The 113944-nt window shown below is 57.9% G+C and carries 110 protein-coding genes, 1 tRNA gene and 3 pseudogenes (2 of these 114 only partly in view); 46 read left to right on the top strand and 68 right to left on the bottom strand.

Features of this window, described 5'->3' with window-relative positions; all coding sequences use genetic code 11:
• Positions 1 to 585 carry the beginning of a phosphopentomutase gene (locus GKG36_RS01180; RefSeq protein WP_097774800.1) on the bottom strand. 594 nt of this gene lie to the left of the window's left edge, so only the first 585 of its 1179 coding nucleotides appear in the window; it begins with the start codon at positions 583 to 585; its stop codon lies off the left edge, out of view.
• Positions 586 to 1023: 438 nt separating this feature from the next.
• On the opposite strand from GKG36_RS01180, the gene pyk reads away from it, so the two are divergent.
• Together pyk and GKG36_RS01170 are read left to right on the top strand one after the other, a co-directional pair.
• Positions 1024 to 2778 (top strand): pyruvate kinase, encoded by a 1755-nt coding sequence (gene pyk, locus GKG36_RS01175; protein ID WP_154258673.1) that lies wholly within the window; start codon positions 1024 to 1026, stop codon positions 2776 to 2778.
• An 18-nt stretch (positions 2779 to 2796) separates the two neighbouring features.
• A complete protein-coding gene (locus GKG36_RS01170; RefSeq protein WP_005940027.1) occupies positions 2797 to 3249 on the top strand; it encodes an S-ribosylhomocysteine lyase in 453 nt (150 codons plus the stop codon).
• 77 nt (positions 3250 to 3326) lie between these two features.
• Here the strand turns inward: GKG36_RS01170 and GKG36_RS01165 are convergent, their stop codons facing one another.
• The 13 genes from GKG36_RS01165 to GKG36_RS01105 all read right to left on the bottom strand — a co-directional run bounded on the left by GKG36_RS01165 (position 3327) and on the right by GKG36_RS01105 (position 19636).
• Positions 3327 to 4103: a copper homeostasis protein CutC gene (locus tag GKG36_RS01165; protein WP_154258671.1), complete on the bottom strand. Its 777-nt coding sequence runs from the start codon at positions 4101 to 4103 to the stop codon at positions 3327 to 3329.
• Positions 4104 to 4243: 140 nt separating this feature from the next.
• The gene (locus GKG36_RS01160; protein ID WP_154258669.1) at positions 4244 to 5092 is read right to left on the bottom strand and encodes an HAD family hydrolase; all 849 of its coding nucleotides are present in this window, start codon (positions 5090 to 5092) and stop codon (positions 4244 to 4246) included.
• A gap of 17 nt (positions 5093 to 5109) precedes the next feature.
• On the bottom strand, positions 5110 to 6099 hold the full coding sequence (locus GKG36_RS01155) for a LacI family DNA-binding transcriptional regulator (RefSeq protein WP_154258667.1): 990 nt from the start codon (positions 6097 to 6099) through the stop codon (positions 5110 to 5112).
• 182 nt (positions 6100 to 6281) lie between these two features.
• Positions 6282 to 7082, bottom strand: coding sequence for a hypothetical protein (locus GKG36_RS01150; RefSeq protein ID WP_173012853.1), 801 nt, complete (start codon positions 7080 to 7082; stop codon positions 6282 to 6284).
• A 70-nt stretch (positions 7083 to 7152) separates the two neighbouring features.
• Positions 7153 to 8187, bottom strand: coding sequence for a hypothetical protein (locus GKG36_RS01145; protein WP_097774794.1), 1035 nt, complete (start codon positions 8185 to 8187; stop codon positions 7153 to 7155).
• A 29-nt stretch (positions 8188 to 8216) separates the two neighbouring features.
• Positions 8217 to 10388: an ATP-dependent zinc metalloprotease FtsH gene (ftsH, locus tag GKG36_RS01140; protein WP_154258665.1), complete on the bottom strand. Its 2172-nt coding sequence runs from the start codon at positions 10386 to 10388 to the stop codon at positions 8217 to 8219.
• 33 nt (positions 10389 to 10421) lie between these two features.
• Positions 10422 to 10970: a hypoxanthine phosphoribosyltransferase gene (hpt, locus tag GKG36_RS01135; protein WP_005940003.1), complete on the bottom strand. Its 549-nt coding sequence runs from the start codon at positions 10968 to 10970 to the stop codon at positions 10422 to 10424.
• Positions 10967 to 12424: a tRNA lysidine(34) synthetase TilS gene (gene tilS / locus GKG36_RS01130; protein WP_154258663.1), complete on the bottom strand. Its 1458-nt coding sequence runs from the start codon at positions 12422 to 12424 to the stop codon at positions 10967 to 10969. Before tilS ends, hpt begins: the two co-directional genes overlap by 4 nt.
• Entirely contained in the window at positions 12424 to 13824 is a 1401-nt protein-coding gene (dnaB, locus tag GKG36_RS01125) for a replicative DNA helicase (protein ID WP_005939997.1), read from the bottom strand. Before dnaB ends, tilS begins: the two co-directional genes overlap by 1 nt.
• 80 nt (positions 13825 to 13904) lie before the next feature.
• Positions 13905 to 14360 carry a 50S ribosomal protein L9 gene (rplI, locus tag GKG36_RS01120; RefSeq protein WP_154258661.1) on the bottom strand — a complete coding sequence of 152 codons (456 nt, stop codon included), beginning with the start codon at positions 14358 to 14360 and terminating at the stop codon, positions 13905 to 13907.
• 296 nt (positions 14361 to 14656) lie between these two features.
• Positions 14657 to 15760 (bottom strand): UDP-galactopyranose mutase, encoded by a 1104-nt coding sequence (glf, locus tag GKG36_RS01115; protein WP_120079471.1) that lies wholly within the window; start codon positions 15758 to 15760, stop codon positions 14657 to 14659.
• A 23-nt stretch (positions 15761 to 15783) separates the two neighbouring features.
• Positions 15784 to 17763: a DHH family phosphoesterase gene (locus GKG36_RS01110; protein ID WP_243138989.1), complete on the bottom strand. Its 1980-nt coding sequence runs from the start codon at positions 17761 to 17763 to the stop codon at positions 15784 to 15786.
• A 46-nt stretch (positions 17764 to 17809) separates the two neighbouring features.
• Positions 17810 to 19636, bottom strand: coding sequence for a ribonuclease J (locus GKG36_RS01105; protein ID WP_154258659.1), 1827 nt, complete (start codon positions 19634 to 19636; stop codon positions 17810 to 17812).
• Positions 19637 to 20035: 399 nt separating this feature from the next.
• Between GKG36_RS01105 and rnhA the strand changes: the two genes are divergently transcribed.
• Positions 20036 to 20500 (top strand): ribonuclease HI, encoded by a 465-nt coding sequence (gene rnhA / locus GKG36_RS01100; RefSeq protein WP_005939979.1) that lies wholly within the window; start codon positions 20036 to 20038, stop codon positions 20498 to 20500.
• On the top strand, positions 20497 to 21027 hold the full coding sequence (locus GKG36_RS01095) for a hypothetical protein (protein WP_154258657.1): 531 nt from the start codon (positions 20497 to 20499) through the stop codon (positions 21025 to 21027). Before rnhA ends, GKG36_RS01095 begins: the two co-directional genes overlap by 4 nt.
• Positions 21028 to 21345: 318 nt before the next feature.
• On the opposite strand, the gene mgsA is transcribed toward GKG36_RS01095, so the two are convergent.
• From mgsA to GKG36_RS01050, 9 genes are all read right to left on the bottom strand, one after another.
• The gene (mgsA, locus tag GKG36_RS01090) at positions 21346 to 21750 is read right to left on the bottom strand and encodes a methylglyoxal synthase (RefSeq protein ID WP_005939970.1); all 405 of its coding nucleotides are present in this window, start codon (positions 21748 to 21750) and stop codon (positions 21346 to 21348) included.
• 193 nt (positions 21751 to 21943) lie between these two features.
• Positions 21944 to 24247, bottom strand: a complete 2304-nt coding sequence (locus tag GKG36_RS01085; RefSeq protein WP_154258655.1) for a penicillin-binding transpeptidase domain-containing protein — start codon at positions 24245 to 24247, stop codon at positions 21944 to 21946.
• A 19-nt stretch (positions 24248 to 24266) separates the two neighbouring features.
• The gene (mreD, locus tag GKG36_RS01080) at positions 24267 to 24800 is read right to left on the bottom strand and encodes a rod shape-determining protein MreD (RefSeq protein ID WP_044953428.1); all 534 of its coding nucleotides are present in this window, start codon (positions 24798 to 24800) and stop codon (positions 24267 to 24269) included.
• A 14-nt stretch (positions 24801 to 24814) separates the two neighbouring features.
• A complete protein-coding gene (gene mreC / locus GKG36_RS01075) occupies positions 24815 to 25645 on the bottom strand; it encodes a rod shape-determining protein MreC (protein ID WP_101956484.1) in 831 nt (276 codons plus the stop codon).
• Between the two features lie 149 nt (positions 25646 to 25794).
• On the bottom strand, positions 25795 to 26817 hold the full coding sequence (locus GKG36_RS01070; protein ID WP_005939954.1) for a rod shape-determining protein: 1023 nt from the start codon (positions 26815 to 26817) through the stop codon (positions 25795 to 25797).
• Between the two features lie 160 nt (positions 26818 to 26977).
• A complete protein-coding gene (locus tag GKG36_RS01065; protein WP_154258653.1) occupies positions 26978 to 27532 on the bottom strand; it encodes a Maf family protein in 555 nt (184 codons plus the stop codon).
• 9 nt (positions 27533 to 27541) lie between these two features.
• Positions 27542 to 27988: a dUTP diphosphatase gene (dut, locus tag GKG36_RS01060; protein WP_005939948.1), complete on the bottom strand. Its 447-nt coding sequence runs from the start codon at positions 27986 to 27988 to the stop codon at positions 27542 to 27544.
• A gap of 101 nt (positions 27989 to 28089) precedes the next feature.
• Complete coding sequence (locus GKG36_RS01055) at positions 28090 to 30165, bottom strand: U32 family peptidase (protein WP_154258651.1); 2076 nt, start codon at positions 30163 to 30165, stop codon at positions 28090 to 28092.
• Between the two features lie 25 nt (positions 30166 to 30190).
• Positions 30191 to 30622 (bottom strand): cell division protein ZapA, encoded by a 432-nt coding sequence (locus GKG36_RS01050; RefSeq protein ID WP_097774784.1) that lies wholly within the window; start codon positions 30620 to 30622, stop codon positions 30191 to 30193.
• Between the two features lie 426 nt (positions 30623 to 31048).
• Here GKG36_RS01050 and GKG36_RS01045 point away from each other — a divergent pair, with 426 nt between their 5' ends.
• The 6 genes from GKG36_RS01045 to GKG36_RS01020 all read left to right on the top strand — a co-directional run bounded on the left by GKG36_RS01045 (position 31049) and on the right by GKG36_RS01020 (position 38096).
• Positions 31049 to 33454, top strand: coding sequence for a glycogen/starch/alpha-glucan phosphorylase (locus GKG36_RS01045; RefSeq protein ID WP_154258649.1), 2406 nt, complete (start codon positions 31049 to 31051; stop codon positions 33452 to 33454).
• Positions 33455 to 33529: 75 nt separating this feature from the next.
• Positions 33530 to 35386, top strand: coding sequence for a glycoside hydrolase family 13 protein (locus tag GKG36_RS01040; RefSeq protein ID WP_154258647.1), 1857 nt, complete (start codon positions 33530 to 33532; stop codon positions 35384 to 35386).
• A gap of 257 nt (positions 35387 to 35643) precedes the next feature.
• Entirely contained in the window at positions 35644 to 36093 is a 450-nt protein-coding gene (locus tag GKG36_RS01035) for an NfeD family protein (RefSeq protein ID WP_118528053.1), read from the top strand.
• Between the two features lie 50 nt (positions 36094 to 36143).
• Positions 36144 to 37049 (top strand): SPFH domain-containing protein, encoded by a 906-nt coding sequence (locus tag GKG36_RS01030; RefSeq protein WP_005939926.1) that lies wholly within the window; start codon positions 36144 to 36146, stop codon positions 37047 to 37049.
• Positions 37050 to 37357: 308 nt separating this feature from the next.
• Positions 37358 to 37837, top strand: coding sequence for a YhcH/YjgK/YiaL family protein (locus GKG36_RS01025; protein WP_005939922.1), 480 nt, complete (start codon positions 37358 to 37360; stop codon positions 37835 to 37837).
• Positions 37838 to 37856: 19 nt separating this feature from the next.
• Complete coding sequence (locus GKG36_RS01020) at positions 37857 to 38096, top strand: hypothetical protein (protein WP_097781956.1); 240 nt, start codon at positions 37857 to 37859, stop codon at positions 38094 to 38096.
• A gap of 60 nt (positions 38097 to 38156) precedes the next feature.
• Here GKG36_RS01020 and GKG36_RS14540 read toward each other — a convergent pair whose 3' ends face one another.
• From GKG36_RS14540 to dapF, 6 genes are all read right to left on the bottom strand, one after another.
• On the bottom strand, positions 38157 to 38315 hold the full coding sequence (locus tag GKG36_RS14540; RefSeq protein WP_173012852.1) for a hypothetical protein: 159 nt from the start codon (positions 38313 to 38315) through the stop codon (positions 38157 to 38159).
• 1 nt (position 38316) lies between these two features.
• Positions 38317 to 38961, bottom strand: coding sequence for an ABC-2 transporter permease (locus GKG36_RS01015; RefSeq protein ID WP_154258645.1), 645 nt, complete (start codon positions 38959 to 38961; stop codon positions 38317 to 38319).
• Positions 38958 to 39803, bottom strand: coding sequence for an ABC transporter ATP-binding protein (locus GKG36_RS01010; RefSeq protein ID WP_154258643.1), 846 nt, complete (start codon positions 39801 to 39803; stop codon positions 38958 to 38960). The genes GKG36_RS01015 and GKG36_RS01010 overlap by 4 nt, the downstream gene beginning before the upstream one ends.
• Before the next feature lie 2 nt (positions 39804 to 39805).
• Entirely contained in the window at positions 39806 to 40225 is a 420-nt protein-coding gene (locus tag GKG36_RS01005; RefSeq protein WP_347563026.1) for a GntR family transcriptional regulator, read from the bottom strand.
• An 83-nt stretch (positions 40226 to 40308) separates the two neighbouring features.
• Positions 40309 to 41496, bottom strand: coding sequence for an LL-diaminopimelate aminotransferase (locus tag GKG36_RS01000; protein WP_154258641.1), 1188 nt, complete (start codon positions 41494 to 41496; stop codon positions 40309 to 40311).
• 182 nt (positions 41497 to 41678) lie between these two features.
• A complete protein-coding gene (dapF, locus tag GKG36_RS00995) occupies positions 41679 to 42518 on the bottom strand; it encodes a diaminopimelate epimerase (RefSeq protein ID WP_154258639.1) in 840 nt (279 codons plus the stop codon).
• Positions 42519 to 42817: 299 nt separating this feature from the next.
• Here dapF and acpP (GKG36_RS00990) point away from each other — a divergent pair, with 299 nt between their 5' ends.
• Positions 42818 to 43054: an acyl carrier protein gene (acpP, locus tag GKG36_RS00990; RefSeq protein WP_154258637.1), complete on the top strand. Its 237-nt coding sequence runs from the start codon at positions 42818 to 42820 to the stop codon at positions 43052 to 43054.
• A 122-nt stretch (positions 43055 to 43176) separates the two neighbouring features.
• Positions 43177 to 44616, top strand: coding sequence for a proline--tRNA ligase (proS, locus tag GKG36_RS00985; protein ID WP_097778196.1), 1440 nt, complete (start codon positions 43177 to 43179; stop codon positions 44614 to 44616).
• Between the two features lie 214 nt (positions 44617 to 44830).
• Here the strand turns inward: proS and GKG36_RS00980 are convergent, their stop codons facing one another.
• The 7 genes from GKG36_RS00980 to GKG36_RS00945 form a co-directional block, all read right to left on the bottom strand.
• Positions 44831 to 45712: an aldose 1-epimerase family protein gene (locus GKG36_RS00980; protein ID WP_120019659.1), complete on the bottom strand. Its 882-nt coding sequence runs from the start codon at positions 45710 to 45712 to the stop codon at positions 44831 to 44833.
• Between the two features lie 335 nt (positions 45713 to 46047).
• Positions 46048 to 46494, bottom strand: a complete 447-nt coding sequence (locus tag GKG36_RS00975) for a hypothetical protein (protein WP_154258629.1) — start codon at positions 46492 to 46494, stop codon at positions 46048 to 46050.
• Positions 46495 to 46629: 135 nt separating this feature from the next.
• Complete coding sequence (locus GKG36_RS00970; RefSeq protein WP_097778388.1) at positions 46630 to 48189, bottom strand: recombinase family protein; 1560 nt, start codon at positions 48187 to 48189, stop codon at positions 46630 to 46632.
• A gap of 27 nt (positions 48190 to 48216) precedes the next feature.
• Positions 48217 to 48357 carry a hypothetical protein gene (locus GKG36_RS00965; RefSeq protein ID WP_154258627.1) on the bottom strand — a complete coding sequence of 47 codons (141 nt, stop codon included), beginning with the start codon at positions 48355 to 48357 and terminating at the stop codon, positions 48217 to 48219.
• A gap of 162 nt (positions 48358 to 48519) precedes the next feature.
• Positions 48520 to 49029, bottom strand: a complete 510-nt coding sequence (locus GKG36_RS00960) for a DUF1667 domain-containing protein (protein ID WP_343214680.1) — start codon at positions 49027 to 49029, stop codon at positions 48520 to 48522.
• A gap of 85 nt (positions 49030 to 49114) precedes the next feature.
• A complete protein-coding gene (locus GKG36_RS00950) occupies positions 49115 to 49402 on the bottom strand; it encodes a hypothetical protein (RefSeq protein ID WP_242959405.1) in 288 nt (95 codons plus the stop codon).
• A gap of 171 nt (positions 49403 to 49573) precedes the next feature.
• Positions 49574 to 50203: a GntR family transcriptional regulator gene (locus GKG36_RS00945; protein WP_243145066.1), complete on the bottom strand. Its 630-nt coding sequence runs from the start codon at positions 50201 to 50203 to the stop codon at positions 49574 to 49576.
• A 503-nt stretch (positions 50204 to 50706) separates the two neighbouring features.
• Between GKG36_RS00945 and GKG36_RS00940 the strand changes: the two genes are divergently transcribed.
• The 6 genes from GKG36_RS00940 (at position 50707) to GKG36_RS00915 (ending at position 57247) form a co-directional block, all read left to right on the top strand.
• Positions 50707 to 51768, top strand: a complete 1062-nt coding sequence (locus GKG36_RS00940) for a TRAP transporter substrate-binding protein (protein ID WP_158576352.1) — start codon at positions 50707 to 50709, stop codon at positions 51766 to 51768.
• A 127-nt stretch (positions 51769 to 51895) separates the two neighbouring features.
• Positions 51896 to 52429, top strand: coding sequence for a TRAP transporter small permease (locus GKG36_RS00935; protein WP_097778200.1), 534 nt, complete (start codon positions 51896 to 51898; stop codon positions 52427 to 52429).
• Between the two features lie 18 nt (positions 52430 to 52447).
• Entirely contained in the window at positions 52448 to 53731 is a 1284-nt protein-coding gene (locus tag GKG36_RS00930) for a TRAP transporter large permease (RefSeq protein WP_097778201.1), read from the top strand.
• A 21-nt stretch (positions 53732 to 53752) separates the two neighbouring features.
• Positions 53753 to 54838: a Gfo/Idh/MocA family oxidoreductase gene (locus tag GKG36_RS00925; protein WP_097778202.1), complete on the top strand. Its 1086-nt coding sequence runs from the start codon at positions 53753 to 53755 to the stop codon at positions 54836 to 54838.
• A 5-nt stretch (positions 54839 to 54843) separates the two neighbouring features.
• Positions 54844 to 56016: a Gfo/Idh/MocA family oxidoreductase gene (locus GKG36_RS00920; protein ID WP_097778203.1), complete on the top strand. Its 1173-nt coding sequence runs from the start codon at positions 54844 to 54846 to the stop codon at positions 56014 to 56016.
• Between the two features lie 220 nt (positions 56017 to 56236).
• Entirely contained in the window at positions 56237 to 57247 is a 1011-nt protein-coding gene (locus GKG36_RS00915; RefSeq protein WP_097778204.1) for a LacI family DNA-binding transcriptional regulator, read from the top strand.
• Between the two features lie 75 nt (positions 57248 to 57322).
• On the opposite strand, the pseudogene GKG36_RS15025 reads toward GKG36_RS00915, so the two are convergent.
• Positions 57323 to 57487 (bottom strand): annotated as a pseudogene (locus tag GKG36_RS15025) (macro domain-containing protein); the annotation flags it as partial.
• Between the two features lie 156 nt (positions 57488 to 57643).
• On the opposite strand from GKG36_RS15025, the gene GKG36_RS00910 reads away from it, so the two are divergent.
• From GKG36_RS00910 to GKG36_RS00900, 3 genes are all read left to right on the top strand, one after another.
• Positions 57644 to 59707 (top strand): peptidoglycan-binding protein, encoded by a 2064-nt coding sequence (locus tag GKG36_RS00910; protein WP_154258625.1) that lies wholly within the window; start codon positions 57644 to 57646, stop codon positions 59705 to 59707.
• Between the two features lie 3 nt (positions 59708 to 59710).
• Positions 59711 to 60403, top strand: a complete 693-nt coding sequence (locus GKG36_RS00905) for a peptidoglycan-binding domain-containing protein (RefSeq protein WP_097781966.1) — start codon at positions 59711 to 59713, stop codon at positions 60401 to 60403.
• Between the two features lie 292 nt (positions 60404 to 60695).
• Entirely contained in the window at positions 60696 to 61859 is a 1164-nt protein-coding gene (locus GKG36_RS00900) for an aminotransferase class I/II-fold pyridoxal phosphate-dependent enzyme (protein WP_044953423.1), read from the top strand.
• Between the two features lie 36 nt (positions 61860 to 61895).
• Here GKG36_RS00900 and GKG36_RS00895 read toward each other — a convergent pair whose 3' ends face one another.
• From GKG36_RS00895 to GKG36_RS00885, 3 genes are all read right to left on the bottom strand, one after another.
• Positions 61896 to 62858, bottom strand: a complete 963-nt coding sequence (locus GKG36_RS00895; RefSeq protein WP_154258623.1) for a D-2-hydroxyacid dehydrogenase — start codon at positions 62856 to 62858, stop codon at positions 61896 to 61898.
• A 21-nt stretch (positions 62859 to 62879) separates the two neighbouring features.
• The gene (locus tag GKG36_RS00890; RefSeq protein WP_154258621.1) at positions 62880 to 63518 is read right to left on the bottom strand and encodes a hypothetical protein; all 639 of its coding nucleotides are present in this window, start codon (positions 63516 to 63518) and stop codon (positions 62880 to 62882) included.
• 87 nt (positions 63519 to 63605) lie between these two features.
• Complete coding sequence (locus tag GKG36_RS00885) at positions 63606 to 64331, bottom strand: NAD-dependent protein deacylase (RefSeq protein WP_097774769.1); 726 nt, start codon at positions 64329 to 64331, stop codon at positions 63606 to 63608.
• An 87-nt stretch (positions 64332 to 64418) separates the two neighbouring features.
• Between GKG36_RS00885 and GKG36_RS00880 the strand changes: the two genes are divergently transcribed.
• Positions 64419 to 64892, top strand: coding sequence for a methylated-DNA--[protein]-cysteine S-methyltransferase (locus tag GKG36_RS00880; protein ID WP_097781971.1), 474 nt, complete (start codon positions 64419 to 64421; stop codon positions 64890 to 64892).
• A gap of 198 nt (positions 64893 to 65090) precedes the next feature.
• On the opposite strand, the gene GKG36_RS00875 is transcribed toward GKG36_RS00880, so the two are convergent.
• Positions 65091 to 66098 carry a GDSL-type esterase/lipase family protein gene (locus GKG36_RS00875; RefSeq protein WP_154258619.1) on the bottom strand — a complete coding sequence of 336 codons (1008 nt, stop codon included), beginning with the start codon at positions 66096 to 66098 and terminating at the stop codon, positions 65091 to 65093.
• A 345-nt stretch (positions 66099 to 66443) separates the two neighbouring features.
• Between GKG36_RS00875 and GKG36_RS00870 the strand changes: the two genes are divergently transcribed.
• Together GKG36_RS00870 and GKG36_RS00865 are read left to right on the top strand one after the other, a co-directional pair.
• Positions 66444 to 67667, top strand: coding sequence for a 6-phosphofructokinase (locus GKG36_RS00870; protein WP_005939849.1), 1224 nt, complete (start codon positions 66444 to 66446; stop codon positions 67665 to 67667).
• An 83-nt stretch (positions 67668 to 67750) separates the two neighbouring features.
• On the top strand, positions 67751 to 68983 hold the full coding sequence (locus GKG36_RS00865) for a 6-phosphofructokinase (RefSeq protein WP_097781973.1): 1233 nt from the start codon (positions 67751 to 67753) through the stop codon (positions 68981 to 68983).
• 99 nt (positions 68984 to 69082) lie between these two features.
• Here GKG36_RS00865 and GKG36_RS14910 read toward each other — a convergent pair whose 3' ends face one another.
• The 6 genes from GKG36_RS14910 to GKG36_RS00835 form a co-directional block, all read right to left on the bottom strand.
• Entirely contained in the window at positions 69083 to 70399 is a 1317-nt protein-coding gene (locus GKG36_RS14910; protein ID WP_005939846.1) for a 2-hydroxyacyl-CoA dehydratase, read from the bottom strand.
• Between the two features lie 50 nt (positions 70400 to 70449).
• A complete protein-coding gene (locus GKG36_RS00855) occupies positions 70450 to 73389 on the bottom strand; it encodes an acyl-CoA dehydratase activase (RefSeq protein ID WP_165852871.1) in 2940 nt (979 codons plus the stop codon).
• A gap of 352 nt (positions 73390 to 73741) precedes the next feature.
• Positions 73742 to 74587, bottom strand: coding sequence for a HAMP domain-containing sensor histidine kinase (locus GKG36_RS00850; protein ID WP_097774765.1), 846 nt, complete (start codon positions 74585 to 74587; stop codon positions 73742 to 73744).
• Positions 74588 to 74613: 26 nt separating this feature from the next.
• Positions 74614 to 75351, bottom strand: coding sequence for a response regulator (locus GKG36_RS00845; RefSeq protein ID WP_005939839.1), 738 nt, complete (start codon positions 75349 to 75351; stop codon positions 74614 to 74616).
• Positions 75341 to 75646, bottom strand: coding sequence for a hypothetical protein (locus GKG36_RS00840; protein ID WP_101956483.1), 306 nt, complete (start codon positions 75644 to 75646; stop codon positions 75341 to 75343). Before GKG36_RS00840 ends, GKG36_RS00845 begins: the two co-directional genes overlap by 11 nt.
• A 68-nt stretch (positions 75647 to 75714) precedes the next feature.
• The gene (locus tag GKG36_RS00835) at positions 75715 to 75942 is read right to left on the bottom strand and encodes a hypothetical protein (RefSeq protein ID WP_154258617.1); all 228 of its coding nucleotides are present in this window, start codon (positions 75940 to 75942) and stop codon (positions 75715 to 75717) included.
• A 223-nt stretch (positions 75943 to 76165) separates the two neighbouring features.
• Here GKG36_RS00835 and GKG36_RS00830 point away from each other — a divergent pair, with 223 nt between their 5' ends.
• Positions 76166 to 79468, top strand: a complete 3303-nt coding sequence (locus GKG36_RS00830) for an ATP-binding cassette domain-containing protein (RefSeq protein ID WP_154258615.1) — start codon at positions 76166 to 76168, stop codon at positions 79466 to 79468.
• 68 nt (positions 79469 to 79536) lie between these two features.
• Here the strand turns inward: GKG36_RS00830 and GKG36_RS00825 are convergent, their stop codons facing one another.
• Positions 79537 to 80337 (bottom strand): YoaK family protein, encoded by an 801-nt coding sequence (locus GKG36_RS00825; protein ID WP_120079419.1) that lies wholly within the window; start codon positions 80335 to 80337, stop codon positions 79537 to 79539.
• 186 nt (positions 80338 to 80523) lie between these two features.
• Between GKG36_RS00825 and GKG36_RS00820 the strand changes: the two genes are divergently transcribed.
• Both GKG36_RS00820 and GKG36_RS00815 read left to right on the top strand, forming a co-directional pair.
• Positions 80524 to 81351, top strand: a complete 828-nt coding sequence (locus GKG36_RS00820) for an RNA methyltransferase (RefSeq protein ID WP_154258613.1) — start codon at positions 80524 to 80526, stop codon at positions 81349 to 81351.
• A gap of 74 nt (positions 81352 to 81425) precedes the next feature.
• Positions 81426 to 81498 (top strand) — tRNA-Ala (locus tag GKG36_RS00815).
• 285 nt (positions 81499 to 81783) lie between these two features.
• Here the strand turns inward: GKG36_RS00815 and GKG36_RS00805 are convergent.
• The 14 genes and pseudogenes from GKG36_RS00805 to GKG36_RS00745 form a co-directional block, all read right to left on the bottom strand.
• Complete coding sequence (locus tag GKG36_RS00805) at positions 81784 to 82149, bottom strand: Fic family protein (protein ID WP_154258609.1); 366 nt, start codon at positions 82147 to 82149, stop codon at positions 81784 to 81786.
• A 2-nt stretch (positions 82150 to 82151) separates the two neighbouring features.
• Positions 82152 to 82340, bottom strand: a complete 189-nt coding sequence (locus tag GKG36_RS00800; RefSeq protein ID WP_005939815.1) for an antitoxin VbhA family protein — start codon at positions 82338 to 82340, stop codon at positions 82152 to 82154.
• A gap of 532 nt (positions 82341 to 82872) precedes the next feature.
• Positions 82873 to 83613, bottom strand: coding sequence for an N-acetyltransferase (locus GKG36_RS00795; protein ID WP_097774760.1), 741 nt, complete (start codon positions 83611 to 83613; stop codon positions 82873 to 82875).
• A gap of 241 nt (positions 83614 to 83854) precedes the next feature.
• Positions 83855 to 84085: pseudogene (locus GKG36_RS14745) on the bottom strand (RNHCP domain-containing protein); the annotation flags it as partial.
• Between the two features lie 11 nt (positions 84086 to 84096).
• Positions 84097 to 84264: pseudogene (locus tag GKG36_RS14740) on the bottom strand (TfoX/Sxy family protein); the annotation flags it as partial.
• A gap of 39 nt (positions 84265 to 84303) precedes the next feature.
• Positions 84304 to 84552 carry a hypothetical protein gene (locus GKG36_RS00785; RefSeq protein WP_097774759.1) on the bottom strand — a complete coding sequence of 83 codons (249 nt, stop codon included), beginning with the start codon at positions 84550 to 84552 and terminating at the stop codon, positions 84304 to 84306.
• Between the two features lie 121 nt (positions 84553 to 84673).
• Complete coding sequence (locus tag GKG36_RS00780; RefSeq protein WP_154258607.1) at positions 84674 to 85585, bottom strand: hypothetical protein; 912 nt, start codon at positions 85583 to 85585, stop codon at positions 84674 to 84676.
• A gap of 371 nt (positions 85586 to 85956) precedes the next feature.
• The gene (locus GKG36_RS00775) at positions 85957 to 87603 is read right to left on the bottom strand and encodes an ABC transporter ATP-binding protein (RefSeq protein ID WP_154258605.1); all 1647 of its coding nucleotides are present in this window, start codon (positions 87601 to 87603) and stop codon (positions 85957 to 85959) included.
• On the bottom strand, positions 87593 to 89338 hold the full coding sequence (locus tag GKG36_RS00770; protein WP_154258603.1) for an ABC transporter ATP-binding protein: 1746 nt from the start codon (positions 89336 to 89338) through the stop codon (positions 87593 to 87595). Before GKG36_RS00770 ends, GKG36_RS00775 begins: the two co-directional genes overlap by 11 nt.
• Positions 89325 to 89804 (bottom strand): MarR family transcriptional regulator, encoded by a 480-nt coding sequence (locus GKG36_RS00765; protein ID WP_097774755.1) that lies wholly within the window; start codon positions 89802 to 89804, stop codon positions 89325 to 89327. The genes GKG36_RS00770 and GKG36_RS00765 overlap by 14 nt, the downstream gene beginning before the upstream one ends.
• 350 nt (positions 89805 to 90154) lie before the next feature.
• Complete coding sequence (locus tag GKG36_RS00760) at positions 90155 to 90517, bottom strand: DUF1667 domain-containing protein (RefSeq protein WP_097774754.1); 363 nt, start codon at positions 90515 to 90517, stop codon at positions 90155 to 90157.
• The gene (locus GKG36_RS00755; RefSeq protein WP_154258601.1) at positions 90514 to 91746 is read right to left on the bottom strand and encodes an FAD-dependent oxidoreductase; all 1233 of its coding nucleotides are present in this window, start codon (positions 91744 to 91746) and stop codon (positions 90514 to 90516) included. The genes GKG36_RS00760 and GKG36_RS00755 overlap by 4 nt, the downstream gene beginning before the upstream one ends.
• A 3-nt stretch (positions 91747 to 91749) precedes the next feature.
• Positions 91750 to 93210, bottom strand: a complete 1461-nt coding sequence (locus GKG36_RS00750; protein WP_154258598.1) for an NAD(P)/FAD-dependent oxidoreductase — start codon at positions 93208 to 93210, stop codon at positions 91750 to 91752.
• Positions 93211 to 93383: 173 nt separating this feature from the next.
• The gene (locus GKG36_RS00745) at positions 93384 to 94064 is read right to left on the bottom strand and encodes a GntR family transcriptional regulator (RefSeq protein ID WP_097778254.1); all 681 of its coding nucleotides are present in this window, start codon (positions 94062 to 94064) and stop codon (positions 93384 to 93386) included.
• Positions 94065 to 94307: 243 nt separating this feature from the next.
• Between GKG36_RS00745 and acpP (GKG36_RS00740) the strand changes: the two genes are divergently transcribed.
• The 10 genes from acpP (GKG36_RS00740) to fabZ all read left to right on the top strand — a co-directional run bounded on the left by acpP (GKG36_RS00740) (position 94308) and on the right by fabZ (position 102938).
• Positions 94308 to 94535, top strand: coding sequence for an acyl carrier protein (acpP, locus tag GKG36_RS00740; RefSeq protein WP_097774751.1), 228 nt, complete (start codon positions 94308 to 94310; stop codon positions 94533 to 94535).
• 11 nt (positions 94536 to 94546) lie between these two features.
• The gene (accD, locus tag GKG36_RS00735) at positions 94547 to 95419 is read left to right on the top strand and encodes an acetyl-CoA carboxylase, carboxyltransferase subunit beta (RefSeq protein WP_097774750.1); all 873 of its coding nucleotides are present in this window, start codon (positions 94547 to 94549) and stop codon (positions 95417 to 95419) included.
• A complete protein-coding gene (locus GKG36_RS00730; RefSeq protein WP_005939761.1) occupies positions 95416 to 96369 on the top strand; it encodes an acetyl-CoA carboxylase carboxyltransferase subunit alpha in 954 nt (317 codons plus the stop codon). Before accD ends, GKG36_RS00730 begins: the two co-directional genes overlap by 4 nt.
• Entirely contained in the window at positions 96366 to 97310 is a 945-nt protein-coding gene (locus GKG36_RS00725) for a beta-ketoacyl-ACP synthase III (protein WP_005939758.1), read from the top strand. The genes GKG36_RS00730 and GKG36_RS00725 overlap by 4 nt, the downstream gene beginning before the upstream one ends.
• 228 nt (positions 97311 to 97538) lie before the next feature.
• Positions 97539 to 98474 carry a DUF561 domain-containing protein gene (locus GKG36_RS00720; RefSeq protein ID WP_154258595.1) on the top strand — a complete coding sequence of 312 codons (936 nt, stop codon included), beginning with the start codon at positions 97539 to 97541 and terminating at the stop codon, positions 98472 to 98474.
• Positions 98468 to 99535, top strand: coding sequence for a nitronate monooxygenase family protein (locus tag GKG36_RS00715; protein ID WP_154258594.1), 1068 nt, complete (start codon positions 98468 to 98470; stop codon positions 99533 to 99535). The genes GKG36_RS00720 and GKG36_RS00715 overlap by 7 nt, the downstream gene beginning before the upstream one ends.
• Entirely contained in the window at positions 99532 to 100464 is a 933-nt protein-coding gene (fabD, locus tag GKG36_RS00710; protein ID WP_154258592.1) for an ACP S-malonyltransferase, read from the top strand. The genes GKG36_RS00715 and fabD overlap by 4 nt, the downstream gene beginning before the upstream one ends.
• On the top strand, positions 100461 to 101210 hold the full coding sequence (gene fabG / locus GKG36_RS00705) for a 3-oxoacyl-[acyl-carrier-protein] reductase (protein WP_154258590.1): 750 nt from the start codon (positions 100461 to 100463) through the stop codon (positions 101208 to 101210). Before fabD ends, fabG begins: the two co-directional genes overlap by 4 nt.
• Positions 101211 to 101225: 15 nt before the next feature.
• A complete protein-coding gene (fabF, locus tag GKG36_RS00700; RefSeq protein ID WP_005939739.1) occupies positions 101226 to 102464 on the top strand; it encodes a beta-ketoacyl-ACP synthase II in 1239 nt (412 codons plus the stop codon).
• A 3-nt stretch (positions 102465 to 102467) separates the two neighbouring features.
• Positions 102468 to 102938 carry a 3-hydroxyacyl-ACP dehydratase FabZ gene (gene fabZ, locus GKG36_RS00695; protein ID WP_005939736.1) on the top strand — a complete coding sequence of 157 codons (471 nt, stop codon included), beginning with the start codon at positions 102468 to 102470 and terminating at the stop codon, positions 102936 to 102938.
• A gap of 102 nt (positions 102939 to 103040) precedes the next feature.
• On the opposite strand, the gene GKG36_RS00690 is transcribed toward fabZ, so the two are convergent.
• Together GKG36_RS00690 and GKG36_RS00685 are read right to left on the bottom strand one after the other, a co-directional pair.
• The gene (locus tag GKG36_RS00690) at positions 103041 to 103181 is read right to left on the bottom strand and encodes a hypothetical protein (RefSeq protein WP_243139129.1); all 141 of its coding nucleotides are present in this window, start codon (positions 103179 to 103181) and stop codon (positions 103041 to 103043) included.
• A 2-nt stretch (positions 103182 to 103183) separates the two neighbouring features.
• Positions 103184 to 103693 carry a peptide-methionine (S)-S-oxide reductase gene (locus tag GKG36_RS00685; protein ID WP_005939731.1) on the bottom strand — a complete coding sequence of 170 codons (510 nt, stop codon included), beginning with the start codon at positions 103691 to 103693 and terminating at the stop codon, positions 103184 to 103186.
• 437 nt (positions 103694 to 104130) lie between these two features.
• On the opposite strand from GKG36_RS00685, the gene GKG36_RS00680 reads away from it, so the two are divergent.
• The gene (locus GKG36_RS00680; RefSeq protein WP_005939727.1) at positions 104131 to 105261 is read left to right on the top strand and encodes a sodium ion-translocating decarboxylase subunit beta; all 1131 of its coding nucleotides are present in this window, start codon (positions 104131 to 104133) and stop codon (positions 105259 to 105261) included.
• 13 nt (positions 105262 to 105274) lie between these two features.
• Entirely contained in the window at positions 105275 to 105403 is a 129-nt protein-coding gene (locus GKG36_RS00675) for an oxaloacetate decarboxylase (RefSeq protein ID WP_154258588.1), read from the top strand.
• A 342-nt stretch (positions 105404 to 105745) separates the two neighbouring features.
• Here GKG36_RS00675 and GKG36_RS00670 read toward each other — a convergent pair whose 3' ends face one another.
• Positions 105746 to 106216, bottom strand: a complete 471-nt coding sequence (locus GKG36_RS00670) for an Hsp20/alpha crystallin family protein (protein ID WP_005939725.1) — start codon at positions 106214 to 106216, stop codon at positions 105746 to 105748.
• A 425-nt stretch (positions 106217 to 106641) separates the two neighbouring features.
• Here GKG36_RS00670 and GKG36_RS00665 point away from each other — a divergent pair, with 425 nt between their 5' ends.
• From GKG36_RS00665 to GKG36_RS00655, 3 genes are all read left to right on the top strand, one after another.
• A complete protein-coding gene (locus GKG36_RS00665; protein WP_005939719.1) occupies positions 106642 to 107412 on the top strand; it encodes a threonine/serine exporter family protein in 771 nt (256 codons plus the stop codon).
• Positions 107409 to 107867, top strand: a complete 459-nt coding sequence (locus GKG36_RS00660; protein ID WP_005939716.1) for a threonine/serine exporter family protein — start codon at positions 107409 to 107411, stop codon at positions 107865 to 107867. The genes GKG36_RS00665 and GKG36_RS00660 overlap by 4 nt, the downstream gene beginning before the upstream one ends.
• Positions 107868 to 107990: 123 nt before the next feature.
• Positions 107991 to 109124, top strand: coding sequence for an SLC13 family permease (locus GKG36_RS00655; protein WP_154258586.1), 1134 nt, complete (start codon positions 107991 to 107993; stop codon positions 109122 to 109124).
• A gap of 88 nt (positions 109125 to 109212) precedes the next feature.
• On the opposite strand, the gene GKG36_RS00650 is transcribed toward GKG36_RS00655, so the two are convergent.
• From GKG36_RS00650 to GKG36_RS00640, 3 genes are all read right to left on the bottom strand, one after another.
• On the bottom strand, positions 109213 to 109449 hold the full coding sequence (locus tag GKG36_RS00650) for a hypothetical protein (protein WP_243139131.1): 237 nt from the start codon (positions 109447 to 109449) through the stop codon (positions 109213 to 109215).
• Positions 109450 to 109471: 22 nt separating this feature from the next.
• On the bottom strand, positions 109472 to 110083 hold the full coding sequence (locus GKG36_RS00645) for a class I SAM-dependent methyltransferase (RefSeq protein ID WP_154258584.1): 612 nt from the start codon (positions 110081 to 110083) through the stop codon (positions 109472 to 109474).
• Positions 110084 to 110330: 247 nt separating this feature from the next.
• Positions 110331 to 111113 carry a ZIP family metal transporter gene (locus tag GKG36_RS00640; RefSeq protein WP_154258582.1) on the bottom strand — a complete coding sequence of 261 codons (783 nt, stop codon included), beginning with the start codon at positions 111111 to 111113 and terminating at the stop codon, positions 110331 to 110333.
• A 288-nt stretch (positions 111114 to 111401) separates the two neighbouring features.
• Between GKG36_RS00640 and GKG36_RS00635 the strand changes: the two genes are divergently transcribed.
• The 4 genes from GKG36_RS00635 to GKG36_RS00620 form a co-directional block, all read left to right on the top strand.
• Positions 111402 to 112238 carry a hypothetical protein gene (locus tag GKG36_RS00635; protein WP_097774739.1) on the top strand — a complete coding sequence of 279 codons (837 nt, stop codon included), beginning with the start codon at positions 111402 to 111404 and terminating at the stop codon, positions 112236 to 112238.
• A 100-nt stretch (positions 112239 to 112338) separates the two neighbouring features.
• The gene (locus GKG36_RS00630) at positions 112339 to 113448 is read left to right on the top strand and encodes an FMN-binding protein (protein WP_154258580.1); all 1110 of its coding nucleotides are present in this window, start codon (positions 112339 to 112341) and stop codon (positions 113446 to 113448) included.
• On the top strand, positions 113445 to 113903 hold the full coding sequence (locus tag GKG36_RS00625) for an FMN-binding protein (RefSeq protein WP_154255819.1): 459 nt from the start codon (positions 113445 to 113447) through the stop codon (positions 113901 to 113903). The genes GKG36_RS00630 and GKG36_RS00625 overlap by 4 nt, the downstream gene beginning before the upstream one ends.
• Positions 113900 to 113944 carry the 5' end (the start) of a 4Fe-4S binding protein gene (locus GKG36_RS00620; RefSeq protein ID WP_154258578.1) on the top strand. The gene runs 855 nt beyond the window's last position, so only the first 45 of its 900 coding nucleotides appear in the window; it begins with the start codon at positions 113900 to 113902; its stop codon lies beyond the right edge, outside the window. Before GKG36_RS00625 ends, GKG36_RS00620 begins: the two co-directional genes overlap by 4 nt.

Raw genomic sequence — 113944 nt, 5'->3', positions numbered from 1 at the left:
GAAGGGGCGTGCGATCACGCGGCCCACGCCGTACTCGCCCTTGAGCATCTCGCGGGCGATCTCGCAGTAGCGGTACAGCTCATGCACCGGCACCAGCTCTTCGTTGGCGGCCACCTGAAATACGCTGTCGGCACTGGTGTAAACGATAAGGGCGTTTTCTTTCATGGCCTGCTCGCCGTAATCCTTCAGCACCTGCGTGCCGGAGTAAGGCTTGTTGCACAGCACCTTGTGGCCGGTCTTTTCCTCAAACTCGTGGATCAGCTCATCCGGGAAGCCGTTCGGGAAGGTGGGCAGCGGCTTGGGGCTTACCACACCGGCGATTTCCCAGTGACCAATGGTGGTATCCTTGCCCATGCTCTGCTCCTGCAGGCGGGCAAAGGAGCCGATGGGCGCTGCGGTCTTTTCGCCTGCGGTCACGCCATCAATGTTGAACATGCCCATCTTTTGCAGGTTGGGGCAGTTGAAGTTGGGGTGTTTTGCAATGGCACCCAGGGTGTTGGTGCCCTCATCGCCAAACGCTGCGGCATCCGGCTCTGCGCCAATGCCAAAGCTGTCGAGGACGATCAGAAAAACACGCTTTTCCATATCGTTTTTTCTCCATTTCTTCCGGGGACCTGCCCCGGATAAGTGATACTATCTTTACTTATCATTATAAGCAAATCCTGTGCCGGATGCAAGCGTTTTTGCTGTGCTGCAAATATCCGTCATTTTCACCAAAATGTTCGTCATTTCGTTCACAATCCGGCGAAGCGTTTTGGCGTTTTTATTCGTTGCTGCGTTATTTCATGGTAAAGACATTTTAGCCGCCAAAAAAATTGCAGCGCAGCTTGAATTTTTTCTTGCCCTATTGTATCCAAGCGGATATAATAGTAAATGGAAAAAGTTTTGAACAGCAGAACTTTTCTGCTTTTGTACCACAGCATGGGATTTTTCCCGTTGGTCGCGTGCAGCTGCCTGTATGACAGCGGACAGCCTGCCGCAAAATAGAGAATGTGAAGTTGTAGTTGGAGGTAGTAAAAGTATATGAGAAAAACAAAGATCATCTGCACTCTGGGCCCGTCCACCGATCAGGAAGGCGTTCTGCGCGAGCTGGTCGCCAACGGCATGAATGTTGCCCGTTTTAATTTTTCCCACGGCTCTCACGAAGAGCATCTGGGCCGCTTTGAAAAGCTGAAAGCCATTCGTGAAGAGCTGGGCAAGCCGGTCGCCGCCCTGCTGGACACCAAAGGCCCCGAGATCCGCCTGAAGGACTTCAAGAACGGCACTGAAATGCTGGAAGCCGGCCAGACCTTCACCCTGACCACCCGCGAGGTGGAAGGCACCAAGGAGATCTGCTCCATCACCTATAAGGACCTGCCGCAGGATGTGCAGCCCGGCGGCACCATCATGCTGGACGACGGCCTGATCAAGCTGCAGATCATCACCGTGAACGATACGGACATCGTCTGCAAGGTGCTGAACAACGGCAAGATCAAGAACAAGAAGGGTGTCAATGTGCCCGGCGTGCATCTGTCCATGCCGTATATGAGCCAGCGCGACCGCGACGATATCATCTTTGGCGCACAGCAGGGCTTTGACTTCATCGCTGCTTCCTTCGTGCGCACCGCACAGGATGTGTACGATATCCGCAACCTGCTCAACGAGTATGATTCCGATATCCGCATCATCGCCAAGATCGAGAACCGTGAGGGCGTGAACAACATCGACAGCATTCTGGCTGCAGCCGATGCTGTCATGGTGGCCCGCGGCGATCTGGGCGTTGAGATTGACTTTACCGAGCTGCCCGGCATTCAGAAGAATATCATCGAGCGCTCCTTCTCCTTTGGCAAGCCCATCGTCACCGCTACCCAGATGCTGGACAGCATGATCGTGAACCCCCGCCCCACCCGCGCCGAGATCTCCGACGTGGCAAATGCCATCTACGACGGCACCTCTGCCATCATGCTTTCCGGCGAGACTGCTGCCGGTGCTTATCCGGTGGATGCTCTCAAGACCATGTCTGCCATTGCTGAGCGCACCGAGCAGGAGAACCACGCCCGCTTTGTTCCCCTCGCCGAGAACACCGGCAAGATCAGCGTGAGCGATGCAACTGCACACGCTGCCTGCCTGACCGCCAAGGACGTGAACGCTGCCGCCATCGTCACCGTGTCCGAGTCCGGCAACACCGCCCGTCTGCTGAGCAAGTACCGCCCGGAACAGCCCATCATCGCCTGCGTGATGAAGGAGCAGGTGCAGCGTCAGCTGGCCCTGAGCTGGGGCATCACCCCGCTGATGATGCCTCTGGCACACAGCACCGATGAGCTGATCGAGATGTCCACCTCTCTGGCCAAGGAGAACGGCTACCTGCACAACGGTGAGCTGGCCGTTGTGACCGCAGGCGTGCCTGTGGGTGTGTCCGGCACCACCAACATGATCAAGATCCACATGGTAGGCAACTGTCTGGCTACCGGTGTGGGCGTTGGCCGCGAGAATGCCGACGTGACCAGCGCCACCGGCAAGGCCTGCGTCTGCCGCACGCTGGAAGAGGTGCGTGCAAAGTTCAAGCCCGGCATGGTTCTGGTGGTGCCCTCCACCAGCAACGAAATGCTGAGTTACGTGCGTGATGCCGCCGCTCTGGTGGTGGAAGAGCCGGGCCTGAACAGCCATGCCGCCATTGCCGGCAAGGCCCTGCTCAAGCCTACCGTTGTGGGTGCCGCCGGTGCTACCAGCCACATCCGTGACGGCCTGATGATCGCTGTAGACTGCGCTCACGGCAGCGTGCAGCGCCTGCAGGCATAAGCCAAAGGAGAAAAACTCATGGAACGCATTGCAAGCTTCTGTGTTGACCATACCAAACTGGACCGCGGCATGTATCTGAGCCGTCAGGACGGCGATGTTCTCACATGGGACATCCGCATGAAAAGGCCCAATCACGGCGATTACCTGTCCACCGGTGCCGCCCATACGCTGGAGCATCTGTTTGCCACCTATGCACGTAACAGCGCCTTTCAGGACAGCGTGATCTACGTTGGCCCCATGGGCTGCCGCACCGGCTTCTATCTGCTCACCCGCGGCCTGACTCCCGCCGAGGCACTGGAGCTGACGGTGGAATCCTTCCGCTTCATGGCTGGCTTTGAGGGCGCTGTGCCCGGTGCCAGCGAAGTGGAGTGCGGCAACTACCGCGATATGGATCTGCCCGCCGCCAAGGCCGAGGCTGCTGCCATGCTGCCGGTGCTGGAAGCACTGACCGGCGACGAGCTGCATTACTAAGCTATCTTCACCCTTCAAATTCATCATCATAAAAAAGCGCTCTCCCAACGGAAACCCGGTGGGAGAGCGCTTTCGTTTTAGTTGTTCTTGATCGCATCCAGTGCCTGCCGTGCAGCACGGATGTTTTCTTCACCCGTCTGCCATACCTCAAACTCTGAAAAGCCCGGCAGCCCCATGGGCACACCCTCGCGGCGGAAGGTCATGCGGCTTTGCAGCACCTGCTTGCCAGAAAGGTGGAACGCATGTGCCCCGGTCTGTGCGGCCAGTGCCGGGATGTTTTGTGCCGTGACACCGGCACCTACCAGAATTTCCACGCTGTCCCCTGCCCGCTCCACCAGTCGGCCGAGAAGCTCCGCTCCCTCTGGGGCACTCGCCGCCTGACCGCTGGTGAGGATGGTACAAAGGCCCATGCTCCGGACCGTTTCCAGTGCCGCAAAGGGGTCGGCGCTGACGTCAAAGGCACGGTGCAGGGTACACGCCACCGGACGGCCTGCCTTTTCCGCTGCCCTGCGCGCCGCCGCATAAATGGGCCGCATGGCCTCCGCATCCAGCTGCCCTTCCGGGGTCAGCACACCGGTCACGATACCATCCGCCCCGGCCCCCACCAGCTCTGCGGCCAGCTGTTCCATCTGGGCAAGCTCGTAGCTGTCGTAACAGAAATCTCCGAACCGGGGCCGCAGCAGAGCACGCACCGGCAGGCCGGTCTCCGCCTTGACCTGACGCACCAGCGCAAGGCTGGGCGTTGTACCGCCCACGATCAGGTCGGCACACAGTTCCAGCCTGCTGGCACCGCCGCGCTTTGCTGCCAGTGCACTGGCAGTGCTGTCCACACATACTTCCAGAACGGAACGCATTTCAATTCCTCCCTTTTTGCCGGGCTTTGAACCCGGCATTCTGGTTTATTCTACCACGTTTTTCCGTTTTATAAAACCCTGTGGCAGCAAAAAAGCTGCGGCCCGGGTCTTATCCCTGCCGCAGCCTTTGTTATTTTTGTTCAGATCAGGCCAAGCGCCTTGAACTCCTTTGCAATGCCGTCCTCATATACCGAGGGCGCAATGCGGTCACAGCGCTTTTTCAGTGTTTCAGAGCCATTGGCCATACACACGCTGATGCCTGCCACATCGGTCATCTGCAGATCGTTATCGCTGTCACCAAAGCCGATGGTATCCGCCAGCGTGCAGCCCAGATGATCACAGATGGCCTTGATTCCGGTGCCCTTATTAAATTTGCGGTTGATGAGCTCACCATTCACAAAGCCATCGGTCAGGCGGTCCAGTTTGCTTTCGCAGAACACGAACTGGTCGGCATAGAGCTGCTTTGCCTCGGCAAGGTCGCTCTCGTGGTCGGCAATGAACACGATCTTATACAGCGGTTCCCCTTTGTAATCGGAAAGCGGCAGGATGGACATGCCCTCTTCCATGGCTTTGCGCCAGCGCTCCGCTTCGCTGTTCAGCAGTGCATCGTTCTTTTTGTGGATAAATTTCCACCTCTCAGCCATCTTGCTTCCGCCAAAGGTGGCATCCCGGGCTTCCAGCGTGCACTCCACGCCATTGCGCTCCAGCGCCGCGCGCACGCCTTCAGCCTGCTGCGGCTCCATGGGGATATCCACCAGAGTCTTGCCATCGCACAGCACATAGCCGCCGGCGCTGCACACTGCGCCCGCAAAGCAGTCGTGCCGCAGCAGCGGTTCGGTCATGCGGTGGTTGCGGCCGGTGCACAAAAACAGCTTGTGTCCGTTTGCTCTGGCGCGATCCAGTGCAGCCAGAGTGCTTTCCGGGATGAGCATATCACCCGGCGGCAGCAGCGTGCCGTCAATATCCAGAAAAATCAGCTTACGACCCATACTTTTATCCTTTATCATCAAAGGGAGCCTCGCTCCACGATCTGATAGCCCAGCGTCACCTGACGCACAGGCCCGCTGCTCCCATTTTCTTCCAGCATCTGCAGCAGGATCCGGGCAGCCTCCTGCCCCACCTGCTTCTGGTAAAAGCGCACCGTTGCCAGCCCCGGTTCCATCATGCTGCCAGCCCAGCTGTCGCCAACGCCTGCAAGACCCACATCCTGCCCCACATGCCGTCCTGCTTCCCGCAGGGCACGCATGGCACCAAAGGCCACCGTGTCAGTCACGCAGACCACACCGTCCAGATCCGGGCAGCGCACCAGCAGTTCCTGCATACAGCGCTGGCCCTCCTCCATGGTAAAGGCGTTGCAGCAGATGCGGGGCATCTGTTCGCCGTTCAGTCCGGCAGCGTTCAGCGCATCCTGCACGCCCTCACGGCGCTGCACGCCGGTGGCATCGTCCCGCTCTGTACCGCCAATATAAACGATCCTTCTGCGGCCATGGTCCAGCATCCGCTGGGCAAGTTCCCGGGCTGCAGTGCGGTCGTCGTTGTACACGCAGGCCACATCCTGAAAACGCTGGCCTGTTACCACCACCGGCACACGGCAGTTTTTCAGCGCCTGCGCCAGCTGAGGAGTATAATAGCTGCCCAGCAGGATGATGCCCGCCACGTGGTTGCGCTGCATGGCAGTCAGATAGCCCAATTCCCGCTGGGCGTCCAGCTCGGTGTTTCCCAGCAGCATCAGATAGCTCTTTGCATCCAGCTCACTGGCAATGCCTGCCGTGATCTGCCCCACCGACTGGGAACCGATGCTGGGAGCAATCACCCCCACCTGATTCACTTTTCCGGTGCGCAGAGTCTGGGCGGCGGTATCCGGGCGGTAGCCGGTCTTTTCCACTACCTCGTGGATGACAGCCCTCTTCTGTTCGCTCAGGGGGCCTCCGTTCAGGTAGCGGCTGACCGCCGCACTGGATACACCCGCCATTTTTGCAATATCACTGATGGTCATTTGCAGTACTTCTCTCTTTTGGGATGCATTGTTATGTGTAAACGTTTTCATGCTTATTATAAACCGCTTTCACCCATCCCGCAAGATGCGCTTTTCCCGGTTTATTCCGAACGCATTTTTGTTTTTCTGGCAACTGTGTACAAAAGACGGCTTTTTTCTGAGAAGCAGGGCATTGCAGGCGGTCAGGCTGCGCCCATGCTCCATGCACGCACGGCAAGCCCCAGCAGCAGGACCACCAGCAGAACGATGAACACGGTTTTATTGCCAGTTCTTCTCTGTTTCTTTTTGCGGCCTGCCGTGCTCCGGCTTTTGGCCGAGCTGCTGCGCGCTGTGGTGCTTCTGCTGCCGGAGGAACGGCTGCCGGCCGTTTTACGGCTCTGGGTGCTGCGGTTCTGGCCCTGCTTTGTGCTCTGGCGGGCTGGCTCGTGCGCAGCCGTTTTTTCTTCCGGCGCACGGCTGGATGCGATTGGCTCCTTTGCGCCGCAGCGTGCCAGATAATTTTCTGCATCGCGGTAATAGCGGGCAAGTTCATTTTCGCGGAAAGCCGTGCCCACATAGCCATTTTCCAAGCTCTCCACCGCCTCATTGAACAGGATCGCCGCCTGAGCGGCATCGGTGTGATCGGTGGCGTGGGCGGCTTCGTTGCGGGCGGTGCGCACAGCATTGCAGGCGCGGCGGGCCGCACCCGGATTGCTGGTATTGCCCAGCAGGTCCAGCGGTTTGGCGGCATCCTTTTCCGGGTCCAGCAGAACCCGCATACAAATGGTGGTATCCAGCTGCTGCCAGCTGTTTTTGCCGGAAAGATCCGGCATACGGTCGTAGTAGTCCGGGCTTTCCTGCTGGCGCTGTGCAACGTGATCCAGCAATGCACCCAAGCTGTGCGCACCGGGTTTGTGCTCCCAGTGCCAGCGCAGCAGGCGGCGGCTGATCTCATCGCAGGCAGTCTTGATCTCAAAGGCAGCCTGTAAGGCTTCTTCCGGCATAATGGTTCTCCCTTCTTCTGGCATACAAAAAAGCGGAGAAGGCATACCGCCCTCTCCGCTGCTGTTTGTGTTACAGCACGAACTGGTAATACACGAAGCCGCACAGTGCCACTGCTGCACAGACAATGGCAGTGATGGGCGGCACCCAGCGGATCAGCGCTTCGGCCACGCTGTCGCGCTCGTCCTCGTATTCTTCCTCGTCGTCATAGGCAGGCTCCGGCTGCTGAGATATCGGCTGTGCACGGCGGGCTGCAGCAGGCATCACACGGGTGCCTTCGTCCGCAGCTGCATGAGATGCCCTGCCCGGGAACTGTGCCCGCATTCCGGCATCCATCACACGGGTCTGCTCTGCAGCAGGTTCTTCCGGCTGTGGTTCTGCTTCACGGCACGGTGCACCCATGATCCGGGTCGGCTCCTCCTGCACGGGCGCTGCGCCCATAATGCGGGTAGGCTCTTCAGCCTGCGGGGCAAGAGGCGTTTCCAGTTCCGGCTCGGTCTGGGCAGGCTGTTCCGGCTGCAGCAGGGTGTTCAGCGCGTTCTGCAGCAGGATGCGGTCGCAGCCGCACTCCGAGCAGTACACGGTATCCTCCTCCTTCGGGTGGAAGGCACCGCAGGCGCAGTACCAGCCATTTTCAAACACCTGCGGCTGATACTTCAGCTCCGGGCGGTTCATGCGGGTCTCCAGCGCCTTTTCCAGCTCAGCAGACAGGCGCTTGGGGGCAGGCAGGCGCACGCGCTTGATGCCGTCCAGATGCACCACCCGCTTGCCGTTGTACACGTTGCACAGCGAAACATCCACGCTGGTGATGGCCTTTGCGGTAACGAACACCGCATCGTCCATGCCAAACAGTTCGCCAGGCTTTACTTCCAAGTCACGGTACTCGAACCGGTCCTCGCACAGGATCACGCCGTCCACGCCCTTGCACTTGAAGTGGATCTCCAGCGCGGTCAGGGTCACCTTGGAAATATTCTTGAAGGTCAGGCAGACCGCGTGCTCCCCGCTGACATCACCCTTGAGCAGCTCCACGCAGACGAACTGCACCGGGCTGCCGGGGGTGTAATAGTTTGCGCGGGTCCGTGCGACCGGGTTAAAATTTTCCTCCACGACACTCGCTCCTTTCCATTTGGATCAAATCAGTTCTGCGGGTCCTGTGCATCCGGCGTTTCCGGTGCAGGAGAAGCCGGCATCTGCTCTGCCGTTTCGGCCTGCTCCGCAGGCTCAGCGGTCTCTGCAGATTCAGCAGTTTCGGCCCGCTGAGCAGTCTCTGCAGGGGCAGCCTGCACGGTCTGAGCAGGCTGTTCCGGCTTCGGCTCATCGCCTTCACGCGGGGGCAGTGTGCCGCCCGCCATAATGGTGTTGAACTCCTGCTCGTTGAGCTTCTCGCGTTCCATCAGGGCCTGTGCCAGCGCGTGCAGCTGATCGATGTGCTCGGTCAGGGTGCGGCGGCAGGTCTCGTAGGCTTCATCGATGATATCCCGCATCTCGCCGTCGATCTCAGCAGCGGTGGTCTCGCTGTAGCCCTTGCCCTGACCCAGATCGCGGCCCAGGAAGGTTTCCTCCTGCGAGGTACCGTACACCACAGGGCCAAGCCGCTCCGAGAAGCCGTACTTGGTGATCATCTGGCGGGCAATGTTGGTGGCCTGCTGCAGATCATTGGAAGCACCGGTGGAGATATCCTCCAGGATCAGCTGTTCGGCCACGCGGCCGCCCAGACTGGAAACGATATCCTCGAACATTTCGCCCTTTGTCACGTAGCTGCGGTCTTTCTCGGGCAGGTACATGGTGTAGCCGCCAGCCTGACCACGCGGGATAATGGTGATCTCGTGCACACGGGGATGATGCTTGCAGTAGAAGCCCGCCACAGCGTGGCCTGCCTCGTGGTAAGCAGTCAGCTTCTTTTCCTCCGGGGTCACAACGCGGCTCTTCTTCTCCGGGCCAGCCATCACCTTCATGGAAGCTTCCTCGATATCCTCCATGGTAATGGCCTTGCGGTTGCGGCGTGCAGCCAGCAGAGCCGCTTCGTTGACAAGGTTCTCAAGGTCTGCGCCCGCAAAGCCTGCGGTGCGCTGTGCAATGACCCTGAGAGAGACATCCGGGGCCAGCGGCTTCTTTTTGGTGTGGACCTTGAGGATCTCCTCACGGCCCTTGACATCCGGCAGGCCCACATAGACCTGACGATCAAAGCGGCCTGGCCGCAGCAGGGCCTTATCCAGAATGTCGGCACGGTTGGTGGCCGCCATGACGATGATGCCGTCGTTGGCCTCAAAGCCGTCCATTTCCACCAGCAGCTGGTTCAGGGTCTGCTCGCGTTCATCGTGGCCGCCGCCCAAACCGGCACCGCGCTGACGGCCCACAGCATCGATCTCATCAATGAAGATGATGCAGGGCATGGACTTCTTTGCCTTATCGAACAGGTCACGCACGCGGGATGCACCCACGCCGACGTACATTTCCACAAAGTCAGAGCCGGAAATGGAATAGAAGGGCACACCGGCCTCGCCTGCGCAGGCGCGGGCCAGCAGGGTCTTGCCGGTGCCCGGAGGGCCTACCAGCAGCACGCCGTGGGGAATGCGTGCGCCCAGAGTGTTGAACTTCTCCGGGCTTTTCAGGAACTCCACGACCTCTTTCAGCTCTTCCTTTTCCTCGTCCTCACCGGCAACATCGGCAAAGGTGGCTGTCTTTTGGTTCTCGTGCTCGTCCTTCACCTTGGCTTTGCCAACGTTCATGATCCCGCCGCCGCCAGCGCCGCCGCGCATCATGGAGAACAGCAAGAAGCCGGTGCAGCCCAGCATTGCCAGATAGAACAGGATCTCCATCCATGGGATGTTTTCCTTGACAGGGGTATAATCGTACACCATGGGAGCATCCGGGTTTGCGGCATCGTAGGCGGCAATGTAGTCGCCTACATACTTGACGAACATGGATGCATAGGGCAGCTTGTAGCGCACAGTCACAGTGCCGTCGCTGTTCTTCTGCGCAGCAGTATCCTCATCCGAGGAGGACAGCATACCGCTCAGCAGTCCGCCGGTGGCCTGCGTGGTGCTCTGGGACGTGGTATCGGGCAGGGGCAGGTTGTTCTTGCCGCCTTCCTTGAGGTTCATGGTGATGACGCCGGTGTTCAGGTCCAGCGAGAACTGCGTGACCTGCAGGCTTTCAAAATAATGCACCACCGTGGAATATTCCATGGAAGAGCTGCTGGCAGAGCCGGTGCCGCCCAGCACCGACCAGACCATCAGCACCGCCGCCAGCGCCAGAGCAAGGATCAGCGGATTGAAACGGGGTCTTTTGGATTGCAAAAAAATCAACTCCAGTTCTTGGATGAATTATAGTGTGAGAAATCACTTCTCGTAGACTTCAGGCTTGAGCACACCCACATAAGGCAGGTTGCGGTACTTTTCATCGTAGTCCAGACCGTAGCCCACCACGAACTCGTCCGGCACCTGGAAGCCCTCGTAGTCAGGCTGGATATCGGCCTTGCGGCGGCTGGGCTTGTCCAGAATGGTGCAGATCTTTACCGAGTTGGGGTTGCGCATCTTGAGCATGGGCACAAGGTTCGAGAGGGTGACGCCGGTATCCAGAATATCCTCCACGATCAGCACATCCTTGCCGGACAGATCACCGTCCAGATCCTTGATGATCTTTACAAGGCCGCTGGTAACAGTGTTGCTGCCACCGTAGCTGGACACCACCATAAAATCGATGCTGCAGGGAATGCTCACCGCACGCATCAGGTCGGCCATAAACACCACCGAGCCCTTGAGGATGGACACCAGAACAAGGTTCTTGCCCTCGTAATCCTTGCTGATCTGGGCACCCAGCTCAGCAACCTTTGCCTTTAACTCTTCTTCACTGACCAGAACAGTCTTGATATCATCATGCATACTCATGTTATTTCCTCCCTATGTTCCATTTCCATCTGCAGCACCTGCGCAGTGTCTGCATCCGGGGCAAGGCCCTCGGCAAAGCCTGCACCGCAGACCCACAGTACTTCGCTGCCCGCCGCCAGCAGCGGCAGCTGATCGCGCTGGCTGGCCGGGATGCCCGTTTCGTTCATCCACTTGCGCAGCCGGTTGTGTACACTTCGCCCCGCCGGGCGGTAGACATCTCCCGGCTGGCGAGTGCGCAGGACAAGACCAGCATACAACGTAGTTATTCTAGCATAATCCGCCTGATTTTTTAAGTCTTTTTTATGAACGACTTGTATTTTTTCTTCAAAATCAGCCGTAAAAAGCCCTGCAGTCACCTTCCAGCCGCCCGCAAGGCAGTATTCTGCCTGTTTTTCCGGCTGAAAGGGCTGGCTTTCCGGCCGTTTGTCTTCCTGCTGCCGGGACCGTTCCGGCACAATCTCCTGCCAGAAGCATCCGTCTCCGGCACAAAAGCGCACCCGGTCAGTCAGCTGTACCGCACCGCTGCCGCGCCGCACAAGGCCGCACAGCAGCTGCACATATTTTTCCTCTGCGTCACGCACGGGAGCCGTCAGCGAGTGCATGGCTGCTTCCAAAATAAGCGCATCCGCAGCGGAAAGCGGGCCCAGCCGCCACACCGTACAGGCTTCCGGGCTTTTGATGGCAGCCTGTGCCGCATCCAGACGTGCAGCAGAAAGCAGCTCTTCGGCCTTCCGGGCAAAATAGGCATCCGCGCGGGCTGCCTTCTCGCAGAAGCGGGCAAGGTTTTCCGCCGCTGCGCCGTTGGTGCTTTGCAGCGCAGGCAGCGCCGCACGGCGCACCCGGTTGCGGGCATAGGCATCGGTCGCGTTCGTCTCATCTGTGACCCATGCCTGCCCGGCTGCACGGCAGAAGCTTTCGGTATCCTGCCGGGTAAGAGCCAGCAATGGCCGCAGGTAGCACCCGCGCTTTGGCCGGATGCCTGCCGCACCGTGCAGCCCCGTGCCCCGGGCCAGCCGCAGCAGCAGGGTCTCAGCCTGATCATTTGCAGTATGGGCCGTTGCAACGACATCTATCCCCTCCCCGCACAAACGCGCAAAGCAGGCATAGCGCAGGCGGCGCGCCCAGTCCTCCCCGGCATGTTCCGACGGCAGGCCCACTTCGTCGGCCATCTCTGCAGCATGGAACACCCGCAGCGGCACACCCAGCCGGGCGCATTCCGCCCGCACAAAGGCTTCGTCCCGGTCAGCGCTCTCACCGCGCAGGCCGTGGTTCACATGGCAGGCCGAAAGCACAAACCCGAATTCCGGCTGCAGGGCCAGCAGGATGCGCAGCAGTGCCATGCTGTCCGCCCCGCCGGACACTGCTGCAGCCAAGTGCAGCGGCTCACCCGGACAAAGCAGCTTTTCTCGCAGAACAAACATGCGCACATGCGCCAGAATTTTTTCATTGTTCATCAGCGTTTAAAGTCCACATCCATAAAGCGGGTGTGGGCACCATCCCAGCCCAGCGGCACCGTGCTGGTCTCGCCGTGACGGTTCTTCGCCACGATGCACTCTGCCGTATCAGCATCCACCTCAGCGCCGTCCGGGTTCTGGCTGGCATAGTAGGAATCGCGGTACAGGAACAGAACGCAGTCGGCATCCTGCTCGATAGAACCAGAATCGCGCAGGTCGGAAAGCTGGGGCCGGTGGCTGGAATTGTTGCCCTGCTTTTCCACCGCACGGGACAGCTGAGAAAGTGCGATGATGGGCACATTCATTTCCTTTGCCATGATCTTGAGGTTTCGGGTGATGGAGCTGATCTCCTGCACGCGGTTTTCGCTGCGCTGGCCGGTGGTCATCAGCTGCAGATAGTCGATGACGATGAGGCCCACATTCGGGCGGGTGGGGTCCTGATTCACCCGGCGGATCTTCGCCTTCATCTCGGTGATGGTGATGCCGGAGGTATCGTCCATATAGATGGGTGCATCGTGCAGCTTTTCGGTGGCAAGGGCCAGATATTCCCAGTCCTCGGCGCGCAGGGCACCGGTGCGGAATGCCTGACTGTCGATGCCGGCCTCAGCAGAAAGGATGCGGTTCGTGAGCTGTTCCTTGGTCATTTCCAAGCTGAAAATGGCCACCGGCACCTTCTGCTGCATGGCCACGCGGGTGGCGATGTTCAGCGCAAAGCTGGTCTTGCCCATACCGGGGCGGGCCGCAAGGATGATGAGGTCGCCGCGGCCAAGGCCGGTGAGCACCGTATCCAGCAGGCGGAAGCCTGTGGGGATGCCCTTGTATTTGTCCGCATCCGGGCCGCTGATCTTCTGCAGGTTGGTCAGGGTCTCCACCATGCTGGAGGAAAGCGGTGTCAGTGCGCTGGAATCGCGGCCGGAGCGGATCTCATAAATGCGCTGCTCCGCGTTTTCCAGCAGCAGGTCGGCATCCGGCTCATCTCCGGCATCCTGCAGGATGTCCTTTGCAACGCCCATCAGCTGGCGCACCAGATACTTTTCCTGCACGATCTGGGCATAGGCCTTCACGTTGGAAATGCTGGGCACCGTCTCGGCAAGGCCGGTCAGGTACACCTTTGCTTCGTCGGCACTGGGGAACACACCGTCCGAGATAACAGCGTCCAGCAACGTCACAAAGTCGATGGTCTGGTCGGCGGTGAACAGGCGCAGCATTTCGGAGTAGATCTGCGCGTTCTGCCGGGTGTAGAACATCTCCGGCCGGATGATCTCCACCAAGTCGGTGAGCGTTTCCGGTTTGAGCAGCACCGCACCCAGCACGCTCTGCTCTGCCTGCATGTTGTAGGGCAGGTTGATGCCCACGCTTTCCAGATTCAGTTCATTGGAATAATGTCGTTCGTTCGGCATGGTAGTTTATCCTTTTGCATCATTTCGCTGAAAAGCCAAAAAGCGCCCCCTGCTGTGAGGGGGCGCAGATGGCAGAAAAATCAGACCTGTTCCACTTCCACCATGATCTTGAAAGAAGCGACCACACCAACGTGCAGACGGACCTTGCCGTTGAACACACCGGCATCCTTGATGTCCTTGGTCTCCAGCTCGATCTTCTTCTTATCGATGGGTGCGCCTGCCAGCTGAGCCAACGCATCGGCAACTTCCTTGCCGGTGACTTTGCCGTGCAGACGACCGGATGCACCGCCCTTGGCCTTGATGGTCACGGTCTTGCCCTCGATCTTTGCGGCCAGATCCTTGGCAGCAGCTACGGTCTCAGCCTCGTGGAAATCGGCAGCAGCTTCCTTGCTGCGGGCAACGTTCACAGCGCTGGCATCTGCCACAGCGGCCAGCTTGCGCGGGAACAGATAGTTGCGGGCGTAGCCGTCGGAGACCTCGTGGATCTCGTCCTTCTTGCCAATGCCCTTGATATCCTGCTTGAGAATCACTTTCATGATGTTATCCCTCACTTCTCACCGGAAAACCGGTGCAGTTGTTGTGTTTATAGTATAGCGCATTTGTCGCTTTTGGGCAAGAGGAAGCACGCATTGCAGCATTTTCCTCAGGTGAACTCCCCCAGTCTGCTTCGCAGACAGCCCCCTCTGAGATGGGGCCTTTGGCAAAACTGAAAGCTTGTCCTTTTCGCCAGAGACTCCTTCTTTGAGACAGACTCCCCCGGCCGGGGGAGGTGGCACAAAGTGCCAGAAGGGGAACAGCTGGCATCACGCAGGTGATGACGGAAGGAGTTTTCTTATTTCAGTTCCTTTGCGGCCACGTCCAGAGCTACCTCAATGACCTTGTCCATGTCGTAATACTTGTACTCACCCAGACGGCCGCCAAAGATCACGTCCGGCTCCGCATCGGCCAGCTTCTTGTACTCGGCATACAGGGCACCGTTCTTCTCGTCATTGACGGGGTAGTACGGCTCGTCGCCCTTCTTCCACTCAGCGCTGTACTCGCGGCTGATGACCGTTTTGGGCTGGGTGCCGAACTCAAAGTGCTTGTGCTCGATGATGCGGGTGTAGGGAGTTTCCGCATCGGTATAGTTGACCACCGCGTTGCCCTGATAGTTGTCGGTGTCCAGCACCTCGGTCTCAAAACGGACGCTGCGGTACTGCAGAGCACCCAGCTTGTAGCCAAAGTAGGCATCCACCGGGCCGGTGTAGACCACCTTCTCGGCCAGAGCGTTCAGATTTTCGCGGTCGGCCAGATAGTCCACATTCAGCCGCACCTCGGTGCCGTCCAGCATCTTTTCCACCATGGCGGTGTAGCCGCCATTGGGAATGCCCTGATACAGTGCGTTGAAATAGTTGTCGTCGTAGGTGAAGCGCACCGGCAGACGCTTGATAATGAAGGCCGGCAGTTCGGTGCAGGGGCGGCCCCACTGCTTGCCAGTGTAGCCCTTGATAAGCTTTTCGTAGATATCGGTGCCCACAAGGCTGATGGCCTGCTCTTCCAGATTCTGCGGGTCGGTGATGCCTGCTTCCTTCTTCTGCTCTTCGATCTTGGCCTTGGCTTCGGCAGGGGTAACAACGCCCCACATCTTATTAAAGGTGTTCATATTGAAGGGCAGGTTGTAGATCTCGCCGTGGTAGTTTGCCACCGGGCTGTTGGTGTAGCGGTTGAACTCTGCAAACTGGTTCACATACTGCCACACAGCCTTGTTGTTGGTGTGGAAGATATGTGCACCGTAGCGGTGGACGTTGATTCCCTCCACCGGCTCCGTGTAGATATTGCCTGCAATGTGGCTGCGCTTATCGATCACAAGGCACTTCTTGCCTGCCTTTTTTGCTTCCTGTGCAAAGACCGCGCCATAAAGGCCGGCACCAACGATCAGGTAATCGTACTGTTTCATGGGTGTGATCCTCTCTGTTCCGTTTATTTTCCTTCTACATCGCCCTTTTTCTGCGATGCATAGTATTTGTCGATGGCACCTTCGATGCGGGCACGGGCTGCTTCCGGCGTGATATGCTTGAGCTGTGCTGCTGCCATGGTCTGGTGGCCGCCGCCGCCCAAAGATTCCATGATCACCTGCACGTTCACGGCACCCAGACTGCGGGCCGAGATGTTCACGCCTGTGCCCACCTGCACTGCCACAAAGCTGGCATCCACGCCCTGAATGGTCAGCAGATCGTTTGCCGCCTGTGCAATGGCCACGCGGGCTTCCGGTGCCACCTCGCCGCTGACGGAGATCGCGCAATTTTTGTACATGCGTGCTTTTTCCACCAGATCTGCCTTGGCATTGTACTCCACCATGGTCACATCGAACAGCTGGCGCACCCGCTCCGTCTCCGCGCCATAGCGGCGCAGCGCAGCGGCAGCTTCAAAGGTACGCACACCGGTGTGCAGGGTAAAATCGCGGGTATCCAGCATGATGCCGGACAAAAGGCCCTCGGCCTCCACACGGTTGGGCTTGTCGTCGCGCTCGCCCACGTACTGCAAAAGCTCTGTGACCAGCTCACTGGCCGAGGAAGAATACGGCTCATGGCAGACCAGCGCCGGGTTCTCGATGTAGCCCACGCCCTTGCGGTGGTGGTCGATCACGGCTACCTTGCCGCATTTTTCCAGAATATCCTTGCTTTCCACAAGGCCCACCTGATATGTATCCACCACGATGCACAAGGTGCGCTTGGAGATGATGGGCAGTGCGTCCTTCGGGTCGATAAAGTCGTCCTTCTGGCCTGCACGGCACAATGCATCGATCAGGCTGCCTGCAAGGGTAGCGTCACGCCGCACCGCGATCACCGCCGGGACATCGCATATTTTGCAGATGCGCAGCACGCCCTCAGCGGAGCCGATGGCATCCAGATCGCTCATGCGGTGGCCCATGATGACCACATGGTCGGCTTCCTTGATCAGCTTTACCAGCTGATCGGCCACGATGCGGCTGCGCACCTTGCTGCGCTTTTCCACGCCGTGGCTCACGCCGCCGTAGAACGTAAAGCCGTCCGGTGTCATTTCAGCGGCCTGATCGCCGCCGCGGCCCTGCGCCATATCCAGCGCCTGCACGGCCATATCCTGGGCCTCCCGCAGAGTCTTGGCCCCGCGGCCAATGCCGATGGACAGCGAAAGGTTCACGCTGGGATCCAGCGCACGGATCTTGTCCAGCACATCGTAGCCCCGGTTGGCGAACTGCTCCATCTGGCGCTCTTCCACCACAGCGATATAGCGGCCGCTGGCCACACGGCGCAAAAAGCCGCTGCCCCGGCCGATCATATCCTCCAGCGTGCGGTTGATGCCTTCCAGCAGGCGGGCACGCTCGCTGTCCAGCATGTCACCAAACACATCGTCGTAGCCGTCCACCAGAAACACCAGATAGCCCGGACGGCTGGCTTTGTATTCCGCCTCCACCTTGCGCAGGGCGGTCTCCTCGTTCAGCACCAGCAGGGTCATGCTCTCCGCATCACCGGGCACCGTGGAGCTGTGTACGCTCCACATGCCGTCCGCGAGGGTCAGCAGCTGGCCCTCCTGCTTGCGGCACTGCTGCAGATCAAGGCCGGGCAGCACCTTCTGCACGCGGTTCACCAGCGCATCCTGCCCGTTCAACAGGCGGGTGCGGAACTGTGCATTGTACCACAGCACCGTCTCACCGGAAAGCAGCGCGGCCGGCTGAGAGAGCGGCTCCAGGCTGAACTTCAGCTTGGAGCCTTCAAAGCTGCCGCCGCACATCCACCGGGCCACCCACTTGCGCAGCTGGCAGCGGAACAGCACCACCACAACGCCCCACAGCACCACCAGTGCCAGCAGCGCCAGCCATGCCGTGGGCCGCTGGATCAGCAGCACCAGCACCAGCAGGCCGCACAGCACGGCCAGACTGGCGGTGAGCATCTCCAATGTCCATCTTGGTTTTTGTTTCATCAAATCTCCTGCCTTCCGCCGCATTCTTTGCGGCAGCGTGCCCGGATCAGACCTCCATCAGGATGGGAAGGATCATCGGGCTGCGCTTGGTGCGCCGATAGATATAACTGCTCAGTGCCTCGCGCACGCGGGTCTTGACGCTGTTCCAATCGCGCACATGTTCATCCACGCAGCGGTCCAGCGCATTTTCCACGATGCTCTGTGCACCGTCCATCAGGCTCTCGTTCTCGCGCACATACACAAAGCCACGGCTCACAAGGTCCGGGCCAGCCAGCACCTTGCCGGTCTTGCTGTCCACGGTGGCCACAATGATGACCAGACCGTCCTCGGACAGGTGCTTGCGGTCGCGCAGGACTACATTTCCCACATCGCCCACGCCCAGACCGTCCACCATGACGGCACCGGCCGTCACCGGCTCGCCCAGCTTCATCTCATCCTGACTGAGGATGACGTTGGAGCCATTCTCCGCAATGAGGATGTTGCTGGTGGGGATGCCGAGGCTTGCGGCGGTGAGGGCATGCTTTTTGAGCTGCTTGTACTCGCCGTGCACCGGCAGGAAATACTTGGGCTTCGTCAGGGTGAGCATGAGCTTCTGTTCTTCCTGACAGGCGTGGCCGGAAACATGCACATCGTACATGCTCTCGTAAATGACCTCTGCCCCCAGCAGCAGCAGACCATTGACGATTTTGGTCACGCTCTTCTCGTTGCCGGGAATGGGATTTGCCGAAATGATAATGAAGTCGCCGGGGCCCACGCGCACCTGACGGTGACTGCAGGATGCCATACGGGAAAGGGCACTCAAGGGTTCGCCCTGGCTGCCGGTGGTAATGAGCACTACCTGCTCCGGAGGATACTGGTTCAGCTCATCCACGCTGATGAGGGTGCCCTCCGGGATGTGCATATAGCCCAGCTCCTGCGCCATGGCGGTGTTGTTCACCATGCTGCGGCCGCTGAATGCCACCTTGCGGCCATCCTCCACAGCCAGATCGATGATCTGCTGCACGCGGTAGATGTTGGAAGCAAAGGTGGCAATGATGATCCGCTTGTTGCGGGCACGGGCGAACAGATTGCGCACGCCTGCAGCCACCTTCTGCTCGGTGGCGGTAAAGCCCGGGCGCTCGGAGTTGGTGGAATCGCTCAGCAGGGCCAGCACGCCGCGCTGACCGTACTCAGCCAGCGTGGACAGGTCGGTGACGCCGCAGGCCAGCGGAGTGTAATCGATCTTGAAGTCGCCGGTCTGGATGATGGTGCCCGCCGGGCTGTCGATGGCAAAGGCCACCGCATCCGGGATGGAGTGGTTCACATGGATGGGCTCAATGGTAAAGCAGCCCAGCTTGATCTTCTGTCTGGGGGTGATCTCCACGAACTTGGTCCTGCCTGCCAGACCGAACTCCTCCAGCTTGTTGCGGATCAGGCCGCAGGTCAGGCGGGTGCCATAGATGGGCAGGTCAAGTTTCTGCAGCAGATACGGGATGCTGCCGATGTGGTCTTCGTGGCCGTGGGTGATGAGCAGGCCCTTGATCTTATCCTTGTTCTGCACCACAAAGGTGAAGTCCGGGATGACCATGTCCACGCCGTACATGTCGCTGTCCGGGAACACAAGGCCGCAGTCCACGATGATCATGTCGCCGTTGCACTCGTACACGGTCATGTTCTTGCCCACTTCGCCCAGACCACCCAGCGGGTAGATGTGGATGGGCACAGCGGCCTCTCTGGGCTGCTGCGGGCGGCGGGGCCGACGGTTATAATAAGGGCGGCGGGTGGTGCGGGGGCGCTTTTCGCCCGTCTGCGCGGCGGGTGCGCCGGTGCTCTGAGCAGCAGCTGCTGCCTTGCTGCGTGCGGAATTATTGGTATTTTCTTTCGACTGTGCCATTCTGACCTCCAAAATAATTACAGCGCAGGCCGTCCCCGCTTGTGGGAACAGCCGCGCTGTGCATGGGAAGCACCTTGAAAAATCGCATCGGCTTCCGTTGGATGCACCGTATAGAATTTATTTCTCAGCGTGTTTTTTGCAAACCGCTGCCTGTTCCGTAAGAGGTTTTGTGCCAGATAGGTCCATCTGCTCGATGCGACCGTGGCTTTTCTGTTGGAACGCCCGGGCACACGCCTGCGGTGCGCCCCTATACGCATTTTGTTAGGATAAGTATAGTATTTCCCGGCGTTTTTGTCAATTCCAAGGTTTGGCAGCTCCGGCACGGAATATACATTCGCACTTGACAGAAGCCGGAAAATAGCGCTAAATAGAAGCAACTCATTTTATAAGGAGAACCGCATGAAGCAGGTCGAAGTGTACACCGACGGCGCATGCAGCGGCAATCCCGGCCCGGGCGGCTGGGGTGCCGTGCTGCGCTACCGTTTTAACGGCAAAGTTTACGAAAAAGAGCTGAGCGGCGGCGACGACAGCACCACCAACAACCGCATGGAGCTGACAGCCTTTATCGAAGCACTGCGCCAGCTCAAGGAGCCGTGCGAGGTACGGCTGTGCTCCGACAGCCAGTATGTCATCAACGGGCTTCAGAAGGGCTGGGCCAAAAACTGGCAGCGCCGGGGCTGGAAAAAAGCAGATGGCTCCCCTGCCCTGAACCCGGATCTCTGGGCACAGGCACTGGAGCAGGAAGCCCGGCACAAGATCACCTATGTCTGGGTCAAGGGCCACGCAGGCCACCCGGAGAACGAACGCTGCGACCAGCTGGCCGTGGCCCAAAGCAAAGCACATGGCGGGAGGCAGGGAACATGAGCGACACATTTTTGCCCGGCAGTGGGTTCGACACCTACGAGAGTCAGGATAAGGTTCTGGTGCAGATGGACGGCAGCAGAGAATGCGCCGTAGCTGTGCGCATTTTACAGCAGCAGGGCTTTGCCGTGGCGGGCGCTGCCGTGCGGCTGGCAGCAGAACAGACCGCCGATGCGGAAAGCGCCAAAAAGGCAGCAGAGACCCTTGGCATCGAGTGCATCGTGCTGAACGCCGAAGCACTGGCCGGACAGGACGCAGACGTTCTGGGCGAAGGCGGCACGCCGCTGTTTGCCGCCCTGCTGACGGCTGCAGACAAGCTTGGGATGCAATATGTGGCAACCACTCACCGTGCCCGGGTGGAGACCGGTGCAGACGGCGTGCACACCGTCTGCCCGCCCGCAGGCACCGGCAGTGATGACAGCACGATTCTTGCAGCTCTGCCGCAGGAAACGCTGGCACGGCTGATCTTGCCGCTGGGCGATTTTGCCCCGGAAGATGTGGCGGAGATGGCCGAGGATTTTAAAGTTTAACCGTACGTTTCAAATGGCCTCCGTTGCACTCTGGCCATATTCAGCGGAAACATTATTTTTATATTAGAATTCCGGAAAATCTGCGGATTCTCCGGAATTCTTTTTTTACAGGCAAGGCCGCTGCGACACACGGCATCTGCTGTTTTTGCTTCCTGCGGAAACAGCCGCACGGCGGCAGAAATGCATTCTACGGTTCGGACCCCATTCCCGTGAAAATGAAAATCGGGAACATCCGCAGATGCTCCCGATTTTCGCATTATCAATATAATTTCCGCTGAATATGGCGCAGCACACGCGGAGCCATTCCAAATCGTTTTGTCAGTTCTGGGGATGCACGATATCGCGCCAATCCAGATCGCCGCGCTCCAAGCCGTGGATCAGTACCTCGGCAGTGGCAATGTTGGTGGCCATGGGGATATTGTGCACATCGCACAGGCGCAGCAGTGTCATTTCGTTGGGTTCGCTGGGCTTTGCGTTGATGGGATCACGGAAGAACAGCAACAGGTCGATCTCATTGCAGGCGATGCGGGATGCGATCTGCTGGTCGCCGCCCTGCACACCGGCCAGAAAGCGCTGCACCTGTAAACCGGTAGCCTCGGCGATCAACTTACCGGTCGTACCGGTGGCCACCAATTTATGCTGGCTCAGGATACGGCAGTAAGCCGTACAAAACTGAACCATCAGCTCCTTTTTGGAGTCATGTGCAATGAGTGCGATCGTCATCCGTTACCCTCTCCTCTTTCTTCACGATGCGGACCCACTTGTAAAAAGTCCTTCGGTTGAAATGATATCACAAAATCCAATCTTTTACAACCGGTTTTTATACAAAACATTCAATTTTGTTTTCTTTTCAGGGATGTTTCCATTCAAAACCCCGCTGCAGTGCCCTTTCCCGTGTCGGTTTTGTCTCCCGTTTTCAGTTCTCCGGCGCAATGGCATCGGGGTTCTGCTCGGTGTCTGCGGCGGGCTGCTGCTCGTCCTGCACGGCAGGCTGGGCTTCCCCTTCTGCTGCCGTTTCCGGCGCAGCGGTGTCTGCGGCGGGTGTCATCTGTGCAGGCTGGGCTGCGGCATTGCCGGTGGTCTGGCCTGCAGCGGCCTGTGCTGGGTCAGTGGTCTGTGCCTGATCTTCCTGCTGGGCCTGCTCGGCTTCTTTTTCCGCTTCGGCCTGCTGGGCAAGGCTGCCATCCTTCAGGGCAAAATAGGCATTTGCAATGTCCACCACCAGATCACCGGTACGGGCACCATAGCCTCCGTACTCAATGCTAATGCCAATGGCGATCTGCGGATCATCCGCCGGGAGGTAAGCCACCATCATGGCGTTCAGATAGTGCTTACCGGGCGCATAGGTCTCGCTGCGCTGAGGTGTACCGGTCTTGCAGGCGATCGGCACCGGATAGCTGGAAATTTTGCCGCTGATGGTGCTGGGCACCTGCTTCATGCCCTGCCGCACCAGCTCAAAGGTGTTGCCGGTGCCTTCGATCACATCCATGACCTCGGGCTTGGTCTCGCTGAGCACCTCGCCGGTGTTGGTGTCCAGAATGGCCTTGACGAAATGGGTGCGGTAACGGGTGCCGTTGTTGGCCAGCGTTGCCGCGTAGGTAGCCAGCTGGATGGGCGAGACCACCGTGTTGCCCTGACCGATGGCGGCCTGCACATCCAGCGATGCCGTATAGTTGGAGTCGCTCTTGGTGGTCAGACGGCCCACGGCCTCGCTCACCTCCACACCGGTGCGCTGGCCAAGACCCAGCTTGTAGGCATAGGCATCGTACACATCGCTGGTCAGGCGGCGGCCAACATCATAGAAGAAGATGTTGCAGCTCCACTTGATGGCCGTTACCACATCGATGTTGCCGCTGTGGCCATGGCGGGTACAGCGGGGGTGGTAATCCTTGAAGTAGTTGTACACGCCGTTGCAGTAAACGGTAGAATACTGGTTGATGAGGCCGCTATCCAGTGCAGCCACCGCTACGGCGGGCTTGAAGGTAGAACCCGGCGTATACAGGCCCTGCAATGCGCGGTTGAACAGCGGCAGGCTCGGGTCGGAACTGTACTCGCTATAGTTGGCGGCATACAGGTTCTGGTCATAGCTGGGATAGTTGGAAGCAGCCAGCACACTGCCGTCCTTCACGTCCAGCACCACCACCGCACCGGCGGCAGCTTTCATGGTGCCGGTATTGTACACGCGGTTGATCATATCAATGTTTTCCGCCAGTGCCTTGTCCACGGCACGCTGGAAGTTGCTGTCAATGGTCAGCTGCACGGTATGGCCCGGCTCCGGCACAGTGGTGAGCTTTGTATCCACGATCACGCCGTCCGAATTGCGGGTGATGGTCTCCACGCCGTCCTTGCCGCGCAGCTCGTCCTCATAAACGGATTCCAGGCCGGAAATGCCCAGAACATCGTTCATGTTATAGCCTTTTTCCCGCAGCGGATAGGTCACCTGACCGTTGGAATCGGTCACCTTCCACTTTTCCGCCGTGATCTTGCCCACACGGCCCAGCACCGCCGGGACGATATCGCTCTGGTCGTAGCTGCGGGCGCTGGTTTCCACGATCTCCACACCTGGCAGCTGCAGGCTGTGCTCCTTGATGGTGGCCACCGCGAGGGTGCTCACGTTCTCCGCCATGACAAAATTGTTCACATTGGAGAACGCCTGCCGGTCCATCTCGTAGTGGATGCCGGCCAGCACACGCTGCCATTCCGGCGAAAAATCCTGCAGATCGTTCTTTTCCACCAGCATTTCCATTACATCGTTGGCGGTGGCGTACTGCTGCAGACCAAGCGTTTCCTTCATGTCTGCCAGCTGCTTCTGGTCGCTGGTGGACGTGTCATCGTCCGTAAAGGCGTAATTGCCTGCTGCGTCCGCCTGACCGATCAGCAGCGTATCATTCCAGCTCTCGCCATTCGCACGCAGCAGCTCCACGATCTGCTGCAGCATGGTGTCCAGATCCCGGTCGCCCATCAGCAGTTTGTTGAGGACCACATTGTAGCTGGTGGTTGTGGTGGCAATGCGCCGCCCGGCGCTGTCCACGATATCGCCGCGGGCCGCCGTGACCGTAAAGTTATAGTCGGTGGTGTTGGTGGCCTTGGCCTTGAAGTCGTCGCCGTTGACCAGCTGCAGAAAGATCAGCCGCATCACGTACAGGCCCATGATAACACATGCCACTGCAATGAGCAGGATCATCCGGCGCGCAACGGTTTTTCGTTCGTTTTGGTTCATCCGCGTTTCCTCCGGCGGTTCAGACTACGCCGTTGTCGATTTTGAATGCGCTGTAAATGTGCCGCACCAGACTGAACAGCATCAGCGACGGCACCAGCGTCATCATGGCCGAAGGCAGCACAAAGGTCAGCCAGCGGCTCAGCGCCCAGCTGTAGCCGGGCATGTAGTAGAAGAACAGCCAGTCCAGCGAGAGCACCACAAGGGCCGTGCCGGTGCTGATGAGCGCAAAGTTCCATGTGCTGCCCTGCAGATACACCTGAACCAGCACCGAAAGCGCAAAGCAGAGCAACAGCAGTTCCAGCGCCAGCATACCCACGGTGCGCCCGGCGGTGTAGTCCCACAAAAGGCCGCTCACGGCACCAAACAGCGCACCTGCAAACTCGCCTTCATACACGGCCACAGCCAGACACAGCGGCAGAATGAACAGCGGCTTTGCCTGCCCCAGCTGGAGCAGGCCGGGGGTCGTCTGCAGTGCCGCGCACACAAACAGTGCCACTGCGTAGCAGACCCATTTCAGGATCTGGCTGCGGCTGCGCATGCGGCGTGATTCCATACAAATGCGCCCCCTTAATAGTCGGTAATAACGAATACGTGCTTGACCGTGCGCGGGTCTGCACCCGGGCGCACCACTGCAATGGAAGATTTGCCGCTGACTTCCGGCTCCACCTTCTGCACGGTTCCCACCAGCAGATCCGGCGGGAACACTCCGCCAAGACCGGTGGTGATCACCTGATCGCCCATCTTCGTCTCAGTGGCGCGTTCCAGATTGGTCAGCACGCACAGGCCGTCACCGGCATAATCGGTGCTGCCATTGATAATGCCGTTTTCCCGCGTGCGGGATACCACGCCCGCAGCGCTGAAGCTGGGGTGCAGAATGGTCATCACCTTGCAGCTGGTGGTGTCGGCTTCCACCACCATGCCGATCAGATAGCCCTTATCGCTGATCACGGCATCGTTCACGGCTGCGCCGTTCACCGTGCCGCAGTCCAGCGTAAAGCCTCCGAACTCATCCAGCGGGTCGCGGCCGATCACAAAGGCAGAAATATAGCTTGCTTCGGTGTTGGAATCCTGAATGCGGGCCAGTGCCTTGTAGGCTTCGTTCTCCGCCTTGATGCGGTCATAGTCCACGATCTGCTGGCGCAGCTCAGCATTCTCCGCTTCCAGCTGTTCGTTCTGTTCCATGACCTCATCGATGCTGGTGTATTTTTCCCACACCGAGCCAATGCCGCCGCTCAGTGCCGATGTGACCTTCTGGAGCGGCATCAGCACCACGCCCAGCAGTTCCTGCGGGGCAGCAGTCAGCCGTCCGTTGGCACCGGCATAGGCCATGATGCCCACCAGAAACACCGCCACGGCTACCAGTATCTTAAATTTCCATGTGTCAAAAAAGTCCTTCAAGGGAGTACCCTCCTGTTTCGGGTGGATGCCATGCCATAAGAAAAGCGCGGACAGCCCTGCCATCCGCGCAAGAGACATTGTTTGCAGCGGAAATCAGCGCAGACGCTGCGCAAAAGAGCCTTTTTCCGCAAGTGTGGGCCTTGCCCGTGTTACATGTGGCCGCCGTCGGTGTCCAGCACGTCATGCAGGACATCCACATGATCCAGCACCGCACCGGCACCCTTGGCCACGCAGTCCAGCGGGTCTTCCGCAATGTGTACGTCGATGCCGGTCTCGCTTTGGATCAGCTGATCCAGACCGCGCAGCAGTGCGCCGCCGCCGGTCAGGGTGATGCCGCGGTCGATGATATCCGCACTCAGCTCCGGCGGGGTGCGCTCCAGCGTTTCCTTGATGGCGCTGGTGATCTTGACCAGGCATTCCAGCAGAGCTTCGCGCACATCCTCAGAGTGGACGACGATGTTCTTGGGCAGGCCGTCCACGAGGTTACGGCCCTTGATCTCCATGGTCATTTCGGGGTCCAGCGCATAGGCGGAGCCGATCTCGATCTTGATTTGCTCTGCGGTGCGCTCACCGATCAGCAGGTTGTACTTGCGCTTGATGAAGGCGATGATGGCCTGATCGAACATATCACCTGCCATGCGCACGCTGCGGGAGGCCACGATGCCGCCCAGAGAGATCACAGCGATCTCAGCCGTGCCGCCGCCGATATCCACGATCATGCTGCCGGTAGGCTCGCTGATGGGCAGGCCCGCACCGATGGCTGCTGCCATGGGTTCCTCAATGACGGACACCTGACGGGCACCGGCCTTCAGGGTAGCCTCGCGCACAGCGCGGCGCTCCACCTCGGTAACGCCGGACGGGATGCAGATGACCACGCGGGGGCGGGAGAACATGCTGTTGCCGCATGCCTTCTTGAGGAAATTTTCCAGCATGTTGGTGGTGATGTCAAAGTCAGCGATCACGCCATCCTTCAGCGGACGCACAGCCACGATGCTGCCGGGGGTACGGCCAATGACAGCCTTTGCCTCGGCACCCACACAGCGTACCTCGTCGGTCTTGGTATCCACAGCCACGACCGAAGGCTCCCGCATGATGATGCCCTTGCCCTTCATATATACCAGAGTATTTGCGGTACCCAGATCGATACCTACATCTTTAGAAAACAGGCCCATTGTAAAAATTCTCCTTATGCTTCCCATTTTATCTATAGCGCCAGAACATCCGGCAGCCCTTTTGTGCCGCCTTTGCGCAGAATAGCACGGTTCTATTATAGCCGCAAGGCAATGATTTCTCAAGCGTTTGCGCAAGTTTTCTTCGTTTTTTCCAGTTTTATCACACAAAATGTGCCAGCAGCTGTACGGTGCGGCTCACCGGCAGACCCATGATGGTGTAGTAGTCGCCCTCAATACGGTCCAGCCAGAGGGCCGCCCGCCCCTGAATGGCATAGGCACCAGCTTTATCGTAGGGTTCGGCGGTGGAAGCGTAGAAGTCGATTTCCTCTTCACCCAGCGGGAAGAAGGTAACGCGGCAGCTGTCCACAAAGCTTTCAGTGCGCGTACCGTCCGAGATGCACACGCCGGTGTGCACCTCGTGGGTGGCACCGGAAAGGGCGCGCAGCATCCGCTTTGCGTCCTCTTTGCTGTGGGGCTTGCCGAACACCTCGCCGTTCACATCCACCACCGTATCACAGCCGATGACCACAGCGCCCGGATGCTGGGCCGAAACAGCAAGGCACTTGCCCCGGGCCAGCTGTTCCACCAGATGGGCAGGCGTAGCGGCCTGCACTGCACTTTCGTCAAAGTCACTGACGCAGACGGTGAAATTGGTGGTATATAAGGAGAGCAGCTCCCGCCTGCGCGGGCTGCCGGAAGCTAAGATCAGGTTCATGATTCCATCTCACTTTCCGGTAGAGCCAAAGCCGCCCTCGCCGCGCTGGGTATCGCCCAGCTCTTCGGCAGGCACAAAGGCAGCGGTGTACACCGGTGCGATGCACAGCTGGGCCACACGCTCACCGGGCTGAATGGTGTAGGCTTCCCTGCCCAGATTGACCATGGGCACCTTCAACTCGCCGCGGTAATCGCTGTCCACCACACCCACGCCGTTGGCCATGCACAGGCCGTGCTTGATGGAAAGGCCGCTGCGTGCGTACACCAGTGCCACGCTGTGGGGGCCGGGCAGCTCGATGGCAAGGCCGGTGGGCACCAGTGCCCGCTCCATGGGGGCAAGGGTGAGCGGCGCGTCCAGTACGGCGCACAGGTCGGCTGCAGCAGAGCCGGGGGTTGCGTAAGAGGGCACCTTGGCACGGGTGTCCAATACCTTATATTTTACTGTAATGGGTTCCATAGTATACCTCGTTTTGATTTTATAGCAGCTCCTTCAGTCTCGCATACGCTCGACAGCTCCCTCAGGGAGGCGGCATTGCGTCAGCAATGACGGAAGGAGTTTCAGTTCGTACCTTTAAAATACAACCCACGGGTAAAATCACCTTCAAAGGGTGCATGGGTGCGGATCATCTCCAGAATTTTGGCCGCTTCCTCCCGGCTTTCCAGTGTGAAGTAAGCCACACCGTAGTCCACCGTCAAAGCGCCCGGCTTATCCCCCATATAAATAGGTACAGGGTTATAGATGGTGCGCACACCAAGGCCGCACCGCACTGGGAACTTCTTGGCCTTGCGGTCGGTCAGCACGCCGGTCTTATCGCAGTGGGCGCAGTCGTGGATGTTCTGCAGCGGGCAGGCACGGGTGATCATCAGCGGCATATGGCCGTACACCAGCACGCCGGTGGGCACCGGCCTGCCGTTATGGGTGGGCGCAATGGTGCTGATGTCGCTGTCCTTCACCTCGGGCAGGATGAGCATGGAGCCAAGGCCGTTGTCCGCGTAGAACTGCGCGGCCAGCTGGTTCGTAATGTTCAGGCCAAAGCTTCCGCTCATGGGCAGGCCCCGGCACAGGCGCAGGTGGGCGATATTGCTCACCTCATAGCCTGCAAAACCGGCGTCCTGCGTGGCCGCGATGCGGCGGGCGGTATCCTCTTCCAGCTTGCCAAACATGACCCGGGGCAGTTCCAAAAGGGTCTTTGCCCGCCATTCCCGGGGCACGCGGTCGGCCTGCGCAATGGGCAGGATGAGATACTCGATGCCGTCAAGCGCCCGCTCCGGCACCTGCTCCCAGTTCTCGAACCGGGCACGCAGGGTGCGGCGGGACGGCAGGGTGCGCAGCGGCAGGGCGGGCACATGCTCGTCCGTGGTGGGCCATGGGCGCAGCACTTCCCGCTTTTTGAGCAGGGCATCCAGCGCTTCCCGGCGCAGCTCGTTCACCGCACCGCCCGGGATAAACCACGGTCCGCCGTCCATTTCCACGGTAATATCCTGATCTTCCACCGCAAAAGGCGTGCCGCCGGTCTTGGCAAGGCTGCGGTGCAGGCTTTCGGTGGGATCAGTACGGGCAGGCTGCGGCTCTGCATCCCCATAGGCAAAGGCCTTGCTGCCGTCTGCATCGGTGACAGTGAGCTTTTCGCCACCCTCTTCAATTTCCAGCTTCATCTTTACCGGCACGCGGCTGCGCTCACGGCGGTAAAGCTCCCGCAGCATGGGCAGGGTCTTTTTGGTCTGTTCTGCATCTGCTTCGCTGCGCACGCCGAACATGGTGCCGTCGATCTTTCCATCCAGATAGCCGGAGGTGAAGCCGGAACGGCTGAAAGCATTCTTCAACAGGTCGCGGTCGTAGGCGCGGCCCTCGCGGCCTGCAAGACAGGCGCTGACTGCCGCCGCCACATACTCCGGCGTGCGCAGACGGCCCTCGATTTTTGCCGATGCCACGCCAAGCGCCTGCAGCTTGTCCAGCTTATCAATGACCGAATTATCCTTTAAGGACAGGTGGTGCAGGCGGCCCGGCTTGCCCTCCGGCAGGGCATTTGCCTCAAACGGCAGGCGGCACGGGCCGGCACAGGAACCGCGGTTGCCGCTGCGTCCGCCCAGAAAGACCGACATATAGCACTGGCCGCTGACGCACATGCACAGCGCGCCGTGCACGAAGCACTCGGTCTCGATGCCGCAGTGCTTTGTGATATGCTCCACCTCGGGCATGCTCAGCTCACGGGCCAGCACCACGCGGGTGAAGCCCAGCTCCTTGAGCTCCAGTGCACCCTGCAGGCTGTGCACGCTCATCTGGGTGGAGCCGTGGCGCGGCAGCTGCGGTGCAATTTTACCGATCAGCGTTGCCACTGCCAGATCCTGACAGATGACCGCATCGGCACCGCTGGCTGCAACGGCACGGATGGCCTGTTCCAGCGCGGGCAGCTCGCCGCCATAGACGGTGGTGTTCAGCGCCACATGCACAGCCACGCCCCGCGCATGGCAGAAGGTGACCGCATCTTTCAGCGTATCCGCGTTAAAATTGTTGGCACTGGTGCGGGCATTGAAACCCGAAAAACCCAGATACACTGCGTCGGCACCGCTGAACACAGCGGCACGCAGCATTTCTTCGTTGCCCACCGGGGCAAGGATCTCGATCTTTGACATACTTCTCCTTTATCCTGTAAACGGCTTATTCCGCCTTGTCCGCTTCGCCCTCAGCAGCAGACTGCTGTGCCGCCTGCTGGGCGCGCTCCTCGCGCCGGGCTTCCTTATTGCGCATTTTTTCCAGCTGTTCGCGCAGGGCGGCAGCTTCCCGCCGCAGCACCTCATTCTCTGCTTTGACCTTATCTTCCGCCAGCTTTGCGCGGGTAGCATCCGCAATGTAATCCTGGATCTGGCTGCGCATATTCTCAGCACTGCCGGTGCTCTTGCGGTATTCGTCCAGATAATCCATGGCGCAGAACACCGCCGCCTTCGTCACCGAAAGATTCGCATTATCGTCCAAAAGCTTGGTGATGTCTTCATCCAGCTTTTTCGCCAGCGACAAAATATATTTTTCCGGATCCGTCGTAGCAATGGCATACGGCGTACCTGCAATGTTCACCCGTACCTTGTTGACCATATCTGTTTCCCCTTTTTATCCTTTTCTGCCCGCAGCGGGCAGTGATCTTCTGATTTTTGCCAGGAAGCGGCACCGTTCCCGGTACCGTTTTGGTGTCTTGTCACCCGCCGGGCGAGTTACCCGGCACATTTCTCCCGGAGTTTGTCCCCGAAAATGTTTCGGAACACAGCTTTCTCTCCCTATTATAATATAAATAAGCATCAAGAAAAAGTGTATTTTTTGAAATTTTGGCATATTTATCAGAAAGTTCAATAAAAAAATGTCAGTTACGGAAAAAATCCCCTGATTCCTTGCATTTGTCATTCTGCCATATTATAATATCTTTGTCATGTTGGCGGCAGAGCAAGTGAGGGAAAGTGCCTGCAGGCGCCAATTATTTCAATTATTTTAGCAAAGCTGAAAACTTATGCGGATAGGAGTACCTTTATGACATCGAAAGAATTCGGTAAACTTCTTCAGGACAAGCTCACCAGCGAGTACGGCGTGGAGCTGAGCGTTGCTTCCAACCAGCAGATCTACCGCTCTCTGGCTCTGATCTGCCGCCAGATGATGAGTGAGAACCACAAGAAGTTCCAGTCCAAGGCCATTGGCACCGGCACCAAGCAGGTGTATTACCTGTGCATGGAGTTCCTGATGGGCCGCAGCCTGAAGACCAGCCTGCTGAACCTGGGTCTGGACGAGGTGGCAAAAAAGGCCCTGTCCGACGCTGATATCAGCATTGACAGCATCTTTGAGGAAGAGCCGGATGCAGGTCTGGGCAACGGCGGTCTGGGCCGTCTGGCTGCCTGCTATCTGGACGGCATGGCCACCACCGGCATCTGCGGCACCGGTTACTCCATCCTGTACGAGTACGGCATCTTCAAGCAGAAGATCGTGGACGGCTGGCAGCAGGAGCGTGCCGACAACTGGCTGCCCGGCGGTCAGGTCTGGCTGAAGAGCCACCCCGATCAGGCTGTGGAAGTGCGCTTTGACGGCGAGATCCACGAGAACTGGGACAACGGCTTCCACTATATCCAGCACACCAACTACAACAGCGTCATGGCTGTTCCCTCTGATATGTATGTGCAGGGCTACGACGGCAAGGGCGTTGCAAAGCTGCGCCTGTGGCAGGCAAAGGCCCCGGACTTTGATATGTCCAGCTTCTCTCTGGGCAACTACAACACTGCAATGAGCAAGAACGCCAATGCAGAGCTGATCTCCAAGGTGCTGTACCCCAACGATAACCATGTTGAGGGCAAGATCCTGCGCCTGCGCCAGCAGTACTTCCTGTCTGCCGCATCCATCGGCGATATCGTCCAGAACCACCTGTCCAGCTATGCGACCCTCGAGAATCTGCCCGACAAGGTGGCCATCCAGCTGAACGACACCCACCCCACTCTGGCCATCCCCGAGATGATGCGCATTCTGCTGGATGAGTGCGGCTTTGGCTGGGACAAAGCCTTCAACATCTGCCAGAAGGTCTTCTCCTACACCAACCACACCGTCATGGCTGAGGCTCTGGAAAAGTGGAACGTGGACATCTTCAAGATGACCCTGCCCCGCATCTACCAGATCGTGGTGGAGATGGACCGCCGCGCCCGCGCAGAGCTGGAGAAGGTCTTCCCCGGCGACAAGGGCAAGATCGACTATATGGCACTGATCGGCGACAATCAGGTGCGCATGGCAAACATCTGCGCCTACACCGCCAACAGCATCAACGGCGTGTCCAAGCTGCACAGTGAGATCATCAAGGACAGCGTCTTCCACGATTACTACCTGTTCAAGCCGCAGGCCTTCAAGAACGTGACCAACGGCATCGCTTACCGCCGCTGGCTGCTGGCCTCTAACCCCGGCCTGTGCAAGCTGCTGGACGAGACCATCGGCGACGGCTACAAGCATGATGCTTCCGATCTGTCCAAGCTGAACAAGTTCGAGAACGACAAGACCGTTCTCAAGCGCCTGAACGAGATCAAGCTGACGAACAAGACCAGCTTTGCCAACTATCTGGCAAAGAGCACCGGTCAGGTCATCGACCCGAACTCCATTTTTGACTGTCAGGTCAAGCGTATGCACGAGTATAAGCGCCAGCACCTGAACGCGCTGAACATTGCTGCCCAGTACCTGTACCTGAAGGAGAATCCCAACGCCGACTTCATCCCCAAGACCTATATCTTCGGTGCAAAGGCTGCTCCCGGCTACTACATGGCAAAGCAGATGATCCGCATGATCTGCAAGCTGGGCGACCTCATTAACAACGACCCCGCTGTGCGCGACAAGCTGCGCGTGGTCTATCTGGAAGAGTACTGCGTCTCTCTGAGCGAACACCTGATGCCCGCTGCCGAGGTCTCTGAGCAGATCTCTCTGGCAGGCACCGAGGCTTCCGGTACCGGCAACATGAAGTTCATGCTGAACGGCGCTATCACTCTGGGCACTCTGGACGGCGCAAACGTGGAGATCGCAGACGCTGCCGGCAAGGAGAACGAGCTGATCTTCGGTATGCTGACCCCCGAGGTGAACAGCCTCAAGCAGGTGGGCTATCATCCCAACTCTTTCATCATGGGCGACGACGTGGCCAACTACACCCTGAACTTCCTGGAGCGTGGCTGGAACGGTGAGAACTTCCACGAGGTGACCGAGAACCTGCGCACCAGCGACCCGTACATGGTCATGGCCGACTTCAAGGATTACCGCCGTGCACAGGCCGACCTGCAGAAGCTGTATGGCGACCGTGAGAAGTGGGCACAGATGAGCCTGAAGAACACCGCCAACAGCGGCATCTTCAGCGCCGACCGCGCCGTGCTGGACTACGCACGCGACATCTGGTACGCTTCCCCGGTGCCCATGGGCAAGTAATTTTCCCTTAAAAAATCCATCTGCCCCGGCGGCGTTTGGCCCGCCGGGGCTTTTTTGAGAAAGGACGACCCTGCTTTGTCTTGTCTGTTCAATAGCTACGACCCCTATTTCAAGCAGCCCTTTGGCGCACTGCGGGCCGGTCAGACCGTACGCCTGACCCTTTGCATCCCGGAAGAGCTGGGCTATGTCGATCCTCATCTGGTGCTCCAGAAGGAGGGAAAATATGACGTGCCGGTGCACTACCGCATGAAGTTCGACGGCCAGACCCCCCAGCAGAACCACTTTTCCGTGGAGCTGCCGCTGAACGACCCGGGCCTGTACTTCTACTACTTCGACCTCTACACCGACTTCCGCCGCATCTACCGCGGGCCGGACAACTGCGGCGTTGTCAGCTGGCAGGAAGGCGAAAAGTGGCAAATCACCGTCTACGATGCCGGTTTCCAGACCCCGGAGTGCATCAAGGGCAAGGTGTTCTATCAGATCTTCCCGGACCGGTTCTGCGAGGGCATTGAGAACAAGCCCATGCCTTTCCCGGACCGGCTGTATCAGGCCGACAAACACGCCGAACCCTTCTGGCAGCCCAACGAGACCGGCGGCCACCTGAACGAGGACTATTTCGGCGGCGACTTGGAAGGCATCCGCATCAAGCTGCCCTACCTGCGGGAGATGGGGGTGGATTACCTTTACCTCAACCCCATCTTTGAGGCACACTCCAACCACCGCTACAACACCGCCGACTATCTCAACGTAGACCCGCTGCTGGGCACCAACGAGGAGTTCGAGGTGCTCTGCCGCGAGGCCGCCAAGTACGGCATTGGCATCGTGCTGGACGGTGTGTTCAGCCACACCGGTTCCGACAGCCGCTATTTCAACCGCGAAGGCCGCTATGGGGATGGCGGCGCTTACCGCGACCCCAACTCCCCCTACCGCAGCTGGTACGATTTTGACCCCAAGTATAAGGGCGGCTACCGCAGCTGGTGGGGCTTCGAGACTCTGCCCGAGGTGAACGAAGAGAACCCCTCCTATGTGGAGTTCATCACCGGCGAGGGCGGTGTCATTGACACATGGCTGCGGCGCGGTGCCGCAGGCTTCCGTCTGGATGTGGCCGACGAGCTGCCGGACGACTTTATTGAAAAGATCCGCGCCGCCGTCAAACGGGTCAGCCCGGAGAAGTTCCTACTGGGCGAGGTGTGGGAGGATGCCACCACCAAATACGGCTTTGGCCAGCGCCGCACCTATCTGCTGGGTAAGGGGCTGGACAGCGTGATGAATTACCCCTTCAAGAACGCTGTGCTGGACTTTGTAAAGGGTAAGCCCGCCGAGCAGGCCATGGGCGAAATTCTGTCCATCTGTGAGCACTACCCCGCCCCTGCCATGGACACTGCGCTGAACTTCCTCTCCACCCACGACACCGAACGCGCCCTCACCGTCATTGCGGACGAGCCCGCCAACGGCCGTGGCCGCGAGTGGCAGAGCGGCCGCTGTGTGGTCGGCGAAGCCTACGAGGAAGGGATGCTGCGCCTGCGCATGGCCTATGCCATCATCTACACGCTGCCCGGCGTGCCCTGCCTGTACTACGGTGATGAGATCGGGATGCAGGGCTACCGCGACCCCTTCAACCGTGCCTTCTTCTGCTGGGACAGCCACGAAAAGCGCCTGAAGCCGGTGCTGGCACAGCTGGCGCAGCTGCGCCACACCTGTGAAGCCTTCCGCACCGGCGAGCTGCGGGTGCTCCGGGCGCAGGACGGCATCCTGCACTACCAGCGCGTAGGCGAAGCGGAAACAGCCGAGATCATCGTGAACCGCTCGGAGCACATCATCGTGGAGCCGCTGGCTTCCGGCAAGCACACGGAGGTGAACCCCATGGGCTTTACCATCGTGGTGGAGGAGAACGGGCATAACCCGAACCACAGCTATTACGATATCAAGTAAAAACGATTTGAATGCCCGCCGCGTTCGCTCTGGGCACATTCAGAGGAAATTTTATCTTTTATTTTCGCAACAACGGGCAGCCTGCGGGCCGCCCGTTGTTGCATTTTCACACAAAGGGCCGTATCCGCAAACTACATCTTGCACTGCTTTTCATTTATTTTGTTCTTTATTTCGTTTTCTGCGCAACGTTCCAGCAAAAAACGCTTGACCTTCCACCCGGGGGATACTCTATAATAGGGGCATAAGGAGGGAGAACCATGAATCCTGTTCCATTTCTCTGGCTGGCTGCCGTGGTGGGCTTTTTGCTGTTGGAGGCTTCCACCTTCAGCATGACCTCCGTCTGGTTCGCCGTCGGCTCAGCTGCCGCCCTGCTCACCTGCCTGTTCACGGATTCGTTCCGGGCGCAGGCCCTGGTGTTCATCGTGGTAAGCATTCTGTGCCTGCTGGCGTTCCGGCCGCTGGCTGCAAAGCTGCGCCAGAAAACCACCCCCACCAATGGCGACCGCAACCTTGGCCGGGAGGCCACCGTGCTGACCACGATCACCGCCGACCTGCCGGGCCGTGTGCGGCTGGACGGCGTGGACTGGAATGCCCGCTGCGCCACTCCCGGCGACATTCTCACCCCCGGGCAGCGCTGCCGTGTGACCGAACTGCACAGCACCCTGCTCATCGTGGAGCCCGTATTGACCGAAAGCCGCAGAGCGTGATCTGCGTTCTGCGCTGAAACGTTGCACCCATCTGAAAAAGGAGAACCACTATGGTCATGTTTTTTCTGATCCTCGCGCTGGTCTTTGTCGTCCTGCTGGTGATCATCACCAATATCGTCATCGTGCCCCAGTCCAAGGTGTATGTCGTTGAGCGGCTGGGCAGCTACTCCGACACATGGTCGGCAGGCCTGCACATTAAGATTCCCTTCATCGAGCGCATCGCCAAAAAGGTGAGCCTGAAGGAGCAGGTGGCAGACTTTCCCCCTCAGCCGGTCATCACCCGCGATAACGTTACCATGCAGATCGATACCGTGGTGTTCTTTCAGGTGATGGATGCCAAGCTCTACACCTACGGTGTCAACCAGCCCATTGCGGCAATCGAAAGCCTGTCCGCCACCACCCTGCGCAACATCATCGGCGAAATGGAGCTGGACCACACCCTGACCAGCCGCGATGTCATCAACGGCAAGATCACCGCCATCCTGGACGAAGCCACCGACAAGTGGGGCATCAAGGTGAACCGCGTGGAGGTGAAGAATATCATCCCGCCGCGTGAGATTCAGGAAGCCATGGAGAAGCAGATGAAGGCTGAGCGCGAGAAGCGCGCCGTCATCCTGAAAGCCGACGGTGAAAAGCAGGCCGCCATTACCGCCGCTGAGGGCGAAAAGGAAGCCGCCATCCTGCGCGCGGATGCTGTGAAGCAGCAGCGCATTCTGGAAGCCGAGGGCGAAGCACAGGCCATTCTGGCCGTTCAGAAGGCCAATGCCGATGCCATCCGCCTGTTGAACGAGGCCATGCCCAGCGATAAGGTTCTGGCCATCCGCAGTCTGGAAGCTCTGGCCAAGGTGGCCAACGGCAAGGCAACCAAGATCATCATTCCTTCGGAGCTTCAGAATCTGGGCGGCGTTGTGCCCAGCATCAAGGAACTGATGACCGACCCCAAGGACGCAGAGTGAGCTTTTTGTTTTGAATCGCCTTCGCTTCGCTCTGGCTGTTTTCAGCGGAAATTACTTTTAAGTAGAGCACCTCCGGGCAGACTGCGGTCTGCCCGGAGGTGCATTTTCACTGGAAAGGCCGGAATGGAAATATGCATTTTCTGGTTTCAGCCCTTCTTCGTGAAAAAGGGTATTTCAAAATTAAAAATTCATTTCCGCTGAATTTGTACAGAGCAAAGCGGAGCACATTCAAATCGTTCGTATTGCATCTATGCCCTGCCTGTGATACCATACAGATAATCAAAACCATACAGCTGGAGGACTTTTCCATGATCTACGATACCCTGAACAATCTGCCCAACTATCTGGGCGTGAGCGACAACCTCGACACCGTCATTGAGTATATCATGGCGCGGGACATCACCACCCTGCCCGCCGGACGCACCCGCATCGACGGTGAAAAGGCTGTGGTCACTGTGAGCACCGTCACACCGCTGACTTCCGATAAAGCGCTGTTCCAGCGTCACGACAACCACATCACGCTGGAGACCGATCTGGACGGCAGCGAGCTGTTTGAGGTGAGCCTTGCAGAGCTGACCCCCACAAAGCCCACCGACGAAGCCACCGACACCACCGTGGGTACCGCAGGCACCAGCATTGCCGGAATGCTGTGCGAGGGGCGGTTTGCCCTGTATCTGGCCGGAGAGCCCTATAAATCCGGTCTGAAGGCGCAGGGCTGCGGCAAACTGAAGAAAGCCGTGTTCAGCATCGAGCTGGACCCGGACGAAGAGGACGAGACCGAGGAATAAGCCGAGAGAGGGCATTTATATGGGATTTTTTGCTGTACTGGCTGCAAGCCTGTTTGCCGTGTTCCTCTTTACCGTGTTCGGCGGCTATTCGCTGCTGCTCTGGTGCCAGCAGTCCCTGTGGATGGTGGTTCCGCCTGCGGTGGTGCTGGCTGTTCTGGTGTGGACGTTCCTGAAAATGGACGACAAGATCACCGCTCTGCAAAAGCGGGTGGAGGAGCTGGAAGACGCACAGAAAAACGCCGAAAAGCCCGAAAAATAAATACAGCGCCGCCCTTGCCAGAGAAGATTCTCCTGCAGGGGCGGCGCTCTTTTTTGCAGCTTACTTTTTATCCTGTGGGTCATCCAATCCTTTGAACATCACCATGCCCAGAATTGCAAAGCTGGCGCCCAGCACAAAACCCACTGTCCCCAGCGACACGCTGAACAAAACGCCCATGGCAACGCCGAACAGGATACCCGCGATCTGACTTTTCTTCATTTTACTGCTCTGCCTTTCCGTACCAGGCAACGGACAGCCGCCAAGAGAGGGAGTACAGCCCCAGAACGATCAGTACAATGCCCAGCAGAGCCAGTGGCGGAACGCCCTGCGGCAGAAGGTTCCGGGCCAGGCCGTCCTCATTGGCGGACATGCCAAACCCCATCAGAGCCGCAACCAGGCCGACCATAAGATAAAACGCATATTTTGCCTTTTCGTAGCCAAAACGGTAATTCAACGGCAGCAGAACGGCACTGTTCAGCAGCGTTGTCATGCCTACCTGCACCAGCGTGGAAACCACAAGCGCATGGTCCACAGCTGTCCAGTGCAGGCTTGCCACGCCAAGGGCTGCGGCGGCGAAGAGTTCCGCCAGCACCAGCCCGCACAGACCAACGATGTATTTGCTGCCCACCAACTGCTCTTTTGTGACCGGAAGCGCGGCACCGTATTCGCTGAATTTGCTGGCCTGATCATAGGCCAGCAGGGTCATGGGCATCATGCCCATCAGAAAGCCCGCATATACAATAAAGAAATTGGCCCCATTCATGATGGTAACCACGCCTGCGCCCATCATGACCACGGCGGCCACAATGACACCTTTGGCATAGTGCCATATCTGATAAGCATCCTTTAGCAGCAAGCCTTTCATTCTGCACACTCCCCTTTCACCATCAGTACAAACAATTCCTCAATGCTTACCGGGGTAAGCTCTGCCCCGGCAGGCAGGGCGTCCCGGCGCACAAGCGCCTCTGCCCCGTAGGGGGTGACCCGCTTGCCGTACACCTGTGCATCCAACGCCGCCAGCTGCGCCGCCGTGCCATGCCACAGGGCGTATTCCTCCCGCAAGGCATCCTTTTCCTCACAGAGCAGCAGCCTACCCTTGTGCAGAAAGGCGATGGTATCGCACAGCTTTTCCAGGTCGCTGACAATGTGGGAGGAAATGAGGATGGAGCGTTCTTCGTCCCGGGCAAAATCCAGCAGGATATCCACCACTTCATCCCGCACCACCGGGTCCAGCCCATTGGTGGCTTCATCCAGCAGCAGCAGCTTTGCGTGGTGGGAAAGCGCCACCGCAATGCACAGCTTCCTCTGCATTCCAGCGGAGTAATCCTTATACTTTTTGTCCGGCGGCAGGTCAAATTTCCGGCAAAACGCCGTGTAGTCACCAGCGTCCCAGTTGCGGTAGATGCCCGCCATCACCTTGCCCACCTCCACAGCGTTCAGGCACAGGGGAATGCCATCGCTGCCCAGAACCACACCGATTTCTTCCTTGGTGTGTACAAGGTCGGTGCGGCTGTCCCTGCCCAAAATGGTCACGGTACCGCCGTCCTTCTGCAGCATGTCCAGAATCAATTTGATGGTGGTGCTTTTGCCTGCGCCGTTTTCACCGATCAGGCCGCAGATGGTGCCGCCGGGCAGTGTCAGATCCAGCGGTCCGAGGGTAAAGTCCTTATAGTGCTTAGTAAGTCCCCGCAGTTCCAGTGCGTTCATGTTCAGCCCTCCCACAGCAGTTCCAGCATCTCCCGCAGCTCTTCCCTGCTCAGCCCGCAGGATGCGGACAGCTTCACAGCTTCGGTAAGGTGCGCTTCAATTTTTTTCAGGTTCTCTTCCCGCAGCAGCTCGGTGTTTTTAGGGGCTACAAAAAAGCCCTTTGCCGGTACTGCGTAAAGGAAGCCCTCTTTTTCCAGTTCATCGTAGGCGCGCTTTGTGGTAATGACGCTGATGCGCAGATCCCGTGCCAGCCCCCGGATGGAGGGCATGGCCTCGTCCGGCTGCAAAGCCCCGCTGATGATCTGCTGCTTGATCTGGTTGTAGATCTGGTCATAGATGGGCGCGCCGCTTTTGTTGTTGATAAACAGTTCCATCGGCTGCTCCTTTGGCTTTTGTGTTTTATCTGTATATTTACAGTATATACAGTAAATACGGATTTGTCAAGAGAATACGCAAAAAAATACACCCGCCGTCCAAAACGGACAGCAGGTGCATTTTTTAGGTTTTACAGTGCCTTGATGGCGGTCTTAATACGCTCGGCGGCCATCTTGGTCTTTTCGGCGTCACCGAAAGCGGTCAGGCGGAAGTAGCCCTCGCCGCACTCGCCGAAGCCCACGCCCGGGGTACCGACCACGCCGCAGTTTTCCAGCAGCCAGTCGAAGAACTCCCAGCTCTTCATGTTACCGGGGCAGCGCAGCCAGATGTAGGGGCTGTTCTTGCCGCCGCAGTACCACACGCCGCACTCGTCCAGAGCGTCCGCGATGACCTTGGCATTCTTGCGGTAGTAGTCCAAATTCTGCTGGATCTCGGCCATGCCGCTCTCGGTGAACACCGCAGCGGCGGCGCGCTGCACCACGTAAGGCACACCGTTGAACTTGGTGGTCTGGCGGCGCAGCCACAGCTTATTGATGTTCATGCCCTCGCGCTCCAGCTCCTTGGGCACCACAGTGTAGCCGCAGCGGGTGCCGGTGAAGCCTGCGATCTTGGAGAAGGAGCAAATTTCAATGGCACACTCCCGTGCACCCTCGATCTCGAAGATGCTGCGGGCGAGGTTCTCGTCCGAGATAAAGCACTCGTATGCAGCATCGTACAGGATGATGGCATCGTTCTTACGGGCGTAGTCCACCCATGCCTTGAGCTGGTCGCGGGTGTAGGCGGCACCGGTGGGGTTATTGGGGCTGCAGATATAGATGATGTCAGCCTTCACATTCTCATCCGGCATTCCCAGGAAGCCGTTCTCCTGACTGGTGCGGCTGTAGATGATCTTGCGGCCATCGGTCACGTTATCGTCCACGTAGGTGGGATAAACGGGGTCCGGCACCAGCACGGTGTTGTCCACATCGAACAGGCCCAGTACGTTGGCCAGATCGCTCTTTGCACCATCAGAGATGAAAATTTCATCCTCTGCCAGCTGGGTGCCGCGGCCTGCGTAGTAGCTCTGAATGGCCTGCTTGAGGAAGGGGTAGCCCTGCTCCGGGCCATAGCCGTGGAAGCCTTCCTTGGTACCCATCTCATCGGCTGCATCGTGCATGGCCTTGACCACACACTTTGCCAGCGGCTGGGTCACATCGCCAATGCCCAGACGGATGATCTCCTTCTCCGGGTGTGCCTCCTGATAAGCGGCCACCTTGTGGGCAATGTCCACAAACAGGTAGCTTGCCTTCAGCTCGTTGTAATGCTTGTTCATCTTCATAGTACTTTCCCTCGCTTCTGTTTTGGTATGACCCTCTCAGTCATCTCGCGTCCGCTCGACGCCAGCTTCCCCGAGTGGGGGAGCTTTTTTGTTGTGAAGAAAAACTTTTCCTCTTGATGTGGAAAAGCTCGCCCTTCGGGAGAGCTGTCGCCGTTAGGCGACTGAGAGGGTTTTCGTTTTCCTTACACTTCTGTCGTGCCTTCGCACACGGTCTCGGCGGCGCCGGTCATCAGCAGCTGTCTGCCGGGCAATACCCGGATGGTCAGCACACCGCCGCGCAGCTGCACATGGATGTCCTCGCCTGCCGGGCAGATGCCAAGCTCGGTCAGGGCCGCCACGGTGGCGCAGGTGCCGGTGCCGCAGGCCCATGTCTCGCCGCTGCCGCGCTCCCACACCCGCATCTTCAGGTGGGTGGGATCCACCACCTGCACGAACTCGGTGTTGATGCGCTCCGGGAAGTTTGCGTGGTGCTCAAAGGCCGGGCCGATCTCTTCCAGCTTCAGGCTGTCCACATCCTCCACCACGGTCACACAGTGGGGGTTGCCCACACTGATGCAGGTCACATGCCACGTTTTGCCGTCCACGGTCAGTTCTTTGTCCACAAGCGGTTCTTCGCCCATGTTCACAGCAGGCAGGCTGGCAGGCATGGCACTGTAAGCGCCCATCTCCACCTGCCACAGGCCCGCACCCTTGTGGGTGACGGTCTTCAGGCCGCTGAGGGTATCAATGGCAAGGGTCTCTTTGGCAATGCCGTGGGTGTACAGCCATTCAGCCACACAGCGGATACCGTTGCCGCACATCCTGCCCTCGCTGCCGTCTGCGTTGAAGATGCGCATCATGCCGTCCGCACCCGCCGTCTGCGCAGCACAGATGCAGATGATGCCGTCCGCACCAATGGAAAAATGCCGCCGGGACAATTTTTTGGAAAGGGCTGCAATGTTCTCCGGCACACCGCTTTTGCGGCAGTCCAGATAGATATAATCGTTGGCGCAGCCCTGCATTTTGGTAAATGAAAGCTTCATGCTCAAAACTCCTTCATGGGACTTGTGGTCAGTCCCTATAAACTCGCTACTCTATAATGATAAGAAACCGGGGCGCTCCTGTCAAGCGAAAATGCACCTTTCCGGCAATTTTTCGCAAAGGAATCTGTCAGAATGGAAAACAGGGCTTGACAATACGCATGGCATGGGATATAAAAAAAGAGAGAGTTTTGTACAGTCCGGGGCCGCGCAGCATCTGCGGGTGCATCCGTCACGGCAGCCGCACGCACGGCACCGGTGTACAGGACAGGCAAAACAACTGCAAAAAGGAGACCACAGGAATGGATACTTTTGAAAAAATCCGTGCATTGCTGGCGGAGCAGCTGGATGTTGACCCGGCAAAGATCACGATGGACAGTGACATCATGAGCGATTTTGAGGCCGACAGTCTGGATATCGTGGATATGGTGATGACGCTGGAGGATGAGTTTGGCATTGAGGTGCCGGACGATACCATCGAGTCCCTGCGCACCGTGGGCGATGTGGTAAACTTTGTGGACAGCCACGCGCAGAACTGATTCAGTCAAAAAGCCCTGCCTTCTGGTGCGGCACCCGGCCGCACTGCATGGACGGGGCTTTTAATATGGTTCGTGCGGAACGCAAGCCGTTTGGCGCACGGCCTTAGGAGGAAAAAGCAAAAATGGCAAAAGATTCAAAGAAGCTCGTACAGGCGATCACCAGCCAGGAAGAGAACTTCGCACAGTGGTACACCGATATCTGCGTGAAGGCAGAGCTGGTGGAGTACTCCAGCGTGAAGGGTTTCATCATCCTGCGCCCCTACGGTCAGGCCATCTGGGAGCTGATCCAGAAGGACATGGATGCCCGCTTCAAGGCCACCGGCCATGAGAACGTGGCAATGCCCGTGCTGATCCCGGAAAGCCTGCTGCAGAAGGAGGGCGAACTGGTCAATGGCTTCGCGCCGGAGGTGGCGTGGGTCACGATGGGCGGTTCCGACAAGCTGGAAGAGCGTCTGGCCGTGCGTCCCACCAGTGAGACCATGTTCTGCGACCACTGGTCCCGCGTGCTGCACAGCTACCGTGAGCTTCCCATGAAGTACAACCAGTGGTGCAGCGTTGTCCGCTGGGAAAAGACCACCCGCCCCTTCCTGCGTAGCCGCGAGTTCTGGTGGCAGGAAGGCCACACCATCCACGAGACTGCCGCCGAGGCTGAGGCTGAGACCCAGCAGCAGCTGAACTGCTACGCAGATGTCTGCGAGCAGGATCTGGCCATCCCCGTGGTGAAGGGCCGCAAGACCGACAAGGAAAAGTTTGCCGGTGCCGAGGCCACCTATACCATCGAGGCCATGATGAAGGACGGCAAGGCCCTGCAGAGCGGCACCAGCCACTACTTTGGCGATAAGTTCAGCAAGGCTTATGACGTGACCTTTACCGGCCGCGACAACCAGCTGCATCATCCGTTCCAGACCAGCTGGGGCGTTTCCACCCGTCTGGTGGGCGCTATCATCATGACCCACGGCGACGACGACGGCCTGATCCTGCCCCCGGCAGTGGCCCCCATTCAGGTGGTCGTAGTGCCCATCGCAGCCCACAAGCCCGGCGTTTCCGAGAAGGCTGCCGAGCTGGCCGAGAAGATCAGCAAGTATGCCCGCGTGAAGCTGGACGACAGCGACAACGCACCGGGCTGGAAGTTCTCTCAGTGGGAGATGAAGGGCGTGCCCCTGCGTCTGGAGATCGGCCCCAAGGATCTGGAAAAGAACCAGTGCGTGCTGGTGCGCCGCGATACCCGCGAAAAAGTCTTCGTCTCTCTGGACGAGCTGGAGACTGCGATTCCCGCACAGCTGGAGGCCCTGCGCAAGGACCTGTACGAGCGTGCTCTTGCCAACCGCGAGAAGCGCACCTGGGCTGCCACCACCATGGACGAGGTGAAGGAGCTGGCCAAGGCAAACACCGGCTACATCAAGACCATGTGGTGCGGCGACCTTGCCTGCGAGATGAAGATGAAGGAAGAAGTCGGCCTGTCCAGCCGCTGCATGCCGTTTGAGCAGGAACACCTGAGCGATGTGTGCCCCTGCTGCGGCAAACCCGCCAAGGCCATGGTCTACTGGGGCGTGGCCTACTAAGATACCATTAGATAAAAAGGCAGTGTTGCATTCTGTGCAGCACTGCCTTTTTTCGATGATTCTTTAAATCAGCTTAGCTGTTTTCCGAACCCTCTCAGTCATCGCTTCGCGATACCAGCTCCCCCGAAGGGGGAGCTTTTGCGCGCTTCATGAAGCTCTCCCTTCGGGAGAGCTGGCGCGTTAGCGCCTGAGAGGGTTTTGTCATTCACCTTTTTCAGCGGTCAAATGTGGTGCTCAGGGTGGTCTCCCAGCTTTCACCCGGGGCAAGGCAGGCGGCGGCTGCACGCTGGCTCCACGCCTGCGGGTCAGTCTCGGCGGCGGGCAGGCTGTGCCATGGCTCGATGCACACAAACCGCACCGGCTTTGCGGGAGCCGACCAGATGAGCGAATAGGGGTAGCCCTCCACCCTGCAGGTGATCTTGCGGCCGGTGCCTTTCTCATAGATGCCAATGGTCTTGGTGCGCAGGCCCGCCATGCAAAAGCTGTCGTTTGCGAACAGATCATCCGTCAGCTGGATGGCCTGCTGGTTCTTCCACTGATAATAGCACTTGCCAGACAGCAGGCCGTTCGGGCGGGCATCCAGAATGACCGGGCTTTCCGGCTGGTCGAACCGGAACTCGTAATCCGTGGTGGTGTGCTGTGCATCAAAGGGGATGTTGAACGCCGGGTGATAGCCGATGCCAAAGCGCAGCTCTTCGGTGCCGGGGTTGCGCACCGTCAGCGTATGGTGCACGGTCTTGCCGTCCAGATGGAAGGTGCTGGTGAGCACAAAGTCGAAGGGGAAGCGTTCGGCTTTGATGGCATCATCCGAGCTCAGCTCCAACTGGATGGTGTCGCCCTCGGCCTTGAGCAGGGTGTGCTCCACATCGCGGGCAAAGCCGTGCTGACCGCCCTTGTACGTTTTGCCGCCCGCCTCAAAGGTGCCGCCGGGCAGCTTGCCCGTCCACGGGAACAGAATGGGTGCGTGGCGCTTCCACACTGCCGGGTCGGCCTGCCAGAGCAGCTCTTCCCCCGCCGCATTTTTCAGGCTGACGGCTTCGGCACCGTGGGTATCCACAGTCAAGGTCAAAAATTCATTGTGAATGGTTGCCTGCATTGCTGTATTCTCCTTTATGCTTCTTATCATAGGCTGTCCGAACGGCAGGTGCGCCCACTCCGTCCTGCTTCCGCTCGCCAGTCCATCCAGCGTGAGAAGCCCTCGCACTTCCCGTAGTGGTGCATCGTCGATCCTAATTGCAGCCTGCACTTTAGACCATGGCTTCGTGTCATCCTGCCGGAGTGGGCGCACCCGCCTAACTGCTTCCAGTATACACTCCTCTGCTGCAAAAGAAAAGCCCCATTCACGCGCGGCGGCGCAGTGGAATACGCTGTGAGAGAAGCGATACCACTTTTACAGCAAAGGAGCATCCGCCTATGAAAAACACCGGCATTCTACGCATTCAGGCTTTCGGTGCCCGTCAGTCCTCGCCCATCGAGGGTGTTCTCGTCACCGTGTCCGGCAACGGCTTTACCGCTCAGCGTATCACCGACGAGACCGGCACCGCTGCCGACCTCTCCATTGAAGCCCCCTCCTGTGCGCTGTCCCTGCAGGAGGACAACACCATCCGGCCCTATGCCGTTGTGGATCTGACTGCCGCAAAAGCAGGCTACCGCACCGTGCGCATTCAGGGCGTGCAGATCTTTGCCGGGCAGGTCACCCTTGCCCAGCCGGAGATGATCCCCGATACCGAGGAAGGCCGCGATATCCCGAATGTGCCGGTGGTCATCCCGGAGCATTCGCTTTTCACCGGAGACGGCGGCAGCGGCCCGGAGCCGGTGCAAAACTGCGTGCCCCGGGTGCTGGACAGAGTCATCATTCCCAAAAACATCACGGTGCATCTGGGCAGGCCTGCGGCATCCGCCCGCAATGTGACTGTCTCCTTCCGGGACTATATCGCCAATGTTGCATCCAGCGAAGTCTACCCTACCTGGCCGGACGAAAATAACCCAACGGGTCATCCAGAGCTTTTTCGCTCAAAAATTCCATTCGATCGTGATTTTTTGCCCACCCATCCGTGCATCCTTCGGCCCGACCACTACACGGTCCACCAGCAGCACAACAAGTTCGCGGGTCAGATGCGAAACCTGTGCCAGTTCTCGGACACGCTGCATTTGCGCCTGCACCACGCCGGTCTCTTCCTGCTGTTGTTCCAGTTCCGCCTCCAATGCATTGATCCGTGTCTCTGCCTTTTTCACTTCTTTCAGAAAAGACTGGTTCATTTCCGAAAACTGGACGGCGTCAATCAAACCGGACACCTTATCCAGATACAGCTGCTGCACAGCCCTGCGGCGCCGTTCTACCTCGCTTTTCAGCCGTTTCAGCTCACTGCGCTGCGCTTGTTGCCGCACCGGGTCATCCCTCCGGGGCAGCTCCACCTTTTCCGGGTCGAAGTAGTCCTCTGCATATTCCCGGATGCGCCGGAGCACCAGCTCCTGCAGGTCATTCAGGTTGGTGCAGGTCCTGTTCCCGCACCGCCCGGGGTCACGCTGGTGCATCCGGCAGCGGACATAGCGCACACGGGTGCCATCTGCCTTGGGCGGCCGGCCGGTCTGCTCCATGATGCAGCCGCAGCAGCTGCACACCACTTTCCGTGCCAAAGGGTGGATCATGCCGCCGACGCCGCTGCGGGTGCGGCCCTGCATCGTCCGCTGCACCATAGCGTAGGTATCCTTGTCGATGATGGCTTCGTGAGTGTTCTCCACCACGATCCACTGAGACTTGGGGAGCCAGACCGTCCGCTTGGATTTATAGCTCACCCTTTTGTGCCGCCCCTGCACCAGATCCCCGGCATAGGTCTGGTTGTGGAGCATCTGGTAGATGGTCCCGCTGCTCCACAGCGGCTCATAGGGCGTTTTCCGAGTCAGGTGGCAGCGGTCTCCGTTCTGCTGCTTGTACGCCGTGGGGCTCGGCACCCCCTCCTCGTTCAAAATCTGTGCGATCTTGTGGGCTCCCACGCCGCGGAGAGCCATGGCGTAGATCCGCTTCACCACCTCCGCCGCCTCCGGGTCGATCTGAAGTCTCCCCTTCACCGCTGGGTCTTTCCGGTAGCCATACAACGCAAAGGAGGCAATGTACTGCCCCTCCTTCCGCTTGTGGTCCAGCACCGAACGGACATTGACGGACAGATCCTCCAGATACCACTCGTTGATCAGACCGTTGATCTGCCGGGACTTTTTGTTGGCGGTATCGTCGGTATCCACATGGTCCACCACCGCAATGAACCGGATGCCCCACTCCATGAACTTTCCGTGGAGGTATTTTTCCACCAGCTCCATATCACGGGTAAAACGGGACTGGGTCTTTGCCAGCACCACATCAAACCTATGTTCGCTGGCAGCCTGGATCATCGCATTGAAGGCCGGACGGTTCCGGTCGATGCCGGAGTAATCCTCATCAGAATAGATCTGGTAGAGTTCAAGCCCCTTTTCCATGGCGTATTGGATCAGCATCGACTTCTGGTTCTGGATGCTTTCTGATTCACCGGTTTTGGTTTCGTCTTCTTTGCTCAGACGGCAATAAATTGCTGCTTTCATGCTTTGCACCATTGCAGTGACACTCTGTCAGACACCGGCCTTTGACGGATCGGCAGCAGACAGTCTATCAACGATATATCGTTCAAACTCCCGTTGAAAACGTTCTTTGCGCTGCTGGTTGGTCTCAGAATGGAATTTTTCGTGCAGGATAAAAGAAGTTTTCTCCATAGGCTCCCCCTTTTCGGTTTACCTTGTTGTGATGTGCGTCCTTTCAGTCTATTTCCGTCTGCAGGAAATCAGAACTTTTCAGGCTGCAATCCTTCAGGGCGGTGTGGTCCAGCTCACATTTTGTAAAGGAGCAGTCCACAAAACCTTGCATTTTTTCAGACGTCATACTGAAAGAAAAGGTGTCTTGACACATCCGTTTGGGAGGTACTCCGTATGAAATTTCTGATCGTAGTGGATATGCAAAACGACTTTATCACCGGCTCGCTTGGCACAAAAGAGGCCGAAGCCATTCTGCCGAAGGTGCTGGAAAAGATCCGCACCTACCGTCCGGAGCAGATCTTTGTCACCTAGGATACACACCCGGACAACTATCTGGATGGTGCCCGCTTTGACCGGTGCTGTCAGCACCACCTTGCGGATCTCGTCCATCACCGGGAAGATCATATCCTTGGGGACGGCCTTGGTCAGGCGCACGCTGGTAACAGGCAGCTCGCCGCCCTTGACCAGCACCGAGCTGGCGATGGTGCGGCGGGGCGCAGTCAGCTCCTGACGGACATACTGTTCGCCGCGGGGGCAGGTGTGACCGGTGACCGAGATCACCTGACCATTTTCAACTTCGGCTTCGATCTCGCAGCCGTTGGGGCAGACGATACAGGTAAATTGCTTTTTCATTCCACCGACACCTCCAGTGCGCCCGTTTCCTGCAGCTTGGCAGCAGAGACCTTGAACTGGATCATCTCCGCAGGAATAGCTTTCTTCATCTTCTTGGCAGCAACTTCCACACCGTTCTGGCGCACCACGATGCGGCAGTCACGTTGCCGTCCACGGTGGGGGTGATGTGGATGCCCATGTAGGTGTTGCTGGGCACCGGGTACACCGGCATGGGCAGCAGCTTGCCCATGCGCTTGTGCAGGATGATGTAGTTGCTGCGGGAGCCGATGACACGGTAGCCGGTCAGGCCCAGCAGGTCGGAGATCTGTTTTGCGCCCAGACCAGCGGCGTTGACCACCCAGCGGGTGCAGAAATCGCCGTGAGCGGTGTGCAGGTAGTACAGCTCATTTTCCCGGGTGATAGCCTCTACCTTATTGAAATATATTTCATCGTTTTAAATACATCTTGCAGTCGGGATTGTCAAGCCGTTTCGGCAAAAAACGTGCACAAAAAGAAGCTCTGTCCTTTGGAAAAAACGACAGAGCTTCTGGAAATTCGGGGATATTCACTTAAAATACTGGGGGAAGGACTCCCGGATGGTGGCAAGGTTTTCGGTATACCGCTGCATGTGCCGGGCGGCAACGGTCCGCGCAGCGGTAGCATCCTTTGCTTCGATGGCCTTCAGCAGACTGGTGTGGTCGTCCAGAATGGCCTCTGCCGGACGGCAGCGGAAGCTGAGCACCGTGGTGCGGTCAAAATGAGGTGCCAGATTTTCCACCAGATCGTACCAGTACGGGCAGCCGCACTGCACATAAAGCAGCCGGTGGAATCCCTTGTCCAGCGCAAAGATCTTTTCCTCCTGCGCTCGCTGAATGTACATCTGCCACAGCGCCACATTCTCCCACAGGTGGTCCAGCTGCTGATTGTTCAGCATCTGGCAGGCCATCTCGGCCAGATCGATCTCCAGCACCGCCCGGAGGTGCCGCACCTCCTCTACCAGCTCCGCGTCGATGAGGGAGACATAGGTGCCGATCTTCGGACGGATCTCGATGAGCCGCCGCTGCACCAGCTCCAACTCTGCCTCCCGGAAGGGCATCCGGCTGACTCCCAACTGCTGGCACAATTCCGGCTCGTTGAGTTTTTCTCCGGGTTCCAGACAGGTGTTGACAATGTTGTCCACCAGAACGCGTAGCACATAGTTCTTGGCAGATTCACCGTTTCTGCGCTCAGAAGTCCGTACAATTGTTCACCGCTCCTTTCTTTGATCGCTTTTTGCATTATACGCGATTTCAGGGCAGGTTGTCAAATCCGAAAATCGGGGCATCGGCTCTGTATCCGTCAGCGCAGAGCCCCCTATTATAATGGAAGCGCGCCACACCCGTTCTGCCATGGAAGAAGTGCAATTGTGAATGAAACGCGTTTCTTTTCAAAGAACGCTGAGAGACTTTCCTTAAAACAAATCCGCCAAAAATAAAGGCAAAAATCAGTCAAAACGACCATAAAAACTAAGAATTGATAAAAAGAATAAAAAATACTTGACAAAAAAGGAGCAAAGCCGTATTATGAAATCGCAATGAAAGCGGATACACAATGTTTCCATTGAACTCCGCAGGCCATGCCGATGGCCGAAACGAACCGTGTCTCAGGTGGAGCTTTCCACACGAATACAAGAGGACAAAAAACAAGGAGGCTATTGAAATGAAAAAGATCTCTCGTCGCCGTTTCCTGCAGATCACCGGCATCTCGGCAGCTGCAGTCGGACTGAATGCCTGCGGCGGAAGCTCCGGCAGCACTGCCGGCACTGCAGCTTCCGGCAGTGCAAGTGCAGCCCCTGCAGCGGACGGAAAGAAGTACACTCTGCGTGCTTCTTCCAATCAGGCAGCCACAAGCACCATCGGCATGGCGCTGGCAAAGTTTGTGGAGCTTGTCAACGAAAAGAGTGCCGGTCGGATCAAAGCAACGGCAAACTACGGTTCTGAGCTGGGCAGTCAGGCTGAGCAGGTGGCAATGGCCATTGCAGGCGATCTGGAGCTGGTCCTGTCCACTCCCGGCACCGGCCCGGGTGCATACGACGGTCTGGAGCAGATGCAGATGTTCGAGTTCCCCTTCCTGTTTGAGGATAACGATCAGTACCGCCGTGTGCTGAAGGGTGCCGAGGATCAGGTGAACGAGTTGGCAAACACCATCGGCCTGAGCGGCATGGGCGGCATGTCTATGGGCTCCCGCGATATGCTGACCACCGTGCCCGTAAAGACGCTGGCCGATATGAAAGATCTGGTCATGCGCGGTCCCAACGCCATCTACAACGGAATGTTCGAGTGTCTGGGCGCTGCTGGCATCACCATGGACTGGAACGATATTTATACTTCCCTTTCGCAGAATGTCTGTCAGGGCTGCGAAGGCTCTCCCGTGATGTTGAATGCGTCCAAGCTGCAGGATAATGCAAAGTATCTGGCCATCACCAATCATATCATTGCCTGCGTTTACTTCTTCTTCAACACCGACTGGCTGGAATCTCTGCCGGAAGATGTGCGCACCCTCGTCACCGATTGCGTGAAGGAAGCCGTGGATTATCAGGAGTCCATTGATGACGATGCCCAGAAGGACGCACTGGAGCAGATGAAGAAGGATGGCGTGGAGGTCACCGAGCCTGCCGATATTCAGGCATGGAAGGATGCTTGTGCACCGATGCTGGACGAGTATCGCGCAAAGGGCGATGCCTGGGCCAAGTTCACTGACCTGCTGCTCTCCATTAAGTAAAAAGCCGGCATCGGCTATCCCTGTATTTTGAATGGAGTTGTCCGGGCTGTATCTTTCTGGAACCAGAAATTTTCAGCCCGGACTTTTTTGGTGATACACAAAATCATTGCGGCAGGAGGTGTCTGCTTTGAATGCACTGAGAAAAATTGATAAGATCCTGAATAGGGTCCGGTCGGTCGTACTGGTCGCACTGCTGGTTTCCATGATGGGCATGTGCACAATGAATGTCGTTCTGCGCTACCTGATCAAAGGTGTGTCGTTTCTTCGTCCGTTTTCATGGGTAAACGAGATGATGCAAATGCTGGCGATCTGGGTAGTATTTCTGGCGGCGGGGCTTGGCGTACGGCAGGATGCGCATGTCAGTCTGGAGAGCTTTACAGAGAAATATCTGCCCGCCAAAGCATCCCGGATCCTGCACAAGGCCGCACAGGTGATCGTCATTGCTACGTTGGTTCTGCTGATCGTGATCGGCATTCAGCAAACGATCAAAATGCGCACAAGTTTCCTGCAGAACCTGCCCATCTCCAATGCATGGTTCTATGCAGCGATCCCGGTGGGATGTGCGTATCTTCTTTACGAATATATTCTGATCCTGGTGTTCGGCAAAAACCCGTTTGCTTCCTCGCCCGGTGAGGACGACAATGTGACCGGCGCGTTTTGAGAAGGAGGGAGGACACAGATGCTTACCGTATTTTTGATTTTTATTGTTCTGCTTGCCTTTATCTTTCTGGGATTTCCCATTTTTATGTCGCTGCTGATCACCGGCATCCTGTTCCTTACGTTAGGCGGCAACTCGCTGGGACTTACCGTCATCAAGATGTTCGGCAGCGCCAACAGCCTTTCGCTGCTGGCCATCCCATACTTTGTCATCGCGGGCAACATCATTATGAAGGCTCGCATCACCGACAAGCTGGTCAACTTTGCAGATGCAGCCGTTGGCTGGCTGCCCGGCGGTCTTGGTCATGTGAACGTGCTTACCTCCATGATCTTTGGCGGCATTCAGGGCAGCGGCTGCGCCGATGCTGCAGCCATTGGCGGCATGCTGATCCCTGCCATGGAAAAGCAGGGATACGACAAAGATTATTCTGTGGCAGTCACCGCAGGCTCCTCCATGCTGTCGCCCATCATTCCGCCCAGCATCGCCATGATCCTGTATTCTTATTATACAGAGGTGCCCGTGGGACGTCTGTTCATGGGTGCACTGGTGCCCGGCATTCTTTTGGGACTCCTGCAGATGGGTGTTGTGTATCTGGAATACCGGCTGCGCAAATATGACATTCCCCGCACCCGCTTCTCTCTCCGGAATCTGCTGACGACCGCATGGCATTCTCTGGGAGCACTGATGATGCCCCTGATCATTCTCAGCGGCATCTGCTTCGGCATCGTTACGCCCACCGAGTCCGGTGTTCTGGCCATCCTGTACGGTCTGCTGTATGGCTTCTGCATCAGCAAGACTCTGAAGTGGAGCGACATTCCCGGCATCCTGATCGATTCTGCCGTGACGACCTCTGTGGTGTACATGACCATTGTGGGTGCCGGTGTGCTTTCCAATGTGCTGGTGCGCCTGCACTTCCAGACCGAGGTGCAGAATTTTGCGGTCAACACACTGGGCAGCCCGGTGCTGGCAGTGCTGTTCCTCATCGTGACATTTGTGATCCTTGGCATGTTCCTGGATCCCACTGTCATCATTGCCATGTTTGCAGCCACCGTGCTTGCCATTGGCAACTCGCTGGGCTTTGATCCCATTCAGTTCGGCGTTCCCATGGTCATCGTCATGCAGCTGGGCGCGATCACCCCGCCGGTTGGCACCTTCCTGTTCATCTCCTGCGGCGTGGCAAAACTTCCGGTAGAAAAAGCGGCCAAGCCTCTGCTGCCCTACATCGCGACCGTCGTGATCGTCGTTGCGCTGGCATTCGTATTCCCGCCGCTGGTCACCTGGCTGCCGGGTCTCATCTACGGCTGATAAAGAAAAGGGGGTATCCTTATGCAGAAAAAAAAAGATGGAGCAATGTATGCACCCAAGGGCAGGTCAAAGCCGGTATGCGCCCCGGGTGACTTCCCCGTAGGAGTCATCGGGCTGGACCATGGTCACATCTACGGCATGTGCAACGGTCTGACCGAGGCGGGTGCCGAGATCACGCTGGTGTACGACTCCGACCCTGCAAAGGTGGCGCAATTCCAACAGGCGTTCCCCTCGGCGAAGGCTGCGGCGAGCAAGGATGAGGTGTACGCCTCCAATGTGAAGATGATCGCTTCGGCATCCATCCCGCTGGATCGCGGGCCGCTGGGCGTGGAGGCTATGCGCCACGGCAAGGATTTTTTTGTGGACAAGCCGCCGCTGATCACGCTCGAGCATCTGGAGCAGGTGCGTCAGACGGTGCGCGAGACCGGGCAGAAGTTTTTCTGCTATTTCAGCGAGCGTCTGCATGTGGAAGGTTCGGTGTATGCACAGCAGTTGCTGGAACAGGGCAAGATCGGCAAGGTCGTGCAGGTAATGGGCTGGGGCCCCCACCGCATGGGCCCTGAGAGCAGTCGTCCGGACTGGTTTTTTGAGAAAGATGTTTACGGCGGCATCCTCACGGACATCGGTTGTCACCAGATCGAGCAGATCATATTCTTTTCCGGAGCCAAAGATGCCCGCATCGTGCACAGCCGCGCAGGCAACTACAATCATCCGGGCCGCCCCGGACTCGAGGACTTTGGCGACTGCATGATCGAATGCGACAACGGTGTGACCGGTTACTTCCGGGTGGACTGGTTCACCCCGAAGGGGCTGGGTGCATGGGGTGATGGTCGCACCATCATCGAGGGCACGGACGGCTACATTGAGATCCGAAAGTATATTGATATCGCCAACAACGCAGAAGGCGATCAGGTGTATTATGTTGACCACGAAGGCGAGCATCACTGCTGCGCCAGCGGCAAGTGCGGTTTTCCCTTTTTTGGCGGCATGATCCGTGACTGTCTGGATCACACCGAGCTGGTGATGAAGCAGGATTACATCTTCCGTGTGATCGAGCTTGCGATCCAGGCAGAACGCGAAGCGGAAAAAGTTGGCTTTAAGAGGTGAAATTGATGGAACAGAAAAAAATCCGAATCGCCATTATTGGTGCAGGCGCGATCGCAGATGTACATATCAAGGCCTATCTGCAGTATCCGGATCTGTGCGAGGTGTGCGCGGTGTGCGACCTTTTCCCGGAAAAAGCCGAACAGCTCATTCAGGCAAACGGGCTGACCGCCGCAAAAGCCTATAAGGACTGCCGGGAAGCCATTGCTTCCGGCGGCATCGACGCAGTGTCCATCTGCCTGCCGCCGCAGATGCACGCGGAAATCGCCGTGGAAGCTCTGCGCAGCGGCTGCCATGTCATCTGTGAGAAGCCCATGGCCTGCTCACTGGAAGAGTGCGATGCCATGATCGCCGCAGCCAGAGAAAGCGGAAAGCTCCTAAGCGTGGTGGTGCAGAATCGCTGCAAGACCCCCAACCAGAAGGTGAAAAAGATCCTGGACGAGGGGCTCATCGGCAAGGTGCTGTTTGCCACTGTGGATTCGCTGTGGTGGCGCGGACAGAGCTACTACGACCTGTGGTGGCGAGGCACATGGGATAAGGAGTCCTCCGGCGCGATGGCGAGCCACGGTGTGCACCATATCGACCTGATGCAGTGGATGCTTGGAATGCCGGAAAGCGTGTACGCGGTCATCCGCAATGTAGGGCACGACAACTCCGAATGCGAGGATCTGGGCATTGCCATCCTGAACTATCCGGACAAGCTGGTGCGGCTTACCACCTCCATCGTGAACCATGACGAAGCGCAGCAGATACAGTTCAATGGCGAAAAGGCCAGCATTGCAGTGCCGTGGAACGTGTCGTCCAACGCCTCCATGGTCAACGGCTTCCCCGAGGAAAATCGGGAAGAAGAGGAAAAGCTGCAAAAATATTACGATGATCTGCCCGATCTCGAGCGTGAAGGCCACCCTGCCCAGCTGCTCAACTTCCTGCGGGCGATCCGTGGGGAAGAAGCTCTGTTTGTAGACGGTGCCGAAGGCCGCAAGACCATTGAGCTGATCACTGCCATCTACAAATCCGCCAACACGGGCACCACCGTCACGCTGCCCCTTACCGGTGACGATGTGTACTACCAGCGGGGCGGCTTTGCCAAGGTGATGCCTCACTTCCACGAAAAACACCGCAGCGTTGAAAATTTTGTAGGTGCAAAGCCTATCACGCTGGGGCGTGACGTGGGCAAGTGATGCGGCAGTGATCTGTCGGCTGAACCGGTCATTGTTCCCAGACACCCCTTGCGTGGAAGCTCCTGCGCAAGGGGTGTTTTTCGGATGCAGCGGCGGCGCGGGACCATCTTTGCACACCCGGCAGTTCCGGACGCAAAAATGGTTCACGGCAGCTTGACATTGCTGCCGTGAATATGGTATTTTTGTACCAACAAATCCAAGTAAAGGAACCTGCGTACAGATGAACATTTACGACGTTTCCAGAGAGGCAAATGTATCTGCTGCCACGGTATCCAGAGTGATCAACGGAAGCAGCAAGGTCAGCCCCGCTACCCGCAAAAAAGTGCTGGATGTGATCCATAAAAGCGGATATATCCCAAACGCCTTCGCACAGGGGCTCAGCCATGATACCATGCGTACTGTGGGCATCCTGTGCGTGGACCCCTCCGACCCGAATGCCTGCGGCAATTTTTCCATGGGGATCGGTTATGTACAGCGGGAGCTGCGCGGCTTTGATTATGATACCGTCATCTATTGCGTGGGCTACGATATGGAGGATAAGGCAAGCTGCCTGCAGACCATGTGCGACCGCCGCGTGGATGCCATTGTGGTGCTGGGTTCTTTCTTTGTGGAAGGCGACCCGGAAAAGAATGCCTGTATCATCAAGGCTGCTCAGCAGGTACCGGTTTTTCTGGTCAATGGCTACATTGATGCGCCCAACGTATACTCCTTCCGCTGCGGTGACCGCAAGGGCGCGTTTCAGGCGGTGAACCAGATGGCAAAGAGCGGTGCCAAAGACATCCTGTTTCTGCACCACAACATGACCGGCAGTGTGCGCAGCAAGCTGGAGGGCTATCAGGAGGCTCTGCACCAGAACGGGCTTACCGTGCGGCAGGAGTACATCTGCTCCTGTTCGCTGGATATTCAGGAAAGTGCTGCCGAGGTCGAGCGACTGGCCGAAGCAGGGCTGAAGTTCGACGGTGTAATTGCCACCGAGGACAGCATTGCGGTGGGTGTACTCAAGTATGCCCAGCGGCACGGCATTGCAGTGCCGGACGATCTGTGTGTGATCGGTTTTGGCAACACGAACCTTACGGAAAGTTGCACCCCAGAGCTGAGTTCCGTGGACAACAGTGTGGAGGCAGCCTGTGTGGCCGCAGTTTCCATGCTGATCCACAAACTCAAAAATCACCGTATTCCCTCGGAGCTCACTGTCTCCTCGGCGGTGGTGTACCGCAAAACCACCCGGTAAGAAGATGCCCTTCCTATCATCGTTGGCATGGCTTTGCAGCCAATCAGCCACTGTATCCACTGTAATTTTGGCAGGCCCGTCCGGCGGACAGCCATAAGCACCGGCAGAGACAGCCGGAGAAGCAATGCGGTGGATGCGGTGGCTTTTTGCCAGTTTCGGCGAATCGCGGCAGCAGCATGTCAACTGCCCGGCATCCTCCGGGGCACCGGATCCCAACGTTTTGGACGGAGTCCTGCACATCCATGCCAAACCCGAAAATGATGCCGATACCGGCAAACGCCGGGTTGCACCCCCGCAGGCGGTCGCTCACCGCCCAAAAAAGCTTGAAAGCACGGTTCAGAACTTGAAAAACTGCTGTTTTTCGGGGGGGATCGTGCGTTTATTTTTTTCTTTGGTTTGTGCTACCCTACCTGGCCGGAGCAGGCCCTGCGGGCCAACATCCACTGCCAGATCTCGCTGGCACTCAACCGCATCTACACCGAGTGGTACCCCAGCAAAGGCTACACCTTCAACATTACCAACTCCACCAGCTACGACCAGTATTACGTTCACGGACGCACGGTGTTCGATGTGATGGTGCGCATCACCGACGACATCTTCAACACCTATATCCGCAAGACCGGCACCTTAAACCCCTACTACTCTGAATACTGCGACGGTAAATCGGTCACCTGCCCGGGTCTCAAGCAGTGGGGCACCGTGACGCTGGCCAATCAGGGCCGTAACGCCTTGCAGATCCTGAAGTATTACTACGGCAACGACATCGAGATCATCCGCACCTCGAACATCCAGTCCATCCCCCAGAGCTACCCCGGTTCGCCCATCCGGCAGGGCGACAGCGGCACAGCGGTGTTCACCCTGCAGCGCCAGCTGAACCGCATCACCAAGGACTATCCCTTCCTCGGCCTGCTGACTGTGGACGGCGTGTTCGGGGCCAGGATGGCCGCCACGGTCAGGGCGTTCCAGAAGCAGTTCAACCTGACCGCCGACGGTGCAGTTGGACGGCAGACATGGTACAAGATCAGCTATATCTATGTGTCGGTCAAGGATCTTGCGGAGCTGACCAGCGAGGGCGAGGTATCCAGCGGCACTCTCTCGGACGGCACATGGGGCGGCACCGTGCTGCGCACCGGCTCTACCGGCAGTGCTGTGGAACAGCTGCAGTTCTGGCTGAATACGCTGGCGCAGTACACTTCCTCCATCCCATCGGTCACGGTGGACGGCGTATTCGGCAGCGGCACAGCCGCAGCGGTGCGGGCCTTCCAGCGCAAATACGGCCTGACCGTGGACGGCGTGGTGGGACAAAGCACATGGACCGGGCTGTACGACCAGTTCCGCAGCATCCAGTCCGACAACGGCACCCCCAATGCCTACCCCGGCACCGCCCTGCGGGAGGGTGCAAGCGGACAGAATGTGCGGCTGGTGCAGTTCTGGCTCAAGATCGCGCGCACGGTGTACTCGAACCTGAACAACATCACGGTGGACGGCAAGTTCGGCAGTGCCACCACAGCGGCAGTCAAGCGGTTCCAGACCTACTTTGGCCTGACCAGCGACGGTGTAGTGGGCCGCACGACATGGAACAAGCTATACGAGGTGTACAACGACATCGCCAACAAGCTGCTGTCGTCCAGCCTGCGCCCCGGCGAGTACCCGGGCGTGCTGCGCAAAGGCTCTTCCGGCACAGCGGTGCGGGAGCTGCAGTTCTACCTCTACCTCATGAGCGCCTACGAGAGCAGCATCCCGGCCATTGGCATCGACGGACAGTTCGGTGCTTCCACCGAAGCTGCCGTGCGGGCCTACCAGCGCTTTGCGGGGCTGACTGTAGATGGCATCGTAGGACGTACCACATGGAACAGCCTGTACGACAATGCATCCACTCTGCGGACATCCGGGCCGGTGGTCACCCTGAAACGCCTGCCCTACCCCGGTACCCCGCTCGCAGTGGGGTCTTCCGGCAGTGCAGTGCTCTACTACAGCCTGCTTTTGCAGCGCATTGCCTACTACTTTACCAGTGTGGAGAACCCTCCCCTCTCCGACCAGTACACCGACGAGACTGCCGCCGCCACCCGCAGCGCACAGGAGCTGCTGGGCCTGCCCGAGACCGGCATTGCGGATGCCGACACATGGACAGCTGTGGAAGCGCTGAGCCTGCAGCTCGCCGCCGAAATGCCCAACCCCGACCGCAGCATCGGGCATGGCCCGGTCTACCCGGGCCGGGCCATCGGCGCGGGCAGCGTGGGGCCAGACGTGGCGCAGGTGGAGACATGGCTGAACGGGCGTTCCTGCCTGTACTGCACCGAGGGCTATGTGACCGAGAACCGCTGCTTCGGCCCGGAAGAGACTGCCGCTGTCCGGCTGGCACAGCAGCGGGCCGGGCTGCTGGTGACCGGCACCGTGGACCGCAGAACATGGGCCGCGCTGCAGGCCCAGAGCTGCCCACACTGCAGCAAGGAGGAATGAGCGATGGCACGACTTCTGATCTATGATGCCTACGAGAACAAGGTATACACCTATGCAAACCTGAATGAGAACGACCCCATGCCCTACAGCACCGGCACCACCCTGCGGGTGCGGGAATTCCGGGGTAAATCTGCCAGCCCCACCCTGTGGACCACCATTGCAGCCATGGAAGCATGGAACCTGACCCGCCGCAAGTACGGCAAGGGTATCCCGGTGGGGTATGCCTTCCGCCGCATCTGGGAGGGCGGGCACGGCACCCGCAGCCAGCACTACGCGGGCGTATCCTTCGACGTGGGCCAGAGCCTGACCCGGACCGCCCGCACGGCCATCTACAACGCAGCCCGGGGCACCGGGGCATGGGGCTATGTGGAGCCGCTGAGCCAGACCCCCACATGGGTGCACATGGACCGCCGCTACGGCACGCCCGCCTGCAGCGGCACCACCGCCGGGTATCCTACCCTGAGGCGGGGAAGCCGTGGCTGCTATGTGATGATTCTGCAGGACGCGCTTTCCACGCTGGGCTACCAGACCGGGAGCCGCATCGACGGCATCTTTGGTGCCCGGACGGAGGAAGCGCTGAAAGGCTTCCAGCGGCGCACGAGCCTGCGTGTGGACGGTGTGTGCGGCTGCAACAGCTGGAAAAAAATCAGCACCGCCGTCATCGGCGTGGGACGGACAAAAACGACGATCGATTAGCAGAAACTCCCCCAATCACCTTCGGTGCCAGCCCCCTCGGAGATGGGGCCTTTGGCAAAACCGCAAGCTTTTCCTCTTCGCCAGAGGCTCCCTCATTGAGGGAGCTGGCAAACCCAAAGGGTTTGACTGAAGGAGTTCCCCCGTGAAACATCCTTCGCTTCCCATCACCGAAAGTTGAAACTTTCTCCCCCATCTGCCCTTTTCGTTGCGCAGGCAGGCAAAACGTGCTAAAATGGCTCTATTATTAAAATGGTTCATGTTGAAAACAAGAGGATTTGAGGGGTATTGTATCATGGAATTTTCCAAACGACTGGACTTGTTCGGCGACGAGATCTTCGCCGCACTGAACGAACGCAAGGTAGCTCTGGAAGCACAGGGCCGCACCATTTATAATCTGAGCGTCGGCACGCCGGACTTTGCGCCCGCCGAGCACATCCGCAAGGCCATGATGGATGCCGCTGCCGACCCGCAGAATTGGAAGTACAGCCTGCGCGACCTACCTGAGCTGCTGGATGCCGTGTGCGGCTACTACAAACGCCGCTTTCATGTGGAGATCACCCCGGATCAGGTGGCCAGCTGTGCGGGCAGTCAGGAGGGCGTGGGCCACATTGGTATGGTGCTGTGCGACGAGGGCGACACCGTGCTGCTGCCCACTCCCTGCTACCCGGTGTTCATCGCGGGCAGTCTGCTGGGCGGCGCAAAGCCGTGGTATTACCCGCTGACCAAGGAGCACGGCTTCCTGCCTTATGTGAAGGACATCCCGGAGGATGTGGCCCGCAAGGCAAAGTATATGATCGTCTCCCTGCCCGCAAACCCGGTGGGCAGCGTCGGCTCCCCGGAGCTGTACGCCGAGCTGGTGGCCTTTGCCAAAAAGTATGACATTCTCATCATCCACGACAACGCCTACAGCGACATTATCTTTGACGGGGCCGTGGGCAACAGCTTCTTCAATACGCCGGGTGCCATGGATGTGGGCGTGGAGTTCTTCAGCCTGTCCAAAAGCTTCAACGTCACCGGTGCACGCATCAGCTTTCTTGTGGGCCGGAGGGACGTGGTAGCCGCCTTTAAAAAGCTGCGCGGCCAGATCGATTTCGGCATGTTCCTGCCGGTGCAGAAAGCCGCCATCGCCGCCCTGACCGGCCCGCTGGACATGGTAAAAACGCAGTGCGGCCTGTACCAGCAGCGCCGCGACGCTCTGTGCGGCGGCCTGCGTTCCATTGGCTGGAATGTGCCGGACAGTCACGGCAGCATGTTCGTGTGGGCACCCATCCCGGCAAAGTACGCAAAGAGCATGGACTTCTGTCTTGACCTTGTGGAAAAGAGCGGTGTGCTGTGCACGCCGGGTTCCAGCTTTGGCCCGCTGGGCGAAGGCTACGTACGCTTTGCCCTCACCCTGCCGCCGGAGCGCATTGCCGAGGCGGTGCAGTCCATCAAGGCAAGCGGTATCCTGAACTAAAAAAACGGGAACGTCCATGCGGCGTTCCCGTTTTTTTTATGCGTTCACAATATTCTCTCCCGCGCCATCCAGCCATGTGCGCAGGTTGTTGGCAGTAATATCCATCAGCCGCTGCAGGGCTTCGTTGGTGGCCCACGCGATGTGCGGTGTCAGCAGGGCATTCGGCAGGCCGCGCAAAGGGCTTGCCTGCGGCAGCGGTTCAGTGCCAAAGGCATCGGCACCGTAAAAGCCAAGCTTCCCGTTTTTCAGCGCATCGGCCACGGCCTGCTCGTCCACCAGCGCACCGCGGGCGGTGTTCAGCAAGATCATGCCGGGCTTTGCCTTGGCAAGGGTGGCCGCGTTGATCAGCCCCTGTGTTGCAGGTGTTGCCGGACAGTGCAGGCTGAGCACATCGCTGCGGGCAAGCAGGGTGTCAAGATCCACGAATTCCACACCGTCGGCTTCGTACTCCGGCCGAACGGTACGGGTGCACACCAACACCTCCATGCCAAAGGCCTTGGCAATGCGGGCGGTCTGTCGGCCAATGCTGCCGTAGCCATAGATGCCAAAGGTCTTGCCCAGCAGTTCCACCTGCGGCAGCAGACCGTAGGCCGCAGGCTCCTCGGTGCGCCAATGGCCGTCCTGCACAAGGCGATGGTAACGGTCGGCGCACTGGCAGATGGCCAGCAGCAGGCTGAAGGTCATCTGTGCCACACTGTAAGTAGAATAGCCCGGCACGTTGGCTACCGGCACGCCATGGCGGCGGCAGGCCTTCAGATCAAGGTTATCCGTGCCGGTGGCAATGATGCCCACCCACCTGAGCTTCGGGCACTGGGCCAGAACGGCTTCGTCGATGAGGCACTTATTCAGGAACACGATCTCCGCATCCCCGATGCGCGGCACCACCTCTTCCTGCGCGGTGCGCCCATAGCGGGTGATGTCCGGCACAAGCGCCTTCACACCCGACCAGTCCAGATCTCCCTGCTGTATGGCATAATCTTCCAGAACCACTGCTTTCATTTCAACTTCCTCACTTTCACATCATACGGGATACAGTGCCAGCACGGTGCCCTGCGGGCTTTCGTGGCTTTCCAGCGCGGCATAGCCTCGAGCCAGCAGGATGGCAATGTGCACCCGGTCGGCCAGTGGGAGCCATACCGGCGGCACATTCTGCGCAAGGCACCCGGCCTGCAGCAGGAAACACGGTGCCAGACTGTCCAGCGGACGGATAGCCCGCAAAGCAAACCCCTGACGCAGATACAGCGGGATCAGCTCTTCTGCCGCACATTCCACCACGGCCCACCGTGCCCGCTGCCGGGCAAGAAACTCCTGCCGGGCAGCAGCCGCAGCCAGCAGCGGTGCAAGGGTCTCGGCGGCATGGCCGTCCGGCCCGGCTGCCGGGGTCAAAAAATATCCGCCTGACGTGCGGTTCCAGCCCAGAAAGCGGCGCAGCGCAGCCGCCGCTGCCACATCGGCATCCATGGGCAGCAGGATGCACCCAGCTCCCGGCACACCGCGTGTACTGTACATGCCCCACACCTCGCCTACCGTCAGCATCCGCAGCACCTCGCTGCGCGGACGGTACACACTGCTCACTTCGCTCTGCGCCAGCTGGCAGAATTCCTCCGCCGAAAGCCGCCTTACCTGCCGCGTGCGCGGCGGGTCACAAACCTGGATCATTTGGTTTCCCCCATTCTTTTTCAGTATGCATCCAGCATACCGGACCGGGGGCGAGAATCGGCGCGAAACAGGGCCGCTCTTTTTGTTTTACAGATCCAGCGTTACATCCTCGCTCAGCACCTGACCAATGGGCTTTGCAATGCACAGGTCGGCTTCCGCATCTGCCCCGGTGGGCTGCATATTGATGACCACCAGATGGTCGCCCCGGAAGTACCGGATCAGTCCTGCCGCCGGGTACACCACAAGGCTTGTGCCGCCGATGATCAGGGTATCCGCATGGCGGATGGCGTTCACCGCGCCGGACAGCACCTCCTCGTCCAGCCCTTCTTCATACAGCACCACATCCGGCTTGACGATGCCGCCGCACTCGGTGCAGCGGGGCACACCGGTGCTGTTGGCAATGAAATCCACATCGTAGAACTTACCGCAGCGGGTGCAGTAGTTGCGCAGGGTGCTGCCGTGCAGCTCGTACACCGTGCGGCTGCCCGCCGCCTGATGCAGGCCGTCGATGTTCTGGGTGACGACCGCTTTCAGCCTGCCCTCCCGTTCCAGCTTTGCCAGCCGCAGGTGGGCCGCGTTGGGCTTTGCCCCCTTCACGATGAGCTTATCGCGGTAAAAACGGTAAAACTCCTCCGGGTTCTCCTCCCAGAAAGTGTGACTCAGGATGGTTTCCGGCGGGTAGGCGTACTTCTGATGATAAAGTCCGTCCACACTGCGGAAGTCCGGGATACCGCTCTCGGTGGAAACGCCCGCCCCGCCAAAGAACACGATGCTGCTGCTTTTGGCAATGATCTCTTCCAATGCCTGTACCATAACAAAAAACGCCCCTTTCGCCGGATGTACATTTGTGTTAAGATAGCTTCAGTATAACACAAACTCACAGGAAAGGAAGCGCAACTTTTGAACGTCTGGTATGTGAACAGCATTCTGGGGACCTTCCGGCTGGAAGAGGAAAACGATGCCATCTGCGGGCTGACCCTCTGCCCGGACGGGGTGCCGGAACTGGAACCGCTGCCCCGCAAGGTGTGCGAGACACCGCTTTTACAGGAAGCCGAGGAGCAGCTGAACGAATATTTTGCCGGGGCGCGCAGGGAATTCGATCTGCCGCTGGCCCCCAAGGGCACCCCCTTCCAGAAGGCCGTCTGGGCCGAGATGAACAAGATCCCCTACGGTGAGACCCGCACCTACGGCCAGCTGGCCGCCGCTGTTGGCAAACCCAAGGCCAGCCGTGCCGTGGGCGGTGCCTGCCACTGCAACCCCATCGCCATCCTTCAGCCCTGCCACCGGGTGGTGGGCAGCACCGGCAAGCTCACCGGCTACGCCTATGGCGTGGAGATGAAGCAATATTTGCTGGAGTTGGAACAGCAGGAGTAATTTTATGATCGGAATGCCCTCCGCGTTCGCTCTGGGCATTTTCAGCGGAAAATTTATTTTATATTTGTGTTTCAGAAAAGCCTGCGGGCTTTTCTGAAACACTTTTTCACCGTAGGGTCGCTGTGGGAAACTGCATCATACACAAAAGAGCCATTGCACATCCATTTTGTGCAACGGCTCTTTATTTTTCACTCCGTTTTACTGTGCACTGTAAATGCTGCCCATCGTCCAGGAATTATCCGCGCTGTACTTGGCGTGGTTGCGCAGGTAGGTGACCCACGCGCCGTAGCCGTTGCCTGCAGAGAGATGCACGCCATCCGGCGCTGCAAGCATCTCCTTCAGGTTGCCCTCGCCGTCGGCAAGGGTCTCCCACAGGTCAAGGTAAACGCATCCCTTGCTGGCGGCCAGCTGAGCCAGCTGCTCGTTCACACCGCGCAGCACATCCGATGCAAGGCCGGGCTTTTCAGCAGCTGCCGAGGCTCGCACCGGCGGGATAGACTGCACGTAGATCACGCAGTCCTCGCCCAAAGCCTCGCGCAGCATATCCAGCATCTGGCCATAGTAGGCAAGGAAGCGGTCCGAAGCGCCCAGCGTGGTGAGGGTGTTAGTGCCCAGCAGGATATACAGCTTCTTGGGCCGGGCAGCGGCCAGCACATCCAGCGCTACCTCCTGCCCGCGGGTGGGGCTTTTGACTGCGCTGCGGTTCACAATGGCATCCGGGCCAACGCCGGTATAGCCGCAGATGAGTGCCCCGTCCAGATTGATCTGGTAATCCGAGAAGCCCACCGTCAGACTGTCGCCCAGAAAGGCTGCGTCCGCAAAGTAGCTCAGGTCCACCTGCCCGCAGCTGGGCTGGCGGATGACGCTGGCATCATAGGCTTTGACGGTGTAGGCCCCAGCGCTCTGCTTTGCAGGGCCAAAGTTCTCCAGTGTGACGGCCTGCCCACCGGTGCTGTCATCCTGTGCAGCACTGCTGCTATCCGCTTCGCCCTGCATGGGCAGCGGTGCCAGAATGTTCTCGGCAATGCCGCTGGCGTTGGTGGACGGGGTATCGTCCGCGCCCTCTGCGCCCTTTTCCAGAATGGCCGTGATGGCGTAGGATACCAGCAAAATGGCGACCACTGCGCCCAGAAAGCGCAGCTTGCCGCTGACTGTACCGCGCCGTGCTCGGCGCGGCGCAGAATGATACTCGTGTGAAATGCCCATGGTTTTTCCAACTTTCTCCATTTTTCCCGCACAGAAGGGGGTTTTATCCGCCCGGGGCTGTGCGTTTTTTATTTTATCATAATTTTTTTGCCTGTGCAACCAATTAGGTCTTGCATACAACAGGCAAAACAGGTACAATAAGGATGTGGTAATTTTGCACATTTTACAAAAAGGGTGTGCACATGCCGCAAACTTTTTTGTATCACTTGCAGCATCCGGTTTGTTTGCCGCACGGTCTGCGGGCAGTGCAGGGCCTTTAGACCAAACCCCACTCTGGCGGCGCGGAAGCCGGAACCTGCAGCGATGTACAAATGATAAGAATGAAATTTGCAAAAGGAGGTACTCATGGCCAAGAATGTGATCATTGGTCAGAGCGGCGGTCCTACCGCCGTGATCAACTCCAGTCTGGCAGGCGTGTACAAAGCCGCCTGCAGCCTGGGTGCAGACAAGGTGTACGGTATGAAATACGGCATCGAAGGTCTGCTCAAGGAAGAAATGCTGGAGCTGAACGTCCTGCTGGACGACCGCATGAGCATTGAACTGCTCAAGCGCACGCCTTCCAGCTACCTTGGCAGCTGCCGTTACAAGCTGCCGGACCCGGATGTGGACTCCACACCCTTCATCAAACTGTTCACCCTGTTTGACAAGTACGACATCTGCGCGGTGTTCTACATTGGCGGTAACGACTCCATGGACACCATCGCAAAGCTTTCCCGCTACGGTGAGCGCGTGGGCAGCAGCGTGCGGTTCATCGGTGTGCCCAAAACCATCGACAACGACCTGTGCCTGACCGACCACACCCCCGGCTACGGCTCTGCCGCCAAGTACATTGCCACTATTTTAAAGGAAGTCATCCGGGATTCCTCCGTGTATGACATCCGCAGCGTGACCGTGGCCGAGATCATGGGCCGACATGCGGGCTGGCTTGCCGGTGCGGCCTGCCTTGCGGGCGGCGACGACTGCGAAGGCCCGGATCTGATCCTGCTGCCGGAGGTGCCCTTCGATCAGGACAAGTTCCTTGCCAAGGTGGACGAGCTGCAGCGCCGCAAGTCCAATGTGATCATTGCGGCCAGCGAGGGCGTAAAGACCGCCGACGGCACCTATCTGTGCGATCTGGTGTCCACCGCAGGCCAGCTGGATGCCTTTGGCCACAAGGCCGTGCTCAGCGGCACCAGCCGTTATCTCTCCGACCTCATCCACGACAAGCTGAACTGCAAGAGCCGTGCCATCGAGTTTTCCACCCTGCAGCGCTGCGCCAGCCATCTGGCCAGCCGCACGGATGTGAACGAAGCCTACGCTGTGGGCGGTGCCGCAGCCGCCGCCGCCTTTGCGGGCGAGACCGGCCGCATGATCGCGCTCAAGCGCATTTCCGCTTATCCCTACCAGTGCATCACCGAGTCGGTGGATGTGCAGCAGGTGGCAAACCTTGAAAAGAAGGTGCCGCTGGACTGGATCAGCCCCGACGGGATGCAGGTGACTGCTGCCTTTGAGGAGTATGCCCGTCCGCTGATCCTGGACGAGGTGACCCCCGTTTACGTCAACGGCACCCCGCGCCACATCCGTCTGTAATCCCTTTTCCCGCGTCTGTTTTCGTGCATCCTGCACGTAATATTATATTGCCGAAACAGAAAAACAAAAAAGGAGAAATCATCATGGGTAAAAATGCAATCGTTGGTCAGTCTGGCGGTCCTACTTCCGTCATCAATGCAAGCCTTGCAGGCGTATTTGAAAGCTGCAAGAACCGCGGCGCAGAGATCGTTTACGGTATGTGCAATGGCGTTGCCGGTTTGCTGGAGGAGCGGGTGGTGGATCTTTCCACCGTGCTGACGGACGATCTGGACATCGAGCTGCTCAAGCGCACCCCGTCCAGCTTCCTCGGCAGCTGCCGCTACAAGCTGCCGGACTGGCATGAGGACGAGACCGTCTACAAAAAGCTGTTCGCCATTCTGGAAAAGCTGAACATCGGCTACTTCTTCTACATCGGCGGCAACGATTCCATGGACACCATCGGCAAGCTGGCCGAGTACGGCGAGCGCATCCAGAGCGACATCCGCTTTATGGGCGTGCCCAAGACCATCGACAACGACCTGATGGTCACCGACCACACCCCCGGCTACGGCTCTGCTGCCAAGTACATTGGCGTGGTGATGAAGGAGATCATCCGCGATGCCACCGTGTACGGCACCAAGTACGTCACCGTGGTGGAGATCATGGGCCGCAACGCCGGCTGGCTGACCGCTGCCGCCGCTCTGGCAAAGAGTGACGACTGCGAGGGTGTGGACATGATCTGCCTGCCCGAAGTGCCCTTCAATGTGGAACACTTCATTGAGAAGGTGCGCGTGATGCAGGAGAAGAAGCCCAGCATTGTGATCGCCGTTTCCGAAGGCGTGAAGCTGGAAGATGGCCGCTACGTCTGTGAGCTGGCCGACGATGTGCACGCAGTGGACGCCTTTGGCCACAAGGCCCTGACCGGTACCGCACGGTATCTGGCAAATGTGGTGGCCCGCAATCTGGACACCAAGACCCGCTGCATCGAGCTTTCCACCCTGCAGCGCTGCGCAGGCCATCTGACCAGCCGCACCGACATCACTGAAGCCTATCAGGTGGGCGGTGCTGCCGCCAAGGCGGCCTTTGAGGGCGTTACCGGCCAGATGGTGGCCCTGAAGCGCATCTCCAACAGCCCGTACCAGTGCACCACTGAGCTGCACCCCATCAGCGAGGTGGCAAACCTCGAAAAGAAGGTGCCGCTGAGCTGGATGAACGCCAACCACACCCAGATGACCGATGAGTTCCTGGCTTATGCCCGCCCGCTGATCCAGGCCGAGCTGACCCCGCTGTACATTGCCGGTCTGCCCCACCACATCTACATGAAGAATCAGAAGTGATCTCTCCTGCATTGATTTTTCTCAAGGCATGATGAAAGCCCGTCCGAGTTTTACGCCCGGACGGGCTTTTTGCATTTCGGTATTCTCCGCTTTAGAACATCAGACCGCTGCGCCGACTTTGGGCGCGCCGCCTGCGATCTCCTCTGCCGTCAGAGGCTTTGCCTCCACCGGGGCATTCAGGCGCTCTTTGGCCACTGCCAGCATCAGCTTGATGCGGTTTTCCTGATTGACCTTGGTGGCGCTGGGGTCGTAATCGATGGGGGTAATGTTGGCACTGGGGTACAGGGCGCGGATCTTGTTCACCATGCCCTTGCCCACGATGTGGTTGGGCAGGCAGCCGAAGGGCTGGGCACACACGATGTTGCCGTAGCCGCCCTGCACCAGCTCGATCATCTCGGCAGTCAGCAGCCAGCCCTCGCCCATCTTGGCACCCAGCGAAATGATGCCCTTGGGCTTTTCCACCAGCTCCTTGAAAGGGCCGGGGGCGTAGAAGCCTGCGTCGGCCTCAGCCTTGAGCATGGCGCGCTCGATGCTGTCCAGCCAGTTCAGGAACTGGTCAATGCCGATCTTCACCGCCAGCTTGCCGCCGTACAGGACGTGGTCCTCGCCCATGTTGAAGGCACAGTACTGCACAAAGCCCATCAGGCCCGGGAAGTTCACCTCACAGTCCTGACTTTCGAGGAACTTCTGCAGGTCGTTGTTGCCCAGCGGGCTGTACTTGACGTAAATTTCGCCAACCACGCCCACCTTGACCTTAGGCACCCGGGTAACGGGGATGGCAGCAAAGTCCTTTGCGATGAGGGGGAAGGTGTGCTTCATCTCCTTGGAGGTGTAGCCCTTGCCTGCCAGCAGCACGCGGCCCAAGCGTTCCACCCACAGGTCTACCATCTTATCGGCAGCCCCCTTCTCGTTCTCGTAAGGTGCCACCTGATTGCGCAAAGCGCACAGCATATCGCCGTAGAAGATGCAGGCCAGCGCACGGCGGGCCAGCGGCAGGGTCATCTGGAAGCCGCTGTCCTTTTCCAGACCCGAGAAGTTCAGGCTGGCCACCGGGATCTGCGGATAGCCCGCCTTGACCAGTGCCTTGCGCAGCAGATGAATGTAGTTGGAGGCACGGCAGCCACCACCGGTCTGGGTGATGAGCAGGGCGGTGTGATCCAGATCATACTTGCCGCTGTTCAGCGCATCCAGAAACTGACCGATGACCAGCAGAGCCGGGTAGCAGGTGTCGTTGTGGACGTATTTCAGGCCCAGCTGTGCCACGGCACTGCCGCAGTTGCCCAGGATCTCGCACTTGTAGCCGTCGTAACGCAGGGCGTACTCCAGCAGGCGGAACTGGGTAATGGCCATGTTGGGGATGAGGATGGTATGGGTCTTCTTCATCTCCGGGGTAAATTTGGGATAATTGTATTCCATAGGTTCCTCCTATGTTGCTTTCTTAAAAAGCTTTTTGCTCTATCTCTATTTTATTCTGCCTTTTCTGCGGCCACCTCGTCCCGCTCGTCCAGAGCAGCAAACAGACTGCGCAGGCGGATATTCACGGCACCCAGATTGGTGATCTCGTCGATCTTGAGCTGGGTGTAGAGCTTGCCGCCCTCCTGCAGAATTTCGCGGGTCTCGTCGGTGGTGATGGCATCCACGCCGCAGCCGAAGGACACCAGCTGCACCAGATCCATATCCTTCTGGGTGGTGCAGTACTTGGCGGCGGCATACAGGCGGCTGTGGTAGGTCCACTGGTTCAGCACACTGGTAGGGAACTTCTGCACCCGGTTGGAAATGCTGTCCTCGGTAACAACGGCAGCACCGTGGCGGGTGATGAGGCGGTCGATGCCGTGGTTCACCTCGGGGTCCACATGGTAGGGGCGGCCTGCCAGCACGATGATGCGCTTGCCCTGACGGCGGGCTTCATCGATGATCTCGCTGCCCTTCACGCGGATCTTTGCCATGTGGGACTCGTATTCCGCATAGGCGGCATCCGCTGCGGCCTGCACCTCTTTTTCCGAGATGCCGCCGAAGTACTTGGGCAGGATGTTCTTTGCCATCTTGTGCACAAAGTCCTTAGGGCGGTGGATGCCCACATAGTCATAGATGAACTTGGTGCCCTCCAGCTCCGGGCAGTTGCCTGCCAGAACCTCGGGGTAGTAGGCCACCACCGGGCAGTTATAGTGGTTGTCGCCCAGGCCCTCGTCCACATTGTAGGTCAGGCAGGGGTAGAAAATAGCGTCCAGCTGCATCTGGCTCAGGGCCTTGATGTGGCCGTGGCTCAGCTTTGCCGGGAAGCAGGCGGTATCGCTGGGGATAGTAGCCTGACCGGCGAGGTACAGGCCGCGGCTGGACACCGGGCTGGTGTGCACCGCAAAGCCAAGCTTTGTCCAGAAGGCCCACCAGAAGGGCAGCAGCTCGTAGAAGCCCAGACACAGCGGGATGCCGATGGAGCCGCGCTTGCCGGCCACCGGCTTATACTCGGCCAGCAGCTGCTGCTTGTAGGCGTAGAGGTTCAGGCTGTCGTCGGCACTCTTGCCGGTCACGGGCTTGTCGCAGCGGTTGCCGGAGATGTACTTGCGGCCATCCGCAAAGGTGTTGACGGTGAGCTGGCAGTGGTTGCCGCAGCCGCCGCACTTGACGCTGACCACCTTCTGCGCAAAGGCTTCCAGCTCCTGCTCGTTCATCATGGCAGAAGCAGTCTTGTGGGCCTTCTGGCTCTGGCGCAGGCCGAACAGAGCCGCACCGTAAGCGCCCATCAAGCCGGCAATGTCCGGGCGGATGACCTCCACGCCCATCTCCTTTTCAAAGGCGCGCAGCACGGCTTCATTATAAAAGGTACCGCCCTGCACCACGATCTTGCGGCCCAGCTCTTCCGGGCTGGATGCGCGGATGACCTTGTACAGTGCGTTCTTGACCACGCTGATGGACAGACCAGCCGAGATGTTCTCGATGCTTGCACCGTCCTTCTGGGCCTGCTTGACCGAGCTGTTCATGAACACGGTGCAGCGGCTGCCCAGATCCACCGGACGGTCTGCGAACAGGCCCAAGCTTGCAAATTTCTTCACGTCATAGCCCAGTGCCTGTGCAAAGGTCTGCAGAAAGCTGCCGCAGCCGGAGGAACATGCTTCGTTCAGGAAGATGTTGCTGATGGCACCATCTTCGATCTTGAAGCACTTCATATCCTGACCGCCGATGTCGATGATGAAATCCACATCCGGCATAAAGTATTTTGCAGCGGTAAAGTGCGCCACCGTTTCCACCAGACCGTAATCGCAGCGGAATGCGTTCTTCACCAGCTCTTCGCCGTAGCCGGTGGTGGTCACGCTGACCACCTGCAGGCCCGGGTGCTCCTTGTAAATTTTGAGCAGCTGTTCCCGGATGAGGGGCAGCGGGTTGCCGAGGTTCGGTTGATAGTTGGTGTAAAGGATCTGGCTCTTCTCGTCCACCACCACCAGCTTGACGGTGGTGGAGCCGGAGTCGATGCCGATATGCACCGGCCCGCACTGCGCGCTGAACGGCACACGCGGCACACTGTGGGACATGTGGCGGGCGTGGAACGCCTCATACTCCTCCTTGCTGGCGAACAGCGGTGGCTCGCTGGCGTAGGTGGCAGTGGCAGCATACTGATCCAGCGCATCGGCCACCTCAGACAGAACAAAAGCCTTGTCGGCATAGAGGGCAGCGCCCAGTGCCACATACAGCAGGCTGTTCTCCGGGCAGATGCCGGTCACGTTCAGCGCTTCGTCAAAGCTCTTGCGCAGCACGCTGCTGAAGGTGAGCGGGCCGCCCAGATACAGGATATTGCCCTTGATGGGACGGCCCTGTGCAAGGCCTGCAATGGTCTGGTTGACCACAGCCTTATAAATGCTGGCAGCAATGTCCTCGGTGCGGGCACCCTGATTGATCAGGGGCTGCACGTCGCTCTTGGCAAACACGCCGCAGCGGGACGCAATGGTGTAGGTGCGCTGTGCGTTCTCTGCTGCCTTGTTCATCTCGTCGGCACCCATTTTCAGCAGGGTGGCCATCTGGTCGATAAAGGCACCGGTGCCGCCGGCACAGCTGCCGTTCATGCGCACCTCGGTACCGTTGGTCAGAAACAGGATCTTGGCATCCTCACCGCCCAGCTCGATCACGCAGTCGGTGGCAGGCACAAAGCGCTTGACCGCCACGCGGGTGGAGAACACCTCCTGCACAAAGGGCACGCCGCAGCTGTCGGCCAGACCCATGCCCGCCGAACCGGAAATGCTCAGCAGCGCCTTCTGACCGTGCAGCTGCTCGGCATCGATGCGGCGCAGCAGCTCCTGCGCCTTTTCCAGAATATGGCTGTAATGCCGTTCGTATGTAGAATACAGCAGCGCATCATGTTCATCCAGCACCACACACTTGATGGTGGTACTGCCGATGTCAAGACCTACTCTCACGTTGTTTTTCCTCCTAAGGACAAATGCCGGAGGCAAAGCCCCCGGTGGACGGCAAAATCAATTTCTTTGCCAAAAATTAGTTTGTTAACGAATCATTTTGTCAATTCGCATACAAATGTATTATAATCCAATTTTGCGGCACAATCAATCAGCGTTCTTTATTTTACACAGAAAAAATAGTATTTTCCGCTCAAAAAGTTAAACATTTTGTGAACTTGTCGCTTTTTATGCGGCTGCGCCGGTGTCTTGGCAAAGGTTTTTAACCTTTGCCAACAAAAAAGGACTGCCGCACAGGAGCATCTCCCCCGCAGCAGTCCTTTTTCATTATTATAATGCAATCATGCAGCATGCATCACAGCTCGTCCGGGTCGCCGCGCTCCGGCATGGTACGCAGCTCCCGCACCAGCATATTGCGCAGCTGGTACTGATGCTGCTGTGCCTGTGCCGTATCGCCGCCCGTATGCAGCTCTACCGTCGGCTCCGTTATGCGGTCGGTGCACAGCGGAATGGTCACCACTGCCTGTGTGCCCTTTTCCGGTGCGCGCTCCACCCGCAGGCCCCAGCCCATACGGCGGCAGCACTCGCGGCAGAGCAGCAGGCCCAGCTTTGCGCCGCCCAGAAAGCAGCGCCGGTTCTCCAGCCATGCATCCTCGCCTGCTTCCGGCAGGCCGCAGCCATTATCCATCACCGTCAACTGCCAGAAGCTTTCGCTGCGGCGCAGCATCAGCCGCACTTTGCCGCCCGCACTGCAGGCCCGCAAGGCATTCGAAAGCAGATGCAGGCACAGCAGTTCTGCATCATTGCGGTCCGCCATGACCCGGCAGGCTGTCCAGCCGCCATAGTCCAGCGTCAGTTCCACCCCAAGCTGTGCCTGCACCATATCGGCCTGTGCGGCGACCTGCTGCAGCAGCTGGCACAGGTCCAGCGGATAGAGCCGCGGGTCTTCCTCGGTGCGCAGAAAATCCAGCAGCGACATCACTTCGTTCACAGTGCGGTCCAGCCTTGCCGACGCAGCGCTGATATCGTTCACCGCCTGCCGGGTCTGCTGGTCGGCACCCACATGCGCAAGGTGCTGGTCCAGATATTCGCAATTGCGTCCGATCAGGCCCAGTGCATGGAAGCATGCCTGTTCCACATCCTTCTGCGGGATCGCCTGCGCGGTCAGTGCACCCGCCTCGTTCTGCCGCATCTGCTCCATACCCTTGCGCCTCCTGTGTTTTATGCTCAGTCGTCCTTCTGACGCTGAAGATAATTCTTGACAGTGTAGATCAGTTTACCAGTGGTAGGTTTCTCGTCCGCAAATCCGCTTTCGTCCTTGAAGCGCAGCCACTTGGCCGAGGGCTTTGCTTCCAGCTGGTCGATCATACGCCGGATGCCGCTGTCCACAGCAGAGACCGACACATCGTACTGCTCGCTCACCGCCTGCAGGATCTCCTTGCGGATGGCCAGCTTCTGGCTGGTGCCGTACACCACGCCCACCGCACAGGAAAGATAGTTGCAGTTCACGTCCGGCAGCTGGATGCCCCAGCCCTCGTACAGTTCCTGACACTTGCGTTCCATGCGCTGGCTCTGCCGTCCCGGCAGGCGGTACAGCTCCCACAGCAGGTTCTTCAGTTCGGCATGGCCCACATAGCAGAATCCATCGCCCGATTCCAGACAAATGGCACTCGTATTCTGCCGCCTGCCCTCATCAAACAGAACAACATTCGGTTTGGGATCCATGCTGCGGATATTCATTAAAAACTCCAGCCCGCTCATATCTTCCAGCTGGCTGCAGAGGATCACAACATCAAACTGACGGCCCTGACGCAGCTGTTCCAGCAGACGGCCGCCGTTCTGGAAGCAGGTGCACTCCAACGCAGGGCTTTGCTCCTGCAGGTAGTTCTTTTCCACCCGCAGCTCCTTGCGGTCGTAGCTTCCAAGGGCGATCTGCAGCGTTTTTGCTGTGTGCTCACTCTCCACGCAACGCGCCGCCTTTCTGCCTGAGCTGTTCTGTATCGGTCAGTTCTTCTACCACATCCTGCCAGATCTCCGGCTGGACGCCATTCTCACACAGATAGCGCAGGATCCGGTAGCAGAACTCTGGTGCAGCTGCAATGTAGCAGCTTTGCATGTACTGCCGGTTCCCGGTACGGCAAAGCGTCAGGCAGCAGCCGTTTTCGTTGCCTGTATCCATTGAGTATACCAGCGTATATGCTTTCTGCAACCCGTCGATTGCCGAAAACTGACGGATCATAGGTGAAAATGTACGTTCCATAATTTTTCCTCCCTTGCTACAAGGTTCTGCGACGTTTTCAAGGCATTCCTTGTTTTTCTTATCTTATTTTAAAGAGCAGAGAGGGCTGGTTCAATCCTGAAAAAGCGTCTAAAAACATCAAAATCACATTCGTTGCATTTTTTTGTCGTGTTTTTCTGCGCCGCGACACATTTTATTTTGTGCTTGCGGTTCATCGCAGATTTTTTGCGTCGTATTGGCAGTGTAATTCTGCTTTCGCGATGCTTTTCTGTTTTATCAGGATCTTCCGCTATTAAAATAGCACGACGGCGACGCAAATTCAACCTCCACGTCAATTTTTCCTTTATTTTCCTGTTTTTCTGCCTCAAAAGCCAAAAATACCGGTCCGGTCAAAATTTATGTTGAAATATACACAGTTTTTTCATATTGTTTCGGTAAAATAGAAGTGTATAACGCCTTGCTGCGGGTCCTGTATCCGGGCAGTTTATTATAATGTACAGCGGCAGCGTTCCTGCGAGGATGCGCCGGAAAGGCTCACACATGCTCCAACTCAACCACATCAAGAAAGAATACAAAACCGGCGATCTGGTGCAGAAAGCACTGGATGATGTCAGCCTGAACCTGCGGGACAACGAATTCGTCGCCATTCTCGGCCCCAGCGGTTCCGGTAAGACCACCCTGCTGAACGTCATTGGCGGTCTGGACCGCTACGACAGCGGTGATCTGATCATCAACGGCATCTCCACCAAAAAATATACCGACCGCGACTGGGACTCTTACCGCAACCACACCATTGGCTTTGTGTTCCAGAGCTATAACCTCATCCCGCACCAGACAGTGCTTTCCAATGTGGAGCTGGCGCTGACCATCTCCGGCATTTCCGGTGCCGAGCGCCGCAGCCGGGCCACCAAGGCGCTGGAGCAGGTAGGTCTGGGCGACCAGCTGCACAAGCACCCCAGCGAAATGTCCGGCGGCCAGATGCAGCGTGTGGCCATCGCCCGCGCACTGGTCAATAACCCCGACATCCTGCTGGCCGACGAGCCGACCGGCGCACTGGACAGCGACACCAGCATTCAGGTGATGGAGCTGCTGAAGGAGGTGGCCAAAGACCGCCTTGTGGTCATGGTCACCCATAACCCGGAGCTTGCAGAGCAGTATGCTACCCGCATCGTCCGCCTGCGGGACGGCGTGATCCAATCGGACACCGCACCGTTTGCGCCGGATGATTCCGCTCAGGTGCCGCCGGTGCACAAAAATCTGGGCCGTTCTTCCATGTCGCCGCTCACCGCTCTCGCGCTGAGCTTCAACAACCTGCTCACCAAAAAGACCCGCACCCTGCTCACCGCATTTGCGGGTTCCATCGGCATCATCGGCATTGCGCTCATCCTTTCGCTCTCGGCCGGTGTGAGCAATTATATCCAGGAGATGGAACGCTCCACCCTTTCGGAATATCCGCTGCAGATCTCGACCACCGGCGTAGACCTTGCCGCCCTGCTGGACCCGGGAAGCTACACCAGCGCCGTTGCCAACAACACCAATGTGGGTGCCACCAGCGCTTCTTCCACCCCGGAGGGCATGGTCACGGTGCGTGAACTGCTGAGCCAGCTGACCGAGGATAATTCCTCCGTCAATGACCTTGCCTCCCTGAAAAAATATCTGGACAGCGACGAGTGCACCATCTCGGAGGATGCTGCTTCCATCGAGTATTCCTACGGCATCGCACCGCTGATCTACCGCCAGAACAAGGACGGCACCGTGCGCCAGATCTTCCCGGACAGCAGCCTTTCTGCGCTGAACAACACCACCTCTGCCGCCGGCATCGTCTCTTCCATGACCAATCAGAGCGTGTTTACCGAGATGGCCGAAGAGCCTTCGCTGTACGAAGATCAGTACGATGTCAAGGCAGGCCGCTGGCCGGAAAGCTACAACGAGGCCGTTCTTGTGCTGAATTCGGATGGCAGCATCAGCGATTACGCTCTTTATATTCTGGGCATTGAGGACGACAGCGTGATGATGCGTTTTCTGCAGGAGTACGCAAAAAACAAGAACACACAGGCTCCCACCGGCTACGGCACCTACCCCTACGATACCTTTGTGGGCCTGAAATATAAGATCGTTACCAGCTCGGACTATTACGTTTATGACGAAGAACGCCAAATCTGGCGCAACCGCTCCGACGATGAAGCGTATGTGGAGCAGCTTGTGGAAAACAGTCCGGATCTGACCATCGTGGGCGTGGTGCAGCCCCGCGCAGATGCCAGCTCCACCATTCTGCCCATAGGCGTTGCCTATACCCATGCACTCACCTACTACGCCATCGACCATGCAGCCGAAAGTGAAGTGGTAAAGCAGCAGCTTGCCGACCCGGAAGTGAACGTGCTGACCGGCGAGCGCTTTGATGCCGACCAGCGCGAAACCGATCTTGACATTTCTTCCCTGTTCTCGGTGGATACCGATATGCTGAAGGATGCCTTCCAGTTCGATGCAAGCAAGCTGCAGTTCGACCTGAGCGGTGCATTTGATCTGCAGGATGGCAGCTTTGACTTTTCCTCCATCCTTGATCCGTCCGCATTCCAGCTGGATCTGAGCGATCTGGACCTGAGCGACATCGACATGAGCGATGTGGAGCTTCCGGACATGGACGCGCTGGATCTGAGCCAGTTGTTTGCCGATATGGACCTGTCCGTCTCGGAGGATGCGCTGCAGAGCCTGATGAAGAAGATCATGAATGGCTATAAGCGCTATATCATCGGCAACGGCATCTTGAATCTGGATAAGATTGGTTTCTCTTCCTATATGGAGAGCGACCAGTTCAAACAGCTTCTGTCCGAATCCATGGGCGACCTGCTGGACACCACCGGCCTGCAGGAGCAGTTCACCGCTTCGCTGCAGCAGAACCTGCAGGGCATCATGACGAGCTATCTGCAAAGCTACTCGGAACAGCTGAGCCAGAAGCTGGGCGAAGCTCTGCAGACCAAACTCACCGCTGCCATTCAGACCCAGATGAGCACCGTGATGCAGCAGCTGATGACCCAGCTGACCACTCAGTTCAGCCAGCAGATCCAGTCCGCCATCCAGAACAACATCGCTCAGCTCAGCAGTCAGGTGGAAGATGCCCTGAAGATCGACCCCACTGTGTTCCAGAGTGCCGTGCAGGTGAACATGAGCACCGACGACCTTGTGGATCTGGTCAAGATGAACCTGCAGTCCAGCACCACCTCCTACGGCAGTGTTCTTGGTTCACTGGGCTATTCGGATTATGCCAAGCCCGGCAGCATCTGGATCTACCCCAAGAGCTTTGAGGCTAAGAACCGCATCGTGGACAGCCTGAACGCCTACAACGCCGCCATGCGTGCGCAGGGCGAAGAGGACAAGGTGATTGTATTCTCGGATACGGTCGGCACCCTGATGAGCGCCGTGACCAAGATCGTGGATATGGTCAGCAATGTGCTGGTGGCCTTTGTTGCCATCTCGCTGGCGGTTTCTTCCATCATGATTGGTGTCATCACCTATATCAGCGTGCTGGAACGCCGCAAGGAGATCGGTATTCTGCGTGCCATCGGTGCATCCAAGCACAATGTCTCCGAGGTGTTCAATGCCGAGACCTTCATTATCGGAATGTGCTCCGGCGTGATCGGCGTGGGCCTGTGCCTGCTGCTGCTGATCCCTGGCAACATGCTCATCCACTCCATTGCAGGAACCACCAGCGTCACCGCTGTGCTGCCGCCCAAGGCTGCACTGGTCCTGATCGTTCTGGCTACCCTGCTCACGATCCTTGGCGGTCTGATTCCCGCCCGCAGCGCAGCCAAGTGCAACCCCGTCACCGCCCTGCGTTCTGAGTAATTTTCTTTCTCGACAAGCAAAAGGAGTCGCTGCATCACGCAGCGGCTCCTTTTTTGATGTCCGGTGCTTTATCTCAATTTCTCGTGTAATTCCTCATGCAGTTCCTCGCGCTCTTCCTTCAGTTCCTGCTTGAGAGTCCGGTCGATCTCCCGTGTCTCCTGCCGGATCTCAGCCAGATCCTTTTCGATCGCAGGGTTTTCTTCGATTTCTTCCCGAATGAACATGAGCGCAAAGCTTACCAGCAGCAGCCCGCAGGAGATCCAGATGGTCTTTCCTGCCAGCCGCGCTGCGCCCATGCTTCCAATACCGGCACCCACCGCGAACAACAGAATGATGCCAAAATAACGCATCATCCGATCCTTAACTTTCGGTTCATGGGTCTTGCTCCAGATGCAGAATGCTTCCACACCGCTGCGCAGGTCACCAATGCACATGGTGCTGGCAAATGCATAGCCGTTCACCTTGCGGAACGCCTGCACCTGCATTGCGCAGGAGAAGGAAACGATGGCGTTTGCCAGCAGATTCTGCTCCTGCGGTAAAAAACCTACAATGAACAGCAGAAGCACTTCGCCCAGCACCACCAGCTGCCGCCAGTGAAGCCGCTGCATGTTGCAAAAGCTCTCCCGCATCTTTTCTGCCACCAGTACGCCCAGCGCAAAAGCACACAGAGGAACCAGATAGTGCAGCACCCGATCCCACTGACCATCCATGATGTTGGAACTCAGCAGCACGATGTTGCCGGTCTGTGCATTTGCAAACACCTTACCGCGAAACAGATACGTATAGGCATCCTGCAGCCCGCCCGAAAGCGAAAGGAACACCGCCGTCAGGAAGGACTCTGACATCTGCCCATGATGTTTTGTTTTCATATTACCTTTTCCCCTCTTTTCGTACCCTATTATAATATATTTTTACAGCTTGGTCCATATCAGTTTTACATATCCGGCATGTGTATCCTTGCGCTCTGCCAGCGCCAAAAATACAGCCCGCACTTTGCATTCCCTCACAGGTTGTGTTAGAATAAGAAAAAAGCTTTTCCAAAGGAGAACTTCCTTATGCCGAATATTGTCGAGATCACAGACCTTTCCGCACCGGAGCTGGCTGTCTATGCCCGCCTGACGCAGGCGCAGCTGCGCAATCGTCTGGAACCGGAAAAAGGCATCTTTATTGCCGAAAGCCCCAAGGTGATCGCCCGCGCGCTGGATGCCGGATACACACCGCTCTCCCTGCTCATGGAGCGCAAACAGATTACCGGCCCGGCTGCCGATATCCTGACCCGTTGCGGGGATGCCCCGGTGTACACAGCCGACCGCGAGACCCTTGCCAGCCTGACCGGCTTCGAGCTGACCCGCGGCGTGCTGTGCGCCTTCCGCCGCCCGCTGCCGCGCAGCGTGGAAGAGGTCTGCCGCAATGCCCGCCGGGTGGCCGTTCTGGAGGGCATTGTGGACTCCACCAATGTGGGAGCGATCTTCCGCAGCGCCGCTGCACTGAACATGGATGCCGTGCTCGTTACTCCTTCCTGCTGCGACCCGCTGTGCCGCCGTGCCGTGCGTGTGAGCATGGGCACCGTGTTTCAGGTGCCCTGGGCGCAGATCGGCACCTGCCCTGCCGACTGGCCGGAAAACGGCATTGCTCAGCTGCACAGTCTTGGCTTCAAGACTGCTGCCATGGCTCTGAGCGACCGTTCCGTAAGCATTGACGACAGCGCTCTTTCCGCCGAGCCGAAGCTCGCCATCGTGCTGGGCACAGAGGGTGACGGCCTTGCCCACAGCACCATTGCCGCCTGTGACTACACCGTAAAAATCCCTATGTCCCACGGTGTGGATTCCCTGAACGTTGCCGCTGCCAGCGCTGTTGCTTTCTGGCAGCTAGGCAACCGCTGAGCGATGCTTTTTGGCCCTGCCCAAAATACTTGACAAATTTCCCGAACAGAGTTACACTTACAGGGTCATCACATGGGCCTATAGCTCAGTTGGGAGAGCGTTCGGTTCGCATCCGAGAGGTCAAGGGTTCGAATCCCTCTAGGTCCATAAAAAACAAAACGTCCTGCCGTATCTCGGCAGGGCGTTTTTCGCTAGTTTTCCGTTTCAACGCACTGTCTTAGAACATCACAGAACGCCATATCATCATCTACAGCAGCGATTGCAGCGTTGATCAAAGTCTCTCGATCAGTGTTGCCCCAGTTAATATGTAGACCATATTCCAACGCCATGCAGCGAATCAATTCACGGGTGCTACGGCCATTTCCCTCACGGAATGGATGGATGATGTTCAGTTCGGCCATCGTCTGCGACAGATTTTGAATCTGCTTTTCTTTATCCTGTTCGGCAAGCAGCTTCTTGGAGTGAATGGTTTTGAACACCCGCTTCTAATTCTCGGTCAATCAGGTCTGGCGGGTAGAACATCGTGTCGCCCTTGCTGATTTGCTCCTTGCGGATGTGCCCTGCAAACGGGTACACATCTTCAAAAAGGAAGCGGTGAATCCGAAATAGGTGAGTTTTGGTAAAACGTCCCTTGATTGGCTCCTGTAACAGAGCCATCTGTTTTACAGCCGTAAATTCTTCTTCGGCCTGTTTGAGTTCGGCTTTATCATGAATGTTCAACTTGTTGATCAGAACATCCGTATCCGGGTAGCAGTACATGGACTGCACTGTGGTGTAGACATCATACTTTGAGAACATAATCAGCCCTTCTTCGCGTACTTTGCGCGCAGTTCATTCACGACCTGCTGATAGCTGGCTTGACCGCTGCCAATGCGGTCAAGGTTGCTGCGTGTATCTTTGCTGATGGTCATGCCCTCAATGGCAAAGGTTCCATACACATTGCGGAGGTTGCTCTTGTGCTGGGCAGGGGTAGTATACTTGACACTCATGGTTGAGTCTCCTTTTAATCCACATGGTACTATATAAAGTTTATCGTGTATGCGTACTCTTGTCAATCTATAACTTGATGCCAAATATAAAAAGTGCATGCATTCCGTTCGTCGCCCTTGAGGTCGAGTTCACTCTTTGCACGTGATACTTCTTTCTGCGCTACTTCCATGTCCCTGCGAAGCATATCCTGAAGCAGCTTGCTTTTGGAACACTCTAAAATCTCCGAAAACTTGGTGCATACGATACTCTCTACGATTGCGTCCAGTTTTGTTACACCGTAGCCGGACTGTCCATCGCATTGACCCGGATGCCGTACATTATAATGGCAGCTATAACGGAACCGCTTTTCCTTCACCTTGGAGCCATCAGCACCAGCCCGGTTCCCAGAACCATAAGCAGGAGAAGCGAAGCCGTCCTTATTTTTTTCATTGCAGGGTCTCCTATTCTTTATCTTCCAAAATAAAAAACGCAGCGCACCCCAATTCTATGGGCTGCACTGCGTCTGAGCGTCTGGCGTTTTGCTTGATGGAATTATTCTGCCGCCAATTTCAAAAATTTCTTGTCCGACTGGATGCTCTGGGTCACAAACTTCCCATCCCGGAACAACGCGTATGTTGTGACGGGTGCGGGCACATTCTGTGCCGTCTCTTTCTCGGTGATGTGGATGGCATTGAACGGAATCCCGTGTTCCCTTGCAACCTCCTGCACCTTTGGCACCCAATAATAGGTGTAGGGGCACTGGTCGGTATAGTAGAGGACAAAGCCGTTTTCCTCCACCTTGGGATGCTTGGCGCAGGCCTTGAATTTTGGCGGCTGGGCATTCTCTGCAAGGGGCAGATACATGAGGTTGATGCCGCAATCGGAGATGTCCGAAACCTTAAAGCCCTTATGGTTCAAAAACTTTGGGTCAGCAAGGAATTCTCGTTTGCGCCCCTCTGCACACAGAATACAAACGCCGTTTTTGCCCTGCGCCTTGGCATCCCGAAGGCATTCTTCCAGCAGCTCGCTGGAATAGCCGTGCCCTTTCAAGGAGCCGGAGACCCACAGACAGTTGATATAAAGCCAGCCTGCCGCTTCAATGGGCACCCATGCGTTTTCTGCCGGGATGTACTCGATAAAGCATTTGCCGCGCTCCGCACTGCGGTAAAAAACAAGCCCCTCCTCAAATCGCTGCTTAAGCCATTCCTTCTTGGCAAGGCTCTGTTTGCCGGACATGGCACAACAGATGTGTTCCTTGTCGATGTTTTCTTTTGTGATTCGGATATACTCCATCGAAGCGTCCCCCTATATCCTTATGCCTTTTCCGGCACAGTTTCTTCCATTTTCCCGTCTGCCGTGCCGTTGACGGTGATCTGCCCGGCAGCAATGCTTTGGATCTCCTCCACTCAAGGCTCTTTAAAGAATATAGCACAGAACGCCCGATTGTTCCATGATGAGTGCAGTAAGTTGTAAAAAGCCGCTGTGCCGCAGAGCGCTTCTCCGACACAGCGACCTTTTTGTTTTTGGCTGCGGCTTACCGCATCCGTCCATCGCCGCCCATCAAGGCGGTCATTTCCTCAAGATAGTCCAGCGGAAACGGCGGAGAGCACAGGGGCCTCATGGCAATGCTCATGAGCTTCATGGGATTGTCGTCTGCCGCCACCCGGTTGGAGCTGAGCTTTCCGCAGCGTTTGCAGCGGTGGATGATGGCCCATTCGCCGCCCTTGCGCACCCAGACGGCCACCGGCTCCATGATGCCGCCGCAGGCATACATTTCAAAGCAGATCTTGTTTTCTTTACAAGCAATCTGTCATCATAGACTCCGCCGACGATTTTACCGCGATAATAAAGGATATATTCTCCCATCATAGACCGATACGAGATATCATCCAAATCTGATAGCTGTTCCAAAATAAAATGAAGATATTCTTTGCTGGAAGCCATTATTTCACACCACCCTTCGTATTGATCCATCGGATGATTTCATTTTTCACCTCGTTCAATGTTAAAGGTACGGAAGAACAGCTTTACATGAGCGTCCAGCTTTTCAAGGCTTTTGGCTTCTCGTTCCGGCTGGCGGTCGCAGACGCTGAGCAGGGTGATGACCGGGGAAACGTACATCCATGCCAATGTATCCGGGTCCTCATCCCGAATTTCGCCGCCTGCGATCAGGGAACGGAAAATTCCTGCATGGTAAGAGATCATACGGTCCACATAGCGTTCCGAGAACAATGCAGGCTGCACCTCCCTGCAGGATGCTTTTGAGGGTGTCAATCCGTACATCCTAAAACAAAAGCCGCCCGAAGACGGCAGGATACATCACGGAAGCAAATATGAACGCGGCTCAGGGCCATCAGAACAGATCCAGCATGTTGTCCAGATAAATTTCTTCCCGGACGCGCAGCTGATACTCAGGCTTTGTCATGTAGTAAAGCAGAAATTCCAGTATCAACGCGCTGCCCAGTCCCCGCCCCTCGATCTTGAAGTTGGAAAAGCCGCCGGGCAGATAAATTTTGCGGATATCCCCGGCCCCGATGAAGCCGGGGTTTTCCATTGCCTTTGAAAAACGATAGCCCTGCTGTGCGCCCGGCGCTGTGCAACGGTGGTCCGGGCAGTCCTCGCCCAGATTTTTGCGGCTGACATTCTCGTAGCAGTGCTTTCTGTCCCGGCAGCCGTACCAGCAGCATTCGTTGCACAGAAATTCCACCTTGTCCTTCTGATCCTGCGGCAGGGTATCCAGCTCTGCAAACGACTTGTTCAGGCGGAAATCCGGCACAACATAGCGGAACTCTTCCCGTTCCGTCTCTCTGCGGAGCTGCTGAAAATCTGTAAGGACTTTTGTTGTGGAGGACACGAAATAAAGGCCCGGATACTGCCTTTTCAGGTAGTTCAGCAGCAGGTCCGAATGGACGATGACACCATTCTGCACACGGTTTTCTTTTTCAAACAGCGCACAGAGGGCATTGCATTTCCGGTCTGCAAGGTGCTCTTCCCGGAGCAGCGAATTGCTGAAGGTGAGCCGGGCCGATATGCCATATTCCTGCATCAGTGCAAGCACCCGGTGCGGCTGTGCATCGCCAAAGCCAGTGCGGCCCCCGCCCCAGATGCAGTCGGCCGGTGCACCGTAGACCGAACCGATCTCGCACCAGTCGTAAAAATATTCCCTGTGTTCACGGAACAGCGGCAGAAACACACGGTACAGTTCATAAAATTCAAACAGTCCCGGAAGATGATAATATGCCGTGCTGCGTTCGTGCTGTGCCATTGCCGTGTGTGTTCCTCATTTCTGTAAGTTTCAGCTTCCCTGCAGCAGCTTTTGCGCTGCACCCGGAGATCTTTTTGTCAGTATAGCACAGTCCTGCCGGGAAAGAAATCATCTTCCTCTTGACCTTGAGCGCACTCCAAGTTTTATCATGTGCATGCTGGTGATCTTATCTTTCTCATTATATTCCTTTCTCTGCGAAAGAACAAGAAGTATCTTCATGTCTGACATGAAAAAACAGATTTTTGATCTTCCTTACCATTCCTGAAAGAACGAGACGAGCTTTGCCCGGCTTTCGCGCCTTGCTTTACAGCACAGCGCCTGTTCTGTCAAGAGATGAAACGTTTTTCGTGCATTGCGAAAAATGTTTCGGTTCACATGCTCTGCGGCTCGATCTTCACCGTTCTGCCGCCCAGGTTTTCGTAAATGCGGTGGGAGACTGAGAGCACCGTGCGGCCTGCAGAGGCGCGGCGCAGTGCTTCCAGCACACGGGCTTCCGTTTCAGCGTCCAGATTTGCCGTGACCTCGTCCAGCAAAAGCACAGCCGGGTCCGCCGCAGCAGCGCGGGCAATGGACAGAAGCTGCCACTCGCCCTGCGAAAACATGCCATCGCTGCAAACGGTGTCACAGCCTTCCGGCAGGGCCTGAATGGCTTCGTCAATGCCCGCAAGCTTTGCCGCATTCCGTGCCATCTCTGCAGTGATCTGCGGATCGCCCAGCGTGATCTGCTCCAGCACGGTGCCCGGCACACGGGAGAAATGCTGCTCCACGCAGCCGATGCAGGTGCGGCGCTCGCGGTCGGTGATGCGTGCCACATCCACACCGCCAATGGTAACAGAGCCCGCCTGCGGCTGGTACAGGCCCAGCAGAAGCTTGAACACCGTGCTCTTGCCCGCACCGGTGCGGCCCACCAGCGTGACCTGCCCGCCCTGCTTTACCGTCATGGAGAAGTCACTCAGGACGGGCTTTTCGCCATAGCCGAAGGTCACATGCGCAAGCTCCACATCCCCGCGCGCAGCGGTCCGGCGCTCGGCAGGGATCGTGCGCTCCGGCTGAGCGAGAAAGGCATCGATGCGCTTGACGCCCGCCATGGCCGACTGGATGGTCTGGATCTCCATGCCAAGGCTTTCAATGGGAGCAAAAATGCGGGAAATGTAGTTGATGATCGCCACCGAGGTACCCACCGACATCCCAAAGAATGTAAGCACCATGGCATTGCCGGAAGCGGAAAGCAGCATCACGATGCCTGCCACCACCGCGTTCAGCGCCAGCACCACCGGCGAATAGATGGCATCGTAAAAATTGGTGCGCTCCATAGCGGCGTAGCTCTCGCCGATGCAGCGGTCATAGCGGCGTTCCCTATAGCTTTCCAGCCCCAGTGCCCGGATGGTGCGGATGTTGTGCAGCGTCTCCGGCACCTGACCGGAGACAGCCGCAACGGCACGGCGGTTATCCAGTTGTGCGGCCAGCATCCGCTTTTGCACATGGCGGGTGAACACCGCAAACAGCGGCAGCACCAGCAGCAGCACCAGCGCAATGCCGGTGTTTTTTACCGCGATGACCGCCATGATGGAAATGATGCGGCAGGCATCTGCCGCCATGCTGATGATGCCGGAGGTGAACAGCGCTTCCACCGTGTCCACATCGCCGGAAAAGCGTGCCGCCACCTCGCCGGGGTTCTGGCCTGCCAGCGTGCTTGCGGGCAGCCGGGTAAGCTTCCGGGACATTTCCGACCGCAGCGCGTGGGTCATTTTCTGGCCAAAGAGCACCAGCAGGCTTTCCTGCGCGGAGGAAAGCCCCCCTTCCAGCGCCAGACTGCCAAAGTAAAGCAGCACTGCTGCAAAGGTGAGCGGGATGCCTGCGGTGAGCTGGTCAATGATACCGGCCAGCAGCAGCGGCGGCAACAGTGATGCCACCACCGATGCCGCCACGCACAGGATGGTGCCCGCCGTGAGCAGATGATGCGACATAGCGGCCATGCGGATGGCTTCAAATACGCCGTTATCTTTTTTACTCTTCATCCAGATCGCCTTCTTTCTGCACCGTCTGGCTCTCGTACAGCTGGCGGTACAGCGGAACCGTTTCCATCAGCTGGGCATGGGTACCAACGGTGGTTTTACCGCCGTCCATAAAGATCACTTTCTGCATCTGCGGGAAGTGGTACAGCCGGTGCGAGATGAGGAAGACCACCTTATCCTTTGCATCGCTCTGCAGATCGGCAAACACGGTATCCTCGGTATGGCGGTCCAGCGCAGAGAACGGGTCGTCCAGGATCAGCACCGGGCGCGGGTGGGCCAGCGTTCTTGCCAGTGCCAAGCGCTGGGCCTGACCGCCGGAAAGGCGGGTGCCGCTGGGGCCGATGACGGTATCCACACCGTTCTCCATAGCCAGCACTTCGCCGTCCAACGCGGCGGCAGCAAGCCACGGCATGGCATCCTGTTCACTGCCGCAGAGAACATTGTTCTGCACTGTATCGGCGCTCAGCTCCGGATCATGGCCCAAGTAACCAACGGTGGCGGAGATCTGCCGCGGGGTCAGGGCAGCAAATTCCGTTTTGCCAAATTTTGCCGAGCCGCCGTAGGGTGCTTCGCACAGGAACACCCTGCCGAAGGTGGATTTGCCGCAGGCCACCGGGCCGGTGATGCCAATGATATCGCCGGGGTGCGCCGTCAGGCTCAGGCCGGAAAAGATGGGTCCTTCTCCATAGGAAAAGGAGAGGTTTTCCAACGTCACGTCCTGCGCCGCCGGGATATTCAATGCCTCCAGCTGTTCCGGCTGCTTCATCAGCGGCTTGATGCGCTTCCACGAGACCTCGGCTTTCTGCACCGAGTTGAACAGCTTTGCCACCTTGGAGGATTTGACCACCATTTTCGTGAAGCAGGAAAGGAAGGTGGTGAACGCCGCAATGTCCCATGTGCTCCAGCCGGAGCCGAGCACATTTTTAGCGCCGAACCACAAAATGAACAGCACGCCTGCCTCAGACGCTGCCAGATACAGCGGCGGCAGAGCGGACTGCCACACATTGTTGCGCACTGCTGTTTTTTCGTAGGTGTTCAGGGCTTCCTCGTACTTTTCTACGCGGGCATCCTCACAGCCGTAAATGCGGTAGGTCACAGCATTCCGGGCGCGGTCGAGGGTGGCAGCGCTCAGCGCACTTGCCGCCTTTTTGTACGCCGCACCGGCGCGCTGCACCGGCTTTTTCATCCATGCCGCGCACATGTAGGAAAACGGCGTGAACAGCAGGCTGAGCAGCGCCAGCCGCCAGTCGTACACCAGCAGCATCACAGCATAGCCCACCAGCGCCACGCCGGTATCAAAGATCTCGGTGGTGAACTTGCGCATCCCCTCTACGCAGTCGTCCACATCCGAGATGGCCTTGGTCATCAGTTCACCGGCGCCTTCTTTTTCCAGCGCCGCCCGGCTCTGCCGCACCAGATTGGCATACAGGATGCCCTTCATCCGGCGGTTGATGTTGTTGGCAAAGCGGCGGACATAAAAGCGCTTGATAAAGCGCGCCGCCTGCACCGCCAGCGTGACCACGATATAGGCCAGCACCAGCATGGCCATTTTTGCCGCCGTCTCGCTGCCGCCCAGAATGTCGGCAAGGCACTGGGCCAGCCTGCCCTCGAACCAAGGCGTTGCCAGCAGGCCGATATTATACACAAGGCCCGACAGCGTGACAAAGGCCAGCGGGAGCCACTCTGCTTTGAAATAGGAGAGCACCCTGTCCGGGCGGAACGTTTTATCCTTTTTCATGAGCAGCCTCACCTCCTGCAGCTTTCCGGAAATGCGGGAAGCCCGCGCGGCTCTCGGTCTTGGATGCTGTGTACAGCTTGTTCAGCGCAGCGGCAAAGGCAGCGGCTTCCTCGGCGGTGAGCACATTGGTCAGGTATTCGTAAAAGGCCGCTTCGATCTCTGCCTTGGAGGATCTCAGGCTTTCCGCCTTTTTGGTGGGGTACAGCAGCTGGCTGCGCCGGTCGCTGGGGGCATCTCTGCGGATCAGAAGACCCTTTGCTTCCAGATTTTTTGTCCGCCGCGCAATGGCAGCCTTATCTGCGTGCAGCAGTTCCGCCAGCTGCGCCTGCGTGCAGCCGGGGTGATGCCGCACTGCATGGATCAGGTCGATCTCTGCTGTGCCGACTCCTTCCTCCCGCATCGTGAGCAGGACCAGTTTTTCCGCTTCGCGTGCGATCTTTGTGATTTTTCGTTCCGTAATATCCATAGACTCCTCCGGGCTTCATTGCAGGAAGTTATATCTACATCGTTGTATGTACAATCAATAGTATAGCATCTCGTTTCCAAAATGCAAACAGTTCTTTTTGTGCCCGTATTTTTGCAATGCTGGCAGGCTCCACACCCAGTGCATGGGCCGCGCCTGTACAGACCAGCCATGTGCTGCGGCATTGCCCGCTTTTGGCGTTTGCCGCAGTCCTTTCCCACGTTGAGGCCGATATAAGCCCATTTCCACATCATGTCAACAGGTTTATAGCATCAAAACAGCCCTGACCGTGTCCGCTGTAAAAGCAGGCAGACGATCAGGGCTGTTTTTCCGTATTTCTTTATTTCAGCCGGTCAGCAGGCATCCACATTCTTGGTGACCATCACGTCACTGTCCAGCCCGCAGACGTTGTGAAGCACAATGGTGCCTGCCTTGACGGGGGCGGTCAGCACCACCTTGCGGATCTCGTCCATCACCGGGAAGATCATATCCTTGGGGACGGCCTTGGTCAGGCGCACGCTGGTAACAGGCAGCTCGCCGCCCTTAACCAGCACTGAGCTGGCGATGGTGCGGCGGGGCGCAGTCAGCTCCTGACGGACATACTGTTCGCCGCGGGGGCAGGTGTGACCGGTGACCGAGATCACCTGACCATTTTCAACTTCGGCTTCGATCTCGCAGCCGTTGGGGCAGACGATACAGGTAAATTGCTTTTTCATTCCACCGACACCTCCAGTGCGCCCGTTTCCTGCAGCTTGGCAGCAGAGACCTTGAACTGGATCATCTCCGCAGGAATGGCTTTCTTCATCTTCTTGGCAGCAACTTCCACACCGTTCTGGCGCACCACGATGCGGCAGTCACGGTAGTGGTTCCGCACGCGCAGCGACAGGCTAAAGTCGTTCTTGCCGCTGACCTTCTGCGGAATGGTGTGGCCCACGCCCTCGCCGCACTTCACGTCCAGCGTGCAGGGGTCGATGCCCTTGCCCTCAACGTAGGCGGCAGCGTGGCGTGCCAGTGCCTCGGACTCCATGGAAACAAAGTCCACCAGATCATGCACATGCAGCACATTGCCGGCAGAGAACACGCCGGGCACGTTGGTCTGCAGGTTCTCGTCCACCACAGCGCCGTTGGTGTGGGGGTCAATGGCGATGCCGGCATCCTCCAGCAGCTTGTTCTCCGGGATCAGGCCCACGGAGAGGATCAGCGTATCACACTTGTACTCCTTCTCGGTGCCGGGGATGGGCCGACGGTTCGCGTCCACCTCGGAGATGGTCACGCCGGTCAGACGGTCACGGCCATGGATTTCGGTGACGGTGTGGCTGAGATAGAGCGGGATATTGTAGTCATCCAGACACTGCACGATGTTGCGCGGCAGGCCGGAGGGGTAAGGCATCAGCTCGAACACTGCCTGCACATGAGCGCCTTCCAGCGTCATGCGGCGTGCCATGATCATGCCGATATCGCCGGAACCGAGGATGATGACCTCCTTGCCGGGCATCCGGTTGTAGAGGTTCATGTAAGCCTGCGCGGTGCCTGCGGTGAACACGCCCGCCGGACGCTCGCCGGGAATGCCCAGTGCGCCGCGGCTGCGCTCCTTGCAGCCCATGGCGAGCACCACAGCCTTTGCCTGATACTGGCGCAGGCCGCTGCGGGTGGAGGCGGTGACAACACGGTCCTCCGTCAGGCTCAGCACCGTGGCGCTGGTCTCGTAAGGGATCTCGCGCTTGTTCACTTCATCAATGAACGCCTGTGCATATTCCGGGCCGGACAGGCTCTCGCCGAAGCGGCCCAGACCGAAACCGTCATGGATGCACTGGCGCAGGATGCCGCCCAGCATCGCCTCGCGCTCCAGAATGATCATGTTGCGGATGCCCTGCTTGTGCAGCTCCACCGCTGCGGCAAGACCTGCAGGGCCGCCGCCGATAATCACAACGTCTTTCTGTTCCATCGCTCAGTTCTCCTCCTTCCGCATATTGCCGGTGAGTACCCATGACCCCTGACGGCTGTAACGCACATTCTCCGGCTCGGTGCCCAGCTCCTGCTCAATGAAGTGTTCGATCTTCATCTGGCAGAAGCCGCCCTGACAGCCGCCCATCATGGCGCGGGTGCGGTACTTGATGCCGGTCATGGTGGAAACGCCCAGCGGGTTGTGGATAGCCTGCAGGATCTCGGCCTTGGTCACTTCCTCACAGCTGCAGATCATCTCGCCGTAATCGGGGGCCTGCGCGATGAGCTCTGCCTGCTGTTCCGGCGTGCACTCGGCAAACTTGACGATGCCCTTGTGGTGCGGGTCAAAGCCGGGGTTTTCCTCAAACTTTTCGCGCTCCTGCATCAGGCCGATGACGTAGCGGGCCAGCGGCACGCTGCCGGTCAGGCCCGGGGATTCAATGCCCACGAGGTTGACGGCATTGGGTGCTACGTCGTCCCGGATCTCCACCTTCCAGTCCTGAATGGCACCGTTTTCATCCACCCACTTGGGCTGGATGCCGGCGAAGGTGCGGATCTGATCCTTTTTAAAGATGTGGGGCCACAGCTTTGCGCCCTCCACGGCCAGACTGTCCATGTTGGCCTGCGGCACACCGTAGTCGTCCAGCACATCGGTGTTCTCCGCGTCCGGGCCAACAGTCACGTTGCCGTCCACGGTGGGGGTGATGTGGATGCCCATATAGGTGTTGCTGGGCACCGGGTACACCGGCATAGGCAGCAGCTTGCCCATGCGCTTGTGCAGGATGATGTAGTTGCTGCGGGAGCCGATGACACGGTAGCCGGTCAGGCCCAGCAGGTCGGAGATCTGCTTTGCGCCCAGACCAGCGGCGTTGACCACCCAGCGGGTGCAGAAATCGCCATGGGCAGTATGCAGGTAGTACAGCTCATTTTCCCGGGTGATAGCCTCTACCTTGTGGTCAAAGAAGAAGTCCACGCTGTTGGCGTGTGCGTTCTCGGCCAGAGCCACCGTGTACAGGAACGGGTCCATGATGCCGCTGTTTTTGGACCACATGGCAAACTTGCCCACCACGGCTGGCACCAGCTCGTGCAGCTTTGCTTCATCGATCATCTCAAGGCCGGTGCAGCCGTTGACAGCGCCCTGCTTCATGGTGCGCTCCAGCTGCTCCATGTCCTCGGGGGTGTTGCCCACCAGCACCTTGCCGCAACGCTTGAACGGGAAGTTCAGCTCTTCGGCCAGCTGATCCATGATGCGGTTGCCTTCTACGCAGCATTTTGCTTTCAGGCTTCCAATGGGGTTGGCAAAGCCGCCGTGCACCACCGCAGAGTTGCGGCCACTGGTCTCGTTGCAGACATCCAGATTTTTTTCCAGCACTGCAATGCTCAATTTGTAGCGCGAAAGTTCGCGTGCAATGGCGCTGCCCACGACACCCGCACCGATGATGACCACATCGTATTGTTTTTTCATGGTATCCACCTTTCTTCCTGATTTGGAGATCCGGCTTTTGTGTTATATATTTCATTGACTAAAATATATAACATTTCGTAATCTCTGTCAAGCCGTTTCCGGCAAAAAACTGCACAAAAATATGCCGCATCTTTTGGCATAGATACGGCATTTCTGAACGTGATACAGTTGTTTCAGGCTTTGAAATAGTGTGGGAATGCTTCCCGGATCGCAGAAAGGTTCTCCGTGTAGCGCTGCATATGCTGCCCGGCAATGCGGTGTGCTGCCGCCGCATCCTTCTGTTCAATGGCTTTCAGCAGGCTGACGTGATCCTCGTAGATCGTTTTTGCGGGCCTGCAGCGGAAGCTGAGGATGGTGGTGCGGTCAAAATGCGGAGCCAGATTTTCCACCAGGTCGTACCAGTACGGGCAGCCGCACTGCACATAAAGCAGCCGGTGGAACCCCTTGTCCAGCTCAAAGATCTTTTCTTCCTGTGCACGCTCAATGTACATGCGCCAGAGCGCCACGTTCTCCCACAGCTGGTCGATATCCGCCGGGGTCAGCTTTTCGCACGCCATGCGGGCGATCTCTGCTTCCAGTACAGCACGCAGATGGCGCACTTCTTCCACCAGCTCTGCATCAATGAGAGAAACATAGGTGCCAATCTTGGGCCGGATCTCAATGAGCCGCCGCTGCGCCAGCTCCAGCTCTGCTTCCCGGAAGGGGGTGCGGCTCACCCCCAGCTGTTCGCACAATTCCGGCTCGTTCAATTTTTCACCCGGCTCCAGACGGGTATTGATAATATTATCGATCAATACCCGCAGAACAAAACTTTTTGCAGATTCATGCTCTCTGCGCTCTGAAATCGTAATCATCGGAAGGCTCCTTTCCCTCACAGGGAAACACTGTTCTCAGACTGCTGGGTCAAGTATACCACACTGCACACCGGCGTAAAAGAGGACAATATATAAAAGGAAGAAAACTGTGTCAGAATTGTAAAAGATAAAATATTTTAACTATTATTCTTGACTTATCCAACGATTCGGCTATAATGGTCGTGTTCGCAAGAAACTTCAAAAAATTTAGATATTCAAAACAAATCAAAGGAGACTACTACCATGACGTTTGAAGAAATGAAGAAGATCGTTGTTGATACCCTGAACTGCGACGAGGACAAGGTGACCATGGAGGCCAACCTGACCGAGGATCTGGAGGCCGACAGTCTGGATGCCGTGGAGCTGAACATGGCTCTGGAAGATGCCTGCGGCGTGTCCATCCCGGACGAAGAGCTGGCAAAGCTCAAGACCGTGGGCGATATCTACAACTACATCACTGCACATATCTGAGGCAAAAAGCAATGAACGATATCCGAGATCTTTTCCCCGGCCGAATGCGGGAGCGCACCTTCCAGCTGAAGGCCAAGCGGGATGCCGGTGCCGTCTGGCACGAGCAGCAGTTTGTGGAGTGCAAGCAGTGCGGCCGCCGCGCTGCACGCACCCTGTGGGCAAGAAGCCTTTACGTCTGCCCAAACTGCGGCTACCACATGCCCATTGGCGGGTACTACCGGCTCAGTCTGGTGCTGGACCACGGCAGCTTCCGGGAACTGGATGCCGACCTTGCTCCGCAGGATGTGCTGCATTTTCCGGGCTACCGTGAAAAGCTTGCCGCCGCCCAGAACAAGACCGGCCTGCGCGAAGCCGCTGTAACGGCCACCGGCCGCATCGGCGGGGTGGCCTGCGTGGCTGCCGTGCTGGACAGCCGCTTTTTCATGGGCAGCATGAGCACTGCCGTGGGCGACAAGATCACCCGCGCCATCGAGTACGCCGCCGCAAAGCACCTGCCGCTGGTTATTTTTTCGGCCAGCGGCGGCGCGCGGATGCAGGAGGGCATTTTCAGCCTGATGCAGATGGCAAAGACCAGTGCCGCCATCCAGCGCTTTTCGGCAAAGGGCGGGTTGTACATCAGTGTGCTCACCCACCCCACCACCGGCGGTGTGACGGCCAGCTTTGCAAGCCTTGGCGACATCATGCTGGCAGAGCCTGGCGCGCTGATCGGCTTTGCAGGTCCGCGGGTCATTGAGCAGACCATTGGCGAAAAGCTGCCTGCCGGATTCCAGCGCAGCGAGTTCCAGATGGAGCACGGCTTTGTGGATCAGGTGGTGCCCCGCAGCCAGCTGCGGGATACCCTGATTCAGGTCTTGCAGCTCCATGCAGGAGGAAAACACGAATGATCAAGGAAATTTTAGAGCAGCTGGCTCCGCTGGATGCCCAGATCGCCGCGCTGAAAGGCAGCGGCAACGAGATGGATGCCATCACGGCCCATGCCTCCGAGCTGGCAGAGCTGGCTGTGGAAGAGGACGAGATCCTGCGCACCTGCGGCCCACTGACCGCCGAGGATCGGGTGTTTCTGGCCCGGCACCCGGAGCGCCCCCACATTGATGAGACCGTTTCTGCCCTGTTCACCGACTTCTTTGAGCAGCGCGGCGACCGTCAGTGCAAGGAAGACCCTGCCATTCTGGGCGGCATCGCCCGTTTTCACGGATTGCCGGTGACGGTCATCGGCCACCGCAAGGGCAGCACACTGGAAGAAAATCTGGCCTGTAACTTTGGTATGCCGGGGCCGGAGGGCTACCGCAAGGCCCTGCGCCTGATGAAGCAGGCCGAAAAGTTTGGCCGCCCCATCATCACCTTCATTGACACGCCGGGCGCTTACCCCGGCAAGGATGCCGAGGAGCGCGGTCAGGGCGAAGCCATTGCACGCAACCTGATGGAAATGAGCGGCCTGACCGTGCCGGTCATTGCCGTTGTCACCGGCGAAGGCTCTTCCGGCGGTGCGCTGGCACTGGGTGTGGCAAACCACATCCTCATGCTGGAAAATGCCGTTTACTCGGTGCTCAGCCCCGAGGGCTTTGCCAGCATTCTGTGGAAGGATGCTTCCCGCAGCGGCGAAGCCTGCGAGATGATGAAGCTGACCGCGCAGGATCTGTACAGCGATGGCATCGTGGAGCAGGTGATCCCGGAACCGTTGGGCGGCGCACAGCGCAGCCACGCAGCCTTGTTTGAACAGTTGGATGTTGCTTTGCGGGTGCACCTGAAAGAGCTGTGCCGCATGAGCGGCCGCCAGCTGGCCGACCAGCGCTATAAAAAATACCGCCAGATCGGAGAAACGAGGAACGCATGAGTGGTTTACAGCTGATCGCCACCGGCGGGGCCATCCCCGGCCGAACGGTCACCAACGAAGATCTGAGCCGCATGGTGGATACCAGTGACGAGTGGATCACCAGCCGCACCGGCATCCGCACCCGGCACTGGTGCACGGAGGATGAATCTGCCGCCACGCTGGCCATTTCCGCCGCAAAGCAGGCTTTGGCCCGCAGCGGCCTTGCCCCTGCGCAGATCGGGTGCTGCATCTGTGCCACCCTGTCCGCCCCAGACGCGACCCCCAGTGTAGCCTGTCAGGTGCAGGCGGCGCTGGGCCTTCCCGAGGACCGGCCTGCGCTGGATGTCAACGCGGCCTGTTCCGGCTTCCTCTACGGCATAGCCGTGGCGCGGGGACTGCTGACAACTTTGGGTGGACAGTATGCCCTCGTCATTGGGTGCGAAGCCCTTTCCCGCCTGATGGACCCCGCCGACCGCTCCACCTGTGTACTGTTTGGGGATGGAGCCGGTGCTGCCATTTTTCAGCTGTCGGACACTCCCTTTGCTCTGACGCTGGGCGCGCGCGGCAGCGATGTTCTCCATGCGGGCGGGCCGAACCGCACAGGTTCTGCGCCCATCACCATGGACGGCAAGGCCGTATTCCGCTTTGCAGTGGATGCCCTGCCCAAGTGCCTGCACACTGTGCTGGATGAAACACAGCTGACCCTCGATGATCTTGAGTGGGTGGTCTGCCATCAGGCCAACAGCCGCATCATCGACCACTGCGTGCGGGCGCTGAAGGCCGACCCGGCAAAGTTCTACAAGAACATGGACCGCCACGGCAACACCAGCGCCGCCAGCATCCCGGTAGCCCTGAACGAGCTTGCCGAGAACGGGCAGCTGCAGCCGGGCCAGCTTCTGGCCTGCATCGGCTTTGGCGGCGGCCTGACATGGGGCGGCGCAATTTTTCAATACAAAGAGTAAAAATCATGTTCGGCAAACGGGCTCGCCCTCTCAGTCACCTTCGGTGACAGCTCCCCCAAAGTGGGAGCCTTTGGCAAAACCGAAAAGTTTACCGTACTGCCAAGGGCTCTCCCTTTGAGGAAAGACTTCCCCCGCGCCGGGGGAAGATGTCGCGAAGCGACAAAAGGGGGAATCTGTTGAGCAGAGCGAGACTGAGAGGGCGAGGACGCTTACCGATAGGATAAAACTATGAAACTTTTAAATGAAATTCTAGGCACAAAATACCCCATCATTCAGGGCGGTATGGCCAACATTGCCACCGGCGAGTTTGCCGCCGCCTGCTCCAACGCGGGTGCGCTGGGCATCATTGGTGCGGGCGGCATGAACGCCGACACCCTGCGCCAGAACATCCGCCGCTGCAAAGAGCTGACCGACAAGCCTTTTGGCGTGAACATCATGCTCATGCATCCGCAGGCAGATGAGTTTGCCAAGATCGTGGTGGAAGAGGGCGTGCCCGTTGTGACCACCGGTGCAGGCAACCCGGGCAAATATATCCCTGCGTGGAAAGCGGCAGGCATCAAGGTGATCCCGGTTGTCGCCGCCGCCGTGCTGGCAAAGCATCTGGAGCCGCTGGGCATCGATGCTGTCATTGCTGAGGGCACCGAGAGCGGCGGCCATGTGGGCGAAATGGCTACCATGGCGCTGGTGCCGCAGGTGGTGGATGCCGTAAATGTACCCGTCATTGCGGCTGGCGGCATCGCCGATGGCCGTCAGCTGGCAGCAGCTCTGGCTCTGGGCGCCTGCGGCGTGCAGGTAGGCACCTGCCTGCTGGTGAGCGAGGAGTGCCCCATCCATGAAAACTACAAAGCCGCCCTGCTCAAGGCCAAGGACAGCGATACCATCGTGACCGGCCGAAGCGTGGGTGCGCCGGTGCGAGTGCTGAAAAACCGCATGAGCCGCGAATATGTCCGGCAGGAAAATGCCGGTACCGACAAGATGGAGCTGGAAAAGTACACCCTTGGCAGCCTGCGCCGCGCCGTGTTTGAAGGCGACACCACCACCGGAAGCCTGATGGCCGGTCAGGTGGCAGGCATGCTGCACGAGGTGCGCCCGGTGGCGGATATTCTTGCAGATCTGTGGAACGGCGGGAGGCAGCGCATTGCCGCGCTGAGCACCGAATGCTGACCCTCGGCAGAAAGACCCTGTCTGTGCCCATCCTACAGGGCGGCATGGGTGTAGGCGTTTCCCTCGGCGGGCTGGCCGGTGCCGTTGCAGCCTGCGGCGGCATGGGGTGCATCTCCACCGCCGATGCAGGCTACCGGGAGCCGGACTTTGCCCGCGACCCGGCAAGCGCCAACCACCGTGCCCTGACAGCGGAAATTAAAAAAGCAAAGCAGATCGCAAAGGGCGCGGGCATGGTAGCCATCAACGCCATGGTGGCAACGCAGGATTATGCGGCCGCGATCCGCACCGCTGTGGAAGCGGGCGTGGACGCGGTGGTGTCCGGCGCAGGCCTGCCGCTGGAGCTGCCCGGCATCGTGGGCACAACGGATGTTGCCATTGCGCCCATCGTTTCCAGCGGAAGAGCAGCAAAGCTCATCCTGCGCCGCTGGGCCAAAGAGTTTGGCCGCACCGCTGATTTTGTGGTGATCGAAGGCTGCAAGGCAGGCGGACACCTCGGCTTTGCCGAAGATGACCTGCTGGCAGGCAAATGCCAGACCCTCGACGACATTCTGCCCGAGGTGCTGGCCGAGGTAAATCCCTTTGAAGCACAGTTTGGCCACAGCATCCCCGTGTTTGTGGCAGGCGGCGTGTACACCGGTGCCGATATGGCCCACTTTACCGCAATGGGCGCTGCGGGCGTACAGCTTGCCACCCGCTTTATCACCACCTACGAGTGCGACGCATCCCAGGGCTACAAGGACGTTCTGCTGAACGCCCGGCCCGAGGATGTACGGATCATCCACAGCCCGGTGGGAATGCCGGGCCGTGCACTGAACACCCCGCTGGTGCAGGCGCTGGCAGAGGGGACCCGCTTCCCTCCCCGGCACTGTGCCCGCTGCCTGAAGACCTGCGACCCCGCCAAGGTGCCCTACTGCATCACCCACGCGCTCATCGAAGCCGTAAAGGGCAATGTGGAGGAGGGCCTGTTCTTCTGCGGAGCCAACGTGGGCAGGCTGGACCGGATGCGCACGGTACAGGAGCTGATGGATGAACTTGTGACCGAATGGAGGCAAAATCAATGAAGCTTGCCGTTTTATATGCCGGTCAGGGGGCACAGCACCCTGGCATGGGCAAAGAATTTTACGAAGGCTCTCCCGCGTTCCGGGCGGCATTTGACAGTGCAGAGCTGGACTTCGATCTGCACCGCGTCTGCTTTGAGGACCCGGACGGCCTTTTGAATCAGACCGAATACACCCAGCCCTGCATGGTGGCCTTTGCCTGCGGCGTGACCGCAGTGCTGGCACAGCAGGGCGTGAAACCCGCTTATGTGGCCGGGCTTTCGCTGGGCGAATACTCCGCGCTGGAAGCTGCCGGGGTGTTCACCGCAAAACAGGCCATCGAGCTGGCCGCTTACCGCGGCAAAGCCATGGCCGAAGCTGCAAAGGGCATCGACTGCGGCATGACCGCCGTGCTGAACCTTGACCGGCAGGCACTTGCAGCCTGCTGTGAGCAGGCTGCACAGCTCGGCTGTGTGCAGATCTGCAACTACAACTGCCCGGGTCAGCTGGTCATCGGCGGCGAGAAAGCCGCTGTGGACAAAGCCGCCGCACTGGCCAAAGAAGCCGGTGCCCGCCGCTGCATCCCGCTCAAGGTAAGCGGCCCGTTCCACACCCGTCTCATGGCCCCCGCCGGGGATGCACTGGCAAAGCGTTTTGCGTCTGAGTCCTTTGGCGAGATGCAGGTGCCGGTGCTGTTCAACTGCCTTGGCCGTGAAAAAGCTGAGCAGGACAGCATCCCCGCCCTGCTCGTGAAGCAGGTGCAGAGCAGCGTTTACATGGAAGATACGCTCCACCGCCTCGGTGAGCTGGGCGTAGACCATATTCTGGAAGTTGGCCCGGGCAGTGCTCTGGCTGGCTTTGTGAAAAAGACCCTGCCCGGCGTGGTCTGCGCTTCGGTGGAGACCCCGGAGCAGCTGAACGCCGCACTGACAGCATGGAAGGAAGAGCTATGAGCGAAGAAACGATCATCCGCACCGCCGTTGTTACTGGCGGAAGCCGGGGCATTGGCCGGGCTGTGTGCATCCAGCTGGCAAAGCAGGGCTGCAATGTCGTGGTGAATTACTGCCACGGCGAAGCTGCAGCTGCCGAGACGGTGGCTCTGTGCAAGGCCGAAAACGCAAATGCCGTGGCTGTGCAGGCCGATGTTTCCACTGCCGAGGGCTGCAAAGTGCTCTTTGAACAGGCGGTGAACGCCTTTGGCCGGGTGGATATCCTTGTGAACAACGCGGGCATTACCCGCGATAATCTGATCCTGCGCATGAGCGAAGAGGACTTCGATGCAGTGCTGAACGCAAACCTTAAGGGTGCGTTCCTCTGCTGCAAGGAAGCCGCCCGCCGCATGGTGCGCCAGCGCTGGGGCCGCATCGTGAACCTTTCCAGTGTGGTGGCCCTGCGGGGCAACGCCGGCCAGACCAATTACGCCGCCAGCAAGGCGGGCCTGATCGGCCTGACCAAAAGCCTTGCCCGCGAGCTGGCAAGCCGCAATGTGACCGTGAATGCGGTCGCGCCGGGCTTTATCGAGACCGACATGACCGCCGCCCTGCCAGAAGCCGTCCGTGCCGAAATGGCAAAGGGCATCCCCGCAGGCCGCGCAGGAAAGCCGGAGGATGTGGCAAATGCAGTGGCATTTTTTGCCGCAGAACAAAGCAGCTATCTCACCGGGCAGGTGCTCTGTGCAGACGGCGGCATGGCAATGTAAAAGGAGAAAACTCTCATGGAAAAACGCAGAGTCGTGATCACCGGCCTTGGCACCGTGAACCCGCTGGGCAACAACACCGCCGACAGCTGGGCCGCTGCCAAAGCGGGCAAATGCGGCATCGGCCCCATTACCCAGTTCGATACCACCGATTTTAAATGCAAGCTGGCAGGCGAGGTGAAGGGCTTTGACCCGGAAACCATCGTGGACAAAAAGGAAGCCCGCAAGATGGCCCGCTTTACCGTTCTGGCCCTTGCTGCCGCCGCTGAAGCAGTTGCAGACAGCGGTCTGGACACCGAAGCGGAAGCCAAACAGATCGGTGTCATCCTTTCCAGCGGCATCGGCGGTCTGCCCACCATTGAGGAGCAGCACACCCGTGGTGAAGAGAAGGGCATGGAAAAGGTAAGCCCCTATTTCGTGCCCATGTCCATTGCCAACATGGCGGCAGCACAGGTGGCCATCCGCTTTGGCCTGAAGGGCATGTGCACCTGCCCGGTGACGGCCTGCGCCGGCGGCACCAATGCCGTAGGCGATGCCTTCCACCGCATCCGTGACGGCTACGAGACCGCCATGGTCTGCGGCGGTGCAGAGAGCTGCATCAGCCCTCTGGGCATCGGCGGCTTTACCAGCATGAAAGCGCTTTCCACTGCGACCGATCCGGATGCAGCCAGCCTGCCCTTTGACGCACGGCGCGGCGGCTTCGTGATGGGCGAAGGCAGCGGCGTGCTGGTGCTGGAAGAGCTGGAGCATGCCCGTGCCCGCGGTGCGCACATCTACGCCGAGGTGGTGGGCTACGGTGCCAACTGCGATGCCTACCACTTCACCGCCCCCGCTCCCGGCGGCGCAGGTGCCATCGACTGCATGACGCTGACGCTGGCGGATGCAGGCATCGCACCGGAGCAGGTGGACCACATCAACGCCCACGGCACCGGCACCCACATGAACGATGCCTGCGAGACCGCCGCCATCCATGCGGTGTTCGGCGAACACGCAAAGCAGCTGACTGTGGTGAGCACCAAGAGCATGACCGGCCATCTGCTGGGCGGTGCGGGCGGCATTGAAGCCGTATTTACAGCGCTGGCCCTGCATGACCAGTTTGCGCCGCCCACCATCCACTATGAGCAGCCCGATCCCGAATGTGATCTGGACTATGTGCCGAACACTGGCCGTGCGCAGGCCATGACCTACGCACTGAGCAACAGTCTGGGCTTTGGCGGGCACAACGCCTGCATCGCCCTGCGCAGATGGGAGGGCTGACCCATGGCAGAACCCCGCACCGTGCGTGCAGACGCAAACGCCCTGAACAGCGAGGAGATTGCGGCGCTTCTGCCGCACCGCTATCCCTTTGCCCTTGTGGACCGCATTTTGGACTACGAGCCGGGCCAGTGGGCCATCGGCCGCAAGTGCGTGAGCCGCAATGAGGAATTTTTCTGCGGACATTTTCCCGGCCAGCCGGTGATGCCGGGAGTGCTCATTCTGGAAGCACTGGCCCAGACCGGCGCGGTGGCGGCGCTCAGCCTGCCGGAGAACAAGGGCAAACTGGCCCTCTTCGGCGGCATCAAGAATGCCCGCTTCCGCAAGCAGGTCACCCCCGGCGATGTGCTCACCCTGCACTGTGAACTGGTAGAGCAGCACGGCCCGGTGGGCGTGGGCAAAGCCTCGGCGTGGGTGGACGGCAAGTGCGCCGCCACCGCCGAGCTGACCTTTGTGCTGACCGACCCCAACGCCTAAAAACACCCCTGTGAATTTAAAAAAGCTCACAGGGGTGTTTTCCGTTATTTTACCATTGAGAAGCCGCTTCGCTCTCTCAGCCAAGCGCCACATCCAGAACCATCAGTGGTGCCCCACCAGATAGGCCACCCGGTCGATCCGCGCCGCTGTCATGCCGGTATCCGCCAGAAATTCCCGCACCAGCGGAGCACTCTCCTGCTCCTGATACTTTCCATTGGTGTTACTGCAATGGTAGGATCGCATATTTACTGATTTCTGTATCTGTTCAGGACAGCATCCGGGATATGGCAGTAACTGCAGTCTTCAGGGTGCCGTTCCAGATGGTGCTGATGCTCCTCAGCGCTCCGGACATAATTTGTCAGCGGCAGCACTTCCAGCATGATCTTGTCCCGGTCCTCCCGGCCGTTTATAAAAGCTCTTGCTTCTTCCAGATGTCTGGGATCTGTACTGTACAGCCCTGTCCGGTACTTTTTTCCAACGTCCACGCCCTGTTTGTTCAGGCTGTAGGGGTCGATGATCTCAAACAGGTGTGCCATCAGTTCTGAAATGCTTGTGTCTTTCTCATCATAGACCACTTTTACGCATTCTGCATATCCATCGTATGGGCCATCCAGAGAACTCGTTGTTCCGTTGGCTCTGCCGGCTTCAGTCATCTGTACACCAGGCACTGTGTCAAAAAAATGCTGTACGCCCCAAAGGCATCCGCCTGCGATATAGACCGTTTCCATCTTGATTTTCCCCTTCCTGTTGATCATATATCAGTTTTGCTCCTATTCTACCACGCTTTCCCACTGTCGGAAAGATGTCGGAAAACAAAAATGGCCCCGGAGGGCTTATCGCAGCTCTCCGGGGCCGCCTTGTGCAGAGTGATTTTCTCTCGATGGGCTTCCAGAAATGCTTTGCTGTAATCAGCTTGCGTGAACCACAGCGGAAGGACCCTCATAAGATATAGAAAAGATTTCTGTATTTTTCTTGACAGTTTTCCCATATTCTGTTTTAATACATCTGATAAAAGGGAGTAAAGGGCAGTGTTCCGGCTTATTCTTCGGGAGACTGCTGCATGGCAGCGTCATCACGGCAGAAATGCCCGATGTCATGTGTTCGCTTGAGACTTTTGTCACAGACAAGGTGCTGTGGCAGGAGTCTCTTTTTCTTGTCACCGTACCGGAGCACAATAGGAGGCAAGAAAACTATGAACTTTCTGAACACATTCGCAAGTCTGTTTTCCAATTTTGGAAACCTGACTTGGCAGATGGTGGTGATGTGGGGCATTGGTGCATTGCTCATCTACCTTGCCATCGCCAAAAAAATGGAGCCGAGCCTGCTTTTACCCATGGGCTTTGGTGCCATTCTGGTCAATCTTCCGCTGTCCGGTGCCATCACGCAGGGCGATACCGTAGGCCCCATTTCTGCCCTGTTTGAAGCAGGCATGTCCAACGAGCTGTTTCCCCTGCTGCTTTTCATCGGCATTGGTGCTATGATCGACTTTGGCCCCCTGCTGGAAAAACCGTGGCTCATGCTCTTTGGTGCCGCAGCGCAGTTTGGTATTTTCTTCACCCTGTTTCTGGCAGGCTTCTTCTTTGATTTGAAGGATGCTGCTTCCATCGCTGTCATTGGTGCAGCGGACGGTCCCACCGCCATTTTTGTAGCTAACACCCTCAACTCCCAGTACCTTGGTGCCATCATGGTGGCAGCGTACAGTTACATGGCTCTGGTGCCCATCGTGCAGCCGCCAGTCATTAAACTGCTGACCACCCAGAAGGACCGCCGCATCCGGATGCCCTATGAAAAGGGCAATGTCAGCCAGCTGACGAAGATTCTGTTCCCCATTGTTGTAACCATCATTGCCGGTATGGTAGCTCCTGCCAGCGTAGCTCTCGTTGGTTTTCTGATGTTCGGCAACCTGCTGCGGGAGTGCGGCGTACTGAACGCCCTCAGCGAAACCGCGCAGAATGTGCTGGCAAACCTCATCACCATCGTGCTGGGCCTGACCGTGGCCGGACAGATGACCGCTGACAAGTTTGTCCGGCCCGATACCCTGCTCATCCTTGCACTGGGTCTGGTAGCCTTCGTTTTTGATACCGCAGGCGGCGTGCTGTTTGCAAAGCTGCTGAACCTGTTCCTGCCCGAAGGCAAAAAACTGAACCCGATGATCGGTGCAGCCGGCATCTCCGCCTTTCCCATGAGCGGCCGTGTGGTCAACAAGATGGGATTGGAAGAAGATAACCAGAATTTCCTGCTGATGTACTCCATCAGCGTCAACGTTTCGGGGCAGATTGCATCCGTCATTGCAGGCGGCCTGATTCTGACCCTGATGGCTTAACGGAGGTACACTTATGCTTCATCTTTCTTCGTGGATGACCACCCTGCCCATGATGCTCATCGGCATGGTCGGCATTCTTCTCGTCATTGGTATCATTGTCCTGGCTGTGATGCTGCTCAACCGGCTGACAAGTCGGAAATAATTCATCCCATCAAGTAGAAACGAATTTACGGCGAAATATCGCTATAAATATGATGCACAGACCTTCTGAAAATGTGATTTTGTGACAACTTGGTGTCACTTCAATAAAGAACCCGCTTTCACTTCAATTTGATGTTGAAAGCGGGTTCTTTTCGCTTTTATGCGTGTTTGACGGCGGTTTCAAAAAGATTGACTGCTGCGTCCTCTTGTGTGTCGGTGTTGTGGGTACCACGCTTTTTCACTTCCGAAAAGATGTCAGAATACAAAAACCCCCGAAGAGCTTTTTACGGTTCTCCGGGGGTTGGTTCTATGCGCCGGTGTTCCTCACACCGATGCACAAACATTATTCGATTTCAATGAGATTGGGATTCGCAGGCAGAGCCTTCTGCTGCTGCGGTGCGGGCAGTACGATGTGCAGGATGCCATCCTCGAACTTTGCGTGGATGTCCTCCTTCTTCACGGCATCACCCACATAGAAGCTGCGGGCACAGGTACCGGAGAAGGTCTCACGGCGCAGATAACGGCCATTGTTGTCCTTCTCGTCATTGGAGTGGTTGCGGACGGCCTGAATGGTCAGGTAGCCGTCACTCAGCTCCATCTGAACGTCTTCCTTCTTGCAGCCGGGCAGGTCAACAGCCACATCATAGTTGCCATCGGCGGTCTGCTTCACATCGGTTTTCATCATGTTTGCGCCGCGCTTGCCGAAGGTCTCACGCTCTTCACGATTCATTGCACGCTCCAGCGCACCGTCGTTCCAGAACGGATCAAAGAAATCATCGAACAGATTTTCATGGAAAACAGCAGGCATAAACATAAAACAACCCTCCAATCCCGGCGTTCGGGTCGGGCATAAAATCAAGATCGTGCATCAGAAGCGGAGTCTTCCCGGGAGCCTTGCGGTTCCCTCATGCCCCTTTCTCCTGAGCACGCCACTGTTATAACACTGTTTATTAGCAGTGTCAATAGTAGAGTGCTAAAATTCACAAAAGAATAATACTTTTATAATATTTCATGCAATTCTCGGCAAAATCGTTTGCACTGGATTCAATTTTTTCTTCTCCAATCGTAGTCTTTCGCTGTGACAGAACGGATGCAAGCCGTTTTTTCAGAACCAGGCGATCCATTGCCCGCGTAAACAATGCAGTTATCAAAAAGTCTCTCTGTCCTTGCAGCGTCTTGCGTTCTGCCGGTCCACCCGCTATAATAATGTAGAAACCGAGATGAAAAGAGCGTGATATTGTGGAAGAGACCGAGATCAGTCATTTTCTCCACATTCTGGTCCGAATGGGCGAAGCTTTACAAAACAGCGGCGCAGAAGTATTCCGCGTTGAGGACACTTTGAACCGGATCGCAATCGCCTATGGGGCAGAAGATGTGAATGTATTCGTGATCACATCCAGCATCGTGGTCACGCTTACCATGCCCTCGCTGCCGCCGCAGACCGAGACCCGCCGCCTGCGTCACGCTGCCAGCAATGACCTGCTGACATTGGAAAAGCTCAATGCGCTCAGCCGCCGTATCTGCACAGCGCCTCCTTCCATAGAAGAGTTTCAGCGCCAGCTGAATGCCATTCTGGCACAGCATCCGGACCCAAGACTGCATCTTGCCGGCAGTGTGTTGGCTGCTTCCAGTTTTGCCATCTTCTTTGGTGGAAATCTCTGGGACGGCCTGCTGGCCGGCGGCATTGCCGTTCTGATTTGCTGGATGGAGCGCTATCTCTCGCCTTTTTGTATGAATGGCGTAGAATTTCAGTTTATAGCATCATTTCTCAGCGGTGTCTCCACTCTGCTGCTCTGCCGCTTTGGGATGCAGTTTCATGCCGATAAAGTTCTGATTGGTATCATCATGCTGCTGATTCCCGGCATCATGCTGACAAATTCCATCCGGGACATCTTACTTGGGGACATTATTTCCGGCTCTCTTCGGCTGGTGGAAGCCATTCTGATGGCCGCCACCCTTGCACTCGGCATGATGGCCGCCATCTGGTTGATGGGAGGAATTTCCGCATGATACAGGTTTTTTCGCAGTTGCTCAGTGCTGCCCTTGGTTCGGTCGGTTTCGGACTGATCTTCAATCTGAACCGGCGCTACTTACCCGCCGCCGGTGTAGGCGGACTTCTGGCATGGCTGGCTTATCTTCTTGCCGCCAACACCCTGCACAGCGTCTTTCTTGCCAATCTGTTGGCCGGTTTCTGTGCCGCTCTGTATGCCGAAATTCTTGCCCGATGCTGCAATGCACCCTCTACGCCTTTCTTCATCACCGCTGCCATTCCCCTCATTCCCGGAAGCACCCTCTACTACTGCATGAACGCAGTCGTCTCCAATGATTTGTCTGCTGCAGAGCATTTCGGAGAGCAGACCTTTCTGGCCGCTCTTGGAATTGCCGGCGGTATGGCAATCGCATGGTGTCTGGCCGATTTGAGCCGGAAGCTGCACGCACTTGCAATCCGTTCTTCGGGAAAGTAGCGATCTTCCACATTGAAGAATGCCGCTGATGATCGGGTCGTTTGAGCTGCTGCTCTGAAATACGGAAAAAGGCCGCCCGGCATCGCAGCAGGGCTGCCTTTACAATTACAAGGATGTGTCTCTATGAAACTACTCAAACAATTCATTCAGCAGGAAACGGTCCTCACCGCAGCCGCTGTGCTGGCCGTTGTCTCCGCCTTCTTTGTTCTGCCGGATGCGCAGTATCTCGGCTACATCGACCTGCGCACGCTGGCGATTTTGTTTTCCCTGATGACGGTCATGGCCGGGCTGCGGCGGCAGGGCTTTTTTGATGGACTGGGCCGGGCATTGCTGTCCCGTACCCACAGCACCTTTCAGCTGACGCTGGTACTGGTCGGGCTGTGCTTTTTCGGAAGCATGTTCATCACCAACGATGTTTCCCTGCTGACCTTCGTCCCCTTTACGTTCGTGGTCCTGAGCCGTCTGGGAGCGGATGTCCGCCGCTCCCTTCTGATCCCGGTGGTCTGTATGCAGACCATTGCGGCAAACCTTGGCAGTATGCTGACCCCCATCGGCAACCCGCAGAACCTCTATCTTTACGGAAAAAGCGGCATGAGCATCGGGGGATTTGTTCTTCTTATGCTGCCCTACACCCTGGTCTCTCTGCTCCTGCTGCTGGCTTGGGCAGCGCTGGTCTGCCGGAAAGCCTCTGATGCCCTCTCCGTGGACGAGCTTGTTTCTTCTTCTGCATCTCAGGGAGATCAGAAGATCATCCTGTTGTATCTGGTTCTGTTTGCCGTTTGCCTGCTGTCCGTGATCCGGGTGTTGCCTTATGGCATTGCCTTTGCCGCTGTACTCGTCTGCGCCCTTTTTGCAGACCCGCACACCTTACGGGCAGTGGACTATTCCCTGCTTTTGACCTTTGTGGCTTTTTTCATCTTTATTGGCAATCTGGGGCGCATTCCGGCCTTTTCCGGCTGGCTGCAGGAGTTTCTGACCGGCCGGGAAGTTCTTGTGGCGGTTCTTGCTTCGCAGGTCACCAGTAATGTTCCCGCCGCCCTGCTGCTGTCCGGGTTCACGGCAGAGACACAAGCCCTCATCATCGGCACCAATCTGGGAGGTCTTGGCACTTTGATCGCATCCATGGCCAGTCTTATTTCCTACCGGCAGATCGCACGGGAGCTGCCACAGGGAAAGAAGCAGTATTTTGGGCTGTTCACCCTGTCCAACCTGATCTTCCTTGCGATCCTGCTGGGTGTGTGGTTTTTGCTCCACTGACCGTGGCAGATGACTTATGGTTTTTCTATAAAGCTAAAAAAGGGGAGTTCCGTCACGGACGAAGGTCCAGGCAGAACTCCCTTTGGTTTTATCGTATGGTCAGAATGCCGGTGCCCACCGGCACCTCCAGCAGCTTGCCGGAAAAATGCTCCGGGATACCGGACAGTGCCTTTTCCAGATAGGCATCGTTTTCCACCTTGTTCATGTCCCACACCAGACGGCACACCGCTTTCCCGCTCAGGGTGGAGCAGGTGATCATACCATCATAAAAATTGTTGCCGCCTGTCAGCCGATAGGCACTGCGGATTGCTTCTTTTCGTTCCATGCTCCGTCCTCTTTACACTACTTCACTGCTTTTGCGCCGTAACGCACAGCCAGCCTTTTTTATTTTTGTGGCTCTGGATCTGACAGAATCCTGCTTGTTCCAGATACGCTTTCAGTGCAGTGTCCGTATAGATGGTCATACCATTGATGATTTTCGTCCATTTGTCGTCTTTTGTCGTTTCGCCGTTCGCTTCGTTACAGATGAAAAAGACCCCGCCGGGCTTCAGCACTCGATAAACCTCTCTGAAATTCTGCGCAAGTTCCGGCCAGAAGTAGACCGTTTCAAAGGCGGTCACCACATCAAACTGCTCCGCTTCAAACGGCAGCTCTGCCACACTTGCCTGTTGCACGGTACACCGTCCTGCCGCAATGGCTCTGGCATTGACTTTTCGCGCTTTTTCCACGCTGACGGCTGAGTAGTCGATGCCCTGCACCTTGCCGTTGGGGCACAGTTTCAACAGCGTTTTAATGTTCGCTCCACCGCCGCAGCCGCAGTCCAGCACCATGGCATCCGGGGCAGGCTGTAAAAAGCGCAGCCCCCATTCTGCCATTGCGCTGTGTCCAAAGTTCATCATAGCAACCATGATCTTCCCGCCAAGGCCTACGGGCTTTCGGGTGTTTTCAAAAAAGGACATAACGCCACCCTCTTTCTGTTTACCGTTCACAATGCAATACTTTTTACCCGATGCGCCCACTGCACCGGATGACAGGCCAGCAATTCCTCGTGCCGCAAGTTAGGTAAAGCTAACTTTTTGTTCTATAAAAAGCCGCTTCTCAGCGGTCTTTCTGCCAAAATAATACGCCCTGCTGTTGCCTCTGTCAAGGAGTTTAGACATTTTCGGGTATTCCGAGAGAGATTTCGCTTTCGGGAACCCCCAACCGTCACCCCAGTGCCACATCCAGCACCATCATCACGCTGAAGCCCACCGCAAAAAATACCGTACCAACGTTGGAGTGCTGTCCCTGCGACATTTCCGGGATCAGTTCCTCCACCACCACATACAGCATGGCTCCGGCAGCAAAGCTGAGCAGATAGGGCAAAGCAGGCACCACGATGCCTGCCGCCAGAATCGTCAGCACTGCCCCGATGGGCTCTACGATGCCGGACAGTACGCCGCCCCAGAACGCCCGGCCTTTTTTCATTCCTTCCGCCCGTAGTGGCATGGAGATGATAGCACCCTCCGGGAAGTTCTGGATGGCAATGCCAAGGGAAAGTGCCAGCGACCCGGCGGCGGTGATCTGAGCCGTTCCGGCAAGGTATCCGGCATAGACTACGCCCACTGCCATACCCTCCGGGATGTTGTGCAGCGTCACCGCCAGAACCATCATAGTGGTGCGCTGGAGCTGGCTTTTTGGCCCTTCGGCCTGCAAACTGTTCTGGTGCAGATGCGGGATGAGATGGTCCAGCAGCAGCAAAAACAGGATGCCCAGCCAGAAACCCACCGCCGCCGGGAAAAACGCCAGCCTGCCCAGATCTGCAGCCTGCTCCATGGCCGGGATCAGCAAACTCCACACCGATGCCGCCACCATGACCCCGGCAGCAAAGCCGGTCAACGCCCGCTGGATGCCGTCGCGCAGAGAGTTTTTTAAAAAGAACACACAGCCTGCCCCAAGGCTTGTACCTAGAAAGGGAATTAGGATCCCCCAGAATGCGTCTTGTATCATGTAGTACCTCCTTGCGGTTATTCATGGCTAACTCCGCAAAAAGTATACTGCGCTCCGGCAAAAAGGTCAAGGGCTTTGCGGTATAGAGGATGCAGATCGTTTCCTGCATCGAAAATTCACCTCTGCAAACTTTCCGGTTTCTACTTGACAACGCCCGGTGGGAGTGCTATTTTTACATCGAAAATTTGTTTTGCCTAACCATCTGAGGGGTTTTTCCCCTGTATTTTTTGCGCCAATTGTTAGGCAGAGCTAACTATCTTTTCAAAACTGAGATAGAGGTGTGTTACCATGAGATTGAAAAAAGTATTTGCAGGTGCACTTGCGGCCGCTATGCTGGTATGCGCTGTGGCAGTCCCGGCTTTCGCTGCGGAAGAGGTGGAACAGGAAAACTGCCTGACCTCCAGCTATGTCCAGATGAACATCCCCTACGCCGACTTCTACAAGGCTGCCGGCGTGGACAACGCATCTGAGATTGACGCTGTGACCAGCGCCACCAGGAACAAGACCCGTGCGGGCAACCTTGCCGCCGGTTCCTACCACGTCAACGCAGATGGCACCGACATCACCGGCGTTTCCTTCCCGGTCAAGGTGCTGACCCCGTGGGCGCTGAAGAATGCAAAGCAGGTCACCGATGCCGACAGCTACGACATTACCGTTACCCTGAAGGGCAAGGAATCCACCACCACCTACACCGGCGCAGATGCCTTGTTTGAGAACGAGAGCTACGCTTACTACAAGCTCAGTGAGACCCCTGCCTACTACATCACCGCATGGTATAACCTGCTGAGCGGCAAGTGGGAGTTTGGCAAGGTCCACGCCACCGAGACCACCGTAGAGGGCACCACTGTGGAGCTGAATACCAACGGTCACCATGCCACCTACGAGATGAAAATCTCCGGTTTTGATCTGGACTACAAGGCCAACAAGGTCTACGGCGTAGTTCTGACCACCGCCGATGGCAGTGAGTACGGCCTGCATCATGTGACCAACATCTGGCATGGTACCAAGCTGGGCTTCAACGCCGATGATCCTTACTTTGCATCCGTCATCGGCAAAACGATTACTCAGATCACCTTCTACGCCGCCGACGGCGTGTATGTCCTGCCGGTCAATGTGGCGCTGTGAATACACGGGAAACTGCCTAATTTATTGTAAAATATAACACAAAACGGCAAGGTCGCTTGGCATCAGGCGGCCTTGCTTTTCCGTGTCAGGAGGAGTGGGAATGAACAAAAAACGATGCCATACACTGCTGCCGCTGGTGCAGCTTTTCCCGACGGTGGCGGCAGCGGCAGCTGTACTTTTTGCCCTGCCCCGCACCGTTCCGGTGCTGGCCGCCGTGCCGGAAAAGCTGACAACCGTGGTGGAGCAGCCTGTGGAAGCCGCTTCCTCCGAAGCGGAGGAAGAAACCCTGCCCAAGCTGCCCTATGCCGACGGCGTTTACGTCGGCTCTTCCCGGGGCTACGGCGGTGCCGTCCGAGTACAGGTCACCATGGAAAACGGCAGCATCACGGAGGTGGAGATCTTGGACGCACCCCACGAGACCAAGCAGTTTCTGCGGCGTGCCAAGCGGCTTTTGACCACCGTGGTGGAGACTCAGAGCTGGGAGGTGGATGCCGTTTCCGAGGCCACCTACACCAGCCGGGGCATTCTGGGCGCAGTGCAGAACGCCCTGACCGGCGAGGTGGTCAACAATCCCCTGCCGCCCCAGCCAAAGCCCGCTGCAACGCTTGTGGTGGAGGAATATACGGCTCCCTCCATCTACTTGGACGGCATCTACACTGCCGAAGCCATGGGCTTTGAGGGGCAGATCACAGTGCAGGTCACGGTGGCAGAGGATAAAATTACCGATATCACGATCCTGAGCGCCGAGGACGAGGAGGAATATCTCTCCCGGGCAAAACAGGTCATCCCCGCCATTCTGGAGGGACAAAGCCCCAACGTGGATACTGTTTCCGGCGCCACCTACTCCTCCACCGGAATTCTGAACGCAGTCAAGCTGGCACTGGCAAAGGCCGCTGTTGCCCCGGCAGAGAAAACCGCTCCGGAGCAGACTGCATCGGAAGAGACGACAGAGGTAACCGCACCGTCTGAAGCAGCAGAGCCCGGGGAAACGCCGGTCACCGCGCCCACCGTGGAGGTGGTGCAGCCGGAGGAAAAGAGCGCCGTTCCCGTGTGGCTCAAGGAAGTATGGCAGCAGCTTTTCCCGGCAGATGCACCGGCATCCTCTGAACCGGAACCGGCATCTTCTGAGGAAGTGCTGCCGACATCCGAGCCGGCACTGCCGCCGGAAGAGACCGGGATTGAATCTGAAACGGAAGGAGCAGCAGAATGAAATACAAAAATTTTCTCCTCCGGGCGGTGAACCTGCTGCTAATTTTGGGGGTACTGTGGCAATACCAGCAGGTGGCGCTGATCCGGGCGGCAGCGGTAAGCCAGCGCAAGCAGGAAATTGCCGAAGTTGAAGCCTACAATGCTTCCGTTTTGCAGGCGCAGAGCGCAGCACAGGCAGAGCAGAGCGGCTACCGGGACGGCATCTATGAGGGCAGCGCCTATGGTTTTGGCGATGTCATTCAGGTGTCGGTAACTATCCAGAACGGAAAAATGACCGATATTGCGGTGCTGGATGCTTCCGGCGAGGATAAGCCCTACTATAAGCAGGCGCTGCCTTTGCTGGACGAGATGCTGGCAGTGCAGTCTGCTGAGGTGGATACCGTTTCCGGCGCTACCCTCACGGCAGAAGGACTTATCGGTGCGGTAGAGAACGCACTGGGAAAGGCGGCAGGATGATGGAAAAAACACAGGCAAAGCCTTTAACAGCGGCGCAGCAG

It is taken from the genome of Faecalibacterium sp. BIOML-A1 (assembly GCF_009679715.1).
In the GTDB taxonomy this organism is placed as follows: domain Bacteria; phylum Bacillota; class Clostridia; order Oscillospirales; family Ruminococcaceae; genus Faecalibacterium; species Faecalibacterium taiwanense.
The sequence above is the reverse complement of the archived record's forward strand: the minus strand, read 5'-3'. Positions and strand labels throughout refer to the sequence as shown.

Excerpts from the sequence above, each read along its gene's own strand:
- pyk (WP_154258673.1), top strand. The coding sequence starts at position 1,024 with ATGAGAAAAACAAAGATCATCTGCACTCTGGGCCCGTCCACCGATCAG.
- GKG36_RS01170 (WP_005940027.1), top strand. The coding sequence starts at position 2,797 with ATGGAACGCATTGCAAGCTTCTGTGTTGACCATACCAAACTGGACCGC.
- GKG36_RS01165 (WP_154258671.1), bottom strand. The coding sequence starts at position 4,103 with ATGCGTTCCGTTCTGGAAGTATGTGTGGACAGCACTGCCAGTGCACTG.
- GKG36_RS01160 (WP_154258669.1), bottom strand. The coding sequence starts at position 5,092 with ATGGGTCGTAAGCTGATTTTTCTGGATATTGACGGCACGCTGCTGCCG.
- GKG36_RS01155 (WP_154258667.1), bottom strand. The coding sequence starts at position 6,099 with ATGACCATCAGTGATATTGCAAAAATGGCGGGTGTATCCAGTGCGGCG.
- GKG36_RS01150 (WP_173012853.1), bottom strand. The coding sequence starts at position 7,082 with ATGCCGGAAGAAGCCTTACAGGCTGCCTTTGAGATCAAGACTGCCTGC.
- hpt (WP_005940003.1), bottom strand. The coding sequence starts at position 10,970 with ATGAGTATGCATGATGATATCAAGACTGTTCTGGTCAGTGAAGAAGAG.
- tilS (WP_154258663.1), bottom strand. The coding sequence starts at position 12,424 with ATGAACAATGAAAAAATTCTGGCGCATGTGCGCATGTTTGTTCTGCGA.
- dnaB (WP_005939997.1), bottom strand. The coding sequence starts at position 13,824 with ATGCCGAACGAACGACATTATTCCAATGAACTGAATCTGGAAAGCGTG.
- rplI (WP_154258661.1), bottom strand. The coding sequence starts at position 14,360 with ATGAAAGTGATTCTCAAGCAGGATATCAAGGGCATTGGCAAGAAGGAC.
- glf (WP_120079471.1), bottom strand. The coding sequence starts at position 15,760 with ATGAAACAGTACGATTACCTGATCGTTGGTGCCGGCCTTTATGGCGCG.
- GKG36_RS01110 (WP_243138989.1), bottom strand. The coding sequence starts at position 17,763 with ATGAAACAAAAACCAAGATGGACATTGGAGATGCTCACCGCCAGTCTG.
- GKG36_RS01105 (WP_154258659.1), bottom strand. The coding sequence starts at position 19,636 with ATGGCACAGTCGAAAGAAAATACCAATAATTCCGCACGCAGCAAGGCA.
- rnhA (WP_005939979.1), top strand. The coding sequence starts at position 20,036 with ATGAAGCAGGTCGAAGTGTACACCGACGGCGCATGCAGCGGCAATCCC.
- GKG36_RS01095 (WP_154258657.1), top strand. The coding sequence starts at position 20,497 with ATGAGCGACACATTTTTGCCCGGCAGTGGGTTCGACACCTACGAGAGT.
- mgsA (WP_005939970.1), bottom strand. The coding sequence starts at position 21,750 with ATGACGATCGCACTCATTGCACATGACTCCAAAAAGGAGCTGATGGTT.
- GKG36_RS01085 (WP_154258655.1), bottom strand. The coding sequence starts at position 24,247 with ATGAACCAAAACGAACGAAAAACCGTTGCGCGCCGGATGATCCTGCTC.
- mreD (WP_044953428.1), bottom strand. The coding sequence starts at position 24,800 with ATGGAATCACGCCGCATGCGCAGCCGCAGCCAGATCCTGAAATGGGTC.
- GKG36_RS01070 (WP_005939954.1), bottom strand. The coding sequence starts at position 26,817 with ATGGGCCTGTTTTCTAAAGATGTAGGTATCGATCTGGGTACCGCAAAT.
- GKG36_RS01065 (WP_154258653.1), bottom strand. The coding sequence starts at position 27,532 with ATGAACCTGATCTTAGCTTCCGGCAGCCCGCGCAGGCGGGAGCTGCTC.
- dut (WP_005939948.1), bottom strand. The coding sequence starts at position 27,988 with ATGGAACCCATTACAGTAAAATATAAGGTATTGGACACCCGTGCCAAG.
- GKG36_RS01055 (WP_154258651.1), bottom strand. The coding sequence starts at position 30,165 with ATGTCAAAGATCGAGATCCTTGCCCCGGTGGGCAACGAAGAAATGCTG.
- GKG36_RS01050 (WP_097774784.1), bottom strand. The coding sequence starts at position 30,622 with ATGGTCAACAAGGTACGGGTGAACATTGCAGGTACGCCGTATGCCATT.
- GKG36_RS01045 (WP_154258649.1), top strand. The coding sequence starts at position 31,049 with ATGACATCGAAAGAATTCGGTAAACTTCTTCAGGACAAGCTCACCAGC.
- GKG36_RS01035 (WP_118528053.1), top strand. The coding sequence starts at position 35,644 with ATGAATCCTGTTCCATTTCTCTGGCTGGCTGCCGTGGTGGGCTTTTTG.
- GKG36_RS01030 (WP_005939926.1), top strand. The coding sequence starts at position 36,144 with ATGGTCATGTTTTTTCTGATCCTCGCGCTGGTCTTTGTCGTCCTGCTG.
- GKG36_RS01025 (WP_005939922.1), top strand. The coding sequence starts at position 37,358 with ATGATCTACGATACCCTGAACAATCTGCCCAACTATCTGGGCGTGAGC.
- GKG36_RS01020 (WP_097781956.1), top strand. The coding sequence starts at position 37,857 with ATGGGATTTTTTGCTGTACTGGCTGCAAGCCTGTTTGCCGTGTTCCTC.
- GKG36_RS14540 (WP_173012852.1), bottom strand. The coding sequence starts at position 38,315 with ATGAAGAAAAGTCAGATCGCGGGTATCCTGTTCGGCGTTGCCATGGGC.
- GKG36_RS01015 (WP_154258645.1), bottom strand. The coding sequence starts at position 38,961 with ATGAAAGGCTTGCTGCTAAAGGATGCTTATCAGATATGGCACTATGCC.
- GKG36_RS01010 (WP_154258643.1), bottom strand. The coding sequence starts at position 39,803 with ATGAACGCACTGGAACTGCGGGGACTTACTAAGCACTATAAGGACTTT.
- GKG36_RS01000 (WP_154258641.1), bottom strand. The coding sequence starts at position 41,496 with ATGAAGATGAACAAGCATTACAACGAGCTGAAGGCAAGCTACCTGTTT.
- dapF (WP_154258639.1), bottom strand. The coding sequence starts at position 42,518 with ATGAAGCTTTCATTTACCAAAATGCAGGGCTGCGCCAACGATTATATC.
- acpP (WP_154258637.1), top strand. The coding sequence starts at position 42,818 with ATGGATACTTTTGAAAAAATCCGTGCATTGCTGGCGGAGCAGCTGGAT.
- proS (WP_097778196.1), top strand. The coding sequence starts at position 43,177 with ATGGCAAAAGATTCAAAGAAGCTCGTACAGGCGATCACCAGCCAGGAA.
- GKG36_RS00980 (WP_120019659.1), bottom strand. The coding sequence starts at position 45,712 with ATGCAGGCAACCATTCACAATGAATTTTTGACCTTGACTGTGGATACC.
- GKG36_RS00975 (WP_154258629.1), bottom strand. The coding sequence starts at position 46,494 with ATGCACCGTGATGTTTTTGGGAATGATGACTCTGTCCAGCACCCGGGG.
- GKG36_RS00970 (WP_097778388.1), bottom strand. The coding sequence starts at position 48,189 with ATGAAAGCAGCAATTTATTGCCGTCTGAGCAAAGAAGACGAAACCAAA.
- GKG36_RS00965 (WP_154258627.1), bottom strand. The coding sequence starts at position 48,357 with ATGGAGAAAACTTCTTTTATCCTGCACGAAAAATTCCATTCTGAGACC.
- GKG36_RS00960 (WP_343214680.1), bottom strand. The coding sequence starts at position 49,029 with ATGAAAAAGCAATTTACCTGTATCGTCTGCCCCAACGGCTGCGAGATC.
- GKG36_RS00940 (WP_158576352.1), top strand. The coding sequence starts at position 50,707 with ATGAAAAAGATCTCTCGTCGCCGTTTCCTGCAGATCACCGGCATCTCG.
- GKG36_RS00930 (WP_097778201.1), top strand. The coding sequence starts at position 52,448 with ATGCTTACCGTATTTTTGATTTTTATTGTTCTGCTTGCCTTTATCTTT.
- GKG36_RS00925 (WP_097778202.1), top strand. The coding sequence starts at position 53,753 with ATGCAGAAAAAAAAAGATGGAGCAATGTATGCACCCAAGGGCAGGTCA.
- GKG36_RS00920 (WP_097778203.1), top strand. The coding sequence starts at position 54,844 with ATGGAACAGAAAAAAATCCGAATCGCCATTATTGGTGCAGGCGCGATC.
- GKG36_RS00915 (WP_097778204.1), top strand. The coding sequence starts at position 56,237 with ATGAACATTTACGACGTTTCCAGAGAGGCAAATGTATCTGCTGCCACG.
- GKG36_RS00905 (WP_097781966.1), top strand. The coding sequence starts at position 59,711 with ATGGCACGACTTCTGATCTATGATGCCTACGAGAACAAGGTATACACC.
- GKG36_RS00900 (WP_044953423.1), top strand. The coding sequence starts at position 60,696 with ATGGAATTTTCCAAACGACTGGACTTGTTCGGCGACGAGATCTTCGCC.
- GKG36_RS00895 (WP_154258623.1), bottom strand. The coding sequence starts at position 62,858 with ATGAAAGCAGTGGTTCTGGAAGATTATGCCATACAGCAGGGAGATCTG.
- GKG36_RS00890 (WP_154258621.1), bottom strand. The coding sequence starts at position 63,518 with ATGATCCAGGTTTGTGACCCGCCGCGCACGCGGCAGGTAAGGCGGCTT.
- GKG36_RS00885 (WP_097774769.1), bottom strand. The coding sequence starts at position 64,331 with ATGGTACAGGCATTGGAAGAGATCATTGCCAAAAGCAGCAGCATCGTG.
- GKG36_RS00875 (WP_154258619.1), bottom strand. The coding sequence starts at position 66,098 with ATGGGCATTTCACACGAGTATCATTCTGCGCCGCGCCGAGCACGGCGC.
- GKG36_RS00870 (WP_005939849.1), top strand. The coding sequence starts at position 66,444 with ATGGCCAAGAATGTGATCATTGGTCAGAGCGGCGGTCCTACCGCCGTG.
- GKG36_RS00865 (WP_097781973.1), top strand. The coding sequence starts at position 67,751 with ATGGGTAAAAATGCAATCGTTGGTCAGTCTGGCGGTCCTACTTCCGTC.
- GKG36_RS14910 (WP_005939846.1), bottom strand. The coding sequence starts at position 70,399 with ATGGAATACAATTATCCCAAATTTACCCCGGAGATGAAGAAGACCCAT.
- GKG36_RS00850 (WP_097774765.1), bottom strand. The coding sequence starts at position 74,587 with ATGGAGCAGATGCGGCAGAACGAGGCGGGTGCACTGACCGCGCAGGCG.
- GKG36_RS00840 (WP_101956483.1), bottom strand. The coding sequence starts at position 75,646 with ATGGAACGTACATTTTCACCTATGATCCGTCAGTTTTCGGCAATCGAC.
- GKG36_RS00830 (WP_154258615.1), top strand. The coding sequence starts at position 76,166 with ATGCTCCAACTCAACCACATCAAGAAAGAATACAAAACCGGCGATCTG.
- GKG36_RS00825 (WP_120079419.1), bottom strand. The coding sequence starts at position 80,337 with ATGAAAACAAAACATCATGGGCAGATGTCAGAGTCCTTCCTGACGGCG.
- GKG36_RS00820 (WP_154258613.1), top strand. The coding sequence starts at position 80,524 with ATGCCGAATATTGTCGAGATCACAGACCTTTCCGCACCGGAGCTGGCT.
- GKG36_RS00805 (WP_154258609.1), bottom strand. The coding sequence starts at position 82,149 with ATGTTCTCAAAGTATGATGTCTACACCACAGTGCAGTCCATGTACTGC.
- GKG36_RS00800 (WP_005939815.1), bottom strand. The coding sequence starts at position 82,340 with ATGAGTGTCAAGTATACTACCCCTGCCCAGCACAAGAGCAACCTCCGC.
- GKG36_RS00795 (WP_097774760.1), bottom strand. The coding sequence starts at position 83,613 with ATGGAGTATATCCGAATCACAAAAGAAAACATCGACAAGGAACACATC.
- GKG36_RS00780 (WP_154258607.1), bottom strand. The coding sequence starts at position 85,585 with ATGGCACAGCACGAACGCAGCACGGCATATTATCATCTTCCGGGACTG.
- GKG36_RS00775 (WP_154258605.1), bottom strand. The coding sequence starts at position 87,603 with ATGAAGAGTAAAAAAGATAACGGCGTATTTGAAGCCATCCGCATGGCC.
- GKG36_RS00770 (WP_154258603.1), bottom strand. The coding sequence starts at position 89,338 with ATGAAAAAGGATAAAACGTTCCGCCCGGACAGGGTGCTCTCCTATTTC.
- GKG36_RS00765 (WP_097774755.1), bottom strand. The coding sequence starts at position 89,804 with ATGGATATTACGGAACGAAAAATCACAAAGATCGCACGCGAAGCGGAA.
- GKG36_RS00760 (WP_097774754.1), bottom strand. The coding sequence starts at position 90,517 with ATGAAAAAGCAATTTACCTGTATCGTCTGCCCCAACGGCTGCGAGATC.
- GKG36_RS00755 (WP_154258601.1), bottom strand. The coding sequence starts at position 91,746 with ATGGAACAGAAAGACGTTGTGATTATCGGCGGCGGCCCTGCAGGTCTT.
- GKG36_RS00750 (WP_154258598.1), bottom strand. The coding sequence starts at position 93,210 with ATGAAAAAACAATACGATGTGGTCATCATCGGTGCGGGTGTCGTGGGC.
- GKG36_RS00745 (WP_097778254.1), bottom strand. The coding sequence starts at position 94,064 with ATGATTACGATTTCAGAGCGCAGAGAGCATGAATCTGCAAAAAGTTTT.
- acpP (WP_097774751.1), top strand. The coding sequence starts at position 94,308 with ATGACGTTTGAAGAAATGAAGAAGATCGTTGTTGATACCCTGAACTGC.
- accD (WP_097774750.1), top strand. The coding sequence starts at position 94,547 with ATGAACGATATCCGAGATCTTTTCCCCGGCCGAATGCGGGAGCGCACC.
- GKG36_RS00730 (WP_005939761.1), top strand. The coding sequence starts at position 95,416 with ATGATCAAGGAAATTTTAGAGCAGCTGGCTCCGCTGGATGCCCAGATC.
- GKG36_RS00725 (WP_005939758.1), top strand. The coding sequence starts at position 96,366 with ATGAGTGGTTTACAGCTGATCGCCACCGGCGGGGCCATCCCCGGCCGA.
- GKG36_RS00720 (WP_154258595.1), top strand. The coding sequence starts at position 97,539 with ATGAAACTTTTAAATGAAATTCTAGGCACAAAATACCCCATCATTCAG.
- GKG36_RS00715 (WP_154258594.1), top strand. The coding sequence starts at position 98,468 with ATGCTGACCCTCGGCAGAAAGACCCTGTCTGTGCCCATCCTACAGGGC.
- fabD (WP_154258592.1), top strand. The coding sequence starts at position 99,532 with ATGAAGCTTGCCGTTTTATATGCCGGTCAGGGGGCACAGCACCCTGGC.
- fabG (WP_154258590.1), top strand. The coding sequence starts at position 100,461 with ATGAGCGAAGAAACGATCATCCGCACCGCCGTTGTTACTGGCGGAAGC.
- fabF (WP_005939739.1), top strand. The coding sequence starts at position 101,226 with ATGGAAAAACGCAGAGTCGTGATCACCGGCCTTGGCACCGTGAACCCG.
- fabZ (WP_005939736.1), top strand. The coding sequence starts at position 102,468 with ATGGCAGAACCCCGCACCGTGCGTGCAGACGCAAACGCCCTGAACAGC.
- GKG36_RS00690 (WP_243139129.1), bottom strand. The coding sequence starts at position 103,181 with ATGCGATCCTACCATTGCAGTAACACCAATGGAAAGTATCAGGAGCAG.
- GKG36_RS00685 (WP_005939731.1), bottom strand. The coding sequence starts at position 103,693 with ATGATCAACAGGAAGGGGAAAATCAAGATGGAAACGGTCTATATCGCA.
- GKG36_RS00680 (WP_005939727.1), top strand. The coding sequence starts at position 104,131 with ATGAACTTTCTGAACACATTCGCAAGTCTGTTTTCCAATTTTGGAAAC.
- GKG36_RS00675 (WP_154258588.1), top strand. The coding sequence starts at position 105,275 with ATGCTTCATCTTTCTTCGTGGATGACCACCCTGCCCATGATGCTCATC.
- GKG36_RS00670 (WP_005939725.1), bottom strand. The coding sequence starts at position 106,216 with ATGTTTATGCCTGCTGTTTTCCATGAAAATCTGTTCGATGATTTCTTT.
- GKG36_RS00660 (WP_005939716.1), top strand. The coding sequence starts at position 107,409 with ATGATACAGGTTTTTTCGCAGTTGCTCAGTGCTGCCCTTGGTTCGGTC.
- GKG36_RS00655 (WP_154258586.1), top strand. The coding sequence starts at position 107,991 with ATGAAACTACTCAAACAATTCATTCAGCAGGAAACGGTCCTCACCGCA.
- GKG36_RS00650 (WP_243139131.1), bottom strand. The coding sequence starts at position 109,449 with ATGGAACGAAAAGAAGCAATCCGCAGTGCCTATCGGCTGACAGGCGGC.
- GKG36_RS00645 (WP_154258584.1), bottom strand. The coding sequence starts at position 110,083 with ATGTCCTTTTTTGAAAACACCCGAAAGCCCGTAGGCCTTGGCGGGAAG.
- GKG36_RS00640 (WP_154258582.1), bottom strand. The coding sequence starts at position 111,113 with ATGATACAAGACGCATTCTGGGGGATCCTAATTCCCTTTCTAGGTACA.
- GKG36_RS00635 (WP_097774739.1), top strand. The coding sequence starts at position 111,402 with ATGAGATTGAAAAAAGTATTTGCAGGTGCACTTGCGGCCGCTATGCTG.
- GKG36_RS00630 (WP_154258580.1), top strand. The coding sequence starts at position 112,339 with ATGAACAAAAAACGATGCCATACACTGCTGCCGCTGGTGCAGCTTTTC.
- GKG36_RS00625 (WP_154255819.1), top strand. The coding sequence starts at position 113,445 with ATGAAATACAAAAATTTTCTCCTCCGGGCGGTGAACCTGCTGCTAATT.